92 protein-coding genes, 3 tRNA genes, 1 pseudogene and 1 riboswitch (1 of these 97 running past the window's edge) are annotated in these 115,343 nt (G+C 33.3%); of the genes and pseudogenes, 42 read left to right on the forward strand and 54 right to left on the reverse strand.

The window, feature by feature from the left end:
* The coding region (locus IPJ23_01435) for a transposase (protein MBK7629384.1) at positions 1-323 on the forward strand (323 nt) is incomplete at its 5' end.
* 91 nt (positions 324-414) lie between these two features.
* Here the strand turns inward: IPJ23_01435 and IPJ23_01440 are convergent.
* From IPJ23_01440 to IPJ23_01450, 3 genes are all read right to left on the reverse strand, one after another.
* On the reverse strand, positions 415-1,257 hold the full coding sequence (locus tag IPJ23_01440) for an EamA family transporter (protein ID MBK7629385.1): 843 nt from the start codon (positions 1,255-1,257) through the stop codon (positions 415-417).
* 105 nt (positions 1,258-1,362) lie between these two features.
* Positions 1,363-2,868 (reverse strand): MFS transporter, encoded by a 1,506-nt coding sequence (locus tag IPJ23_01445; GenBank protein ID MBK7629386.1) that lies wholly within the window; start codon positions 2,866-2,868, stop codon positions 1,363-1,365.
* A 22-nt stretch (positions 2,869-2,890) separates the two neighbouring features.
* Positions 2,891-4,726: a cyclomaltodextrinase N-terminal domain-containing protein gene (locus tag IPJ23_01450; protein MBK7629387.1), complete on the reverse strand. Its 1,836-nt coding sequence runs from the start codon at positions 4,724-4,726 to the stop codon at positions 2,891-2,893.
* Between the two features lie 234 nt (positions 4,727-4,960).
* Here IPJ23_01450 and IPJ23_01455 point away from each other — a divergent pair, with 234 nt between their 5' ends.
* The 7 genes from IPJ23_01455 to IPJ23_01485 all read left to right on the forward strand — a co-directional run bounded on the left by IPJ23_01455 (position 4,961) and on the right by IPJ23_01485 (position 10,173).
* A complete protein-coding gene (locus IPJ23_01455) occupies positions 4,961-5,629 on the forward strand; it encodes a hypothetical protein (GenBank protein MBK7629388.1) in 669 nt (222 codons plus the stop codon).
* Between the two features lie 41 nt (positions 5,630-5,670).
* Positions 5,671-6,132, forward strand: a complete 462-nt coding sequence (locus IPJ23_01460; GenBank protein MBK7629389.1) for a hypothetical protein — start codon at positions 5,671-5,673, stop codon at positions 6,130-6,132.
* On the forward strand, positions 6,122-6,871 hold the full coding sequence (locus IPJ23_01465) for an MBL fold metallo-hydrolase (protein ID MBK7629390.1): 750 nt from the start codon (positions 6,122-6,124) through the stop codon (positions 6,869-6,871). The genes IPJ23_01460 and IPJ23_01465 overlap by 11 nt, the downstream gene beginning before the upstream one ends.
* 74 nt (positions 6,872-6,945) lie before the next feature.
* Positions 6,946-7,404, forward strand: a complete 459-nt coding sequence (gene smpB / locus IPJ23_01470) for an SsrA-binding protein SmpB (protein ID MBK7629391.1) — start codon at positions 6,946-6,948, stop codon at positions 7,402-7,404.
* A 39-nt stretch (positions 7,405-7,443) separates the two neighbouring features.
* Complete coding sequence (locus tag IPJ23_01475; GenBank protein ID MBK7629392.1) at positions 7,444-8,664, forward strand: tyrosine--tRNA ligase; 1,221 nt, start codon at positions 7,444-7,446, stop codon at positions 8,662-8,664.
* A gap of 23 nt (positions 8,665-8,687) precedes the next feature.
* On the forward strand, positions 8,688-9,233 hold the full coding sequence (locus tag IPJ23_01480) for an arginine decarboxylase, pyruvoyl-dependent (protein ID MBK7629393.1): 546 nt from the start codon (positions 8,688-8,690) through the stop codon (positions 9,231-9,233).
* A gap of 64 nt (positions 9,234-9,297) precedes the next feature.
* Complete coding sequence (locus IPJ23_01485) at positions 9,298-10,173, forward strand: TerC/Alx family metal homeostasis membrane protein (GenBank protein ID MBK7629394.1); 876 nt, start codon at positions 9,298-9,300, stop codon at positions 10,171-10,173.
* Here IPJ23_01485 and IPJ23_01490 read toward each other — a convergent pair.
* The 15 genes from IPJ23_01490 to IPJ23_01560 all read right to left on the reverse strand — a co-directional run bounded on the left by IPJ23_01490 (position 10,141) and on the right by IPJ23_01560 (position 31,724).
* Entirely contained in the window at positions 10,141-11,535 is a 1,395-nt protein-coding gene (locus IPJ23_01490; protein ID MBK7629395.1) for a sodium:solute symporter family protein, read from the reverse strand. The genes IPJ23_01485 and IPJ23_01490 overlap by 33 nt on opposite strands.
* The gene (locus IPJ23_01495) at positions 11,522-12,175 is read right to left on the reverse strand and encodes a thiamine diphosphokinase (GenBank protein MBK7629396.1); all 654 of its coding nucleotides are present in this window, start codon (positions 12,173-12,175) and stop codon (positions 11,522-11,524) included. The genes IPJ23_01490 and IPJ23_01495 overlap by 14 nt, the downstream gene beginning before the upstream one ends.
* An 11-nt stretch (positions 12,176-12,186) precedes the next feature.
* Entirely contained in the window at positions 12,187-14,655 is a 2,469-nt protein-coding gene (locus IPJ23_01500; protein MBK7629397.1) for a TonB-dependent receptor, read from the reverse strand.
* A 46-nt stretch (positions 14,656-14,701) separates the two neighbouring features.
* Positions 14,702-14,805: riboswitch (TPP riboswitch) on the reverse strand.
* Positions 14,806-14,824: 19 nt separating this feature from the next.
* Complete coding sequence (locus IPJ23_01505) at positions 14,825-17,458, reverse strand: LysM peptidoglycan-binding domain-containing protein (protein MBK7629398.1); 2,634 nt, start codon at positions 17,456-17,458, stop codon at positions 14,825-14,827.
* Between the two features lie 111 nt (positions 17,459-17,569).
* On the reverse strand, positions 17,570-19,114 hold the full coding sequence (locus IPJ23_01510; GenBank protein MBK7629399.1) for an acyl-CoA carboxylase subunit beta: 1,545 nt from the start codon (positions 19,112-19,114) through the stop codon (positions 17,570-17,572).
* A 24-nt stretch (positions 19,115-19,138) separates the two neighbouring features.
* The gene (locus tag IPJ23_01515) at positions 19,139-19,780 is read right to left on the reverse strand and encodes an MBL fold metallo-hydrolase (GenBank protein MBK7629400.1); all 642 of its coding nucleotides are present in this window, start codon (positions 19,778-19,780) and stop codon (positions 19,139-19,141) included.
* A 2-nt stretch (positions 19,781-19,782) separates the two neighbouring features.
* A complete protein-coding gene (gene aroC, locus IPJ23_01520; protein ID MBK7629401.1) occupies positions 19,783-20,994 on the reverse strand; it encodes a chorismate synthase in 1,212 nt (403 codons plus the stop codon).
* Positions 20,995-21,079: 85 nt separating this feature from the next.
* The gene (locus IPJ23_01525) at positions 21,080-22,570 is read right to left on the reverse strand and encodes a Do family serine endopeptidase (GenBank protein MBK7629402.1); all 1,491 of its coding nucleotides are present in this window, start codon (positions 22,568-22,570) and stop codon (positions 21,080-21,082) included.
* 77 nt (positions 22,571-22,647) lie between these two features.
* The gene (recO, locus tag IPJ23_01530; protein ID MBK7629403.1) at positions 22,648-23,388 is read right to left on the reverse strand and encodes a DNA repair protein RecO; all 741 of its coding nucleotides are present in this window, start codon (positions 23,386-23,388) and stop codon (positions 22,648-22,650) included.
* A complete protein-coding gene (mtnA, locus tag IPJ23_01535; protein MBK7629404.1) occupies positions 23,385-24,398 on the reverse strand; it encodes an S-methyl-5-thioribose-1-phosphate isomerase in 1,014 nt (337 codons plus the stop codon). Before mtnA ends, recO begins: the two co-directional genes overlap by 4 nt.
* Entirely contained in the window at positions 24,385-25,302 is a 918-nt protein-coding gene (locus IPJ23_01540) for a bifunctional hydroxymethylpyrimidine kinase/phosphomethylpyrimidine kinase (protein MBK7629405.1), read from the reverse strand. The genes mtnA and IPJ23_01540 overlap by 14 nt, the downstream gene beginning before the upstream one ends.
* A 315-nt stretch (positions 25,303-25,617) precedes the next feature.
* Entirely contained in the window at positions 25,618-26,658 is a 1,041-nt protein-coding gene (locus IPJ23_01545) for a hypothetical protein (protein MBK7629406.1), read from the reverse strand.
* A 64-nt stretch (positions 26,659-26,722) separates the two neighbouring features.
* A complete protein-coding gene (locus tag IPJ23_01550; GenBank protein ID MBK7629407.1) occupies positions 26,723-27,433 on the reverse strand; it encodes a hypothetical protein in 711 nt (236 codons plus the stop codon).
* Between the two features lie 185 nt (positions 27,434-27,618).
* Positions 27,619-28,080, reverse strand: coding sequence for an NUDIX pyrophosphatase (locus IPJ23_01555; protein ID MBK7629408.1), 462 nt, complete (start codon positions 28,078-28,080; stop codon positions 27,619-27,621).
* Positions 28,081-28,298: 218 nt separating this feature from the next.
* Positions 28,299-31,724, reverse strand: a complete 3,426-nt coding sequence (locus tag IPJ23_01560) for a hypothetical protein (protein MBK7629409.1) — start codon at positions 31,722-31,724, stop codon at positions 28,299-28,301.
* A gap of 325 nt (positions 31,725-32,049) precedes the next feature.
* Here IPJ23_01560 and IPJ23_01565 point away from each other — a divergent pair, with 325 nt between their 5' ends.
* Positions 32,050-34,410, forward strand: a complete 2,361-nt coding sequence (locus tag IPJ23_01565; GenBank protein ID MBK7629410.1) for a response regulator — start codon at positions 32,050-32,052, stop codon at positions 34,408-34,410.
* 84 nt (positions 34,411-34,494) lie between these two features.
* Positions 34,495-35,955 carry a glutamate--tRNA ligase gene (locus IPJ23_01570; protein ID MBK7629411.1) on the forward strand — a complete coding sequence of 487 codons (1,461 nt, stop codon included), beginning with the start codon at positions 34,495-34,497 and terminating at the stop codon, positions 35,953-35,955.
* Between the two features lie 4 nt (positions 35,956-35,959).
* Here the strand turns inward: IPJ23_01570 and IPJ23_01575 are convergent, their stop codons facing one another.
* The 5 genes from IPJ23_01575 to IPJ23_01595 all read right to left on the reverse strand — a co-directional run bounded on the left by IPJ23_01575 (position 35,960) and on the right by IPJ23_01595 (position 39,815).
* Positions 35,960-36,706 carry a DUF3307 domain-containing protein gene (locus IPJ23_01575; protein ID MBK7629412.1) on the reverse strand — a complete coding sequence of 249 codons (747 nt, stop codon included), beginning with the start codon at positions 36,704-36,706 and terminating at the stop codon, positions 35,960-35,962.
* Between the two features lie 176 nt (positions 36,707-36,882).
* Positions 36,883-37,551 (reverse strand): hypothetical protein, encoded by a 669-nt coding sequence (locus IPJ23_01580; GenBank protein ID MBK7629413.1) that lies wholly within the window; start codon positions 37,549-37,551, stop codon positions 36,883-36,885.
* Positions 37,552-37,574: 23 nt separating this feature from the next.
* Positions 37,575-39,275, reverse strand: coding sequence for a glutamine--tRNA ligase/YqeY domain fusion protein (locus IPJ23_01585; protein ID MBK7629414.1), 1,701 nt, complete (start codon positions 39,273-39,275; stop codon positions 37,575-37,577).
* A 120-nt stretch (positions 39,276-39,395) separates the two neighbouring features.
* Positions 39,396-39,605 (reverse strand): hypothetical protein, encoded by a 210-nt coding sequence (locus IPJ23_01590; GenBank protein ID MBK7629415.1) that lies wholly within the window; start codon positions 39,603-39,605, stop codon positions 39,396-39,398.
* A gap of 18 nt (positions 39,606-39,623) precedes the next feature.
* Positions 39,624-39,815 (reverse strand): hypothetical protein, encoded by a 192-nt coding sequence (locus IPJ23_01595; GenBank protein MBK7629416.1) that lies wholly within the window; start codon positions 39,813-39,815, stop codon positions 39,624-39,626.
* Between the two features lie 206 nt (positions 39,816-40,021).
* Here IPJ23_01595 and IPJ23_01600 point away from each other — a divergent pair.
* The 3 genes from IPJ23_01600 (at position 40,022) to IPJ23_01610 (ending at position 41,218) form a co-directional block, all read left to right on the forward strand.
* Positions 40,022-40,107: transfer RNA gene (locus tag IPJ23_01600), tRNA-Leu, on the forward strand.
* Positions 40,108-40,285: 178 nt separating this feature from the next.
* Positions 40,286-40,783 carry a rhodanese-like domain-containing protein gene (locus tag IPJ23_01605; GenBank protein ID MBK7629417.1) on the forward strand — a complete coding sequence of 166 codons (498 nt, stop codon included), beginning with the start codon at positions 40,286-40,288 and terminating at the stop codon, positions 40,781-40,783.
* Positions 40,784-41,218 (forward strand): DoxX family membrane protein, encoded by a 435-nt coding sequence (locus IPJ23_01610; GenBank protein MBK7629418.1) that lies wholly within the window; start codon positions 40,784-40,786, stop codon positions 41,216-41,218.
* An 8-nt stretch (positions 41,219-41,226) separates the two neighbouring features.
* On the opposite strand, the gene IPJ23_01615 is transcribed toward IPJ23_01610, so the two are convergent.
* The 5 genes from IPJ23_01615 to IPJ23_01635 all read right to left on the reverse strand — a co-directional run bounded on the left by IPJ23_01615 (position 41,227) and on the right by IPJ23_01635 (position 48,173).
* Positions 41,227-42,831 carry a DNA polymerase III subunit alpha gene (locus tag IPJ23_01615; GenBank protein ID MBK7629419.1) on the reverse strand — a complete coding sequence of 535 codons (1,605 nt, stop codon included), beginning with the start codon at positions 42,829-42,831 and terminating at the stop codon, positions 41,227-41,229.
* 78 nt (positions 42,832-42,909) lie between these two features.
* Entirely contained in the window at positions 42,910-44,190 is a 1,281-nt protein-coding gene (gene purD / locus IPJ23_01620; GenBank protein ID MBK7629420.1) for a phosphoribosylamine--glycine ligase, read from the reverse strand.
* A complete protein-coding gene (locus IPJ23_01625; protein ID MBK7629421.1) occupies positions 44,190-45,476 on the reverse strand; it encodes a glycosyltransferase family 4 protein in 1,287 nt (428 codons plus the stop codon). The genes purD and IPJ23_01625 overlap by 1 nt, the downstream gene beginning before the upstream one ends.
* A 13-nt stretch (positions 45,477-45,489) precedes the next feature.
* The gene (gene guaB, locus IPJ23_01630) at positions 45,490-46,962 is read right to left on the reverse strand and encodes an IMP dehydrogenase (protein MBK7629422.1); all 1,473 of its coding nucleotides are present in this window, start codon (positions 46,960-46,962) and stop codon (positions 45,490-45,492) included.
* 41 nt (positions 46,963-47,003) lie between these two features.
* Positions 47,004-48,173, reverse strand: coding sequence for an acyl-CoA dehydrogenase family protein (locus IPJ23_01635; GenBank protein MBK7629423.1), 1,170 nt, complete (start codon positions 48,171-48,173; stop codon positions 47,004-47,006).
* A gap of 546 nt (positions 48,174-48,719) precedes the next feature.
* Between IPJ23_01635 and IPJ23_01640 the strand changes: the two genes are divergently transcribed.
* From IPJ23_01640 to IPJ23_01705, 14 genes are all read left to right on the forward strand, one after another.
* On the forward strand, positions 48,720-49,580 hold the full coding sequence (locus tag IPJ23_01640) for a hypothetical protein (protein MBK7629424.1): 861 nt from the start codon (positions 48,720-48,722) through the stop codon (positions 49,578-49,580).
* Complete coding sequence (locus tag IPJ23_01645; GenBank protein ID MBK7629425.1) at positions 49,573-51,807, forward strand: TonB-dependent receptor; 2,235 nt, start codon at positions 49,573-49,575, stop codon at positions 51,805-51,807. Before IPJ23_01640 ends, IPJ23_01645 begins: the two co-directional genes overlap by 8 nt.
* 46 nt (positions 51,808-51,853) lie before the next feature.
* Positions 51,854-51,942: transfer RNA gene (locus tag IPJ23_01650), tRNA-Ser, on the forward strand.
* Positions 51,943-51,985: 43 nt separating this feature from the next.
* Positions 51,986-52,171: a GIY-YIG nuclease family protein gene (locus tag IPJ23_01655; GenBank protein ID MBK7629426.1), complete on the forward strand. Its 186-nt coding sequence runs from the start codon at positions 51,986-51,988 to the stop codon at positions 52,169-52,171.
* 459 nt (positions 52,172-52,630) lie between these two features.
* Complete coding sequence (locus tag IPJ23_01660) at positions 52,631-52,807, forward strand: hypothetical protein (GenBank protein ID MBK7629427.1); 177 nt, start codon at positions 52,631-52,633, stop codon at positions 52,805-52,807.
* Between the two features lie 448 nt (positions 52,808-53,255).
* A protein-coding gene (locus tag IPJ23_01665; GenBank protein ID MBK7629428.1) for an IS3 family transposase occupies positions 53,256-54,376 on the forward strand; the annotation gives its coding sequence in 2 pieces (ribosomal slippage) (positions 53,256-53,520 and positions 53,520-54,376; 1,122 coding nt in all).
* 388 nt (positions 54,377-54,764) lie between these two features.
* Positions 54,765-55,472, forward strand: coding sequence for a hypothetical protein (locus tag IPJ23_01670; GenBank protein ID MBK7629429.1), 708 nt, complete (start codon positions 54,765-54,767; stop codon positions 55,470-55,472).
* The gene (locus IPJ23_01675; GenBank protein MBK7629430.1) at positions 55,469-56,719 is read left to right on the forward strand and encodes a glycerophosphodiester phosphodiesterase; all 1,251 of its coding nucleotides are present in this window, start codon (positions 55,469-55,471) and stop codon (positions 56,717-56,719) included. The genes IPJ23_01670 and IPJ23_01675 overlap by 4 nt, the downstream gene beginning before the upstream one ends.
* Positions 56,720-56,724: 5 nt before the next feature.
* Positions 56,725-57,315: a hypothetical protein gene (locus tag IPJ23_01680; protein MBK7629431.1), complete on the forward strand. Its 591-nt coding sequence runs from the start codon at positions 56,725-56,727 to the stop codon at positions 57,313-57,315.
* Positions 57,316-57,733: 418 nt separating this feature from the next.
* Positions 57,734-58,000: a bacteriophage holin gene (locus IPJ23_01685; GenBank protein MBK7629432.1), complete on the forward strand. Its 267-nt coding sequence runs from the start codon at positions 57,734-57,736 to the stop codon at positions 57,998-58,000.
* Positions 58,001-58,711: 711 nt separating this feature from the next.
* Entirely contained in the window at positions 58,712-60,478 is a 1,767-nt protein-coding gene (locus IPJ23_01690; GenBank protein ID MBK7629433.1) for a L,D-transpeptidase family protein, read from the forward strand.
* A 99-nt stretch (positions 60,479-60,577) separates the two neighbouring features.
* On the forward strand, positions 60,578-61,138 hold the full coding sequence (locus IPJ23_01695) for a hypothetical protein (GenBank protein MBK7629434.1): 561 nt from the start codon (positions 60,578-60,580) through the stop codon (positions 61,136-61,138).
* Between the two features lie 85 nt (positions 61,139-61,223).
* The gene (locus IPJ23_01700) at positions 61,224-63,383 is read left to right on the forward strand and encodes a TonB-dependent receptor (GenBank protein ID MBK7629435.1); all 2,160 of its coding nucleotides are present in this window, start codon (positions 61,224-61,226) and stop codon (positions 63,381-63,383) included.
* Positions 63,384-63,401: 18 nt separating this feature from the next.
* Positions 63,402-65,027: a T9SS type A sorting domain-containing protein gene (locus IPJ23_01705; GenBank protein ID MBK7629436.1), complete on the forward strand. Its 1,626-nt coding sequence runs from the start codon at positions 63,402-63,404 to the stop codon at positions 65,025-65,027.
* A 2-nt stretch (positions 65,028-65,029) separates the two neighbouring features.
* Here IPJ23_01705 and IPJ23_01710 read toward each other — a convergent pair whose 3' ends face one another.
* Positions 65,030-65,959, reverse strand: coding sequence for a T9SS type A sorting domain-containing protein (locus IPJ23_01710; GenBank protein ID MBK7629437.1), 930 nt, complete (start codon positions 65,957-65,959; stop codon positions 65,030-65,032).
* A gap of 530 nt (positions 65,960-66,489) precedes the next feature.
* On the opposite strand from IPJ23_01710, the gene IPJ23_01715 reads away from it, so the two are divergent.
* The gene (locus IPJ23_01715) at positions 66,490-67,218 is read left to right on the forward strand and encodes a hypothetical protein (protein MBK7629438.1); all 729 of its coding nucleotides are present in this window, start codon (positions 66,490-66,492) and stop codon (positions 67,216-67,218) included.
* A gap of 100 nt (positions 67,219-67,318) precedes the next feature.
* Here IPJ23_01715 and IPJ23_01720 read toward each other — a convergent pair whose 3' ends face one another.
* The gene (locus tag IPJ23_01720; GenBank protein ID MBK7629439.1) at positions 67,319-67,936 is read right to left on the reverse strand and encodes an HD domain-containing protein; all 618 of its coding nucleotides are present in this window, start codon (positions 67,934-67,936) and stop codon (positions 67,319-67,321) included.
* Positions 67,937-68,080: 144 nt separating this feature from the next.
* On the opposite strand from IPJ23_01720, the gene IPJ23_01725 reads away from it, so the two are divergent.
* Complete coding sequence (locus IPJ23_01725) at positions 68,081-68,566, forward strand: histidine phosphatase family protein (GenBank protein MBK7629440.1); 486 nt, start codon at positions 68,081-68,083, stop codon at positions 68,564-68,566.
* Between the two features lie 215 nt (positions 68,567-68,781).
* Positions 68,782-68,856: transfer RNA gene (locus tag IPJ23_01730), tRNA-Val, on the forward strand.
* 93 nt (positions 68,857-68,949) lie between these two features.
* Here IPJ23_01730 and IPJ23_01735 read toward each other — a convergent pair.
* From IPJ23_01735 to IPJ23_01785, 11 genes and pseudogenes are all read right to left on the reverse strand, one after another.
* Positions 68,950-69,279 carry a T9SS type A sorting domain-containing protein gene (locus IPJ23_01735; GenBank protein MBK7629441.1) on the reverse strand — a complete coding sequence of 110 codons (330 nt, stop codon included), beginning with the start codon at positions 69,277-69,279 and terminating at the stop codon, positions 68,950-68,952.
* Positions 69,280-71,319: 2,040 nt separating this feature from the next.
* The gene (locus tag IPJ23_01740) at positions 71,320-71,781 is read right to left on the reverse strand and encodes an NYN domain-containing protein (protein MBK7629442.1); all 462 of its coding nucleotides are present in this window, start codon (positions 71,779-71,781) and stop codon (positions 71,320-71,322) included.
* 2 nt (positions 71,782-71,783) lie between these two features.
* Positions 71,784-74,333 (reverse strand): LPS-assembly protein LptD, encoded by a 2,550-nt coding sequence (locus tag IPJ23_01745; GenBank protein MBK7629443.1) that lies wholly within the window; start codon positions 74,331-74,333, stop codon positions 71,784-71,786.
* A gap of 26 nt (positions 74,334-74,359) precedes the next feature.
* Positions 74,360-75,322: an ROK family protein gene (locus tag IPJ23_01750; protein MBK7629444.1), complete on the reverse strand. Its 963-nt coding sequence runs from the start codon at positions 75,320-75,322 to the stop codon at positions 74,360-74,362.
* Between the two features lie 19 nt (positions 75,323-75,341).
* Positions 75,342-75,953 carry a hypothetical protein gene (locus tag IPJ23_01755; GenBank protein MBK7629445.1) on the reverse strand — a complete coding sequence of 204 codons (612 nt, stop codon included), beginning with the start codon at positions 75,951-75,953 and terminating at the stop codon, positions 75,342-75,344.
* Positions 75,950-76,945, reverse strand: coding sequence for a Gfo/Idh/MocA family oxidoreductase (locus IPJ23_01760; protein MBK7629446.1), 996 nt, complete (start codon positions 76,943-76,945; stop codon positions 75,950-75,952). Before IPJ23_01760 ends, IPJ23_01755 begins: the two co-directional genes overlap by 4 nt.
* A 17-nt stretch (positions 76,946-76,962) precedes the next feature.
* On the reverse strand, positions 76,963-78,030 hold the full coding sequence (locus tag IPJ23_01765; protein ID MBK7629447.1) for a hypothetical protein: 1,068 nt from the start codon (positions 78,028-78,030) through the stop codon (positions 76,963-76,965).
* On the reverse strand, positions 77,987-78,184 hold the full coding sequence (locus IPJ23_01770) for a hypothetical protein (GenBank protein ID MBK7629448.1): 198 nt from the start codon (positions 78,182-78,184) through the stop codon (positions 77,987-77,989). The genes IPJ23_01765 and IPJ23_01770 overlap by 44 nt, the downstream gene beginning before the upstream one ends.
* 157 nt (positions 78,185-78,341) lie before the next feature.
* Complete coding sequence (locus tag IPJ23_01775) at positions 78,342-79,751, reverse strand: NAD(P)(+) transhydrogenase (Re/Si-specific) subunit beta (protein ID MBK7629449.1); 1,410 nt, start codon at positions 79,749-79,751, stop codon at positions 78,342-78,344.
* Positions 79,752-79,759: 8 nt separating this feature from the next.
* On the reverse strand, positions 79,760-80,041 hold the full coding sequence (locus IPJ23_01780) for an NAD(P) transhydrogenase subunit alpha (GenBank protein ID MBK7629450.1): 282 nt from the start codon (positions 80,039-80,041) through the stop codon (positions 79,760-79,762).
* Positions 80,042-80,072: 31 nt separating this feature from the next.
* Positions 80,073-81,217: pseudogene (locus tag IPJ23_01785) on the reverse strand (Re/Si-specific NAD(P)(+) transhydrogenase subunit alpha).
* 1,194 nt (positions 81,218-82,411) lie between these two features.
* On the opposite strand from IPJ23_01785, the gene IPJ23_01790 reads away from it, so the two are divergent.
* The 9 genes from IPJ23_01790 to IPJ23_01830 all read left to right on the forward strand — a co-directional run bounded on the left by IPJ23_01790 (position 82,412) and on the right by IPJ23_01830 (position 98,010).
* On the forward strand, positions 82,412-83,044 hold the full coding sequence (locus tag IPJ23_01790) for a T9SS type A sorting domain-containing protein (protein MBK7629451.1): 633 nt from the start codon (positions 82,412-82,414) through the stop codon (positions 83,042-83,044).
* A gap of 1,030 nt (positions 83,045-84,074) precedes the next feature.
* Positions 84,075-84,761, forward strand: coding sequence for a T9SS type A sorting domain-containing protein (locus tag IPJ23_01795; protein ID MBK7629452.1), 687 nt, complete (start codon positions 84,075-84,077; stop codon positions 84,759-84,761).
* A gap of 2,566 nt (positions 84,762-87,327) precedes the next feature.
* The gene (locus tag IPJ23_01800; GenBank protein MBK7629453.1) at positions 87,328-87,789 is read left to right on the forward strand and encodes a T9SS type A sorting domain-containing protein; all 462 of its coding nucleotides are present in this window, start codon (positions 87,328-87,330) and stop codon (positions 87,787-87,789) included.
* 641 nt (positions 87,790-88,430) lie between these two features.
* Positions 88,431-89,054: a T9SS type A sorting domain-containing protein gene (locus IPJ23_01805; GenBank protein ID MBK7629454.1), complete on the forward strand. Its 624-nt coding sequence runs from the start codon at positions 88,431-88,433 to the stop codon at positions 89,052-89,054.
* 2,470 nt (positions 89,055-91,524) lie between these two features.
* Positions 91,525-92,106: a T9SS type A sorting domain-containing protein gene (locus tag IPJ23_01810; protein MBK7629455.1), complete on the forward strand. Its 582-nt coding sequence runs from the start codon at positions 91,525-91,527 to the stop codon at positions 92,104-92,106.
* 1,390 nt (positions 92,107-93,496) lie between these two features.
* On the forward strand, positions 93,497-93,964 hold the full coding sequence (locus IPJ23_01815) for a T9SS type A sorting domain-containing protein (protein MBK7629456.1): 468 nt from the start codon (positions 93,497-93,499) through the stop codon (positions 93,962-93,964).
* Entirely contained in the window at positions 93,961-95,610 is a 1,650-nt protein-coding gene (locus IPJ23_01820; protein ID MBK7629457.1) for a T9SS type A sorting domain-containing protein, read from the forward strand. The genes IPJ23_01815 and IPJ23_01820 overlap by 4 nt, the downstream gene beginning before the upstream one ends.
* A 789-nt stretch (positions 95,611-96,399) precedes the next feature.
* Entirely contained in the window at positions 96,400-97,002 is a 603-nt protein-coding gene (locus tag IPJ23_01825) for a T9SS type A sorting domain-containing protein (protein MBK7629458.1), read from the forward strand.
* A gap of 102 nt (positions 97,003-97,104) precedes the next feature.
* Complete coding sequence (locus tag IPJ23_01830; protein MBK7629459.1) at positions 97,105-98,010, forward strand: EamA family transporter; 906 nt, start codon at positions 97,105-97,107, stop codon at positions 98,008-98,010.
* 159 nt (positions 98,011-98,169) lie between these two features.
* Here IPJ23_01830 and IPJ23_01835 read toward each other — a convergent pair whose 3' ends face one another.
* From IPJ23_01835 to IPJ23_01885, 11 genes are all read right to left on the reverse strand, one after another.
* Positions 98,170-99,213: an agmatine deiminase family protein gene (locus IPJ23_01835; protein MBK7629460.1), complete on the reverse strand. Its 1,044-nt coding sequence runs from the start codon at positions 99,211-99,213 to the stop codon at positions 98,170-98,172.
* A complete protein-coding gene (locus IPJ23_01840; protein ID MBK7629461.1) occupies positions 99,210-100,103 on the reverse strand; it encodes a carbon-nitrogen hydrolase in 894 nt (297 codons plus the stop codon). The genes IPJ23_01835 and IPJ23_01840 overlap by 4 nt, the downstream gene beginning before the upstream one ends.
* A gap of 122 nt (positions 100,104-100,225) precedes the next feature.
* On the reverse strand, positions 100,226-101,125 hold the full coding sequence (locus tag IPJ23_01845; protein ID MBK7629462.1) for a PorV/PorQ family protein: 900 nt from the start codon (positions 101,123-101,125) through the stop codon (positions 100,226-100,228).
* A gap of 41 nt (positions 101,126-101,166) precedes the next feature.
* On the reverse strand, positions 101,167-102,150 hold the full coding sequence (locus IPJ23_01850) for a hypothetical protein (protein MBK7629463.1): 984 nt from the start codon (positions 102,148-102,150) through the stop codon (positions 101,167-101,169).
* Between the two features lie 20 nt (positions 102,151-102,170).
* Positions 102,171-103,733 (reverse strand): hypothetical protein, encoded by a 1,563-nt coding sequence (locus IPJ23_01855; protein ID MBK7629464.1) that lies wholly within the window; start codon positions 103,731-103,733, stop codon positions 102,171-102,173.
* Complete coding sequence (locus IPJ23_01860) at positions 103,730-104,455, reverse strand: hypothetical protein (protein MBK7629465.1); 726 nt, start codon at positions 104,453-104,455, stop codon at positions 103,730-103,732. Before IPJ23_01860 ends, IPJ23_01855 begins: the two co-directional genes overlap by 4 nt.
* Before the next feature lie 138 nt (positions 104,456-104,593).
* A complete protein-coding gene (locus IPJ23_01865) occupies positions 104,594-105,613 on the reverse strand; it encodes a site-2 protease family protein (protein ID MBK7629466.1) in 1,020 nt (339 codons plus the stop codon).
* Positions 105,614-105,616: 3 nt separating this feature from the next.
* Positions 105,617-106,447, reverse strand: coding sequence for a DUF1207 domain-containing protein (locus tag IPJ23_01870; GenBank protein MBK7629467.1), 831 nt, complete (start codon positions 106,445-106,447; stop codon positions 105,617-105,619).
* On the reverse strand, positions 106,447-107,442 hold the full coding sequence (locus tag IPJ23_01875; protein MBK7629468.1) for a radical SAM protein: 996 nt from the start codon (positions 107,440-107,442) through the stop codon (positions 106,447-106,449). The genes IPJ23_01870 and IPJ23_01875 overlap by 1 nt, the downstream gene beginning before the upstream one ends.
* Complete coding sequence (locus IPJ23_01880) at positions 107,442-108,533, reverse strand: glycosyltransferase (protein MBK7629469.1); 1,092 nt, start codon at positions 108,531-108,533, stop codon at positions 107,442-107,444. The genes IPJ23_01875 and IPJ23_01880 overlap by 1 nt, the downstream gene beginning before the upstream one ends.
* Entirely contained in the window at positions 108,521-109,156 is a 636-nt protein-coding gene (locus IPJ23_01885; GenBank protein ID MBK7629470.1) for a polysaccharide deacetylase family protein, read from the reverse strand. The genes IPJ23_01880 and IPJ23_01885 overlap by 13 nt, the downstream gene beginning before the upstream one ends.
* 89 nt (positions 109,157-109,245) lie before the next feature.
* On the opposite strand from IPJ23_01885, the gene IPJ23_01890 reads away from it, so the two are divergent.
* A complete protein-coding gene (locus IPJ23_01890) occupies positions 109,246-110,106 on the forward strand; it encodes an EamA family transporter (protein MBK7629471.1) in 861 nt (286 codons plus the stop codon).
* Here the strand turns inward: IPJ23_01890 and pdxH are convergent.
* Positions 110,103-110,747, reverse strand: a complete 645-nt coding sequence (gene pdxH, locus IPJ23_01895) for a pyridoxamine 5'-phosphate oxidase (GenBank protein ID MBK7629472.1) — start codon at positions 110,745-110,747, stop codon at positions 110,103-110,105. The two genes, IPJ23_01890 and pdxH, sit on opposite strands and share 4 nt — an antisense overlap.
* Before the next feature lie 137 nt (positions 110,748-110,884).
* Here pdxH and IPJ23_01900 point away from each other — a divergent pair, with 137 nt between their 5' ends.
* Both IPJ23_01900 and IPJ23_01905 read left to right on the forward strand, forming a co-directional pair.
* Entirely contained in the window at positions 110,885-114,514 is a 3,630-nt protein-coding gene (locus tag IPJ23_01900) for a multifunctional oxoglutarate decarboxylase/oxoglutarate dehydrogenase thiamine pyrophosphate-binding subunit/dihydrolipoyllysine-residue succinyltransferase subunit (GenBank protein MBK7629473.1), read from the forward strand.
* A gap of 161 nt (positions 114,515-114,675) precedes the next feature.
* Positions 114,676-115,080, forward strand: coding sequence for an STAS domain-containing protein (locus IPJ23_01905; protein ID MBK7629474.1), 405 nt, complete (start codon positions 114,676-114,678; stop codon positions 115,078-115,080).
* Positions 115,081-115,311: 231 nt separating this feature from the next.
* Here the strand turns inward: IPJ23_01905 and IPJ23_01910 are convergent, their stop codons facing one another.
* Positions 115,312-115,343: the 3' portion of an NADP-dependent malic enzyme gene (locus IPJ23_01910; GenBank protein MBK7629475.1), read on the reverse strand. Its footprint extends 2,227 nt past the window's final position; 32 of the gene's 2,259 nt are visible here — the last part of the coding sequence; its start codon lies beyond the right edge, outside the window — the gene reads right to left on this strand; it ends in the stop codon at positions 115,312-115,314.

Consider the following 115,343-nt stretch of genomic DNA (forward strand, 5'->3'; position numbering starts at 1 on the left):
CAAAAGGAGTCCCGGATCATATACGCTCGGATAACGGATCAGAGTTCAGTGCAAAGTCAGTAAGAGGTTGGTTAGAACGATTAGGAGTAAAAACATTATTTATTGAACCAGGAAGTCCTTGGGGGAACGGATACATAGAATCATTTAATGGAAAACTAAGGGATGAGCTATTGAACGGAGAAATATTTGATAATATTTTAGAGGCAAGAGTAATTACAGAACAATGGAGAGAACATTACAATAAAATCAGACCGCATAGTTCGTTAAATTTTCGACCTCCGGTACCGGAGGTAATGATCCCTCATCAATATGCCAGTGCTTGATGATGGATTTACTAACTTATGCATTGGTACCATTAATAGGGGCAGGTCAATAAAAAGTTTGCACATTTAAAACTTTAGCCACAGATATTTTTTACAACTTCAATAAAAGTATAGCGGCAATACCAACTGCAATAGCAATTTTGCCGTAAAGATTTATTTCTTCTTTCCAGATTAAATAAGCTGCAACTGCGGTTAAAACAATCACACCAATATTCTGAATCGGGAAAACAATTATGGCAGGTAATTCGCTAAGTGCTGCTAATAAAAAATGTATTGCCAAAACATTTGGGAATCCTAAAATCAAACCAATCTTATAGGTGTCTTTATCAAACTTAATTTTATTGATTTGTATTCTTACCAAAGTATATAAGAACGCAAAAAAGAATATCAAGAAAACAAAAGTTCCCTTTTCATCAATTGAAAAGTTTTGTCCAAATACTTTCATCGAAAAATCAACAAATCCGATTCCGACTAAAAGAGAAAACAAATAAATATATTTACCTTTTCTTCCTTCCTGCGTTCCGTGACTTTTTAATGACAAATAAAATAGATAAAGTGTAACTATCGCAAGTGCAAATCCAAAAATCATTTTGATGTTTGGACTTTCACCAAAAAATATAATTGAGAATAGCACAGGAATTAAAACCGATAATCTTGCACTGACTGTTGCTAATGCTGTTCCTGCCAGGCTGATAGCTTTTGAATAGATAACGAATGTCTCGGCGAATAAAACTCCTAATCCAACTGCAAATAAAGTAGCATAAAGTGAAAAATGAAATCCACCTTTAAAGAAAATAAAAATTAAAGCGAAAACCGAAGCAGTTAGATAATTTCCATTTATCAGTAAAAGAATATTAGTTTTTTTTACACTTCCATGTTTTAGGATTAAGGCTAAACTACTGGAACAAAATATTGTAAGAATTAAATAAAGCATTTAAATGTTATCCGAATAATTTTTTATTTGATACTGAAAAACAAACCCAGTCTATTAACAAAACTGGGTCCGTATTAATTATGAAGATATGTTATCAGTAATATTTTAATGACCACCCTTTGGTTGAATAATTTCATCCGCTGTTGATCTGGGTTCTTTAACAAAGAACCAAAAGAAAACTGAAAATGTAATGAACACACCGCAAAGGATATAAAGTAATTGAAAGTTTTGAGTTTCGGAAATAATATTTGCAACTCCCTGACTCATCATTTGAGGAAGTACAACAGCAAGATTGAATATTCCCATAAACAATCCCATTTTATTTTGATTAACTCTTTCAGTTACGATTGAGAAGACTATTGAAATAACAGCAGACCATCCTATGCCTGTCAAAAACATTCCAAGGTAAAAGTTGCCTTCGTATCTGCCGAAGAAAGCAATATAAAAATATCCAATAGCGCTAAAGGCTAATGCCACAGTATAAGTCCTAACTCTTCCAATATGTTTTGCGATGAGGGATAGTACCATTGGGAATACAGCACCGACAGCATTAAGAATTAAAAATCCGAGTGAAACAATATTGCCTGTCGTTGTATCTTTGGTTTGCATGACACCGGTTAAAAACTCGGCAAATTTATTAGCAAACACATTTGTAATATCAAGGTTTGGTATGATTTGTTTATCAATAAAAAAACCTGACATAACAAACATACTTTGGAAAGCAATCCATGTAAAAGTATGAGCAAGCATAATTTTTTGAAATTCATTTTTATCAGATTCGGCTTTTCTCCCTTGTACAATTATCCAAAAGCCAATAATGAAAGTGTAAACTAAACTTAATATCAACAATGGATTGTGCATAAAACGTAATTCATTTTGATAGAAATGAAATATCAAACTGAAAACACCAAAAACTAAAAATCCATACAAAGGGAAAATTGATTTGAAGATATCAAGAACCGTGTGCTTTTCTTGATTTGCTTCATCCTGACCAGCTAATTCTTTTGGTTCTTCAATCAGCAGGATCGGGAATACAGAACAAACTAAAACGAAAATTGCTGCAATAAATAACAAGGTTTCGTTTCCATAAACCATAGATAAAAAATATGCTAACACACCAAATGTTCCGGAAATAACCTGCATCCAAACGTAACCAGAAGTTCGCTGCTTCCCTTCCGGAGTTAAATCTGCTATGATTGATCGGGCAGGATTGAATGTTACATTAATTGACAAATCTAACATCAGTGCAATGACAGATGCGATCAAAATAATACTTGTAATTCCGGTTACCTTAGATATAACTCCGATTTGCGGCAAAGCTAAAAACATTAGTGCACCTACAATTCCACCAATCATAATGAATGGTCGGCGTCTTCCTTTTAGGAACCAAACGTTGTCACTTATCATTCCAACAATAACTTGTCCAAAGATTCCTGCAAGTGGACCTGCTAGCCAGACAAATGCAACCTCGTGAATGTTTAGACCATATTTTTTACTAAGTATCCAGCTTAGCGCAGCAATTTGGGTTGATAGTGCAAATCCAACTGCTGTTGCAGGTAGTGCCAGCATTGCGTAAAAAGTTTTGGTAAGTTTTTTTTGGATTTCTAACATAAAATTTGCCTTGGTTAGTTTTCTACTTTATCTGCAAAAATATTTCTGCTGATTTCTTTTTAATATTTAATTTCTTTTTGCTAGTAATATCAAACTCATCATTTGATTTTAGATTTTTGATACTTTTTGTTGACCCCAAAGTTTCTTTATAATTATTTAAATCAATTTCAGAATCATCATCACTTCCATTAACAACAACCATTGTCGATTCATCATTAGTTTCTTTAAAATAAACATATACATTGTTGAAAGGATAAAAATGAGTAAGCTTTCCTTGGGATAAGGATTTATGATTTTTTCTAAGCTCTAATAAATTTTGCGTAAAATTAAAAATGTCATTTTGATATTCAGTTCGATCACAACTATAAAAAGCATTTAGTGAATCATTTACAAACCCGCCAGGGAATGGTGAGCGAATTGTACCGTGGCTCTTATCTCCAACCATTCCTATTTCTGAGCCATAAAGAATTTTTGGAATGCCTCGCGTTGTTAAAAGAATTGTAAGAGCAATCTTATATTTTTCAACATCTTTATTTGCAACAAATAATCCACGGGTTATATCGTGATTATCAAAGAAAGTTAAAAGATTATTTGAATCGTAATAAATAAAATCCTGAGCAAGAATATTAAATATTCCTTCCAATCCTTTTTTGCCGCTTAAATAATCACGGAATGCATCTGATAACGCAAAATCTGTAACACACGGAAGATTTGAATTGAGATGTTCACCAAATTTATTTTTTTGCTGATAAGCAGCAAGATAAGGTGGTTCGCCAGTCCAGATTTCACCAACAATATTAAGCGATGGATATTCAGTTAAAATTGTTTTTGCCCAGTCTGACATCGCATATTGATTACAGTATGGATAAGTATCTTCGCGAATTCCATCCAAACCTAAGTATTCAATCCACCAAATTGTATTTTGAATAAGATATTTTTTTAAGAAAGGATTAGCTTGTTTTAAATCAGGCATATAATCTTCAAACCAGCCATTCCATGTCAGATCAACAGATTCACCCGGACTGTGCGGATCAGGAAAAGTCATTTTGTTATGATTTGCATGTAAATGATTTTTAACCGTTCCGTTGATCCAATCTTTAAATGGTAAATCTTTCATCCACCAATGATTTATTCCGATATGATTTGAAACATGATCCATAATTATTTTCAAACCTTTGGAATGTGCTTCTTCAACAAGATTTTTGTAAAGTTCATTGCTTCCAAAACGAGGATCAATTTTGTACAAATCCGTTGCGGCATAACCGTGATAACTCATCCACATATTATTTACTAACATTGGAGTTATCCAAACAGAAGTTACACCAAGGTCTTTTAAATAATCTAACTTTGAAATGATCCCTTCAATATCACCACCTTTTCTACCGTCTAAATCTTTTGAGGTGAATTTATCTAGACTATCTCCAATATTATTGTTTGCAGAATTTCCATCACAAAATCTGTCTGCCATAATCAAATACATTACATCAGATTGATTAAAACCTTTGAATTTATCTTTAGGATTTTCTCTAGAAAAAATTGGAAAATTGATTACAGTTTCCTGATTCCCTTTTGCAAATCCAATTTCAAAATTGTAATTGGTTTTAATTTGAGGTGAGATAAATAAATCGATAAAAAAATAATTTGGACTTTCAGCTGAGTGAACATTGATAACTTCAATTGGTCCGTGCTGTGGGTAAACTTCAACATCTCTTAAATTCTTCCCATAAATCATAATCTGAACTGTATCATACTTCATCCCAACCCACCAGTTAGGTGGTTCAATTCTTTCGATGGAAAAATCCTGAGCAGAAACCTTGCATAGAAAGATAAGGGTGATAAAAAATGTTGAAAACTTCATTAAACTCCAGATAGAATTATTGCTGCAAAAATAGAAAATAAAAACTAATTATCTGATTATTCTTCTTTACTAAATAGCAAACAAATAAAAACCATTCTCTAGAATTTTTAAAAAATTGTTGATTAATTTTTAATAATAAGTTAAATTTTAAGTGGTTATAGCAATTATTTATTCTGACACACTAAAAAGGCGGCATTCCTAAATACATCATTTACATTTTCAAGGGAGAACGAGATGAAAAACTTTTACGCTTTTCTTTCAACTTTACTTATATCCATATTCCTAATTTCCTGTGACACTACAGACTCAAATGACGATCCAAATTCACTTGGTGGTGATCCTAATGTTTCATTTAGTCAGGTTGGAAATACTGTAAATATGGGCAATTTAAATATTGGAAATAATTCCTATGATATAGGCGGAGTTGTTTCCGTAACCAAAAATGATAATGGTATTGCCACATTACATGTGCAAGCTGATTTAAGTAATGTTCCTGGACTAAGTGCATTCAATAATTTTATTCCTGCAAGTATGAAAGATACAAATGGTAAAATCAATTGTAATTTACAATTTAAAGTTACCACAGAAGGTATGCAGGATAATATGAATGTTGATGGGAAACTTCAAACATTAGTAAAATATGATGGTAAAGTAGGAGATCAATATCAACTTAAAACATCTAACGGAAAAACAATTACAAGACAAGTAACGGAAAGAACTGATCAGGATGACTTTCCATATGGGTTTTACAATATAAAAACAATAAAAGTTGAACAAGATTCAAGAATTCCAGGGATATCAAAATTTGTTTTCAGAGTAAATCATAAGTTTGGTTTAGTTTATGTTCAACTCTACATGGAAGATGGAACATCAGCTTATATATATCTTTATTCAGTAAACTAATGATATGATATTGTTCTGTGAACAAATTTAAACTACCACTATTGCCCTATACATTTAAACCGGCAGGATATTTGTTTATTCTGCCGGGGTTATTCTTACTAACCATTCGATTTTACTACGATATAAAACTAGATTTATTTAATATTAAAACTTTTGCAATTTATTCAACTTACCTCGAAACAAAATATTTTTCTATTATTGATAACCATTTTACTGAGGAAATTGGTGGGTTTTTATTAATACTTGGATTATCATTTATAATATTATCAAAAGAAAAATATGAAAAGCACACTATTAACGAATTAAGATTAAAAGCATTCATATTAAGTTTTTATATAAATTTTGTTTTTCAAATAGTCATTGTTTTATTTGTATTTGGAATAGCATTTATTAAACTGATTTTAGTTGGCTTACTTCTCCCATTTCTTACTTATTACTTTATTTTCAAATATTTTCTTTTTAAAAACAGAAATTATTTTGTGTCAAATAAGAATGAAGATTAGTAAAACACTTAAAGCAATCTCCATAGTTATTTTAATTTTAATTGCGGTTTCCGCTATCTCATTTTATACCTACTTTTATTTAATCTTAAACTTTGATGAACAAATAACCGAACACTATACAAAAGATGTTGTTGTAATTAATGATTTATTCGTTAGCATGTATCTGGTTAAAACTGATTCAGGTTATATCGCAATAGATACCGGATTTTTTAATTCCTACATAGGAAAAGGATTAGAGTATAATAATATTTCAAAAGTTGATGTAAAATATATTTTACTTACACATTCAGATGCAGATCACGTAAATGGGATAAATCTCTTTAAAAATGCCAGAATCTTTTTCCCATTCGAAGAGAAAAAAATGCTTGATCACAAAAAGCAGAGATTTACTTTTTTACCTTTTTATTCTAATGGACTAGATGTAAAAAAATATTCATTAGTAATGGATGGAGAAGAATTAAATTTATTTGGTAAAAAGATAAATTGTATTTCTCTTCCTGGTCATACTGATGGTGCGATGGGATACATTATTGATAACAAATACTTATTCTCCGGTGATGCATTCCGTATTAAAAATGGGAAATTAAAAGCACCCTTTAAAAAACAATTTGTAATGGATTTGAATAAAATGGAAGAATCCCTAAAAAAGGTTGCTTTGTTGGATAGTATTAAATACATCTTCTCAGCACATTCAGGTTTTACTGCTGATTTTAATTTTGCAATATCTGACTTAAAATAAACTCCAAACAAGACTTTCCAATTTCTTGCATTTTATCTCATTTAAGTTGATTTTTGTTTTCCAATTTGAACAAAATGAAACAGCAAACAGACGAAAAAAATATTGCGGTTAATCGTAAAGCAAGACACGAATTTACCATTATACAAACATTTGAAACAGGAATTGTTTTAGTTGGAACTGAAGTAAAAGCATTACGAGAAGGTAAAGCTAATCTTGTTGATAGTTATGCTCTAATTCAAAATAATGAGATTTGGTTGTTAAGTCTCCATATAAGTGAGTACAAACAAGGTAATATTAACAATCATGTGCCAACGAGAGATAGAAAATTATTGATGAACCGATCAGAAATAAAAAAACTAATCGGTAAAACAAAAGAAAAAGGTTTAACATTAGTTCCTTTAAGATTGTATTTTAAGAACGGTAGAGTAAAAGTTGAGATAGCACTCGCAAAGGGAAAGAAAGTTTACGATAAACGTGCTGACATTGCTAAACGAGATTTTCAAAGAGATCAGGAACGAAAAATAAAATATTGAAAAATTCAAAGATTTAAAATTGAAAGACTAATTTACTAAATGAGTAAAATAAATTTTCCATCCTTAAATGAACAAATAGATATTATTAAACGCGGTGTCGTTGAGATAATTCCTGAAGATGAATTAGTTAAGAAGATTGAAAAATCAATTAAGACATCTAAACCTTTAAACATTAAACTTGGCTGCGATCCCAGCAGACCTGATTTACATATCGGACATTCTGTTGTAATTCGCAAGCTTGCGCAGTTTCAGGAACTCGGTCATCAAGCAATACTAATTATTGGTGATTTTACAGGGATGATTGGGGATCCATCCGGAAGAAATGCAACACGCCCTGCCCTAACACTTGAAGCAACACGAATTAATGGAAACAGTTATTTTGAACAAGCTTCAAAGATTCTGCATAAAGAAAAAACTAAAATCGTTTATAATTCTGAATGGCTAGGTAAAATGAATTTTGAAGATGTAATCAAACTTGCATCAAAATATACCGTAGCTCGTATGATTGAAAGAGATGATTTTACAAAAAGATTTAAAGCTGGTGAACCGATAAGTGTGCATGAATTTCTTTATCCTCTTGCTCAAGCAATGGATTCAGTTGCGATTGAAAGTGATGTTGAGCTTGGTGGAACTGATCAGAAATTTAATTTACTTGTTGGAAGAGATATTCAACGTGAGTATGGAATTGAACCACAAGTTATTTTAACTATGCCTTTATTAGTTGGAACAGATGGCGTTGAAAAGATGAGCAAATCTTATGATAATTATATCGGAATTTCAGATGAACCATCACAGATATTTGGAAGAACACTTTCGATACCCGATAATCTGATTTATCAATACTTTGAACTCGCGACGAATGTATCCAACCAAAAGCTTGCAGAAATAAAATCACAATTAGCGAATGGAGCTGCAAATCCCAGAGATATAAAACGTGAACTTGCACGTATATTGGTTACAATGTATCATAATCAAGAAGCTGCAGAAATTGCTCAGCAGGAATTTGACAACATATTTATCAACAAAGGTTTGCCGGATGAGATTGAAGAATATAATATTGGTGAAACCAAAGAAATGAATATATTAGATTTAATAATTTTAGTAAATTTCGCTCCATCAAAAGGTGAAGCACGACGCTTGGTTTTACAAGGTGGAGTGTCAATTGATGGAAATAAAATAAGTGATGTTCAAAGTAGTATTTCTGTAACAACAGGAATGATTCTTAAAGTTGGCAAACGTAAATTCATTAAACTCATTTAACTTAGATTAGAAAGGGTCAGACATTGTATCTACCAACAAAATTATTTTTTACAAAAGGTGTTGGAAGGCACAAAGAGTATTTAAGCTCTTTTGAACTTGCATTAAGAAATGCTCGAATCGAAATCTGCAACCTTGTTACAGTAAGCAGTATCTTTCCAATAGGATGTAAACGTGTTTCAATTGATGAAGGAGTAAAGTTAATTACGCCCGGTCAAATCACACATTGTGTTATGGCTCGAAATTCTACCAATGAGCCTAATAGATTAATTGCTGCGTCTATCGGTGTTGCAATACCGGCTGATACAAGTGCCTATGGTTATTTATCCGAGCATCATCCCTATGGTCAACCTGAAAAAATTTGTGGTGAATATGCCGAAGATTTAGCTGCTACTATGCTCGCATCTACACTAGGTGTTGAATTTGATCCTGAAAAAGATTGGAGCGAAAGAGAAGATATCTATAAAATGTCCGGTAAAATTGTTCGATCTTTTAACGTTACTCAGTCAGCAGAAGGTGATAAAAATGGATTATGGACTACCGTAATTGCTTGCGGTGTTTTTCTTCCATAATTAGAAAGATTATTTGTTAACTGAACATACTTTTCTGTTTATATTTTCCGCAGTTATTGCGGTAATGTTATTTATTGATTTATATGTTACTGATCACCGACACGGAAAAATCACTTTAAAAGCAAGCCTTATTTGGAGCGGTGTGTGGATAGCCACTGCTCTTCTGTTTAATCTCTTCCTCTATTTCTATCTAGAAAATGGTCATCAAAAAGCACTTGAGTTTTTAACCGGTTACATAGTCGAAAAATCATTATCGGTTGATAATCTATTTGTCTTTTTAATGATTTTTAGTGTGATGGATATTAAGCCAGAAAATCAACCTCACATTCTAAAATGGGGTATTTTAAGCGCTATTGTTTTTCGAATCATTTTTATTTTTGCTGGTGTTGCATTAATAAATTTATTTCATCCTATCATTTATGTGTTTGCCATAATTTTGTTGCTGGCTGCTTATAAAATGGCGTTTGGCGGCGAACAAAAAATCGATGTGGACAAAAATTGGTTAATAAAAATTTCCAGAAATTATTTTAAGCTAAATACTGATTACGTTGGTAAAAAGTTTTTTATTAATATTGATAATAAAACTTTTATCACTACTACATTTCTTACCTTCCTTTTAATTGAATCATCAGATATCGTTTTTGCCGTTGATTCTATTCCTGCAATCATCGCAATCACAAATGATACTTTCATAATTATATCATCAAATATTTTTGCGATACTTGGTTTACGTGCGTTGTATTTTGCTTTAGCAGGATTAGTTGATTTGTTTGTTTATCTAAAATATGGTGTTGCCATAATATTATTTTATGTGGGAATCAAAATGCTTATTTCAGAATTTTATAAAATTCCAACTGAATTTTCATTAATAATTATTCTAATATTTTTAGGTGGTTCAATATTCTTTTCACTTATTAAACGTAAACGATTTTCTAAGTAATCCAATCGAATGAATCAACAAGGCAACAAATAATCCTATAATCATTGGTTCAAGTTCACTGATGCTGCCGGTCGTTGAATTTCTAAAACCCAACCAAACAGAACTAATACCGATTGCAATGACTATTTCTACAATAATTAATTTTGATGCGATTCTAAATTTTGGATAATATGCGCTGATTACTGGTAATATTATTCCTGGTATAAACAATGAACCAATTGTGTACCAAATTTCCACCACAGATGGAATTGTATATGCGATAATTATTGAGATAATACCGGAAACTAGGATCCCAATTATGGTATAAGTTTTAACCTTTTCTTCTTTAGAATTTTTATTGATTTTAAAAATAAAATCTCTTCCAATCGTTGTAGCACTTAAGAACAAGAAACTATTTAGAGTTGAAATAATCGTTGCGAACATTGCTGCATAAAATATTCCTTTTAATCCAGGTGAGAGTACTTTTTCTGCCAACAACGGAAAGGCATTAACTGGCTGATCAAGATTTGGAATTAATGCACGAGCAAATAATCCTGTTGATGTTGTAAGAAAATCAAATAAAGCGAAAAATAGTATAGAAATTAAAATTCCATTGCGCGCAACATTTCCCGTCTTAGCTGCATAAGATCTTTGATGGAATCCCGGATCAGCAAACGTCCAAAGTGCAATTAAAAACCAAACTATTAAAAAAATTGGTGAAGCATCGCCAGTTATTTTAAGATGCGCCGGAGGAAGATTTTGTTGTAAATACGCAATTCCTCCAAATGAAAACAAGCATACAACAAAGATCATAATAAAGCCGATAAACATTACAAAAAACTGAAATGCATCTGCATAAATGTTCGACCGAAATCCACCTTTAATTAAATACGAACCAGAAAGACTCATTGCTATTAGAAGTGAGATAAATATATTTGTGTCAAATACTAACGAGATTAAGTTGGCAGCCATTAAAAGATAAGGAGCGGGAGAAACGAGTATGAAAACTACAATAGCGGAAATCAAACCAACTTTTTCTCCGTAAACTTCTGTTAACTTTTCAGGAATTGTAAATAATGATGCTTCACGAATTTTTTTTGCGAAGAATATCGCAAACAAAAAAGCAAAAAAGTAATAGGGAAAACCTTGAGTGAACCAACTAACTAATCCATAACGATAAGTAAACTCCCCAACTCCTATAATTCCACCATACCAGGTTGAAACGCTAATTAAAACAAAAAGGAATAACCCAACTTTTCTACCCGAGAGTAAATAATCTTCAGCGTTTGATTTAGTTTTTTTTGATGAGATAAATCCAATTGTGAGCAGTAAAGTAAAAAATATAAATATGATTAATATATCAATAGGACTAAAAGAGATCATGCTTTTTCATAAAGTTAAAATCACGAATTATAAAAACAATTCCGCCTGTAACTTTTAATTTAACGAGATTTTGTATAGAAACATTTGAAGTGCTTTCTTTTATTCCAAACGGAAGTGCTGTGAGATTCAATTTATATTTCAATCCAGTTGAGGTAATTTTAGTTTCTTTGTTAAAAGCATAAAGTGAAATAGTCTCTCCAATTTTGCTTTTAAGATTTATTGATTTAATAGCCGGAATTAAAAAGGATTTTTCTGATACTAAATTTATTTTTATTTGATGGAAATACTTAATTACAATTCCAAGATTACAAATTGTATGGTCTAGCCTATCCCCCGTTACACCTAATAAAACTACTTCATCAAATTTCTTTGTAATTGCAAACTTTAAACCTTTTTCAACATCAGTATCATTTTGTCTTTTGTATTTAATAATTTTTGATTGTTTATTAAAATATTTCAACGTGCTATTTGAGACGGAATCTAAATCACCAATAATAAAATCTGGTGTTATTCCAATTTTCTTTGCAGAATTTGCACCACCATCTGCACAGATTATTGTAGAATAACCTTTATTGATAAAATAATTTACAATCGATTTATTTGGAGATTTTCCATTTGCTATGATGATACATTTTTTCATTTTAGTTTATCTCAAAATCCGATTTGAATCCCTGCGATAAAATTTCTCTCAGCTGCAGGGAAAAATTCTTTACCAATCGCATAAGCAGAATATAAGTTATCAAAAATATTGTTTACTTGAATATAGATTTTTGAATTTGTTAAGCTACTAAAAAGATTCATTTCAAAACTCGTGTATAAATCCATTGTAAAATATGCTTCGTTCACGTTATCGCTATAATCAATAAATCCTGGTAATTGATTTAAATACTTGCTTAACTCATTATCAAAATTGTCAGAATAAAACTTTCCAACATATTTTGAATTTAATTTTACAAATATATTATTACGGTTAAACTTGAAACCAAAATTAAAAAGAAACTCCGGAAAACCACTTATTGTATTATCTGAAATATCAATTGATTCAGAATTACTAATAAAATATTTACCGTTTGTTATTTTATTGCTGCTGTAGCTTGCATTTCCGAATATCTCAAGGCCGCTTAATAGTTTCACAACAGAACTAATTTCAAACCCAATGTGAGTTGTTTGATCAACATTGCCGGTTATTGGCTGCCCAAATCGATCAACTTTGCCATTTTTAACTATTTCATTTTCAAAAAGCATATAATATAAATTAAGATTTAAGGATAAGAAATCGTTATTAAATGATGTCCCAATCTCCAGATCATTCATAGTTTCTGGTTTTACTAATGGAGAATCATAATTATAAGTTCCATTTGAATTAAATTCAAACTGTGGTTTTTCCCCGGCACTTGCTTCTGCAGCGTCATAGTAATTTTTTAAGCGAGGTTCACGTGTTACTCTTGCAAATGATAAAAATACATTTTGTTGATCATTAAATTTATAATTAACTCCAATGCGTGGATTTATAAATAAATCATCTACAGAAAAATCATTTCCTAAATACTTTTCATTGTACAATCTGTATTTGTGATAAGCTAACTGAAGTTCACCGAGTAAATTTATTTCGCGGGTGAGATTAAAAGATTCGTGCACAAATCCACTAAAAATATCTTTCGCCCCATTGTAAAAATAATATTGATAATCTTTTGTGACGCCCGATGGTAGATTTTCTGCAAAATTAATATTCCCAAAATGCTCTGACCGATGAATTCTAAATTCGCCACCAACAACAAGATTACCATTCGTGTGTTCAAAACTTAGTTTAGGAATCCAGCCAAACTGTTTGTTGTTAACTTCTGCACGAATTAAAGCATTTGTTGGAATCATTAAAGTGTCGTAACCATTTAATTTTAATCTGAAATAATCATTATAAAATACTGACCAAGAGCCGTCATAATCAAAAAAGCCAGAACCAAGTACTAGAAAGAAAGCTGAATTTAATTTTATTCTATTATTTAGCTGATATTCATTCAATAATTCAAAATGAGGTTGTGAGAAGTTTTCTATCTCAGTGGGTTTTCTATCTAAAGTATAAGTGTAACTATTTTCACCGGATTCCCAATAAGAATAGTTTTCTTTACGCAGCTTTTTGTCTTTAACAGCAAACTTAGCAATTCCGGTGTAAGCAAGTCCATCAGAAATCGGTCCACCATAAAGATTAAATTGAGTTGTAAGTCTATCATCATATCTAACAGCAGAGAGATGATAAGAATTTAATTTTGACCAAGAAAATTTTCTATAACCCGAGCTCTGGATTTGAGAAAGCCTGGCGTAAATGGAATACTTATTGTTTATCAATCCGCTGGAAAAAGAAGCATTAAATTTTTTAGTATTATAACTTCCATATGAAGCTGCCAGGTTTATTTGTGATTTCTCGGAAAACGGTGATGTAATAATATTTATAGAGCCGCCGACTGCGGGATATCCAACAACTCCTGAACCAGTACCGCGCTGTACTTGAATCAATTCCGTGCTTGCTAGTAAATCAGGAAAATCCAACCAATAAACATTGTGATCTTCCGGATCATTCTGTGGAATACCATTTATTGAAACGGAAATTCTTCGCTGATCAAAACCACGAATACTTAAATAGTTATAGCCAATTCCATTTCCATTTTCAGAATAAAATGTTGTGGATGGAAGTTGAGATAAGTAATTTGGAATATCTTGAACAATGTAATCTTTCTGTATTTCTTCTTTTCTAATTTTTTCAAAAGCAATTGGGGTCACTCCCTGTTTTCCAACACTTGCTTCAATAAGTATCGTTTGAGAAGGAAGAATAATTTTTTGAAGTTCCACAATCAGGGGTTGATTTTCAATATCAGAAATGATTTTCTCAAATTTTTTATATCCAACATAACTAATAACTAAAGTATCATAATTTGTAAAGTCACCCGTGACAGCAAATTTTCCTTTATCATCCGTGGCAGTACCAACGTTTGTACCTCTTATAACAACATTTGCATATTGTAATAAAGATTTTGACTCGGAATCATTTACAATTCCGGTTATACTTTTTAATTGAGGAAAGATTTGAAATGATAAAAACAAAAATAAGATGAATAATTTTTTCATAGCGATACTCCAAAAAAATAGCCGTTGGAGAAACGGCTATTGAAAAATCATTCTTAGCCCGTTTTCCTACGCTGGAATTACCCAGATCAGGTTTTAGGGTATTATCTCAGATATCCCACAGACAGCGGGATAACACCCCTAACGGCTCGTTAGTATAAATATATTAGTGTTAGTTAAGTCTTATTTCTTGTCCGGCTTTGATATTATTGGATGTTAAATTATTTAATGATTTTAATTTAGCAACGGTTGTTTTATTCTTTTGTGCGATGGAATAAAGTGATTCCCCGCTTTTTACAGTATAACTTTGCTGATTTGATTTCGATTTTTTAGTTATTTTTGTGGTAACATTAGAAATATCATTAACATTAGCATCAGAATAAATTTTTAAAGTTTTACCAGATAAAATTTTATTACCAGAAATGTTATTCCAGTTTTGGATGTCCGAAATTTTAACACCATACTTATCAGCAATGCTTCCAATAGAATCACCTGGTTTAATCTTGTAATAATTTACATTAGATGAATTCTTTGTTGTATTATCACCGTAGGATGAACTACTTGTGCTGTTATAAATTTTAAGTGTTTTACCGGCAACAATTTTATTTCCAGAGATGTTATTCCATTTTCTTACTTGTTGAGTTGTAACTCCAAATTTTTCAGCTATTTCACTTAAATTATCACCTTTTTTAACTTTGTACTTGTAAATATTATTTTTTGAAACTGTGTTTTTAGTTTCCGTAACAGCAACGTAATTTGAAGTTCCATCTGGATAGATGCGCAAGCTTCTGCCAGACACTATTTTGTTGCCTGAAATGTTATTCCAATCCCTAAGTTGATTTACACTTACACCATACTTTGAAGCAATCAACCCAAGATTTTCACCTCTTCTGATTTTATGATAAACCATTCCAGTATTTTTACTGGTCTTAGTAGTTTTTGTGTTTACAATTTTACTATTGGTTTCAATTTCTGTACTCTTGTTCAATGAAGCATAATAATCTTGCATTTCTTCAGGGACATAAATACTAAGCGTTTGTCCAACTTTAATTGTCGTTGTGTATGGAATATTATTCCAGTTTCTTATATCGCTAACTCTAGTATTAAAAAGATCCGCAATTCCTAGAAGGCTATCATTATTTTTTACTTTGTAAGATACAGTAACACTTCCTTCTGGAACAATAGAAGTATTAGTTTCCTCCTCTGTATTCTCATTTAGAACTACTTCTTCTCCAACTGTTTCTTCAAACAATTCACCATTTGATTCATCAAAACTAGTTGATACAACATTATTTTCATTGCTTAGTTTTGCATAAGGGGAAACGTATTCATCGTTGCCGTTTTGACTATTTTGATCCTCCGCAATTTGCGTATCATTATTATCAGAAAAGTCATCAACAATAAGATTTGTGAGCACAGGAATCTTTAATTGAAGTCCAGAGTATAATTTTGATTTTGTAGAAATATTATTGGCATCAGCCAGATCATTCTTAGATATCCCATAACGTTTAGCGATTTTGGTAACGGTTTCACCCTTTTTAACAGTGTGCACTAAAAAAGTTCTTTTTGCAGATTCCGGAATATTTTTAACATTCGAAGCAAATATCTCTAAAGAACCTTTAGGAATTTTTAACGGATAGCCGCCAGAATAATTTGAAGGAGTTGAGAGCTGAGTTAATTCAGGATTCATCTCTTGCAAAGTATTTAAATCAGTATTTGCACATGTGGACAGAAATTGTAAATCGATTGATCCATCAACTGTGTAAGTATCATACTCATAAGGTTTGTGAAAATTAATATTTGTAAAGCCATACTTTTCAGGTTCCATGGCAATTATACTTACTGCTATGTATATAGGAACATAATTTCTAGTTTCTTTTGGAAGATGTGGTCGAACTGACCAGAATGAATTATCTTTTGCTTTTCGTAGAGCTCGAGTAACTCTGCCTTCGCCGCAATTGTAAGCCGCTAAAGCTAAATACCAATCACCTAAACTTGCGTAAAGATCTTTTAAATGTCTTGCTGCAGCATAAGTAGATTTAACAGGATCCCTTCGTTCATCATAATAAAAACTAGTCTCTAAACCATAAAGCTTACCGGTTCCCTTGATAAATTGCCACAAACCAACTGCACTAGCCCAGGATCTTGCAGTCGGATTTAACCCACTTTCCATCATACTTAAATAAACCAGCTGCTGAGGTACACCAACTTCTTGAAAAACTTTTGTCATCATTGGAAAATACTTGCCAGAGCGTTCTAACCATCTTCTCATTGCTCCACTGCCCTTACCGGTAAAGTAAGTCATCCATTGTTCAACATGCGAGTTAATTTCAAGTGGAATATCTGCAGGAATAATAACCCTACTTGTTTCATCCTCAATAGTTGTTGTAAACTCTAACTCAGGTACTGAATCTTTCATCCATTCTTCATAAGCTGCGAATGACATTCCCTCTGGTAATTCATCTAAACCATCTACAAAACTTTTGTAATCATCAATTATTGATGTTTCAAGCTCAACGTAAGCTGCATTTTCATCAATGCCGGGATAATAACTAAGATTGTTAACTATTCTTAAAGCTGATTCAAAATTTTCTATAGTTTCTTTTGTACTATTTAATTCTTGTTTTCGTAACGCCAAAACGTAACACTGTCTTGCTTCTTCAAGCATTTCAGATACAATCCCAATTCTATTTGTGTTTTCTGTTACTTCGGTTTGATTTTGATTTGTTATTTCTGGCGAACTTGCGCAGGATGAAATAAGTATGGATACAAAAACAAATATTGGGATCAGAATAAATTTCTTCATTAGTACTCCAGAATAATTTTTGGCTTATGCAATATAAATGTTCATTATGGCTTAATCAAGTAATATTTTAGATCAATAGGGTTAACGCTAAATTTTACATACAGTTAAATATTACAAAGGTATATTATTGTGTTTTTTTCGAGGGTTCAAATCTACCTTATCTTTCAATAATTCAAATGCATTAATCAATACTCTTTTTGTTGTTTTTGGTTCGATAACATCATCCAAAAAACCTCTTTCTGCTGCGATGTACGGATTTGCGAATTTTTCAATATACTCTTTCAATTTGCGTTCCAACTCTAGCTCAGGATTTTTAGAAGATTCAATTTCTTTTTTAAAGATAATTTCTACAGCTCCTTTTGGACCCATAACGGCAATTTCTGCTGATGGCCAGGCGTAATTAAAATCACCGCGAATATGTTTTGAGTTCATCACATCGTATGCACCACCATAAGCTTTTCTGGTGATTAGAGTAACTTTTGGAACTGTTGCTTCGCTAAATGCAAATAATAATTTTGCACCGTGACGTATAATTCCATTCCATTCTTGCTCAGTTCCGGGTAAAAATCCAGGAACATCAACTAAAACTAATAATGGGATGTTAAATGCATCGCAGAAGCGAACAAACCTTGCACTTTTTACCGATGCATTTATGTCTAAAACTCCCGCCAAAACCTGTGGTTGATTAGCGACAATTCCGACACTTATTCCACCTAGTCTGGCAAACCCACAAATGATATTTTCAGCATAGAGTTTATGAACTTCAAAAAAATCTTCATCATCAACAAGATTTAAAATAACTTCTTTCATATCGTACGGTTTGTTTGGATTATCTGGAATGATAGAACAAAGTTTCTCGTTTTCTTTAAGTTGAGAATAATCAAATTCTAATGTTTCTGGTTTTTCTTTAAAATTTAACGGGAGATAACTCATTAGTTTTTTTACATTTAATAAGGTTTCTATTTCATTATCAAATGCAAAATGAGCTACGCCACTTTTTTGTGAATGCGTATCTGCACCGCCTAAATCTTCAAACGAAACATCCTCATGTGTAACTGTTTTTACTACATTAGGTCCAGTTACAAACATATAACTTGTTTTTCGAGTCATAAAAACAAAATCAGTAATTGCCGGTGAGTAAACTGCGCCACCCGCACAGGGGCCAAGTATTACAGATATTTGCGGCACTACTCCGGATGCTAAAGTATTTAATAAAAAAATGTCTGCGTATCCACCAAGACTGTTAACACCTTCTTGAATTCTTGCACCACCTGAATCATTTAAACCAATTATTGGGATGCCGGCTTTCATTGCCAGTTTCATAATCTTCACAATTTTTTCTGCATTTGTTTCAGAGAGTGAACCGCCAAAAACAGTAAAATCTTGAGAAAACAATGCGACCGGTCGTCCATTGATTTTTGCAAACCCTGTTACAACTCCATCACCCGGAAAATTTTGTTTTTCTAATCCAAAATCAGTTGCACGATGTTTTACAAACATTCCAACCTCATCAAAACTGCTTTCATCAACTAATAATTCTATTCGTTCTCGAGCGGAAAGTTTTCCCTTATCGTGCTGACTTTTAATTCTTTTTACCCCGCCGCCCAATTTAGCTGTTTCTTTTATTTGTGATAGTTCATCCAATTTATTTTTCATGTAATTCCTGCTGAATAATTAATTCTATTTTAAAAATGGATTGAATTGTTTTTCTCTTCCGATCGTACTTTGCTCACCATGTCCCGGAAAGATTATTGTTTCATCTGGCAGAGCTAAAAGTTTTTCGTTGATGCTTTTTATTAGAGTATCGTAGTTTCCGCCCCACAAATCAGTTCTGCCGATGCTATCATAAAAAAGAACATCACCGGTTATACAAGTTTTTATATCTGAAATATAAATGCAGAATTCACCTGGTGTATGTCCTGGTGTGAAAAGAAATTTCAGCAAATTTTTTCCAAGTTTTAACTCTTCAATTTCACTAAGATATTTTTCCGGTAATATTGATATTGAAAAATCAATTCCGACCATATCAGCCTGCATTTTTGCATTTTCAATCAATGGAATATCTAATTCGGGTGCGTAATAAATTGGATTAAATTTTTGTTTTACAAACTCACAGCCTAAAATATGATCGATGTGACAATGTGTATTGATTAAATATTTTACAGATAAACTATTTTCAACTATAAATATTTCTAATTCATTTTCCTCATGCCTATCACTGCAACCTGGATCAACGATTGCGCATTCTTTTGTTTCTTCATCCCAAAGAACAAATGTGTTTTCTGAAAATAAATTAAATGTAAATTTTTGAATTTGAATCAATATTAACTCTTAAAATTGTTTTTAGTTCTTTTAAATAACTTCTTGTTGTAAGTAGTGTAATTGTCTTTCAATTCTTCCATCGAATCACTTCCAAATTTTTGCAAAAAGAATTTTGCAATACTCCAGGCTAACATAGATTCTGCAATAACTGCGCAAGCAGGAACAGCAACAAAGTCACTTCGTTCGCGTCTTGCATCAATTTTTTTCATAGTAGATAAATCTACACTCTCTATAGGAGACATCAAGGTAGCAATTGGTTTCATCGCTGCGCGTACAATTATCGGTAAACCTGTAGAAACACCGCCTTCAATTCCGCCAGCACGATTTGTTCTTCTGCTGATAACATCTTTTTTAAGTATAATTTCATCGTGAGATTTTGAGCCGAACTTCTCAGCCAGCAAAAATCCTTCCCCAATTTCAACCGCTTTAACAGCATTGATAGACATAACTGATTGAGCAATTTCTGCATCAAGTTTTGTATCGTAATTCATAAAACTGCCAAGGCCAATAGGTATGCCCGTTGCCACAGTAATAAATGTTCCACCTAATGTATCACCATTTTTTTTGGCAAGCTTTATTTTTCGAATAATTTTTTCTTCCTGAGATAATTCTAAAACCCTAACTAAGCTTTCATCAGCTCTATCAGACATTGATTTTGCAGTATTTTTTTTTTGAACCGAATTATTAAAAAGTTTTTCGGTAAAGTTATTTTCTGGATAAACTCCGCCGATACTTTCAACAAAACTTCCAATTGTAATTCCAAATTCCTCGAGTAACTTTCTTGCTATCGAACCGGCGGCAACTCGTGCTGCTGTTTCTCTTGCAGATGAACGCTCAATTGAGTTTCTTATATCATCAAAATTATACTTTGAAACACCAACTAAATCGGCATGACCCGGACGAGGAATTGTTACTTTTTGAACTTTTTGATTTACTGGAGCAACTGACATTAATGTTTGCCAATTTTCCCAATCACTGTTTTTAATCAGTATTGAAATTGGTGAGCCGAGAGTATTTCCAAATCTAACACCTGATAAAATTTCTGCTTTATCGGTTTCAATCTTCATCCGCAATCCGCGACCATAACCAAATTGTCTGCGTCTTAATTGTTGATTGATATAACTTTCAGAAATTTTTAAGTTGGATGGAAATCCATCAATAATAGTTGTGAGTGCTTTACCGTGTGATTCACCCGCGGTAAGAAATCTAATCATTTACTTTCCTAAGCTTTTAGCAAATATAAAAAAAAACGTCCCGAAATTATCGGGACGTTTAAATAAATTATAGGATCATTCTTTACTATTCCGGTATCTCTAACCCAACAAACCTAGAGTTACCATCTTTATCCTGAACTTTTAACAAAACAGCCTTACCTTTTTTACCATCCATTATCTTTTCAAAACTATTAACATCATTTACTTTTTTCTTGTCCGCTTCAACTATCACCAATCCGGCACCCAAACGTTGATCAGCAGCTTTACCAAAGTCTTCAACCTTGGATATTAATATTCCAGAATTAGTATTAAAGCTTTCTTTTTCTTTTTCGCTTAAATTTTTAACAGTCAGTCCAATGCTTTCAAAACTAATTGTGTTGGATTTCGATTCACTCTTAGAATTGCCTTCATCTTTCATCGTAACAGGTTTTGTTTTAGCATCCTCATCACGAGCTTTTAAAGTTATTTTTCTATCTATCTCTTTACCATCCCTAAATATTTTTAAAGCTATTGTTGTTCCAGCTGATTTTGAAGCGACATAGCTTTGTAATTCATTTGGCTTATTTACTTCTCTGCCGTCAATTGTCAAAATAATATCACCAGATTTCAAATCAGTTTCAGAAGCTGCTCCACCTTCAACAATACCTTGGATAATAATCCCCTGAGGTTTATCTAATCCAACAGATTTTGCTAGAGCATCATTTACTTCACCGATATTCACACCAATGTAGCCGCGATTAACTTTTCCGTAAGCAATAATTTCTTTCGCTACGGTTTTAGCAAGATTGATTGGAATTGCAAAACCATACCCGATGTATGTTCCGGTTCCTTGTGTAGCGATTGCAGAATTAATTCCAACGACGGCACCTGAAAGATCAACCATTGCTCCACCGCTATTTCCTGGATTTATCACGGCATCAGTTTGAATAAAATTTTCAACACCGTAACTATCACGAATCAAACCAAGCTGCCCTCTTCCGATCGCACTTACAATTCCTGCAGTAACGGTTGAAGAAAGAGAAAGCGGATTTCCGATTGCCATAACCCACTGCCCAACTTTTAGATTATCTGAATCACCAAGATAAGCACTGGTAAGATTGTTTGCATCAATTTTTATAACAGCTAAATCTGTTAAAGGATCTGTGCCAACCACTTTAGCATCAAATGTTCTTCTATCAGATAATCCGACAGAAACTTTAGTAGCTTTTTCTACTACGTGATTATTTGTTAAAATATACCCATCATCAGAAATTATAATTCCACTTCCGGAACCTTGCTGTTCTTTTGGAAGTTTATCATCAAATGGGAAAAAGAAAAAATCTTTATGCGGATTATTTTCTCTTTCTGAAACTACAGTTATTTGCACAATTGCAGGAGTAACTTTATCCGCAACTTCGATAAATGCTTTTGAAAAAGAGGTAGCATCTGCATCCAAATTAACAGGTGGATTTGTTGCTCCAAGGTTAATGTCCGCCCAACCCGGTCTAACTAGTCCAAATCCGGAAACGAGTAAAGCACCAAATAGAACTCCAACTGCAACTAGAGCAACTGCTCCTAATATGCCTTTAATTTTCATTTTCCAACTCCGATATTTTTTTGTTAATAATAAGATTCACTTTTTGATCATTGGTATCGCTTATATCGATAATTCCTCTACTTATAAATTTGAAATGATTGAATTCCCTTAAAATCACTTATATGAAATTTAAGGTAACGTTCTAATAATAAATTAAACTTGTCCATGAGATCAACACTAAAATTTACAGTTTTTTTATTGTTTTTTAGACAAAAGATAAGATTAAAAAGTTCCGCTGAAACATTTTCTAAACCAGAATGTGATATAAAACAATCTTCACACGCAAAACCAGATTCAAAATCAAATCCTAAATTTTGTTTTACTACCACTGGATCGCTGCAAATTGCGCATTTATCAATTGATAATTCATAGCCAAGCTCAGATAAAAAGAACAATAAAAATCTGCCGTATAAAAATGCAGGGGCCTCTCTTTTTTCATCAATCATATTAAGGATTTTAATTAATCCTTTAAATAGTTTTGCATTTGCCTCATGATCAGCAGTTAGATTTTTAATTAATTCTATGATCGCAAATCCATACTTGGTTGCATCAAGATCTTCTTTAATATTTACAAAGTGCGAAATAAGATTTGCATCCGAAAGTAATTGAACATCTCTTGAGTTTTTATTATAGATAATTATTTGCAAATGATTAAGCGGATCAATGATTTTTCCGATTTTTGATTTAGGACCTCTACCGCCTTTTACAATCGCAGAAATTTTTCCATCTGATTCCGTATAAAGCGAAACAATGCTGCTTGTATCCCCGTAATTAATTTTTGAAAGCACAACCGCTTCCGTTTTAACTATATCGCTCATCTTATAAAATTGTATGGGAAGAAATAAATATCTTCTTCAGTAATTATCCCTTTAATTAAATGAGATGGAGTCACGTCGAACGCGGGGGAAAAAGTGTTGATCTTCGAATCAGATATTTGATTGCCGTTTATTGATAAAATTTCTGAACCATTTCTGTATTCAATTTCAATATCAGCACCGGTAGGAATTTTTCTATCTATTGTTGTTGAAGGAGCAACAATATAGAATGGAATGTTATGATAATTGCAAAGCACGGCAAGATTATAAGTCCCGATTTTGTTAGCACAATCTCCGTTTAATGCAATTCTATCAGCTCCGGTAATAACTAAATCTATTTTCCCTTGCTGCATTAAAACAGCAGCCATAGAATCTGTTTGAACTGTGAATGGAATTCCATTTTTTTGAAGTTCATAAGTCGTTAACCGTAAACCTTGTAAAAGTGGTCTAGTTTCATCCGCATAAACATGATTTACATATCCTTCATCAAAAGCTTTTTTAATAACCGCGAATGCAGTCCCAAATCCAGCACTTGCAAGTGCCCCGGTGTTGCAATGTGTAAGAACATTGGATTTTTTTGTGAAGATATTAAAACCATGCTCAGCAATTTTATTTGAACAATGCTCTTCATAATTGTAAATGGCTTTAGCCTCATCAAGCAATGTTTGATAAGTTTTGGAATGATCCGTTATTGATTCAAATACTTTTTTCATTCTATCCAAAGCGTAAAAAAGATTAACCGCAGTTGGTCTTGTTGATGCTAATCTTTTATAAACTATATTAAAATGTCCTTTATGATCTGATGAAATGTTCTTAAAGGAAAGAGCAATTGCAAATGCCGCTGAAATTCCAATTAACGGAGCGCCGCGTAATTCCAGCCTCTCGATTGCCGCGGCGATACGTTCGTAATCATCTGTATCAACATAAACCTCCTGCAATGGAAGTTTTGTTTGATCCAAAAAAGAAAGATGATCATCTATAAATTTTATTGAGTAATAACTATTCTTGTTCATCAAATCTTGAAAGCATCATAAATTCTCTGTAACGATCCGAAATCTGTAAATAAGATAAATCTTCTAATCCCTTAGTACTAAATTTTTCAACACAGAAAGAAGCCATAGTACTTCCGTAAATAACTGCACGTTTTAAACTGTCCGGAGAAAGATCACGTGTTTTGTATAAGTAGCCTGTAAATCCGCCGGCAAAAGAATCACCTGCACCTGTCGGATCATAAATTGTTTCCATCGGATAAGCCGGTGCAGAGAATACAATATCATCTACAAATAAAAGTGCGCCGTGTTCGCCTTTTTTTATGATAAGAATTTTAGGACCCATTTCTCTTATCTTTCTTGCGGCACGAATTAAATTCGGTTCGTGTGCAAGTAATCTTGCCTCGCTGTCATTTATAATTAGCACATCTACTCTTGGTAATAACTGAAACAATTCATCTTTCTTTCCTTCGATCCAGAAGTTCATTGTATCGCAAACGATAAACTGCGGATCTTCCATCTGATCCAATACTTTTGATTGAAGAACAGGATCGATATTGCCGAGACAAATATATTTTGATTTTTTAAAATTATCAGGAATAACAGGATTAAAATCCTGAAAAACATTTAACTCGGTTAAAAGTGTATCTCGCACATTCAGATCATAATGATATTTGCCGGACCATTTAAAAGTTTTCCCGCCCTCAACAATCTGCAAACCTTCAACATCAACATTATGATCCTGCATAATCTTAATATACTCTTTTGGAAAATCACTGCCGACCACACCAACTAATTCCACAGGGCCACCGAAATAACTTGCAGCTAGTGAAATATAAGTTGCTGATCCGCCCAAAGCATCTTCAACTTTATCAAATGGTGTTTCAACTGTGTCTAAACCGAGTGAACCTACAACTAGTAAACCCAAAACTGACTCCTGATTATGATTATTTATAAATGACGCCCGAAAAATAGAAAAATACACGCAGAATGCACAACTTTTTATAATGCTAAATGTTCAATTGATTCTCTCGGAAACTGCGGTGCGACCTAATAACCAATAAATATTATTTTTGCTTAAGAAAAGTCCCCCTTTAATAAAGGGGGTGGCATCCCAAAGGGATGACGGGGGATTCTTTTTTACACAGCATCAAACAAATCCCTCCGGGCACTCCCTTAAAGGGGCTTTTATAATTTTTTACTTCGTTCAGGTACTCCCTTTTCTAAAGGGAGATTTGAAAACTTATTTCACCAGCATCATCTTTTTCATATCTGTAAAAACGGGAATGTTGCCTTCTCCAATTACTTCGATTCGGTAAAGATAAATTCCGCTTACAATATCTCCATAGCCTGTTTCAAATTCTATCTTGCCTTCTGCACTTTGGCGTTCTGTTGCGGTTGGATGGAATAATACTTCGTAATATCCTGCACTCTGATATTTGTTTACAAGTACTTTTACCTGTTCTCCTAGTAGATTGTAAACCATCACTTTTACATATCCCGGTGCTTTTAACCTGTATGGAATTGTTGTAGATGGATTAAACGGATTTGGATAATTTTGTAAAAGATTATAATGCTCTACAACTATTGGTGGTGCTTCCGGTATTCCTGTTATGTTGATGTGTGCTTCTTCACTTGCAGGTGATTGATGATATGCACTGTCTATTGCTGTTACTTTGTAATAGTAATTGCCTGAAATAAATTTCTGCGGTGGATCATCATAAAAAACTGTATCTGGTATTACTGCAATTATCTTTGTTGTGTCATAGATAAAGTCCGGAACAGTATCACGATAAACCCTGTAACGGAAAAGATCTGCTTCTGTGTTCTTGTTCCATTTAAGATGAACAAGACCAGAATCCATTGATGCAGTTAAATTTCTGGGTGGTTTTGGTGCTAAATCCTGGTAAGTGTATTTCTGTCCATAAGGACCACCGAACAAACCAATATCACTTCTGCTTCCATCAACATCAAGAATTGATGGATCACCTTTATCTATTGCTGGTGAATATTTCTGAAGATGAAAATCATAACCACTCGTTAAAGTAGTAATTGTATCGTTAACAAACATAGGATCAGCCACTATGTCGCTATCACCAAGCAACACACCATCCAAATTCGTCGTGTTCTGCCAATAAATATTATAATCAGATTTAAGTCTAGAATCACCTGAGATACCTTTGGTATTCTTTTCCATAATAACATTTTTTACATAAACATAATTTGCTGATGAATATATACTCCCAAATCTACTTGTAGAATTCATTAGTAAATTATTTTGCACAAATGCAGTATCCTGAACAGTATCAAAAAATATTGAATGAATAAATCCACTTATCAAATTATTGTTAATATATACTTTTCTTGGTGCATCGATGGAAATACCAGATTCTGAATTTATTTGTGCCTGTGTATAGGATTAGGTTGTTATTAATATTTAAAGTACCACCTATTCCTGTTTGGAAGCCAATTGAATTGGGAACAATAAGTTCGATTAAATTGTTGCTCAAACAATTATGACAAGTGTCTGAAATGCAACTGGAATAATATCCGTTCGAAACATTTGAAATTAATATATTCTCGGTTGTCACTGAGTTATTGATTATTGATATTCCTCTTTGGTCATTTAGCAATCTACAATTCTTAATAAGTAAACTTTTTTCAGTTAATATGACTGCCCCAAGATTAAAACCTTTTCCTAAAATCTTGAAGTTTTCAATTGTCCCACCTACACCAGATGGTATAATGTGAATTGTTATAGTAGTAAGACCAGTACCATCAATTACTGTACTATCCATACTACTGCCAATTAAACTTATTGTTGTGTTTATAACAAGGTTTTCTTTGTAAATACCGTTAGCTACATAAATTGTATCGCCATCAACGCAAATGCTAATACACTTTTGTATGCTGTCTGCAGCGGTTTGCCAGCTTGTGTAGGGCGGTGTGCTTGTGCCGGTTTTGCTTACGTAACGGATAGTCGCTTGCGCTTCAATGTAGAATGTACAATTTACAATGTACAATGAGAGGACAAGGAGAAAGAAGAATTTTAATTTCATTTAGGTCTTATCCCAAAAGACATTTTTGTTTATTGAAACTTAAAAAGAAATTTGCGGTGAGATGCGAATAAAATTTTGTAGGGAATGGACTCCCGTCCATTCCGATTGTTTTATTTTTGTAACGATCTATAAATATATCCATTATTCTTTAATACATTCTTTCGGATCGGTCGGGAGACCGATCCCTACATTTCGATTTCAATAAAATTTAGGAATGAATTTCTGTTTTGAAAATAATCAACAATTACATCAACAGATTTTCTTTGTCCATCCCAGGCAAGTAGTTTTTTAGCTTCATCCGGTTTTAACCATTTAAATTCAGTGTGCTCTTTGCTTATTAAAACTATATCATCATAATTTACTTTTGCAGCAAACACCGGTAGCAAAGAGATGTAATCTTTATCCGGTGCGTAAAAGGAATTTACTGTTGGCGCAACCCAAAATTTTTCTGGGGTTAAATTTGTTTCTTCTTTTATTTCTCGCAAGGCTGTATTGTACGCGGTTTCATTTTCTTTAATCTTACCGGAAACCATTTGCCACAAGTTTGGATAATATTGTTCGGGAGATCTTTTAAGAAGAAGAAATTCTATAATTCCATTTTGCTCACGGAAAATGTGTGCTTCGATTAAGTTTGAGATTATGTTCATTAAAGTAATTTTCGTTAATTATTTAGAATCATTTTATTAAAAATCTTTTTATTTGTCATTTCGATCCCGATCTAAATTGGGTGAGAAATCTTTCCATAAAGTTTAAACAGATTTCTCAGTCTGGCAATGCCATCCTTCGAAATGACTAATAGTGTTTTGCCGCAATTGGTAAAATTATATTTTCTTTTAATTGTACATTGTACATTATAAATTGTTCATTAAAAATACGCTCTTGCCTCTGCGCGTGCTGTATGTATAACTTTATTTGCACCTTGAACTCTTCCATCATAACTAATTGTTGTCTGTAAAAATGATGAAAGTTTGTAGTCAAAATTTAAGCGCCAGTAATAATTTTTGCCAATCTGATTTCCGTTTGTAAGTTCGTATGGAATAAAATTTTCTGTTGTGTTTGCATTTAATTCATTACGTTCAATTTCAATTCGCAATCTACCGGTTCCCAAAAAAGATAAATTAAATCTTATTAACTGAGAATTTAAATCGATAACCGTTGGAACTGCAGGATATGTATCTTCACTTCTTCCGGCTTTAATTCTAAATCCAACCTCAATGTTTTTATCTGGGCGATATGAAAATTCTGATATAATATTGTTAGAATTTATCTGCCGAATTCTATTTGAGTTTAGCGGTGCGTTAACGTTATCAATCTGATTTACTAAATCTGTTTGATTTGAAATTTCTTTTACCATTTTAAATTTAATTCTTAAGCTGCGTTCACGATTGTAATATCGTTCGTAACCGGAACTGAATTCATTAAGCGCTGTACGTTGCGTAAATCTAAATCTAAAAGAAAGTTCCTGATCATTTTCAAAAAGAAAGAAATCCTGTTGTATATAATTTGATCCGCGTATTGTTGTACTTTCATTCTGGAATGTTGAAAGCTTTAATAAATAAATATTTCCGTAAGCTGTTTCACGACTGTTTTCTTCAATCCGCCAATATGTTTCTGAAGAAATAGGACTAACAATTTTTCCAATTAAAGTTTTAACATCTACTAATTCAGAAAAATTAATTTTCCATCGTGTACTTGTTTTCAGATCTATTACAGGGAAAAGTTCATCAGTTGGCAGAGTAACTTGAATGAAATCACCATCATACAAAGTTGGTTCAAATTCGTTTTCATCTGCAATGCCATTGTTGTTAAGATCGCCGAGATAAATATAGTTGCCTGTGCCCTGCTCTACACGAACAAAAACTTTTTGAAGCTTTGCTGATTTTTGAGTTGATACTTCATAATATAAATCACCATTTAATAATCGCTGCCATAATGCAAATTTTGTTCGCGAACGAATTAAAATTGTTTCATTATCCAAAAAACCTTTTGCTTTAAAATCATCTTTATAAGTTTTATTACGGAATGTTAAAACCAAATTTGTATTTACTTCACGCAATCCATTGTAATTCATTTCCAGCGAATACGTTTTTGATTTTGATTCCTGAATCATAACACCGTTAAGAGGCAAATAATCATCACGCAAGGAATATTTAGTTAACACCCTAAAACCAGCGGTTTCAATCAGTTCTAAGTATGGAGAATATTCAAAATATTTTAAGCTGCTGTTTAGTAATGAATCTTTTTGTGCCTGATTATCCTGCTTATCCTCAGCAAGAAATTCCATTCCGGGTTTTAATTGCCAGAACGTGTAGAACGCATTTCCTCTATGTCTTAACCAATTACTTTTTATACTAATATTATTAGATTTAACGTAATCTAAATTGTAATCGATATTAAAAGTTTTAGAATCAGAAAATCTGATGGTATTGTTATATCGATCTGAAGAAAAAACATCTCCCTTTCGTAAAAATCCTGCGGAAGAATTAATTGTTAATTCCTGAATTGGTTGAAGTGCAATTCCAATTTCACGAAGAGTTTCATCCTGCGGTGTAGTTTGATTAGCAGAATTATAGTTTCTACTGAATTCAACATCATCAAATCTATCTAAAGAAGTAAATTTGCCCTGAATGAACCTATCGCGCAAAGTTAATCCTGCCTTCCCAAAATCAAGATCACCAATTAAGATTTGTGATGGAGCAATTTTTAAGGAAATGTTTCTTGCATATCCGTAGTTATCACCATCATCCAAAGCGGATAAACGGTTTTTATCCCACAAACTTCCGGCGTACTCTAAACTAAGTGTAACATTTTCAAAAGGATTAATATCAACAACAATATTCCCCATTTGTTTAAGCTGCGGCAACGGCAGAAATAATACCGGTAAATAACTTCCGTTACCAATTCCAACAAAATTATAATATCCTAGACTTTGCCTGATGTAATCACCTTTTCCTTCTCCAACAAAACTAAAACTCACGGTATAAAGTGAAAGTGAATCGCCCGGATTGTAAACATAAAATGAAAATGCTTCACCATTAAAAACCGTATCAACTTTTGTGTAAATCCCTTGGATAATTCCGAGTGAATCGGGTTCGGCTAATTTTACGCCAGATTTTACAGCTTTATTTCTATCATCACCTGCGAGTGATAAAGAAATTTTGTCTTCTTCACTTAATGATATATCAATAGGTGCATCCTGATCATCACCTTCGCGCATGTACTGAACTTTTAATTTCAGTTTGTCATTAAATAATTTTATAGATGTTCCAGCTCCAAAGAAACTTCGTGAAAATTGTCTGTCGGTATATTCAAAATCAACACTAATTCTGCTTGCAGAAGTGATTAAACGATTTGGAGTAAATGTAATTGTAGCGTTTGAGTATTCAATAGCGTAATCATTATTTTCACCGCGTTTTACTTCAATTCCATCCAAAAAAACTTTTTCTGTTCCTGCGATAATGATAATATCGCGTTCATTATTTAATCCGCTTAAACGATAAGGACCTTGCACACCATCTGAGCCATTAAAGCTGTTTGAATTAAATTTACCTCTGGAATTTGCTATAGCTAAATATCCATTTGCATCTTCAAAATTAAACTCCCCCATCAATCCCTGCAGCTTGCGATCAATAACACCAAACTCTCCAGTTCTTTGCTTTACCTGATAATCACCAAAAGTGCCAACAACATTTGAGTGTTTTACCTGGATAAAAACTTTATCAAGTTCTTCAAGTCGTTCTGTGTTTCCTTCCGGCTGGATAGGGGTGTTTTCATCAGTAAGTGCCGCTACTATTTCGATATCTTCAGAAATCCTGCCGGAAAGCTGCAAACGTAGTCCGCTGGAAAGTGAAAAATCTTTAGTTGTTCCAACTGTAAATCCACGAACAATGGTTCCACTTTTTTGCATATCAGCGCCAAATATAGCATCAGGTGAAAATCCACCTGATGATGTTAAGACACTAACGGTGTCACCAAACTTTTCATCATACTTTACAACCAAACTTCTTTTTTGATATTCTTTCTTAAGTGATAGTTTGTATGATCTGTATGTAACAATTAGTGTATCAAAAATTGAATATGGAAGTGAATCTGAAAGCGCAAAAAATGATTTTGAATATGTGAATGAATAATCATTCGAGCTTAATTTATTAGATTTTAGAAATATCATTTCGGAACCCGGAATGATATTGACAGATGAAATTGGATAATAATTCTGAAAATTAATTGCAATCGTATCTGATACAACTACCGAATTATAATCATTCTGTGCATCGGCATTGTTTAGCCACATGCTAGAAACTATAGATATGATATAAAGATATTTTATCGATTTCAAAAAGAAGTATATTTTTTTTTGAAAACTAATTTAAGGTAAATGCTAAATCAAGGCTAATTTGATTATTTGAAGGATAATTAAGCTATTAATGACTGTCCATCCGAAATATAATCGATAAAATATATCCTAGATATGGAGCAACTATTCACACTATCTTTATTTAAGAATCAATCAATATTTTAGATTAATATTTATTTTCTTTGTAATTTTGCGTTAATAGATTTTCTATTTAGTTTTATTAACGATTACAAGTAAAATTTTCAGAATTGACAAAGGGAATATGCAAAGTTCAAAAATAGATTTTCTTGGTAAATATAATGAGTTAATTCAAACCGCAATTCGCTCATCAGTTGATTTTCCTACAAAGTTATGTGATTTTATAGTAAAAGAATTTGAATTAGAGGCCGCTGTACTATTTAAAGTTACTAATAATTATAATCTTGAAGTTATTGGTAAATCAGCAACAGCAAAAAAATCTATAACCAGTGAAGTTCAGATATCCTGCCCAAATTGTAAAAATATTATTGAAAATGGTGAAGTTTGTCAATTTCTTACACAGACTAATTGCTCATTCAATATTACTGATCACATTATAAACGAAGGCTGTGTTTTAATAAAAGTTGCGGATGAACAATCTGCTTTACTTAAAGTTGCAAAAAAAACAAATTTTACTAAAAATGAAACTGACAATATTGAACTGATCAGTGAGTGTTCAAAAAATCTATTAAAACTATGGATTGGAAGCAAAGGAATACTTAACAATTCACTTAGCACAATTATTTCAAATATCGCACAGGAATTAAGAACACCAACTAACAGTATTATGGGTTTTGCCTCTTTGTTAAATGAGGAAAACTTATCACCTTCCCAAACGGAATATGTTGGAACTTTAAAGGATAATGCTTTCGAATTGCTTTCAGTAATAAATGATTTGATAGATCTTAGTAAGCTAGAAAGTGGAATCACAAAGGTAAATCTTACTTCTGTTAACATTAAAGATTATTTAAATGAAGTTGTTTCTTTATTCAGTTCTAAAATTGAAAAATCCAGAATTGAATTTGTAATGGACATTGATTCTGGAATTCCAGATAGTATAAAGATTGACACACAAAAATTAAGATATATCCTACTTAATATTTTAACCAATTCAGTTCGATTAACTGAACGTGGAAAAATTTCCGTTTCAGTGTCTGCACCAAACAATAAAAAACTTGTCTTCAGGATTTCTGATACAAGTCCCGGTTTAAATGCAAAGAAAAGTACAGAATTCTTTCAACCATTTGCATTAAATGAACTTCACGGTTCTAAGTTTGGAAATTTAACTGGTCTTGGACTTTCACTTACTAAAAAATATATTGAATACCTTAACGGCGATATCAGTATTTCAAGTGGAATAGGAAAAGGTATAACTTATACATTTTCTGTAATCGGTGAAATTCTTACATCAATTGAAGGACAATTAGCAGAACTTCCAAAACCGGTGGGAACAAAAAATAAAGTTCTTGTTGTTGAAGATGATTATGCAACTTCAAAACTGTTGAGTAATTATTTATCTAAATGGGGATACGAACCAACAATCGTCAATTCAGCTCAACAAGCGATGAAGATAGTTGAAACACAGCAGTTTCTATCCGTAATAATGGATATTATTTTACCGGATGCTAATGGTTTTGAACTATTAAAACAATTCAGGGAAAATCCACTGACAAAACACATGCCCGTTATAGTTTGCTCGGTGGAAGCAGAACAACAAAAAGCTTTTATGATGGGTGCCGTTGAATATTTTGTAAAGCCTATCAACTATAAATTTTTGGTTGAGGTTTTAACAAGTTATAAACTTAAAAAAGATTCCAATATTCTTATCGTTGATGATGACATCCCGACTCTTAATCTGATTAAAGAAGCTGTTGAGCAAGCTGGATTTAATGCCATTGCTGAACATCAATCAGCAAAAGTTATTGGTATGATTGAAAATTTGAATCTTGATCTTGCAATAATTGATCTGGATATGCCTGTTGTTAATGGATTTGATTTAATAAAGATGATTAAATCGAATAAAAGTTTTTCTAAACTTCCAATAATTATTTACACAGGTAAAGAATCTTACCAGGATGATCTTAAAAAAATTGATGGATTGTTTTCAGATTTGCTACACAAGAGCAGTACTAACATAGAAGATCTTGCGGAAACTGTTAATGCTATGATTAATAGATACGATGAACCATCAACACCGGAGGAAGCTAAAGAAGTTAAAGATTCGGTAAAAATATTATTAGTTGAAGATTATAAACATTCTCAAATTATTGTTACACGATTACTTAAGAAAAATAATTTTGAATCAATCGTTGTTGTTGAAAATGGCTTACAAGCTTATGAACAAGTTCAAGAACAGTATTATGATCTAATCCTTATGGATATGCAAATGCCAGTTATGAATGGATTTGAGGCAACTCAAAAAATCCGAGAACTTGATGATTATAAAGAAACTCCTATCATTGCACTAACAGCATTTGCTATGAAAGGTGATCGGGAAAAATGTTTGGAGGCAGGTGCCACCGATTACATTCCCAAACCGATTGACAGTCAGGAGTTTATAGAAAAAGTAAAATACTATACAGAGAATAAAGTAATTAAAAAATAGTGTTTCTTTTTATCCTCACTTCCCTATTCAAAATTACAAATACGAATTTGTATTTTTATTCATTCAATTTTAGGATTTCCCCAAATGATTAATGAAACTCCAAGAGTACGATTTGCTCCAAGTCCAACTGGCTATTTACACGTTGGCGGATTGCGAACAGCACTCTACAACTTTCTATTCGCAAAAAATAATAACGGTTCATTTGTATTAAGGATTGAAGACACTGATCGTAATCGTTTTGTAGAAGGCGCTGTTGAGAATCTAATTAGCGCTCTAAAATGGGCTGGATTAAATTTTGATGAAGGACCAGAAATCGGTGGAGATTTTGGACCTTATATGCAATCACAAAGATTAGATATTTATAAAAAATACTCTGACCAGTTGATCGAAAAAGGCAAAGCATATTATTGTTTTTGCACCACAGAAAGATTGCAAACCTTACGCGAAGAACAAGAAAAACAGAAACTACCTCAAGCAAAGTATGATAAACATTGCTTGCAATTATCTAAAGATGAAATCGCTAAAAATCTTGCTGCAGGAATTCCCAAAGTTGTACGATTAAATGTGATCCCAAATCAGACAATTAAGTTTGATGACATAGTTCGTAAACATGTTGAGTTTGAAAGTAACAATGTTGATGATCAGGTATTAATAAAAAGTGATGGATATCCAACGTATCATCTTGCAAACGTTGTTGATGATCATTTAATGAAAATCACACACGTTATTCGTGGTGAAGAGTGGCTTTCATCAACACCAAAACACGTTTTACTTTATGATTCATTTGAATGGGAGCGCCCAATATTTGCACATCTTCCATTACTTCTAAACCCTGATCGTTCCAAACTTAGTAAAAGACAAGGTGATGTTGCGGTTGAGGACTATCGAGATAAGGGATATTTAAAAGATGCTCTTATAAATTTTGTTGCCTTGCTTGGGTGGAATGCAGGTGATGATAAAGAATTTTACTATATAGATGAATTAATAAAAAGTTTTTCATTAGAAAGAGTCAATAAAGCCGGAGCCGTTTTCGATCTTCAAAAATTAAATTGGTTGAATGCGGAACACTTGAGAAAAAAATCAAATGAAGAATTATTGTCGCTATTAAAAGATGAAATTCGAAAATCAAAATTCAAAAATGAGAATTATTCAGACAATTTTTTATCATCGCTTATAGAAGCAATGAAAGAACGTGTTTCTTTTGTAAAAGAGTTTATTGATACTTGCACTTATTTCTATGAAGCTCCAACTGCCTATGAACAAAAATCAATTGAAAAGAATTGGAAACCTGAAACAGCAGCACATTTAAATAGATTAAAAGATGAATTTTCCTCACTAAAGAATCCATCTAAAGAAGAATTTGAACATGCGCTTGCAAAAATTTCGGAAGAATTAAATGTTAGCAAAGGGAAATTAATTCATCCACTAAGATTGGCTGTCTCTGGACTGAGTACAGGACCAGGAATGTTTGATTTGCTTATTACTCTTGGTAAAGATGAAGTTGTGAAAAGAATTGAAACTGCAATTGAAAAAATATCAGTCTAAAACTTTAGCCTAAATAAACCAATATTTTAGAAGTTATAAATGCGATAGATATTCCAATTGTAAAGCTTAACAATGTGCCTATCAAAACGTACTCAACCATCACTTTGTCTTTTTCATTTTTAATCTCGGCATATCTTAATATTGATTTAGCTGTAATTAAAAATCCAACAACTGCTGGTAACTCCGCAAGAAATAAAACAAGGATAATTATTCTTTCTAAGTAACCAATAATTCTTCCTGTTTTTATTTCATCCTTATTATTATTCTCGCCTTTAAATATTTTAAGCTGAAATGGTTTGATTATATAGCTAATAATAATACTGCTAAACTTTGTTATAACTATTACTGCAACTACAATCATCAATACTTTTATATAAGTATTTCCAAAAGCAGCAAACCAAAACAGGTTATTTGCTTCTTGGAAAAGTTTATTCTGTATAGAAAAAGATAATAGCAGTATAACTAAATAATGTGCAGTTTGATCAATGGAGAAAATAAATAATGAATCTTTTTTTATAGCGTTTTTTAACAAATCAATTATCGAATGAGTAAGTAATATTGATGACGGAATTATATAATTACTCCAATCCCCTACCAAAAAATAACTTAGTAATGTAACAAGCACAATGTGCTTACCAAATACCAATGGGCTTTGCTTTTTCTTCACATCTTCATCGGTTTGAAGAATAAAATCAGCAAGAAAATGTGCTGTTAATAGTGGGATAAGAATTTGAATTAATATACTGTTCATTTAAGATCATCCAGAAATTCTTTTCAATAATAGAGATTAGCTTAAAAGCTTATAACATCTATTTTTAGTTATATAGATACTTAGTTAGCATAAACAACATTATAAAGTTGTTTTATATCAGTACAACCTTAAAAGGTTGTATTTAGTTATTACAACCTTAAAGGGTTGTACAGCCATTATTTAGGTTTAGCATTGTTTGAAACACTAAGTAAAACATTTTTAAAAAGATTTAAATTATCTTCAACAATCATCCAACCGATTGAATCCATCTGTTTGGAAACAGCTTGTTGTGTTATACGAAGTTTTACGGCAATTGATTGTTGATCCATGTTTTGAAGAGCAAGCAAAACTATTTTACACTGATTACTCGTCCATTTTGAAGAAATATGATCTGTATTCTGAATAATCAAATCTATAACATCTGAGTTTGGAATTATATCAGAAACAAATCTGATTTTTCTTTTACCTTTTTTATCTAATGCTTTGCCGGAAATCTTGTAGGCGTTTCCAACACCAAATGATGACTCAATATAATCAACAGTACCAATTGAGATAGCCATTCTTGCATCAATAGAACTAAGCTGCATTTTAGCTCTTAAGTATGCACGATAAAACAGAGCAATACTTAGAGCCAATTCTGGTTTTTTAATAAGAAGCTGCCAGCTGTCTCCACGGAATAATTCAGGTTCATACTTTAAAGCATCGGGAAAAATCTTAGAAAGATCTTTAGAGGAACTTTTCATAACTTTTACTAAAAGCTTATGATTTTCTAAAGATAATTTTGATGATTTAACAATATCGCATGTTATAACCGAATACAACTTTTTAGTTTTTTCTTTTGCCATAATGATTTATCTAAAAAATGTTTTTACTTTCTTCCACTTGTTTTAGCCCAGGTATCTTTTAAAGTAACAGTACGATTAAAAACAAGTTTTTCATTTGTTGAATGCTTTATATCAACACAAAAATAACCCTGTCTTTCAAACTGAAACCGATCGCCTGCTTTTGCGGATTTTACAAAAGGCTCCAGTTTAGCATTTTCTAAAATCACCAAAGAATTTGGATTTATGAGATCCTTGTAATCTTTATCTTTTTCACTTGCAGGATCTTCAACTGTTAAAAGTCTATCATACAACCTTACTTCACAATCAACTGCGTGATTAATAGAAACCCAATGAATGGTGCCTTTGACTTTTTTTGTACTTGTGCCGCTGCCGCTTTTTGTTTCAGGATCGTAGCTGCAGTTAAGTTGAATCACTTCACCGTGTTCATTTTTAATTACCTCTTCACATTTGATTATGTATGCGTAACGTAATCTAACTTCACCACCAAGAATTAATCTATGAAACCCTTTTACGGGCTCTTCCATAAAATCAGTTCGTTCAATATAAAGTTCTTTTTCAAAAGGAACTTTACGATGTCCCATTTCAGCATCTTCAGGATTATTAACTGCTTCAAGTTCTTCTTCCCCGTTATAATTCGTAATGACAACTTTTAAAGGATCAAGAACTGCCATAACTCTTTGTGACCGCTTATTTAGATCTTCTCTAATTGAATATTCAAGCAGAGCAATCTCAGTCATAGCATCTCGCTTGGCAACGCCAATTGTTTCTGCAAAATTCTGGATTGCTTCTGAAGTATAACCTCTTCTTCTAAATGCAGAAATAGTTGGCATTCTAGGGTCATCCCATCCATCAACAAATTTTTGTTCTACTAGCTCAAGTAATTTCCTTTTGCTCATAAACGTGTAAGTAAGATTTAATCTTGCAAATTCTATTTGCTGAGGATGATAAATCTCTAGTTCATTTAAAAACCAATCATACAATGGTCTATGTACTTCAAACTCAAGTGTACAAATAGAATGCGTAATGGTTTCAATCGAATCCTCAAGTCCATGCGCCCAATCGTATGTTGGATATATGCACCATTTACTTCCGGTGCGATGATGTTCAGAATGAATAATTCTGTACATAACTGGATCGCGTAAAAGCATATTTGGAGATGACATATCAATTTTTGCACGAAGAACTTTTTCACCATTCTTAAATTCGCCTTTTCGCATTCGTTCAAACAAATCCAGATTTTCTTCAGCTGATCGACTACGATTTGGACTTTCTTTTCCTGCTTCGATTATTGTTCCGCGTAAACCACGCATTGTTTCGGAATCAGTGTCATCCACATAAGCTTTACCTTTTTTAATAAGCTTAACTGCCCACTCATACATTTGCTCAAAATAATCAGAAGCAAAAAATATTCTATCTTCAAAATCACCGCCGAGCCATTTTACATCTTCGATAATCGAATAAACATACTCCTGTTCTTCTTTTACAGGATTTGTATCATCAAAACGCAAATTAAATTTGCCTTTGTAATCGCGGGCTATACCATAATTAAGACAAATTGATTTTGCATGTCCGATATGCAAATAACCGTTTGGTTCAGGTGGAAAACGGGTATGAACTCTTCCATTCCATTTATTAGTTTTAAAATCTTCATCAATTATTTCGTAGATAAAATTCTTAGATTTTTCTTTTAAAGAATCATTTAGGTTTGATTTATTATTTTCCATAATTCCAATGTTTGTTATTGGATACAAAAATAATGAAAGCTGGGTTAAAGCGTAAGTGTGTGGTTAGAATAATATTAACGAATGTAAAAACAAGTTAAGGGACGAGTGATGCAGAAAGGATTAAACTCGCCCGGAAACTTTATATATTTTTAACATCTGTAAAAAATACTCTATTTTATTTCTATCGAGAAGATTTGGAATTCTTTTAAAGTTGGAATACACTTTTGTAATTCCCGTTAATCTTCCAAACTCATTTACCATTTGTTGGATGACTTTACCATCATCTTCGATGTCGTAATGTCCATCCTGCCCGATATACGTTTTGCTCATAAATTTAATGTTTAATAATTAATCAAAAATAATGTTATCTGGTTTTTCTATCACTTCTATGTAAGAAATCTCAGGTATATGATTTTCTTCTAGAAGATCTTCAATCTCTTCTTCAGAATAGTCATCAACATTATTCCAATTGCTAACCAACAAATAAACATCCGTAACTTTCTGATGCTTTTTGTTTTTTGCTCTGTAAATATTTTTCATCATAACTCCTTTTTGTTTAGATGATGTAAAACAATCATTGTGCCATAGTTTGCACTTAATTCATTATCGAAAAAATGTCTCAAAAATTTATACCATGGCGAGAGAAATCTTTTTATGATCCACATTTTGATTGGTTAGTATCATTAAGTTTTTTATCTTTTGCCCATAAAAATTCTAAAATATGAACTTTGTTCTTTAAAATAATTGCCGAAATGGCGGAATTGGTAGACGCGCTGGACTCAAAATCCAGTGAGGCTTAAACCTCGTGCCGGTTCGAGTCCGGCTTTCGGTACTTTTGCCTCCTTTATAGGAGGCTTTTTTATAAATATCTGTACTTTTGGTTAATTACAGACTATCAGTAAAAATTATTACAACAATTGAATCTTAATTTTTCCAAAATATTTTTCATAATTCTCGTTTCGATAATCATCTCTCTCGTTTATAATCACTTCAATCCCAATGGTTTAATTTTGATTCGACAAGAAAGAATTTTGAATTGGGCAAACGATTCACTTTCCACTCTAAATAAAAATGATTACTCTATTGCGGATTCAAAATCATCTGAATTAAATCAATCACTTGACTCCTTTGTTATTGATAAAAAATCAGAAATCATCGAACAAACTGAATCATTTAAAGAACCTAAAGCAATCATATTAAATTTTGCTTACAAATTGTTTAATCAAGGAATTAGATTTATCGATGCACGTTCACCAGAAGAATTTGCAGAAGGACACATTAAAAATGCAATTAACATTCCATTTTATGGTTCTGAAAATTATCTAAATTCAATAAATCAATTAGATAAAAACGATACTATTGTTACATATTGCAGTTCCGCAGAATGTGATATAAGCACTCTTTCAGGTGAAGAACTTTTTAAAATGGGATTCAAAAGGGTCTATGTATTTGTTGGTGGTTATGATGAATGGACAGCAAATAATTATCCAATAAATATTAAGAAGTGAATGAAAAATATATTTTCAAATAAATACCTGCTCCTTGTACTTAGAATTACACTTGGTTTTATTTTTATTTATGCTGGAACGGAAAAGATTGCAAATCCGGAAGCTTTTGCAATTTCAATATCTAATTATCGATTGTTTCCAATTGCAATATTAAACTTATTTGCAATTACACTTCCATGGATTGAACTAATTAGCGGGTTACTTTTACTATTTGGTATTGCTGTAAAAGAGAACAGCGCAATTCTTTTTTCTTTACTATTAGTTTTTACCATGGCAATAATTATTAGTTTATTTCGCGGATTAAGTATCGATTGCGGCTGTTTTGGCAAAGGAACTCAAATCGGGTTGATGAAACTTGGTGAGAATACTTTAATGATTGTTGGGTCGTTTCTTTTAATTATTTTTGGATCAGATTTGTTAAATCTAAAATCCTAAATATTCTATTAGTCATTTAATTTATTAATCACCTCCACAGTATCTCTTAAAACTCCAAGCGATCTTTGACTTAGCAAATCAATTTTTACTAAGCCTAAATCCTCAATAGAATACATATCCGGCTGTGTTATTATCAAACCTAAACCTTTGTTCTTTGCATATTCCAAAGCGCAATAATCCGTAATTTTAGTTGGAGTAATAACAATTCCACTTGGATGAATACTTAAATGCCTAGGAAAGTTTGCAATTTTTGATGCAAATTCTGTGATAGTTTTCCATGGCTCTTTCTCAAAACCTATGTTGCGGGATTCAGGAAATAGTTGAGAAATTTTTGTGAGATTTGATGCGTTTGTCCACGGAATTTTTTTACTAAACTTTGAAATTTCACGATCAGAAATTCCGAAAGCTTTTGCTACTTCCCTAAACGCAGATCTAGCACGGAATGTAATAATTGTTGATATCATTGCAACTTTTTCATAGCCATATTTTTCAAATACATACTTTACAATTTCATCGCGCTCTTTCCAGGAAAAATCTAAATCAACATCAGGCGGACTTCTGCGTGCTTTATTCAAAAATCTTTCGAAGTAAAGATTTAATTTTATCGGATCAACTTGTGTTAATTCCAGACAATAAGCCACCAAACTATTTGCCGCCGAACCTCTGCCAATAGTCAAAATCCCCCTTCTTTTAGCCTCTTTAACAATATCCCAAACAATTAAAAAATAGTCCACAAAGTTTAATTCATTAATTACTCTAAGCTCATATTCTAATCGAGTTTTTATTTTAGGATCAATTGTCGTGTATCGTTTTTGCAATCCTTTGAAAGATATTGTATTAAGATGTTCAACTTTATTCTGATGCTGCTCATTTGAATATTGTGGATACTTATAATTGCCCAATCCCAAATTAACATCACACTCAGATGCGATTTTATTAGAGTTTGCAATTGCTTCAGGAAGCTTTCTGAAAACATTTTCCAATTCTGATTGAGACTTAAAATAAAATTCTTCATCTACTAATTCATCTTCAGAAACTGAATTAATCGTTTTATTTAAACGAATTGCGGTAACGAGTTTGTGTAATTCAAAATCTTCCCTGCATAAAAAGTAAATTGGATTTGAAGCAAGGATTGGAATATTATTTTGATTAGAATATTCAAAAAGTTTTAATGCATTTTTTTTATTTGATTTTGTAGGAATGATTTCCGCATAAACAGAGTTTTGTTTATTTATTATTTCAAGTAATTCAACGCTTGGCGTAATAAATATTAAATTTTTCCATTTAGCTTTTAGAATACTAAGTATGGAAAAGTCGTCATTTAATTTTCTCTGCGTTATAATTCTACAAAGATCAGAATATCCTTCATTATTCTTTGCTAAGATTATTACATAATTTTTTTTGTCATTTGGTTCATCAATTTGAACACCATAAATAGGATTTATTCCAGCTTCTATTGCTTTTTTAGCAAACTGAATTAATCCATACATTGCATTTAAATCTGTAACAGCAATTGATGAAATATTATTATTTATACACTCTTTAATTAAATCATCAATTTTTATTGTGCCATTTAGAAGTGAGTAATTTGTATGTACGTGAAGTGGAATCATCTTTTACAATTTTTTAAGCAAATTATAAAAAGAAGTCATGATTGTGAAGTGGAAATTATAATTGTGATGTTGAAGCTATTATAAATTTTTTAAAGCTTTATCTGCAATGTCTTTTCTAAAGTAAATTCCATCAAAATGAATTTTATTTATTGCCTTATATGCTATTTCTTTCGCTGTTTTTAGATCATTATTATCAATAACGGAGGTAACGCCTAAAACTCTTCCGCCATTTGTTAAGATTTTATTATTAGATTTTTTAGTTCCTGCGTGATAAATAATTAAATTCTCATCCGAATTCTCAAAACCAGTAATTTCAAATCCTTTATCATAGGTGTCAGGATAACCAGCTGAAGCTGCAACAACACAAACAGAACTACCGCCAGAATAGCTAACTGAGTTTGAATCTAAATTTCCACAAGCGGCGGAATAAAGCAACTGTAAAAAATCTCCATCCAATAGTGGAAGTACTACTTGTGTTTCAGGATCACCAAATCTGCAATTAAATTCTATTACTTTAGGTCCCTCTTTTGTGATTATCAAACCAGCGTACAAACAACCAATAAAACTATTATCTGATTTTCTCATCTGATCGAGAGTTGGTTTGATAATTATTCTTTCAATTTCCTCAAGCAATTCTGGTGTTATAATTGGAGCAGGTGCATAAGCGCCCATTCCACCCGTATTTTTTCCGGTATCACCATCTCCGATTCTTTTGTGATCCTGCGCTGCAGGAAGACATATGAATTTTTCGCCTTCCGTAATCGCAAAGATTGAAGCTTCTTCCCCCTGCAAGAATTCTTCAATAATTAACTTGCTCCCAGAATCTCCAAAAACCCTTTGCTCAAATATTTCATTTACTGCCTTTTGAGCTTCTTTCTCATTACTGCAAATAAAAACACCTTTACCGGCAGCTAAACCATCTGCTTTAATTACAGTTGGATAACTTATTTGTTTTAGATAGGTTAAAGCATCAGCTATTTGAGTGGAATCAAACTCAAAATATCTAGCTGTTGGAATATTTGCCTCAAACATTATTTTCTTAGCAAATGCTTTACTTGATTCAATTTGTGCTGCTTTACTTGAAGGACCAAACACTTTAAATCCAGCTAATCGTAATGAATCTGCAAGACCATCAACTAGTGGCTGTTCAGGTCCGATTACAACTAAATCTATATTATTCGTTTTACAAAAGCCAACTATTTTAAGATTATTTGAAGTATCTATTTCTAAATTAGTTGCAATAATCTCAGTTCCGGGATTACCGGGAGCACAATAAAGCCTAGTTAATTTCTTACTCTGTTTAATTTTTATTGCAAGTGCATGTTCCCTTCCACCGGAACCAATTAATAAAACTTGCATTAAACTTCTGCCCGCAGTTTTAGTTGGAATTGCTTAGTTAAAACTTCTGTCAAATTATCGCGTCTGAACTTCTCAAGTATTTCATCAGAAGGTATTGGAAGTGAATTATTTTTATAATGCTCGTATATTTTTAAAATCGCTGATTTTATTTCATCAATATTATCCGGGCTACAAACAAATCCTGCACCGGATTCTTCAACCGCCATTTTTGCTGCTCCATCAGGGACACAAGCAAGGATAGGTTTTTTAGCACCAATATATTCATAAACTTTACCAGGAAGAATTGCATCTATATTTCTTCTTCGCCCAACCATAAACCATAAAACATCCGCAGATTTTATTTTTGCTATTGCCTCAGTATGATTTACATACCCATGGTCTTTAACAAATGATTGAATTTGGAGCTTACGTATAAGTTTTTGATTTTCTTTTCTAAGAAATCCAACAAAATGTAATTCGATATTTGACGCTATATCCGGCCGTTCAATTGTTAACTTCTTAAAAGCTTTTAAAAAATAGGATGGTGTATTGTAAACCATAAATATTCCGGAGTACAAAAGCACCATTTTATTTTGTGGTTTTGGCTGTGCTTCAATTTTATCAAAATCATCTTTATCATAACCGTGTGAAATAATTACAACATCTTCAAAAGTTAAAAAAGGATAGATGCTTAATAACTTTTCTTTAATTTTTCTGTTAGTCACAATAATTCTATCAGCAGCCTTTAACGCATTGTACTCTTTTTTCTTGTGAAGCAATTTATGAAAAGGAGTAGCATAAAAAGCGAAATAACTTTTGAACCACAGATCACGATAGTCTGCAAACAAAGGTATATCGTGCTTCTTCTTTATTTGTGAGATTACATCAAAGGCAGAAAAAGGTGGACAAGTGATGAATAGTGCATCATACTTTTCAGTACTAAGAATTTCATCAATCTTTTTATAAGCAAGTTTGGACCAAGAAATTTTATTATCCGGAATAAAAAATGTTTGGCTCAGTTTATCAAAAATATTTCTTATGAACTCACTTGGTAGTTTCATTGTACCAAGTTTGGCTAAAACTGAATTTGGCTCTTTACTTCCGGAAACTCTTATCACTTTTATTTCTGTGTCTTCTAATTCTTTTTTGAGAGAATTATCGTGTGCAAAATATGCAACATTTCCGCTGGTTATAACTGTAGGTTCCCAGTTATAATTTTTCATATACTTAACAAACTTTAAAGTTCTTTGAACACCACTTAATCCCATTGGGGGGAAATAATACGCAACAACTAAAACTTTAAACATTATTAACTAAAACCTATTTATGACTTTGATAATTTGGTGCTTCTTGTGTTAAAATTACATCATGCGGATGACTTTCTTTAAGACCCGCAAGTGTAATTTGCATAAACTTACTTTTTGTTTTAAGCGATTTAATATTGGCATTTCCGGTATAACCCATCGATGCTTTTAAACCACCAACCAATTGATAAACAGTATCTTCGAGTGGTCCTTTGTAAGGGACTCTTCCTTCAATTCCTTCAGGAACAAGTTTTTTGATATCATCTTCAGCATCCTGAAAATATCTGTCTTTACTTCCTTTTTTCATTGCGCTTAGAGAACCCATTCCGCGGTAAGATTTAAAACTTCTCCCCTCATAAAGAATTTTTTCACCAGGGCTTTCCTCCACCCCGGCAAACAAACCACCAATCATCACCGAATCAGCTCCGGCGGCAATAGCTTTTGGGACATCACCTGTTTGCTTTATTCCGCCATCTGCAATAATTGGAATACCATATTTTTTTGCCGCATTATAAGTGTGTGCAATTGCAGTAATTTGTGGAACGCCAACACCTGCTATTATTCTTGTTGTACAAATTGAGCCTGGTCCAATGCCTACTTTGATTGCATCAACCTTACAATTTATGAGATCAAGTGCAGCTTCATAAGTTGCTATATTACCAACAATTAACTGTATATATTTAAATTTTCTACGAATCTCTTTTACAACTTTAATTACCCCGGTAGAATGACCATGAGCCGTATCGATTACTATAGCATCAGCGCCCGCATCAGTCAAAGCTTGTACCCTCTCAATTGTATCGAACGTAACGCCAACTCCTGCTCCAACTCGCAATCTGCCATGCTCATCTTTACAGGCAAAAGGATGTTTTTTCTTTTTTAATATATCTTTGAAAGTAATTAATCCTTTTAATGTTCCTGTCTTATCTACAACTGGCAGCTTTTCTATTTTGTAATTCTGAAGTATTCGCTCAGCTTTTTCTAGTGTTGTACCAAGAGGAGCAGTAATTAAATTCTCTTTTGTCATAAGATCTGAAACTCTAAGACTCTTATTAGGTTCAAATCTTAAATCTCTGTTTGTTAAAATTCCAACAAGTTTATGGTTGTTATCTATGATAGGAATGCCCGAAACACGATACCTCTTCATTATTTCAAGAGCATCACTAATTGTCTTATTTGGTGTAAGAGTAATTGGATTTCTAATCATTCCACTTTCAGATCGCTTTACCTTATCAACTTCATTACATTGTTCTTCAATCGTTAGATTCTTATGCAGAATTCCTATCCCGCCTTCTCGTGCAATTGCAATCGCCATCGCAGATTCGGTAACCGTATCCATAGCAGCTGAGACAATGGGAATATTCAACTTTATTTCCGGCGTAAGATAGGTTGAAATATCAACTTCTCGTGGAAGCACTGAGGATTTACCGGGTATAAGTAAAACATCATCAAATGTTAAACCTATTTCAAAATATTTCTTATCTAACATAAAACTCCTAATGTATCATAATCAAAATAAAAAAAATTCACTTATTCAAACGCCGCAAAACCGGTAATATCCTCACCAATAATTAGAGTATGCATTTCGTGAGTTCCTTCGTATGTAATAACGGATTCCAAATTTGCTGAATGCCGCATAACCGGGTATTCATCCAAAATACCATTTGCTCCCAGAACCTGACGAGACATTCGAGCAATATCCAAAGCAATCTTACAATTATTTCTTTTTGCCATCGAAACTTGATTGAATTTTAATGATCCTTTATCTTTTAATCTTCCTAATTGTAAATTTAATAATTGAGATTTAGTAATCTCGGTAACCATATATACTAGCTTATCTTGTGTCATTTGATATGCCGCAATAGGTTTGCTAAACTGTTTTCGTGATTTAGCATAATTCAAAGCAGAGTCATAACACGCCATCATCGATCCTACAACTCCCCATGCAATTCCATATCTTGCCTGATTAAGGCACATCAAAGCATTTTTTAATCCTTCAGTTTTCGGGAGCAAGTTCTCTTCAGGCATAAATACATTATCGAAAATAAGTTCTGATGTAACAGAGGCTCTAAGGGAGTGTTTCCCCTTCATTTCCGGCGCAGTAAATCCTTTCATTCCCCTTTCAACTAAAAAGCCTCGCACAACACCGTCTAACTTAGCCCAAACAACGGCAACATCTGCAATGGTGCCATTTGTAATCCACATTTTAGCACCGTTAAGAATAAATCCACCATCTACCTTTTCAGCTTTTGTAATCATTCCACCCGGATTTGAACCGAAATCAGGTTCTGTTAATCCGAAGCATCCAATCTTTTCTCCTAAAGCTAAATCGGGTAACCATTTATCTTTTTGTGCTTCACTTCCAAAAGTAAAAATAGGATACATTACTAAGGCACTTTGTACAGATGCAAAACTTCTAATACCACTATCACCTCTTTCAAGCTCTTGCATTATCAAACCATATGCAACATTGTTTAATTCTGCACAATTATATTTTGCGGGAAGTGTTGGACCGAACAAACCCATTTCAGCCATTTTGGTAATTAGCTGCATGGGAAATTTTGATTCTCTGTTGTACTCTTCAATAATCGGAAGAACCTGTTCGCTAACAAATTCACGCACAGTCTCTCTAATCATTATTTCTTCTTCTGAAAGCAAAGAATCAATATTAAAATAGTCTACGCCTATAAACTTATGCATTTTTTCTTTCTAAAATTTGAATGGTTAAAATTATTAAAAGCCGTAAAGAGAAACAATTTTAATTATATAATTCTACAATATGATTCGCCTTAATAAAATTACCTTGATAAACTCAATAAATAATTTAATCTTTGCCAAGTGATAAAACTTAGAAATAAAATATCAAAATTTTCGGCTTACATTGTTTTGTTAGGTTATCTAACTATAACGACTGCGAATGTATTCCATCATCACAATATTGATTTAGGGAAACTCTCTTCTTCAATAAATTCATCTGAAAAAAAACAAACTAGCCACTTAAGTTTTATTGGCTCTGAGATTTTTTGTGTTGTTCATTTTGCATACAACTCATTACATAACTCACTATTATCATTTAATAATCCAATCCACGATTGCCAAAATAAGCCCGAAATTGTCGATATAATTTCAGTCTATTCTAAACAAAAAAAAGAAAATATTTTTAGCTTTTGCCTAAGAGCGCCTCCTTTATCTATCTCCTAATTCCGTTTATTAAATAATCACAATTAATTTTTCAAGGAGAAGAAAATGACTTCATTCATTTTAAAATATTCTTATATCTTTTTAGCTTTATTACTTCTAGTTATCTCAACAACAAGCTGCACTGATGAGACCGATCCGATAATCCCGCCTTCTGAACATTTTGAACCTGAAGGTTGGGTAGTAAGAGATGCGACCACAAAACCAATTCTTGTTGTATGGCAAGGTGTAATCCAAACTACATGGAATTCCATTTCTGTTCCGGATACACTTTATGCACCACTTAATGCGCTATCTGATCACTTTACGGTAAAGTTTTTGGATATCAACAAAAATATTATAAATCCTCCAACCGATGCCGATCATCAGTTTGGCTGGCTTATAACTGATCCTTCAAAGCTTACTATTATTCAAGATAGTCCAACAGATTGGGCTTTCCATCTAAAAGGTTTAATCATAGGAACTACTACACTTGAGTTACAAGTAATGCATGTTGGGCACGTTGATGTAAAAACTCCAAAGATCCCTGTCATTATTCGAGAAGACACAACAGCTTACGGTGAACCAGTCGGATTAAGATTAAGTTATGAAGATGATGGAACTGTACTGGCTACGGCAACTGATTTGACATCATCAGGGTCATTGGATGTTGCGAAAGATTCACTAACCGATCATATTGAAATTGAGTTTTATGATGACCAGAACAGGTACTACCAACCTGAATATCCTTTACACACCTTAGATTTTACAGTTGCTAATTCATCAATTGTACAAATTTTACCTGAAGCAGGCGAACCCTGGGTAATTAGAGTAAAAGGTTTGGCGACAGGATCAACAACTGTAACATTTAGACTAATGGTAGCGGGTGTGGCAGAGTTTGTTTCGTTTCCAATTAATGTAAATGTTTAGATTAAATTTAATTGATCATCACCTTTTATGGGTGATGATCATTCTTGTATTTTCTTTTAATACGGCTTTAAATTCACAATCAAGAGTGTTGGGAACATTAGAAGGCATTGTATTGGATGGCTATTTAGATCAGCCATTAGAAAATGCGGTTGTTAAAATAATTGAGCTCAATAAATTTGATGTAACAGATAAAAATGGAATTTTTGAATTCAAATCAATTCCATTTGGTGATTATAATATTGAAATATCCTATGTTGGTTATAAGACTACTAAGACAGCAATAAATATTAATAGTGAAATAAATACTGGTTTATTAGTTCATTTATTCACTCTTCCGTTTGAAACTTCAACTGTGGTTGTTACTGGTTTGCATACAAATACAAAGTTTGATGATATGAATGAGTTCATAAATGTTCTTAAAGGAAAAGAGCTTCAACGTGAACTCGGTTTAACTCTGGCATCAACGCTAAAGAATGAAACTGGTTTAGCAATCAGAAGTATGGGCCCCGCACCGGCTAGACCAGTTATTAGAGGATTGGGTAGTGATAGAATTGCAATAACTGAGGATGGGATACAAACAACAGATTTATCAGCTACTTCACCAGATCACGCTGTCTCGGTTGAACCATTTACAATTGATAGAGTTGAAGTTATTCGTGGACCAAAAGTTTTATTAAAAAACCCAACCACTATGGGTGGAGTAGTAAATATCATCAGAGATGAAATCCCGAAAGAAATTCCAGGATCTTTTTCAGGAAACGCGGGGTTCTATGGAGAATCAGTAAATTCTGGTTATCTTGGTGGAATGGTCGCCCAGTTGCCAATAGGAAAATTTGTTTTGCGAGGTGAAGCAACTAAAAGACATGCAGATGATCTTAGAACACCTTTAGGCACTCTTGCAAATTCAGATATTGCAACTGATAATTTTAGTGCTGGTCTTAGCTATATTGATGGCTGGGGTTATACAGGAGTTAGTATTAGAGAATTTAAATCTGATTATGGAGTTCCGGGAGGCTTTGTTGGCGCTCATCCTAATGGCGTTGATATTAGTATGCTTAAACGCCAGATAAACGGAAAAATTAATTATCAAATTAATTCTGAATCATTTGAAAACTTAGAGTTCCAATTATCGCGTGATTATTATAAACATACGGAATATGAAAGGGCTGATATAATTGGCGCTCAGTTTGTCATTTACAATCTTCGGGGAAGTTTAGATATTTCAAATAGAAAGCTAGGATTTTTAGATTTTGGAACATCGGGTATATCATTTGAGGCAAGAGATTTTAATATTGGCGGATATGTATTTACACCACCGACAAAATCTTTAAAGCTCTCTGGATATTCTTTTCAAACTTTTGAGTTGACTGACTTTAGTTTTGAAACTGGATTTCGAATCTCGTATGATGAATTTCATCCTGATGATTCAAACCCAAGTACTGATAATGAAGTAATAATCGATCGAAAATTTTTTAGCTATTCCCTATCTCTCTCAGCACTTTATTCACTAAACAAAACTATTTCACTGGGGATAAATATTAGTAAAACTTCGAGAGTCCCAACTATTGAGGAACTATATTCAGAAGGCCCTCATCTAGCAGCATATTCTTATGAAATAGGAAACCAAACCCTTGATAGTGAAAATGGAATTGGAGCAGAGTTATTTTCTTATCTAAAAACTGACGATACGTTTTTAATGTTAACTCTATTCAGGAATGACTTTTCATACTTCATTACTCCAAGAAATACTGGAAATATTAATAGCCAAACCCTGCTTCCCATTTATCAAACCGAGGGTGTTAAAGCAATATTTTATGGATTGGAAAGTTATTTTGAAATCGAGTTATTGGAACATTTTACAATCTCAAATTCATTTAGTTATACTTATGGAAATTTCAAGCAAACCGATGATCCCCTGCCGCAAATTCCACCATTAAAAAATATTATTCAGTTAAAATATCTCAACGGAAACTTTACAACCGGGATTAGTTCTGAAATTGCGGGTGCTCAGAATCGGGTAGATTTATTTGAAACTCCAACTGTAGGATATGCCGTTTTTAATGCCTTTATTCAGTTCTCATTCGAAATCGGATCGATGATCCAGAACATATCGTTAAATGGAGAAAACTTACTAAACAAAGAATACAGAAATCATTTATCTCGTGTAAAGGTGATAATGCCTGAAGCAGGAATAAATCTCAAATTAAGCTATAGATTATATTTTTAATATTAGCTGTAAAATATTATCTTTGCCCTGCTAATTTTTCAGCTTTGGAGAGGTGGGTGAGTGGCTGAAACCAACGGTTTGCTAAACCGTCGTAGGGGTTAAACTCTACCGCGAGTTCGAATCTCGCCCTCTCCGCTCAAAAGCTTCCTTTTATGGAAGCTTTTTTTATTATTCCTGGATATTTTACATACATATTAAAAAGAAAATTAATCATAAACACTATTACGGTCATACCTCCAATCTTCAGAAAAGATTGAATAACCATAACAACGGATTATCTATTTATACTAAGAAATATTTGCCCTGGAAGCTAATCTATTTTGAAGAGTTTAATACTAATTCTGAGACTATGAAGCGTGAATAATTCTTTAAGAGTTTGTCAGGATATCACTGGTTAAAAGAAAAGTATATTATAAAGATCAACGACTGAAATCAAATCTGGACTATAAATCCCAAGCGGTTTGTTTTGCAGGGGTTAAACTCTACCGCAAGGTCTCCCATGGGGATGGCTTTACCGGAATCTCGCCATCTGACCTGTCATGGCCATTCCATCTACAAAAGCTTCTGTACTGGAAACTTTTTTTGTTTAAAACCCTTTTTGAGCGAAAGCAAAACAAAGAATTTTTTAATCCGGTTATCCTGCCAGCATAGACAGAATGGGTCCTAAAATACAGGGTAGCTTAGCAGATGGGCGAAGCACGGTATAGGTACAGGAGGATAATTTTTTATAAAATGTTTCTCAAATATTTTGTCGAAGGCTGAAAAATGTTTTATCTTAAGGGGAATCAACTTTCTAAACTTTCATAAATCAAGGAGAAGTGTTATGCCAAAGCCTAAACAAGTTGCACCATTTCATTCAAAGACCGGAGAAGTATATCACATCTACAGTGTTTGTTCCTCAGGTAAGTTTATCGTAAAAGGTAGAAAACTACAGGGCAAGGGAAATAAAAAACTTTGCAAAGCTTGCGTTGATATTAGAGCAGGAAAAAGAGATCGTTAAAAGATCATTTTAATTATTAGAGCTTTTTAACTATAAAAAGTTTTAAAGAATTTAGTCTCCTCTGTTTTTATTAGCAGAGGAGATTTTTTTTATCTGATCACATTCAATGCTATTCAAGAATAATACCTCACTTTATGTAAAGAGAGATTTAGATTGCTATCTCATTTTCGGAATAAAAAACAAAAATGCTCTGCCCCACCGTTATTAACGCGCCAAGGCTCAGATATTTTATCAGAATAAAATTAAACTGATAAGGTATTGGAATAATGCATCACATTACCGCTCGCATCCATTGTTAGTAAAACATTAAATGCTTTTTAAACCTGATACTTACCAAACAGCATTTATCTCTGATCCTTACACTATATAATATTTTTTACGACATATGTGTGACCAGCCCCCAATAAAGAGATCCAATTATTAAATTAGGATTAAAGGAGAAAAAGATATGGGCAAAAGCAAGTTCACAACTGAGCAGATCATTAGTAAACTTCGGGAGGCTGAAGTTTTGCAGTCTAATGGTCAAAGCATAGCGGAGATATGCCGTCATCTTGGGATAAAGGATCAGACTTATTACAAGTGGCGCAAAGAATATGGAGGAATGCGGGTAGATCAGGCAAAGAGATTAAAAGAAGTGGAACAAGAAAACACAAGACTAAGAAAACTTGTATCAGATCTATCACTGGATAATGCAATTCTAAAGGAGACAGTCCGGGGAAACTACTGAGCCCGGAGAAGAAGCGCCGGGCAGTTGAGGAAATAGTGGAGAAACTGAAAGTATCGGAGAGAAGAGAGTGCTTAGTACTAGGTCAACCAAGATCTACACAGCGTAGAAAAGTGAAGACAAGAGATGATGAACAAGCACTTCGGGAAGAGATAGTAAAGTTAGCCTGTGATTATGGTCGTTATGGATATAGAAGGATAACAGCACTGCTGAGAAATCAGGGATGGAAAGTAAACCATAAACGAGTTGAGAGGATATGGAGACAAGAAGGACTAAAGGTTCCACAGAAGCAGCCGAAGAGAAGAAGGCTGTGTTTAAACGATGGTTCTTGTATACGGCTAAGAGCTTTGTATCCAAATCACGTATGGAGCTACGATTTTGTGGCAGACAGAACAAGTGATGGAAGACCAATAAGAATGTTGACGATCATAGACGAATACACAAGAGAATGTTTAAGCATACATACACAGAGACGAATAAAAGCACCAGAGGTTCTTTACAAACTTTCAGAGTTATTTATTACAAAAGGAGTCCCGGATCATATACGCTCGGATAACGGATCAGAGTTCAGTGCAAAGTCAGTAAGAGGTTGGTTAGAACGATTAGGAGTAAAAACATTATTTATTGAACCAGGAAGTCCTTGGGGGAACGGATACATAGAATCATTTAATGGAAAACTAAGGGATGAGCTATTGAACGGAGAAATATTTGATAATATTTTAGAGGCAAGAGTAATTACAGATCAATGGAGAGAACATTACAATAAAATCAGACCGCATAGTTCGTTAAATTTTCGACCTCCGGTACTGGAGGTAATGATCCCTCATCAATATGCCAGTGCTTGATGATGGGGTTACTAACTTATGCATTGGTACCATTACAAGGGGCAGGTCAGTAAGGTTTTCATATTTTTTACGGATTTAATTCAATTATCCATTCGAATCGAATTTATTACATAACACTACTCAACTGAAGACCACTAACTCTTGAATTGGAACCAATCATCTTGTGGGTGATAAACTTCATGAAGCTGAAAGCGTTCTCAAAAAAAATACTTTCCGAGAAGAAAAAAAATAGGAAGATTCCAGATTGATGGGATGGAAAAACAGCAAAGAGAATTGTTGAGATAATATTAGGGAGATACTGGATACTGGATGCTGCTTAGAACTATGTGGGATGCTGGGCTGTATATTGTTGTAATTTTCTTTAGATTAAAATCAATTGAAAAAAAATATGTATAAATATTTATTTGCAATAGTTCAATTGCTTTTATGCAGTGGAGTTTATGCACAAAACCTATCGATCAGGGATAATTCTTTTTACTATCCTCACGCATTAAGAGTTAATGAAATTATTCATACAATCGGATTAGCATCTGCAAAACTTCCAGAAGATGTTGTGGAAACTGATGATGTTTTTAGAGCGCCATTATTTTCTTATCGAATAAAATACGGCTTACCATTAAATATTACGGCTGAGGGTTCCTTTGAAACTAATATTATTACCTATCATTTTGCATTAGGCGGCAAATGGAACTATGAATTTGGTAAATTAAGCATAGGTGCCGGTTCCGACGCAGCATATTGGTTCGGTGGTTTAGATCAATTCGGGTTTGATACAAAAATAGATGGCTGGCATGTGTATCCCAATATAAGCCTAGGTTATACATTCCCCAATTTTAGCGTATCGGTAAAATCAGAATTAATATTAATTCTAGCTCAATCAACCAGGAGTGGTGATACAAAAACAGAAAATACTTTTGACAGATTTTCCGGTTATTCAATAGGAGTATATATCGAGCAGCCATTATGGAAAGAAAATTTTCTAGTAATAGGTTTCAAATCCAACTTTACAAAGTTTTATTATCCATTGTGGGCAGGATTTTCTACTTTTGACAGATACTTTTTTATACCAGAATTTGTATTCAGTTTTAACTTATGAAAAGATTCTATTTAGTCAGTACTGCAATTCTATTGCTACTTCAATCTTGCAACAACATTGTTGAAGTTGTACAACCGGAAGTTGACCCGGCAGGTTTTCTATTACAGACAACACCTATTCCGGATTCATCAAAAAAAATAATGGATGGTATATACTCCGTTATTGAAGGTAAAGAAAAATTTGGTGAACAGGTGGCAGTTAAATGGAACGGTAATAATCTATCAATTTTTACATCAGTAGAAGCGGGATATTTAGTACTGCAGGGCGGCAGTTTAGATTCCGTTATATTTTTTATGGGATACTGGAGATATGCAACCAGTACAGAGACCGGATTGATCAGTTTATATGTACCTAGAAATGATGGCGGTAAGAATATTCTGGATAATGATACTACAGATCTGAATATAGTTTTTTATGGCAGTTACGGAATGGGCACAAATTTAAGCAACAAAAAACTACAGCTAAAATACTTAAGACCATTTAGTGAATTTGTAAAGCAGAGTGATTTTGAGATACTTGCACATCGCGGCGGCGGAAGAAACTCAGAGTATCTTGGAGTTTCTGAAAACACGATTGAAATGATAAGTAAAGCAGAAAGTTTTGGAGCTACAGGAATTGAAATTGACATAAAGGTTTCGAATGATGGAGTACCGTTTTTATACCACGATTCAGATATCAATTTAAGGGTAACACAAAAAAGTGTTATTTGGGGTGAGATAGAGAATTTTTCCTGGTTACAGTTAAGCTTATTTATAAAATTAAAAAATGGTGAACAAATTCCGAGTTTAAGAAAAGCACTGGAATTTGTTTTAGAAAACACAGATCTAAAATTTGTATGGCTGGATCTTAAATCGGAAACTAATGAATTATCTAAAGTTGAAGCATTACAAAAAGAAATACTTGAACGGGCTGCCGCATTAAACCGGGATTTACAAATAGTATTAGGATTACCTGATGAGGATAAAATAAATAATTTACTGGCATACCCGGGTTTTGAGAATATTCCATCTTTGTGTGAATTAGAAATTAACCAGGTACATTTAGTAAATGCCAGGGTATGGGCACCCAGATGGACACAAGGGACCCAAACAAGTTTAGTTGAAGCTATGCACAGTGAAGGTAGAAAAGTATTCGTGTGGACATTAGATGAACCGGCATTTATTGAAAGTTTTATTCGTGATGGAAAATTTGATGGAATTCTTACTAACTACCCTTCCCTTGTAGCGTATTATCATTACATAAGATAAAATAGATGTTATATAAAATAATTGCATTAATATTTTTCGGCGGATTATCCGTTTTTTCACAGAGTAAGGATACACTTTATTCATTATCTGTTGATATTGGAGGAGGATATTTACGATACATAACTTCACTCGAGTTTGAAAGCCTTGATCAAAATGGTTTTAGCGGTTCGGTAAGGATTATTTGGCATCCTGAGCATCTGTTAAGTTTAGGACTTGAGACAGGTTATATGTATTTGTATTCCATAAATCCCAAAGTAAACACGGTAGAATTCGGTGCAAGTGAAGCTAAAGCATCTATGGTTTCAGTGCCAATATTTGCAATTTTTTCAATGATAATATTTCCGGAATCATTACCAAATCTTGAAGTAAAATTCGGGCCCGGTGTATTTTTATTATACAACCGGGGTGAAGTATTTAATGAAAAGATTAAAAACTCATTGATCAGTATTGGTATGACAACCGGTGTAACTTATATGCATCCATTAAGCGAAGATATTTCTATCGGCGGTGAGTTAAAATATCAGAATATATCCAAAATGCAGGATAGTGATTTTGCTATTCAGATTATGTTTTCATACAAGTTTCTTCACTGGTAAAACTCCTTTTTTGCTTAAGATAATTTAAGAGGATACGATGATATATGCTCAATGTTCGATGCTCAATGTTAAAAGGGGCAAGCAATTATCAATTTTCAATGTTAAATGACTATGAACGAAGAACTAATTACTGATCACTAAGAACGAAAGACGTGAGAAACGCAGAGTGCAAAGCGGTAAGGACTAAGTGCAGGGTGGGAATTCATTGTGATTAGTGGTACTTGAGTTATTTGTTGTTACGGGCTTGATTCTGGATTCTAGATTCAGGATGCCGGATATGATCAATGAACTATGAACTGATAACTGTCTACGCTTGTTGTTTTTAATAAAACATATAATCAATTTTAGTTTAGTATTTTGCCGGGAGTAAACGGCGTGCATAATTACATTTATTTTTATTAAAAGTAAGGAGTAAGATATGGAACTTCGTAAAAGATCTCTTGGTATTGCGATAGGTTTGGTTTGGGGTTTTTCAGTTATGCTGGGCACGTGGTATCTTTTATTTATCGGAGCACCCGGCAGAAAAATTTCACTGCTTGGTTCATTTTATTTTGGTTATACTTATAGTTTTTTCGGTGGATTTGTAGGGCTGGTCTGGGGATTTATTGATGGGTTTGTTGGCGGATTCCTGATTGCCTGGATATATAATTTGGTAAGTAAATCGATAAAACCAAAAACTGCCTAGTTATATATTAGATAATTAAGATTCCTCACTCTTAAACTCCTTCTAACGTGGGAATACCGCCGACAGAAATGACTGCGAAACAAATTTAGACCGTCTTGAAGGCGGTCTTTTTTATTTAAGAAATAATTTCACAGAACAAGAGGAAGGCTAATTTGTTAACTTGTGCAATAGATATAAGTTTATATTTTTTTTGATGAGCAAAATCAAAGACGGCGATTTTTTTAATGTGATAAAAGAAGTTGACATCATAATATTATACTTAAATATCATCATCTCATAGAATTAAGATTCACAAATATTTTGTATCAATATTTTTTTAAGTTATTTTTGTTCAGCGGCTAACGTTTAAGGATTCACCCCAGTCCTTGCGTTAGAGCTGAACCCTGATGCTTAGGTGTCAGGGTTTTTTTATGGCATTTTTTACCACTCCCATTTGGATGACTAAGCCAAGATAACACAGAGTTGAGGAGTGGAAACTAGATTCCGGTTAATGGATACTGCCCGCCGATATGTGGGAGGATGCGAAAAGGCTGAATCGTCATCGGTTGAAATTCGATAACTAATTATGTCAAGAGTGGTTATTTGTGTATAATTCATATTAAATCATAAGGATTTGATTGTTTGTTTTACTAATTTTTACGCCAGTTAATTTATTTAATCCGATAATAATAACAACTAAATACAATCTAAATCTAAATCGTTTGGAAACTGATGAAAATAAATTTTAATCTTTTAAGAGAATCAATATTGCTGTATTCGGTCATTGTTTTATTCAGTGCGACAGGCTGTGAAAAAGAGAATGCTAAATCCGAACCAAAATTAAATGAAACTTTAAATTTTAATCCTGCTGAGTATGAAGCTGTTCTTAAAAATTCTTTTTCTTATTCAGATACCATCGATCCGATATTTCAATCACTTAAAGAAAATTTAGACACTCTAAAATCCTTTTACTCATCCAATAACTTTAAACCAATATTTGTAAAAAGTTTTGAATCAAAAAGTTTTGTTGATTCCCTTCTTAAAATTTTAGTAAACAGCACTGAACATGGTTTAAATCCGTACAACTATAATTATCAGAAAATAATTAATGAGTTTTCAGAATCAATAAGTCCTAAAACATATAGTAAAAAAAGATACCTACATCTTGCAAATGCTGAAATGCTCTCTGCAAACGCAATTCTAAAATATTCAATGCATATGAGGCACGGTGTTGTTAATCCAAGAAAAATATTTGCTGATTCATATTTTTTGCCCGTAAAAGATTCACTTAACAAGAAGTTATTTGAACCATTTAATCAGCAGGATATTATTAAATATTTGTACAATATCCAGCCAAAGAGTGAAAAGTATAAAAGATTGCAAGTGGCATTAAAAAGATTTGAAGGATTAACAGACATAGAGTGGACTTTAATTCCGGTTTCTGATAAAAAAATTGAGCCGGGTAATATTTACACATCAATTGATCTTGTTATAAGTAAACTAACTACTCTGGGGTTTTTGGATACAAATAAAATAAAGTTAACGGATTTAACCATTTATGATTCATTATTAGCGGAGCCGATAAAAAGTTTTCAGAAAGCTAACGGGTTAAATGATGATGCTGTAATAGGTAAAACCACGATTGAAAGATTGAACATTTCACCAAATGAATACATGGATAAAATAAAACTGACTTTGGAGAGATTCAGGTGGTTAGATTATTCCGATACTGCAAAATATATATTGGTTAATATTCCGGATTTTAAAGTAAAAGCAATAGAGGGCGGCAGAGAAAAGTTAGATATTATTTCTTGTGTTGGTAGAAAAGGTGAATGGGAAACACCTAATCTTTATGGACAAATTGCTTATATGGTATTAAATCCAACTTGGTCTGTACCAAAAAGTATTATACAGGAAGAAATTGTAAGCGGGTTAAAACGCGATTCATCATATCTTAAAAAGCGAAACTTTAAAGTTTACAAATCCGGTGAGCGCGTTAGTCTTGATGGATTGACAGCCAAGGATCTTTCATCATCAAGCAGTTATAGTATTGTGCAGGATCCCGGTGCAGGAAACGCTCTTGGTAAAATGAAATTTATGTTTAGAAATCCATTTGGTGTTTACCTGCACGATACACCGACAAGGGCACCGTTTAAATATACTAACAGAGCGGTTAGTCATGGTTGTATGCGCGTTGAAAAGCCCTTGCTGCTCGCAGAGTATCTGCTAAACAATAACGCCAGATGGACGGTTGATTATATTAAAATTGAAATCGGACAAAAGGTTAACGACCCATACGTTATTGAAGAGTTTAACAGTAAACGAAGTGAGTTAAGAAAAAATAATAGTTACGGTGTAACTACCGAGGTTAAATTTGATAAAGTTATTCCTTTATTTGTGGATTATTATACCGTGTGGGTGGATGAGAGCGGAGTATTTAATTACAGGGATGATGTTTACGCCAGAGATAAGGTTCTAAGAAAATACGTTTTAGAGTAAATACTGCTACAATGTGAGCATGGAGAGATTATTTCGATTTTAATTAGGGTTACATATTATTACTTTTAACCTGTAAATAATCTATTAGTATTCAACGGAATGATTCGATTTAATATATTAACAAAATATGTGTATATAATTTTAGCGATTGTAATTATTTATAATTCGTTTGGATATGTTATGCTCTATTTTCCCGCCACATCAATTATAAAAGCTGTTGTCGGTAAATCGATTAAGGACAAAAAGATTAAGCCTGAGGATTTAAGCATTCTTGTTTTTAGCATAGATGAACTAAAAAATAATAAGTACGATTTTATCTGGGAAAAGCCGGAAAAAGAATTCAGGTTTAATGGTAAGATGTATGATATTGAGGATAAGAAGGAAACTGAAGACAGCGTTTATTACACCTGCTACTACGATCACAAAGAAAATATAATTGAGGAACTTTTTTCGCTCCAATTTGCTGATCATACAAAAGACACGACAACAAATTTTACACAACGCGTGATATTGGTTGGCTTATATTCCGAAAATATTGATATTGCTTACTCAAAACACTTTAATGATAATATAAAAAGTATTCCGCTTCCAATAAAAGAAGCTGTAACACCTAATCCAATTGAAGATATCCCAACTCCACCCCCGCGACTGATCGTCTAATTTCTATTTATCAAAAATAGTTCTGAGAAAGCTAAATTAATTTCAATTCTCAGAGCTGCATTCAAATTAATCAAAGGATAAGTACATGAATCTAGTTAAGACGATTATGCTTTGTTCTTTTCTTTTGCTTGTATTTGCGTTTACAGGCATGGCGCAAAAGAAAGACTCAATTATATATCTAATACCTATAGATCAGATTGACTCTATAAAATATGAAACAGATGAAGTGATTGTAACAGGAACAAGAACGAATCAAAAAATAATTGATATCCCCTACTCTGTTGTAAGAATCAGTCCTGCCCAGTTTAAGTTTGATAGAAAAGTTTCCATCAGCGATGTGTTAAATGCTGTACCGGGTGTCTTTATGCAGTCCCGTTACGGCAATCACGATGTAAGAATTTCAATCCGTGGATTTGGAAGTCGATCAAATTCAGGTATACGTGGAGTTAGAATTTTACTTGATGGAATTCCAGAATCTGAACCGGACGGACAAACCAGAATTGAGTCAATTGATTTTAATTCAATTGGAAGTATTGAGATAGTTAAAGGAAATTCATCTTCGCTTTATACAAATGCACCGGGCGGAGTTGTAAATTTTATTAATGATATAAATTTTAGTAAATCATTTATAACTCAATTTAATGATTTAGGCTCGAATGGATTAAGAAGGAACGGGTTTAAAACCGGGATTAGAACAGAAAATTATGGATTACTGACTACCTACACATATCATAATTATAAGGGATACAGACCTCATAGCGAAGACTATTGGCATATTCTTAACACTGTTGTGGAGACCACACCCGGCGATAATACTAATCTTCAATTTCTTGGATACTTTGCAACCGGGCTAATACGACTTCCGGGTTCATTGACTAAGGAGGAGTTTGATGCTGATCCATATCAAGCTGCACAAAGAGAAATGGATTGGGATTTTCGAAGAGTTTCTAAAAAGGGCAGGGTTGGGGTAAGATTTGATACTAAGTTTGGCGAAAACCTGAACCATGAGATTGAAGTTACCGGATATGGAACCGTAAAATATTTTGAACGTGCCGCTCGAAACTCCTTCAGGATATTCGATCGTTATGGTTTAGGCGGGAGTATCAAATATGTTAACAAATCAACTATCTTTGATAGAGAAAACAGTTTTACAATTGGTGGGGATTTATTTTATCAAACGGGACCTGTATCCGAGTTTGATAACATTGGAGGCGCAAAGGGCGACCAATTATTTAATTACATTGACGAGACAATTGGCAACACAGGTGTATATATTCTAAATAATTTTGAATTGTATAATAAGCAACTTTATTTTTTAATAAGCGGTAGATATGACAATGTTTACTTTGATCAGATTAACCGATTGCTTAATGCACAAAATGATAGCAGGAGGTTTGAAGATTTTACTCCAAAGTTTGCGCTTAACTACAAAATAACTCCATCAATTGCTATTTACACTTCATTTGGATATAGCTTTGATTCACCCGCGGGAAATGAGCTTGATAATTATCCAACGAGTACAACTCCCGGCTCATTGCTCAACCCAGATTTAAAGCCGCAGCAATCAACTAATTTTGAACTTGGTGTAAAAGGTAATTTACTAAACAGCACTAATGATTTTTTTAGTAACACTTTGTTTGAGTTCACATTCTTTAAAACTCAGGTAAAAGATGAAATAGTACCCTTTGATGTTTACGGCAATGCGTACTTTAGAAATTCCGCAAAGACTAACAGAAACGGAATTGAGGCCGGTATAACGTCTGAAGTGTATGATGGTTTAAAAGCAATCGTATCCTATACTTATTCTGATTTTTCTTATGATGAATATTCAGCAATAGCGATTGCAGTTGATTCTATTGGGTCTATCATAACTTCATCAGAAGATTACAGCGGTAATATTGTGCCAAGCGTACCAAAACATAATTTATTTTTAGCTCTGGAGTACAGACGCCAGTTAACACCATATCTAAATGGATTTGTTAAAGGCGCTTTTCAAAGTTTAAGCGGAATGTATGTTAATGACGCAAACTCAGATGAAACCGAAGGATATCAAATTCTAAATTCAACTTTAGGGTTAGAGATGTTTCTGGGTAATTTTAATCTACTGCTATCCGGCGGAGTAAATAATATTTTAGATAAAACATACGTAGGTTTTATTAATATTAATTCCTCTAACGGAAGATTTTATGAAGCTGGTGAACCACAAACATTTTTTGCATCCTTAAAATTTGGTTACCAGTTTTAAGTTTAATAAAAGGAAATCATGATAAAGTATATTAACATTCTCACTTTTAGTCTTCTAATTATTAACACCGTCTCCTTTGCACAAGGAGGCGGGTTAATTATTGGGGATAATTACAGAATCCTTCCGGGCAGCACTTCTCAGACAGAAGTATTTATTACAAAGCATCCATCAAATTCCGGCATATTATTTTCATCCGCAAATACACTACAGCTTGCACCAACATTTTTTGTAAGTGAAGGTGTTTATACAAGCACAAATGGTGGTACAAACTGGTCCGGAAGCGATACCTGTAACGGAGCAAATATTTTTTTCCATGGCGGTGATCCTTCAATAGCTATTGATAAAAATGGTACTTTTATTTTAACAAGAAAAGGATCAACTAATTTTCCGGGCGCTTTTTCTCACTTTTCCATCGATCAAGGCATAAACTGGTCAGCACAAAAATCAATGACAACTGATGATCTTGAAAGAGTATCAATCGTTTCAGATTCCGATCCGAACAGCATATATTATGGAAGGACCTATGCGGTGTGGGCTAAGTTAACACCGTCATACCCAATAAGATTTACTTATACTAATGATATAACTACAAGCTGGGATTCTGTAAGTCAGATCAACAATCCTCCAACCCGTTGTGCAGGAGCTGAAATTGACCTTGGTCCCAATAATCAAGTTTATGTATGTTGGGCGGGTGTATCAAGTGCTTCTCCCTATACTGAAATTTTTGTTGGCTTTGCTTCTTCCACTAATGGTGGAGATAACTGGAGTATTAATGAAAACATTTTTCCAATGAATGGTATTGTAGGGATTTTAACAGATAAGCAGAGTATAAGAGTTAATGGTTTACCAAGAATGGCTGTTGATCTCTCAAATACTGCAACAAGAGGAACAATTTATATTGTTACATCTCAAAAAAATCTTTTTCCTGCCGGTAGTGATCCTGACATTATTTTAAGAAAATCCAGCGACGGAGGACAAACATGGTCTTCTGCAATTAGAGTTAATCAGGATGCGCCTAATAATGGCAAAACACAATTTTTTTCCGGCATTACTGTGGATGATCTTGGTGGGGTAAACATAATTTTTTATGATGATAGAAATACAACTAATGATTCTTCAGGCGTTTTTCTTGCCAGATCAACAGATACCGGAAATACCTGGAATGAATACGAAATCAGTGATCATAACTTTAAACCTATTGCTATTGGCGGCTTAGGCCAGGGTTATATGGGTGATAATATTGACATTACTTCAGTTGGTAATAAACTTTTTCCCGTTTGGATGGATAATTCAAGTGGTGTATATCAAATATGGTCAGTTCCCATTGAGATTTTATCTGTTGGAGTAGATGCTGAAAACTTTTCTTCTATTCCTGTGGAATTCAATCTAAAACAGAATTATCCTAATCCATTTAACCCGACTACTAATATAGAATTTAGTTTACCTTACAATTCGGATGTTTTAGTTAAAGTATATGATTTAACTGGGAAAGAAATAGCTACTCTAATTGATGAACCTAAGACCGCTGGCAATCATAAAATAAAATTTGATGCTGCAAGTTATAAACTTTCAAGCGGCGTATATTTTTATGCACTTACTGCAAATGGATTAACACAAACAAAACCAATGATGCTGCTTAAGTAATTTTATTTAAGCAGAATCATCTTTCTTGTTTCAACAAAATCACCTACTCTTAACTGGTAGAAATATACTCCGGATGCCGGATTCTTGATGCTGGATTCAGGATAGAATTGAACTTCATAACTTCCGGCAGGTTTTTCTTCGTTAACTAGAGTTGCAATTTCTTTACCAAGAGCATCATAAACTATTAGAGTAACAAATTGCCTACTACTTATTGCATACTGAATACTAGTACTTGGGTTAAAAGGGTTTGGGTAGTTTTGATCGAGCACAAATGAATTCGGTAGTTCGACTTTCAAATTTTCTATGTTTACCGGTTTATCGGGGATATATCTAAAAATATTGCCTTCTTGTCCAACTGCGATACCATGAAGAGAATCCCCAAAGGCAATTGCATTTATACAAATTGAATCTTTAGTTGGCACAAATTCCCAAGTATTTAAGTTATCAAAACTTACCAGAAAACTAGAATCGCATCCAAGCGTGCACCAATACTCATTTTCAGTTCTACGGGATATTGATGTTACTCTGCCATATTTGTTCAATTCAGTGTAATTCCAAAAACTTTGCTTAACATCAAAATTTAGAACACCAATAGGATAAAGCCGTTCAATATCTGCGGTTAATGTAAGGGTAGTAGTTGAATCGATAAAAATAAAATCATCAAATCTGTCTGGTGCAATTCCGTATGCTTTCCAAAGGTTAGCAGAATTATTATAACGCCAAACAACTCCTGCTACATCTACTGCGCCTCCAGCTGCAAATCCATATTGGGACGAAGAAAACTTTATTTTACTAATTGGGAAATTAGAAAAAGCACCAGTATCAACGTTTGCAGGATTCCAATTTAAACCACCATCATCAGTAAATGATAAATCAAATGGCTGCCCGGCAATCCAACCATTTAAAGAATCATTAAAGAAAATTGTTGTCATTATGATATTCAGGTGGCGATAGTCATTCTTCTCCCAGGTATTTCCACCATCGCTTGTAATTAAAATCTTACTTCTGATATTAAAACCATCCAGTTCAAAAGCAACAGCCCATCCTAAATTATCATTTAGGAAAAAAATATCATTAATGTAGTTTGAAACTCCAGAATTCTGAATTTGCCAATTTAAACCTTGGTCGCTTGAAAAAATGATAACACCGCTATCTCCAGCTACCCAGCAATGCAGTGAATCAAGATAGACAACCCTTAGTAAATTAAAATCGGTCGGAGTTTTAATTTTTTCCCAGGATGACTGGCCGTAACTTGAGAAAGTTATCAGAAGTACAGAGAAAGTAACGGAGAACATTTTATTTATCATTTATAGTCTAAATTTTTTCGAAAAATTATATAACATAATACGTATATCCAAGTTTTTAATTGAAATTAATTCGGAATAGAGTTTATTTCTGGCTCAAATATCATAAAATTCTTTACTATCTTTACGAAAATTTTTATACAAAATAAGGTGAAGAAATGATTAAAACATTAGTTGGTTTTTTATTTATATCAGTATTTATATTGTTTACAGCATGTGGTGAAAAAGAGCAACCAGAAAATAGTAATCAAGATCAAACTCAGATGACAAATACTGATGTTTCAGCCGGTATGCATAACGTACTTGTTGAGGAAAAAATTGATGCCAACAATTATACTTATTTAAGAGTTAAAGAAAATGATAACGATTATTGGGTTGCAGTAAATAAAATGGAAATAAATCCAGGTGAATATATTATTTTTTCTAAATCGATGGAAATGAAAGACTTTAAAAGTGAATCATTAAATAGAACTTTTGAATCAATATTATTTGTTGATGATGCGAGGAAAAGTGAAAGTAAAGAAGAGTTAAAAATGCCTCATCAAAACGTAGTACCAGGTAAAGATGAATCTATAAAAGTTGAGCCTGTAAAAGATGGTTATACTGTTGAACAGATTTATAATAAAAAAACTACTTTGGAATTCAAAAATGTTAAAGTTCGTGGTAAAGTTGTTAAAGTCAATGAAAACATAATGGGTACCAATTGGGTTCATATTCAGGATGGTACGGGTGCTAAGGATACTCATGATTTGTTGATCACTACAGGTCAATCTGTAAAGGTTGGTTCAACAATCATAGCTGAGGGAAAAGTTATTAAAGATAAAGATTTTGGTTCGGGATATTTTTACAATGTACTTTTAGAAAACTCAAAAATTACTTTGGAATAATTTTAATAAACCCGGAGTTATAAATTAACTTCGGGTTTTAATTCTCTTCAATTATTAGAAATTTAATTCCCCTAACATTCTTACTTAAAAATTAGCATATTCACTTATTGTTTGCAGATTCAAGTTCCTTCAGTTTTTTTTCCATTTCTGTTTGATTAATCTTTTTTTGATGTCCAAACATTTTGATTGCACAATCTGTAAAGAATTTATGGCAAGATAAAAACTCAATCGAGGATTTTAACCACTCAATATCATTTAGTTTTTTAATGCCTTTTATCTCAAATTCTTTTCTTAATACTTCTCCTTTCTGCTCAAGATCAGTCATGCCAAGATGCTGCAAATCGGCATCACAAATTATCTGTTCCAACTTGTTTTTTGGGTCATGTGGAATTTTAGTAGCCTTAATGCAGTTAACTACTTTATCCAATTTTGGTTTGGGATAATTTTCTTTAATTAAAAAGTCTATAGCATATTCCGCGCCTTGATCCTCATGCCCATTACAACAATGAAAATATCCAGTATCATGAAACCATGCTGCGATTAAGAGTATCTCCTTATCCTCATCTGATAAATTTTCTTTATCAGCAATTTGATTTGAAACTTCAACGACCTCAGTAGTGTGCAGCAAATTGTGGTATAGGTTTTCAGCATCGCTTTTTTTTGAAAACAATTCTAGCACGTATTGCTCAACTAATATTAACATATTACTTTTGAACACTATTAATTCCTTGATTCTATAAATATTATTGATACCACTTTTAATATTTTGTTGATGCAGTTTTTCGAAGCAAAAGTAGTCTAATAGGCTTGAATAAAGGGTGATAATTATCACAGTTGTGATGAGTTAAACTTTAAGGTGATTGTGAAAAAGCTATTTCTTTTAAGACATGCTAAATCAAGTTGGAAGAATCCAAATCTGGAGGATTTTGATAGGCCATTGAATAGGCGCGGAATAAAAGATGCCCCGGTTATGGCAGCACGATTTAAAGAGAGAAACGTTGAACTTGATTTAATTATTTCCAGCAGCTCAAAAAGGACAACCGAAACAGCTGAAATTTTTGCAAATGTTCTTAATTACAATAAAGATATAACTTACATAGATAAGTTATATTTAGCATCCAGCGGTACGATCCTGCAGATTGTTAATCAAATAAATGAAAACAATATAAAGGCAATGATTGTTTGCCATAACCCCGGTATAACAAATTTAGCAAATTTTTTAGGAGATATATTCATTGACAATATTCCGACAACTGGAATAGTAGGGTTTTCATTTAATAATTCTTGGCTAGATATGAAAGGAAACAGCTGCAAACGATTGTTTATTGACTACCCCAAGAAGCAATAAATATATTTTTAAAAAATTGACTATCAATCCTCTGTATTTGCTACAAAATTAAATCTCCCATCATCACTTATTTTTAACTTTTAGGTTCACTATCATCCAAAATAAAACCAATAAATACTTCATATTTAGTCTAAAATCTTATAGGTTTGTTTGGTTTTATTTTGGAAAAACCGCATATTTGTCCACCAAATTTTAATGATATTATCCTAAAATTTGGGCGCTTAGCTCAGTTGGTTTAGAGCATCTGCCTTACAAGCAGAGGGTCCGGGGTTCGAATCCCTGAGCGCCCACAAAAAAAATCCCTCATATGAGGGATTTTTTGTTTTTAACAGATTTTGTACAATAAAAAAAGCTCAGGCCGTAAGACCTGAGCTACGAGACAATTACTTCATTAAAACAAGTTTTCTTGTTTGAGTAAATGATCCAGAATTGATCTGGTAATAATAAACTCCACTTGCAATATTAGATGCATTAAATAACATCTCATATCTGCCAGCTTGTTTCTGCTCATTAACCAATGTTGTAACTTCATTTCCTAGTACATCATATAATTTAATGCTTACAAAATCATCTGCAGGAATTGCATAACGAATTATTGTAGTAGGGTTAAATGGATTTGGATAATTCTGATCAAGAGAATAATCCAATGGCAGATTAATTTCAACTTCAACTTCTTGTGAGTATGCAAAAGTTCCATCAAAATCTTTTTGCATTAACCTGTAAGTGTAACTTCCGGCATCAACAGTTTTATCAGTAAAGGAATATTCATTTATTTCGGTTGTTGTACCTTTACCACTTATAAATGCTACTGATTGATAGGAATCATCTTTACCTTTTCTTTGTATTTCAAATCCTAGGTTATTTAATTCTGTTGCAGTCGTCCAGTTAAGAACAACATCGTTTTTATTAACTGAAGCGTTAAAAGCTGTTAGCTCTACTGGTATAACTAATCCAACAACTAGTGATACAGTTCGTTTATGAATTGGAGTTCCATTTGGACCATTACCAACAATAGTAATTGTATAAGTTCCAACAGAAACGTTTCCACTTGTAGTTACTTTCATATCCACGCTGCCCGGAAAAGTTGATAAAGTATTACCACCTGGAAAACTAATATTGATATTACCTGCTGCAGGTGTTGGACTAACAGTAGCCGAGAACGTAACATCGGTATCATATAGTTTTACACTTGGAATACTAACATTGTAAATAACAGAATCTAATTCATTTCCGATACTATCTAAGGCAGGAGATACCTGCATAGCATAATCCGGGAAAAAACTAACGTAGCTGCCAAATGATCCTGCTCTAAAATCAGTCCAAACCATAAGTGATTGATTATCAATTGCAGTTATAGCATCATAATCGCCTTGATAACGAGGTGTTCCGCCGCCGCCACAGGTAGAGCAATTAATTTTCATCTTAGCAGTAGTTATTCTTTGATTTTCAGCCCAGGTTAAACCTCCATCATCAGAGTAACTTGCATAAATATGAGCGCTGTCGCTTGTTGGAGTATCTCTTGTATCCATCCATTTAACAAATAATCTGCCTGATGTTTTATCACACCAAGTTGAAGGATGCCATTGATGATTTGCAGTTGTATTTGCGTCATCATTGATAACAACAGGAGAAGACCATGTTGCGCCTTGATCATTGGAATATCTACAAAAAATATCCGGTTTATTTCCATCTCCGGCAGGTGTATTAGAAGCATATACCAAATATAATCTGCCTCTATTTGATCCGTAGCTGTTATCAGCAGTAATAAATGGATAAGGTCTTGTTCTCATATTTTCAACAGAGTTTCTACCACCAACATTTAGACCTACATAGCCTGCAAAGTTCTGCGCCGATTTCAACGTAAATGATGTTCCTCCGTTGGTTGAAACATAAAAAGTATAAGTAGATGCAAAAGAACTACCGGAGTTTGTGACTACATAAACACAACCTCCTGCTACGTCTCCGCCGACTACGTTTGGTCCTACTGCTACCATCATTCCTGGAAGTGCTTGAGTTGAAAATGAAGTAGTGCTTGTAAAAGTGGCACCATTATCTGTGCTTCTGTAAAAACTGCCGGTACCACTATTTGTCATTGTTGTATATAAATAATTTGCATAGGGTCCAGAAGTTTGATCTGCAGCAATCCAGTTTTTATCATTTCCTAAAACAGCAATAACTGAAGTGCCCCATGTTGTTCCATTGTCCGTTGATCTTATTACTCTACAGTTTTGAATAGTACCGGAACCGGACATATTTTCATAAAATAAATTGCCCAAACTATCATATGCATTTACAGGATCACCATAGGTAGAAGCGCCAAAAGGTGGTGCACTGACTAACCAATTAAACGCATCATTAGTACGATATGCAGTATTAGTATTAAATGAGGTAAAGTATTGCAATGGATTATTTGGATTTTGTACTAAGTGTGGTTCAGCAAACGCTGTCCCTAAATTAAAATTATCATAACCCGAACCATCAGTAACAACTGCATCAGAAGCATCACTTTGATAGCCTTTGATATAATCGATATACTCTAATGGCACATGATCGGTTAAAGGGTTATCAATCTGCGCGAACAGACTAGTAGAAATAATTAAAGCAGCAATCACCCCAAAAAACAAATTGATTGGTATTGTTGTAGAACTAGATTTCACTGTACCTCCTAATATGATGATTAGTTAATTACGTTAAACGCTAATTAAATAATAAGTATTTTTATTTAAAAAACCTTAGAATCCAGGAAAAAAAATCTATTTATCATCAACTCCAAAGAGTCTTTTAAACTCTTCTATATTGTCCATAGATTTAATTTTAGCATCTTCATCTGCATTTGAAGAACTCTTTTGAATCTCAGCGGCAAATTCTTCGCTTGAAATGACGGTTGCAGAACAAACTTTGGCAAACTGGGCAAGATTTGAGTCTGAAGTTATTACTATAATATTACGTGGTGATTTTGAGTAGGATATTTGTCTTTTAATTCTTTCATCCGCTGATAGATTTTCGGAATAAATTATTTTCATTTTAGATGAATTTATTTTTTCATTTGGATGTCCGTCTAAATGTAAAGTTACATTTGCTTTTTTTGAGATAAAGAAACGATCCAGCATATAAGTAAGTTTTTCGCGGGATGACTGCTTGTCTTTATTTTGGAGGTTCTTTAAAAGAGGGATTTTCCCAATAAGATTATTTCCATCAATTATATAGCTAAGCAAAATTATCTACCATCATAAAATTGATCGCGCTTGGTAATTTTTAGATCCTGTAACTGAGGGGCCTTAACTCTTATTTCAAAATTATATCCTCTATACAAGCCAATTGGATTCCAAGTAAAACTCATTGTCCAGCAATGAAGATCCCGGGAGATTCTAATCTGTGGAGCAGAAAATTCTTTTTGTTTAAGATCGTAACTACCTGTTACAGAAAATTTCCATTTGGGCGTTAAATTAAAATTTAAACTTCCACTTACGTTAGAAGATGTATTTTCTTGAGTTGGAATTGGTCTTGATAAATTATAATAGTAATTAAGTGAAATATCCCAGGGAATAGAAAAATCAGCCTCTCTATCATTATACAAACCTTGATAAATACTGCGCTCAGAAGCCTGCAAATATTGGTCCTGTTGAACAGTTGTGCGATTGTCAGATTCAGATGAAGAAATCTTATCACCGGAAAACGAAAGTGAAACTGAAAAATTGGTATTTGTTAATCTTAATAATCCTTTGCCGTTACTTACTAAATATCTGTCAATCCTATTATTTTCATCATAATCATATGGAGAAAAAGTTGAACTACCTGAGAAACTCAATAGACTTCCAATTTGAGTACGATAGCTTAAATTCAAATCAGAAAGCTTAAAAGACTTTCCGGCAAAGTTGTATCCCATCGAAGCATTCAAGTTTAACAACTGAAATTTATTTTCCTTAGAAGTTGTATCGTTTGGATCAACATTCGTTTTCATTTCAAACTGGTTACCAATAGAGAAACTTATGCTTTGTGATTCCTGATTTGAAGGATTGCCAAATATTTCTTGTTCAAATTTGCTGTACTCAACCACTTTTCCGGCTGAATCTGTATATGAATCATAGTATCCCCAAAAAGGAGTTGAAAAATCCGGAGCATAGTTATAGCTGAGTGAAGGTGTAACAATATGTCTAATTGCATTAATACCCAATGAGTTAATATTAAACATACCGTAAAATTTTGTAGAAGCAGAAACACCCATCGAAAAAGTTCTTACCTGGTCTATTTTTTTTACATCATCCGTTTTAATAAAATAAGCGCCGGTATCATCTGTAGCTGTAAATCTTGTAATCTGTTTGTTGTACCAGCTTTCATTATATCTAAAACTTGGGGATATACTAAAGTAACCGATTTTTGGTGACAGCGAAGCATTGATATTATGTTGAATTCCACCTCTAGTTTTTAAATCTCCGTTAACCTTATTTCTATTATTTTGAAACTGACCTGAATAACTATAACCAAACGATTCGTACCACTCCTGCACGCCTGTGTTATCTCTAAATGGATAACTTTGAGCAAGAGAGAAATTAAGATTTGGTAGAATTTCTGAAATATTATTGTTCTCAAAATTTTGAGTGCGTGAATAACTTAATGACAGACTATTTCCTGATTCTTCCCACTGCTTGAAATATGTTGCATTAGATATAGCTTGATTTCTTAACACCTCGTTAATGTTATTTATGTTTCTATTGATATTTGAACCTGATACAAATTCTAATTTAGCATCAAACCTTGATGTTGGAGTAATAGATTGGTTATGATTCCATCTCAAACTCCACTCTAGATTTTCAGAAGCATTGGGGTCTGTTGATTCTCCAGAAAGATATTTACCATAACTCGCAGTAAAATTGCCGGAATAATCGTATCGTTTAGTGTACCTAAATCTGCTATCCAATCTATAACTGCCGCGTGTGTAGTAATCCGCTGTAAGATTTAAATCCAGGTAATCATTTATTGCCCAAAAATATCCAAAGCGAGAAAAGTACGTTCCTAATCTTCCATCACTACCATATGTGGGCGGAATAATTCCTGATCTTCTTCCTGATTCTATTGGAAAAACAGCAAATGGCAGTGGGATAGGCAACGGAACACCACCAAAATTTATAAAAATCCATTCTGCAACTAGCTGTTCTTTATGAATTACTTTCATTTTGTTTGCTGTAAAATAATAATGCGGGCAAGTAGTATCATCGCAAGTGGTAAACATACCATCTTCAATAAAATAAGTTTCTTTATCAACTTTATTAATTTTATTACCAGTGTAGTATGAACCATCCATTTCAGTTTTTACAAGTGATAGTAATCCACGACCTGATTTAAAATTATACTTCATCGTCTTACCTTCGTAAACCTCTGTTCCCTCTTTTAAGATTGGGGTCCCAATAAGATTTTCAGGTAAAGAATCTGAAGGGATACCTTCAGCATCAATTTCATTGCTATTAAAATCAATAAAGATATTTGCGCTTTTAATTTCTGTGGATTTATAACTTATGTTTCCTTCACCATAAATCTTCATCTTTTTATTTTTTACTAAAAAGATTAAAGAATCTTTAGATGACGCAAATACAGTAGTATCAACATCAAAAGTTTTACCTTTAGGTTTATCAACTTGAAGAGAATCGTTAGATGTGAATAATGAATCAGATGAAATAAAAAGTGAATCTGTTTGCTGAGCAAATGCAATTGCCTGCAAAAAATTGATTGTAAGGATTAATTGAAAAACTATGTTGAGATTACTTTTCATTAAAAGAAAATTTTAAACAGAAAAATCTAATTATGATAAAATACTAATGATGAAGCACCTTTAATTCCAGCTTCGTTTTGCAGCTTAGCAGGTATAACTAAAACTCTAGGGCGCAAAGGTAATAAAACTCTCTCAGTAATTGTTAAGCGTGTTGAATCAAACAAAGGTTTACCAAAACCTGCAACACCGCCACCAATTATAAAAGTGCTGATATCAAGCGAGTTGCTCAGTGAGGCAAGAGCAGCGCCGAGTTGTTTACCCATTCGTTCAATTACAAACCTTGCATAAGCATCTTTTTTTTCTGCTGCAGCCTGAATAATTCTTGGTGAAACATTTGAAGGGTCATTATCAATTAATTGCCACACTTTTGAATCAGGATAATTTTTTAACTCGCTTCTAACTAGCTCTTTTAAATAAGAGTTGCCGGCATAAGCCTCAATGCAACCAAAGGAACCACAATTACATTTTTGTCCGTTCATATCAATAGAAATATGACCGATTTCACCAGCAGCACCAAACTCACCTCGAAATATTTTTTTATTGAAAACAATTCCACCGCCAACACCAGTGCCTAGTGTTACCATTACAAAAGAATCCATTTTCCTACCGGCGCCAAAAATCAATTCACCAATTGCTGCAGCGTTTGCGTCATTTTCAAGATGTGTTTTGTACCCAAATTTATCTTTTAGGATTGGACCAAGTCTTACATTTTTCCATCCAGGCAAGTTTGGTGCGTTTTCAACAATTCCTTTTTTAATTGAAACAACGCCTGGACACCCGATACCAATTCCCTGAATTTTATACTTACTCTTAACTAAAATTAATTCAACACCTTTAACAATATTGGAAATAACCTTTTTGGGTCCACAATCAGCTTCAGTTTTTACGAAAATATTTTTAACTAGTTTACCTTTCTCCGATACAATTCCTATTTTAATATTTGTGCCGCCTAAATCAACACCAATAGCATATTTTACAGATTTAGCCATAAAGAATTCCTATAAATGTTTATTTAGAAAACTGAGTATCAACTAATTTTAGTTCTCCCGGATATGTAATGTTACCTAAAGGTGAACTAACGGTTGGAGTTGCAAATAAAGTTATTTTTGAAGATGAACCTTGTGTACCTCCAAGTGCCAAAGCAAGACTAATGATGCTTTCGTATCCTTTTTCTTTAAAGAATTTCATTAGATCTATGTTTATTGTTAGCGGGATTGATGTTACTTCGCCTGTGCCTGGCACAACTAATGGTTGAGCAAGTTCACCTGAAATAGTTTCTTTATCATCAAGAAATAATCTCCATTTAAAATTCTGCAATGTAGCATCAGATTTTTTATAGCCGCCTGTTCCATCATTTGGGTTTTTTGCATCAACATTTAGAACAAATGAAGCCGGTAATGAGCCTTGAGCAAATCCAGTTGTTAGTTTTAGTAAATCAAGTGGATTAAAATCTGAAAGCTTTGATTTACCTGAAACAGGAATACCGTTTATTTGAAATCCATTAACAGCACCTACTTTAAATTGAAGACGTGAAAGATTGGTTAATGTTTCATATACACTGCATTGAATTCCTGAAATAACAAGTGCAAGTAGTAATGTAATTGAAAATAGTTTTTTCATCTTAATGCTCCTTTTGACTGTTCGATTTTTTGAATAATAATTTCTGCAACTTTTAAAGCGCGCAAGCCGTCTTCACCGGAAACGACAATTTTTTTGTCATTCAAAACGGAATCTACAAAAAGCTGCAATTCATAGTTTAGTGCATTTACTTCTTTTGATTCCGGTTGTTCATAAATCAATCTTTTCTTCTTATCACCAACACCAATTTCACCAAACGAAATTGAAGTTGGAAGTGCAGGTTCATCCACAGGCTGCAACCGATAAACCTCTGATGCACCGGTAACAAAATCTAAAGAAATATAGTGATCTTTTTGGAAGATGCGCATCTTTCTCATTTTCTTTTGCGAAATTCTGCTTGCAGTTACATTTGCAACCGCACCGTTTTCAAATTGTATTCTGGCATTTGCAATATCAATGTGATCTGATACAACCGCAACACCGTTTGCATCAATCTGTTTAACGTCGCTTTTAATGAAACTTAAAATAATATCGATGTCGTGGATCATTAAATCTAATACTACAGCAACATCAGTTCCGCGAGGATTAAATTGTGAAAGCCTATCGGATTGAATAAACATTGGATCAGAGATAAATGATTCAAGAGATAGTAAACCAGGATTGAATCTTTCTATATGACCTACCTGGAATTTTAATTTCTTCTCTTTCGCAATCTTTACTAACTCTTCTCCCTGCTCTATTGTTGCTGTGATAGGTTTTTCAACAAATACGTGAATATTTTTTTCAAAACATTTTTTTGTAACCTCATAATGTGCACTTGTTGTTGCGGCTATTGAAACTGCGTTAACTTTGGAAAGCAGTTCATCAATTGAATTGAATGACTGCACAACAAATTCATCAGCAACTAATTTTGCCTGATCCGGATTTGAATCAAAAACTCCAACGAATTCACAATTCTCTATTTGCTTAAACATTTTTGAATGAAGTTTGCCTAAATGTCCAACACCGATTACACCGATAGAAAGTTTTTCCATAATTTTCATCTCAATTTTTATCTAGTATTAATTTTTGAATAACCAATTATTCGATCGTAACCGCCATATTCCTGATCTCGATACCACAAAATTATATTATATTCATTAGAAGTTTGCCAATCGTTGCCCTCTAAAATATACCAATCCTGATTTGTAAGATCATTATAATCACCGTTTACAACAACGTATTGATAATCATAAATACCGCGTTTCAACTGCAAAGTAAGTTCAAAATGATCACCATTGAAATTCATTTTACTGTTTTCTGATAACTGCCAATCATTAAAAGCACCTACCAAATAAACATCACCATAAACTTCTGCGGGCGGCTTAACTTCAAATTTTACATTCATATAAGTTGAGTTGATATCTTTTGGAGATTTTAAAGTAAAACCGCCGTTATCATCATTTCTGCTCTGCAATAAAAATCTGCTGTATTCAATTCCATCAAATTGTGCTTTTACATTTTTAGAGTTGTAAATATTTATATCTGTTAAATTTGTTTGCCTGTACTCTTTACCCGGACGAACATCTTTAGCAATAAACTTTAATTTTGATCCGCCATCCCATTCAAAAACTCTATTTACGTCTGTTGAGTTACGCAAAACTTTAATTGGATAGTTCATTAAATGATTCTGAACGATTTCTAATTCATCAACAAAAAATGGGAAATAATTTTCGTTCGGGACAGCTTCAGCGGTTATCCAATTTGTGTGTCCAAGTTGAGGTGGAAAATACGTTTTATCATCCAATGTCTCTCGTTTCGATTCCACTTTAAGATGAACATCAGCTTTTATAACAAAAAACTTTCCTTCTGCAAAAACTAAATTTGGATTTTGTGAATCCACAATAAAAAACTTCCACTTGCCGGAAAAGGGAAACTCTACATAACCATCTTTATCAGGAAAAGTATTTGTGTAGTGATATTTTGCTTCTTCCACTGTTGTTGGAAGTGTAAAATAATTTAGGGTGTAAGATGTGTTCTTCCCCTGGTTTGAAAGAAAAATATTATCAGTTGGATTCCAGTTTCTATCACAAAACTTAAAAATAATATGAATGCTTGGTGGAAAATCTGATTTGAACATCAAAATCAATTATCAATAAATCGAGTGGAGAAGATAAAACAGGAACTGCATTAACGTCTTTGCTCGTAAATGTTTTTAAAGATTTTATTACTATTTCCTGTGAAAACATTACGGTGGATTGAAGAACGAGAAGCAAAACAAATAATTTTTTCAATGATTACCCTTAGATGAATATAAATTTGTACTGCAAATATAAGCCTTATAACTGATGTTAAACAGAGTAGTTTGTGGAAATAAAAATCCCCAACCAAGATTATTGATTGGGGTTAAAAGATTCCTGGGCAAGCCCGGAATGAGAATCTTAATTAATTTTATAGATTCTTTATCTCATTATTCAATTTTGTAATTGCATCTTTAGAATCGCCAAAATACATAAGTGCATTTGGATAGAAGAATAATTCGTTATCAATTCCTGCATAACCAGCGTTCATAGAACGTTTGTTTATTATAACTGTCTTTGCATAATCAACATTTAGAATTGGCATTCCAAAAATCGGACTGCTTTGATCGTGACGCGCAGCAGGATTTACAACATCATTTGCACCAATAACAATTACAACATCTGTATTATTAAAATCATCATTAATATCTTCCATCGCAAGCAATTGATCGTACGGAACTTGTGCTTCTGCGAGTAACACGTTCATATGTCCGGGCATTCTACCAGCAACAGGATGAATTGCAAATCGAACTTTAATATTTTTCTTTTCTAAAATGTTAACAAGATCGCGTACAGCGTGCTGTGCTTGTCCAACAGCCATTCCGTAACCTGGAACAATAATTACACTGCTTACAGAATCCAGCAACATCGCAAGTTCTTCAGAATCGATTGACTTAACATCGCCTTTTGGAGAAGTTGTAGATGAAACGGCTGCAGATCCCGCATTTGCCCATCCGCCAAGAACAACATTCATAAGCGAGCGATTCATACCTTTGCACATAATCATTGTTAAGATTATTCCGGATGCACCAACAAGAGCGCCTGCAATAATCAAAACATTATTTCCTAACACAAATCCGGTCATCGATCCGGCTAAACCCGAATAAGAGTTTAGTAAAGATATTGCAACAGGCATATCAGCACCACCGATTGGAAGAACTAATAAAACTCCAAGTATTAATGACACGGCAGTAATTAATAAAACAATGTTTATCATTGCCGGAAACATCACAACATAAACACCCGCAGCAAGAACACCTAAAAACAATAATGCATTCAATGGGTGCTGCATTGGATACTTAACAACTTTTCCGGTTACAATTCCTTGTAACTTTCCAAAAGCAATCATTGATCCGGTAAAAGTAACACCGCCTATCAGGATACTAAGAATAATTGCAACTCCCTGATCAATTGGAAGATTAAAAGGTAAACCCGTATCAACCGGGTAATTTGGATTTTTCTTAAAGTATTCTGAAAGCGCAACTAATATTGAAGCACCGCCGCCGAATCCGTTTAACATTCCAACCATTTGCGGCATTCCGGTCATTGGAGTTTTAATTGCCATAACCAGACCAACAACAGACCCAATGATTGTTCCGATAATTATCCATTCAAAGGTAAGAACTTGCTGATCGAACAAAGTTGCCGCAATTGCAAGGAACATTCCTATTGCAGCATAAAGATTTCCTTTTCTTGCAGTCTTTGGTGATCCAAGAAATTTAATTCCGAAGATGAAGAAAATTGAAGCGACCAGATATGTGATTTCTATAACTATTTTCATTTTTCAACTCACTTCTTTTTAAACATTTTTAACATGCGATCAGTAACAAGAAATCCGCCAATTACATTAATCATGGCGAATGCAACTGCAATCAATCCAAGAATTGTACTGATTGTAAATTGCTCAAGTCCTGCACTTAAAATCGCACCAACAATTGTAATTCCTGATATTGCATTTGAGCCTGACATAAGTGGCGTATGCAACGTTGGGGGTACTTTTGTGATGAGTTCAAAACCCACAAAAATTGCAAGTGCAAAAACGTACACGTGCATTAAAAATATATAATCCATTGTTAACCTTTAATTTTTCATTATAATAAACTTATTTAAGAAGATCTTTAACTCTTTGATTTATCACTTCACCATTGTGAGTAATTAACGATCCTTTAACAATTTCATCTTCAAGCTTTAATGTAACTGTTCCTTCTTTGCCTATATGCTGAATAAGACTGAGAATATTTTTGGAATACATTTCACTTGAGTGAGTAGGAACAAGGCTTGGTAAATTTGCTTCGCCGATTATTGATACGCTATGTTTTTTAATGGTTTTACCTCGCTCACTTATTTCACAATTTCCGCCAAACTCAGTTGCCATATCAAGTACAACACTACCCGGACGCATATGCTTAACCATTTCTTCCGAAACAAGAATAGGAGCTTTTTTACCTGGAACAAGTGCAGTTGTAATAACAATATCAGCTTCAGTAACGTGTTTGAAAATTGTCTCTTTTTGTTTTTGTAGAAATTCGGGTGTTGCTTCTTTAGCATAACCGCCAGCATCCTGCATATCTTCAGCGCCTTCAACTTCTATAAATCTGCCACCAAGACTTTGAACTTCCTCTTTTACCGCTGTTCTGATATCAGAAACCTCTACAACAGCGCCTAATCTTTTGCTGTACCAAGAGCCTGCAAACCAGCAACTCCAGCACCCATTATTACAACTTTTGCAGGAGAGATTGTTCCGGCAGCGGTCATCATTAACGGAAAGATTTTTCCAAGTTCATTGGCAGCCATCAATACGCTTTTATAACCTGCAATGTTTGCCTGCGAACTTAAGACGTCCATCTTTTGCGCAAGCGTAGTTCTTGGAATCATATCCATAGAAATTAGATCGATTCCTTTTTCAGCACATTTCTTTGCAATATCTGTGTAATGAAGTATGTAGACAAAAGAGATTAATAGTGTTCCCTTCTTCATTAAATCAATTTCATTTTTTCCTGCATTTGGATGATCAATCGGACGCTGAACTTTAAAAACCAGATCAGCATTAGCGTAAAGATCTGTTAAGGAATCAATAATTTTTGCCCCAGCTTTTTGATACTGTTCATTTGTAAATCCGGCATTAAATCCGGCATCTTTTTCAATTTGAACTTCGTATCCCGCCTTAATAAGTTTAGGAACAACATCCGGTACGCAGGCTACGCGATTTTCACCGGCCATTATTTCTTTTGGAACTGAAATTACCACAGAATTTCCTCCTCTGTTGATAGAATTAAAATTTTAGTTACAAAACTAATCACTTACGTTAGCTAATCCAATAAAATTATTAGAAAACTGTTGTAACAATTTTTATTACGTACCGCTATACTCTGTTAATTTTCTCTTCAATTTATTGTTTGACTTTAGCAACTGTTTATTATACTTTTGATTAGTTCTTTTAACTAATGGGTTTAATATTTCACTTCTCTAGGGGCTCTTATGAAAAGATCTATAATAATTATTCTATTATGGATAACACAGTTTTCTAATTTACATTCTCAAGTTTCTGAAAACTGGTTAACTTTTTTTGATTTTGATTCTTTAAATGTAAATAATCTCGAAACCGTGGTCTCCAATCAAGGAAGTATGCGATCACGTTGGATTAGCCTTCCATTAGGTACATCCAATCTGATTATATATGATCAGGGACCTTGGTTTATCGGAAAAATAAATGGCGAACCTATCTTATCAATTGTTCAATGGTTTAGTTGTTGGAATTATTCTCCGGGGCCAATAATTCAAAATCAAGCTGCGATGCTGATCAATCCAGAAGATTCACTTCGTTACAGAGTTTACAAAATTTCTAAAGGAGATGATCAGACGAATCCGGATTACGCTGAATGGCCAACGGATTTTGGTGCACCTATAGATGAAAATGGAAATCCATTAATTAAAGGCGATCAGACTCTTTGGACATTGTTTAATAGTTTGGATAGTACCGCTATTCAAACCAACTGGAATGAGCCTTTAAAAACCTCACCAATAGAAATTCATGAAACCATATTCTCTCGAAACGGAAATGAAAATGATTTTACGGATATATTTTCTAACGTAGTGTTTATGGAATATGAGTTTATTAATAAAAGTATTTATCAAATCGATTCGGCATTTATTGGTTTTTGGTCAGACATAGATTTCAGGGCATTAGAAAATAGACCTGCTATAGATACTCTAAGACAATTAGGTTATTGCTGGAGTGAAGAAGATACGACTTTCGAAGGGACACATCCTCCAGCAATTGGATACTCTATGTTGTACGGACCAATTGTTCAAGACCCAAATAGTAATGCAGTTTTTAATGGAAAAGTTGTAAATGGTTTTAAGAATTTAAAATTAAATTCGTTCAGAGGTATTGCAGACGACTCTCACATTGATTCGCTAACCGGAAAGGTTAGATCAATGATGGATGCGCAGAATCTAGCAAGAGGTTTAACTTCTAATGGTTATCCTATCATTAATCCAATAACAAATCAACCTACAACATTTCCTTTTTCAGGTGATCCGATTACTGGCGAAGGCTGGGTTTATAATACATGGACATCGGGCGGAGCTGGATTTGTTTTCTTCTCAGGTCCTTTTAATATGGCGCCTAATGATACTCAGTGGGTTATGATTGCTTTAATACCAGCATATGGTAATACTGGTTTAAACAGCATCGAAATATTAAGAGAGAAAACTGATTTAATAAGAAGTATTTCTTATGATAGTCTGGCATTCGGGTCTATAAGTTACGGTATTACTGATGTTGAAGATAATTATAATGAAATTCCTGAAAATTTTTCTTTACTCCAAAACTATCCAAACCCGTTTAACCCAAATACAAAAATAAGTTGGCAGTCGCCAGTCAGCGGTCATCAAACCTTAAAGGTTTATGATGTTCTTGGAAATGAGGTTGCAACTCTGGTTAACGAGTACAAATCTGCAGGAAGTTATGAGGTCGAGTTTAATGCCTCTTCACTTTCCAGCGGAATATATTTTTATAGGTTAAATGCTGGCTCTTTTGTTCAAACAAAGAAAATGATTTTGATTAAATAAAGGTATGAAAATGAAAAAATTGTTGTTTGTCCTACTGTTTATTTCCAGTTCTGTTTTTTCACAAACACAATACAGATTAAACATAAATGCTATAAATCTACCTATGGATAACAAAGGAATATTAGCCTATGTAAATATTCCGGATCCAAATCCTATTATTGGTGGTTTAGGCGGAAAATATGGTGGACACGTTTTTTTATTTAGTGGCGGGTTTCTACTTGCAGGTTATGCAAATGATACTCTTTGGGCTAATGGTGTTGCTCCTTCTTCTCTAATTAATGATTATTTACCGGGTACTGTTGGTAATGATCCTTCTGATCCCAAAAATATAATTTACGTAGTTAAAAATACTGATTCTGATTTTGGGCAATCCTGGCAAGATTGGTTAAATGCTGTTTCACTCGGAGCAGATTTCTATGACGGAAATAATGATGGTATTTATAATCCAACAGATTTAAATGGAAATAATATTTGGGACACATCTGAAGATAAACCGGCTATAATTGGTGATGAAATGACCTGGTGTGTTTATAATGATGAGGTTCCTGCTAATCAAAGAATATATAATACTGTAACACCAAAAGGAATTGAAATTCAGCAAACAGTTGCCGCTTATGCTTCAACTCAAGCCCCGCTTGGCAATACAATCTTTATCCGTTACAGGTTAATTAATACAGGAACAGTTGTAAATAAACTTGATTCTGTAATCTTTGCTATGTATGCAGATCCGGATTTGGGTGATGCAAGTGATGATCTTATCGGATGTGATACTTTAGTAAATTCCGGTTTTATTTATAATAATGGAAATGATTATGAATATGGTTCAAATCCGCCAGCATTCTTTATGAAATATCTGCAGGGACCAATTTCATACATTCCGGGAGAATCATTTATTGATAACAACTCGAACAACACCTTTGAGTTAGGAATTGATACACCTTTAGATACAGCATATAATCGCAGAGGAAATTTATTTAGTACTGAGTTTTTCCCGGGAGCAAAAAATTTAGATATTTCTGCAAGTATTTTAATGCGCGGCGGAGATCCGGAATTAAATGATCCAACAAATCAAAGTGACGTCTATAATTATTTAAATGGTTTAACACGCATAGGCAATATTATTGACCCTTGCTATTTTACAATTGGTTCTGTGAACGGTGGAGTTAATTGTGCAGAAGTAAATCCTTACTTGTGGTTCTCAGGTGATCCAGTTGCGAATATTGGATGGATTAATACTTCTGAAGGTGATTTAAGAAATATAATCAGTTCAGGAAGATTTACACTCGAAGTAAATAGGCCAATTGATATTTGGGTTGGATATATCGTTGGACAAGGAACCAGTGCATTAAATTCGGTAACAGTAACTAGGAATTATGTTCAGAATGCTCAAGCTTATTTTAACAATAATTTTACCAATGGAACTGTAAGTGATGTTGATGATTTTTCAATTGTTACTGGGTATAACTTATACCAAAACTTCCCCAACCCATTTAATCCAAGCACAAAAATTATTTGGCAGTCTCCAGTTGCCGGTCATCAAACATTAAAAGTGTTTGATGTACTTGGTAATGAAGTCGCAACATTAGTTGATGAAGTTAAACCTGCAGGAATTTACGAAGTGAATTTTGATGCTTCTGCCCTTTCGAGCGGAGTTTATTTTTACAGATTAACTGCTGGTTCGTTTATTCAAACTAAGAAAATGATTTTAAGTAAATAAGATTTAATAGTTGGAGGTTCAAGTGAAACTTTATCATTGGCTTGTTTTTGTTTCTTTAAATATTCTGTTTATAACTTTCGCTCAAGTTATTTCTCCAACAAGATTTCCAGTGCAGGAATACTTCCAAAACAATTATGAATCTTGTTTGCTTAGTTTACCGAATAACGATTTAATAATGTTCTGGTATGACTCCACTGACAGCCAACTGAAGTCATCAAAAAGTACTGATGGAGGTTTAATTTGGCAGGCTGAAAATATAATAATGGATTTGATTTCCAATGCATATGGTACTGATTTAAATGCGATTGTGCTTAGTTCAGGCAGAATATTATTAACTTATCGTCAGGCACAATATTATGCTATTTATTCAGATGATAATGGATTATCATGGTCATCGCCAATCATTTTACCTACGAGATCATCTGCAATACAACGCATACGGGTTTATTTTTCATCGCTATCAATCTCTTCAAATAATAACATAAACTTTACTTACAGTTATTCAAGTAGTAGTCATAATTTATACGAAGCAAAAAGTTTATTCAATCTCACAAGTTTGGATGGTATCACATGGTCTGGAATGGATACAATAGCAACAGATGGAAGAAATGGACAAATGATGAGTTTTGGAAACTCCAAAGAAATCGTTGTTTACCAGGATTCTACTGAAAATAACTTTGATATTTTTTGTAGAATTTCAACTGATGCAGGTTTTAATTGGAGTGATCCAATTTTATTAGTGGGAGAAAGTCTTTCACAAACAAATCCAAGAATAATCAAAGATACAAATGGAAAGACCTGGCTATATTACATTCAACAAGAAGCAACACCATTTGAAGGAATTGTTCAGTCAAATATAAAATTTATTTCCAGTTTAGATGATGGAGTTAGCTGGAGTGCACCAGAAAATTTTACAAAGTATGTTGGGTATGATGAAAATTATAATTTAAGTTTATGGAATGGCAGACCTATTCTTTCTTTTACAAGTTCAAGAAATTTCAACCTTTCCGGCAGGTTTTTCCAGATTTATTTTACATTAGCTGATGTTTCAATAGATACAAATGTTCCGCCATTTATGTTTAAATTTCTTCATAGTTCAGAAAATCCCGGTCCTAATCAACCTTACGTTGTGCAGGCTTTTATCGATGATGATAAATCAATCTTATCAGTTAAGTTAAATACTTATACAAATCCACCGCCAACATATAACGAATTGGAAATGTATGATGATGGACTACATTATGATTCTTTAGCCGGAGATAAAATATATGGAACAGCTATAATTCCAAATAGTTTTGGTGAGGAGATTATTTATACTTTTTCAATTGAAGATGATGATAATAATGTGGTTCAATTAAATGGCGGAATTGTTAATGTGCCGGTGATGTTTGCTACTGATTCATATCTAATTGATGTTAATAATTTTAAACTTCCTATCAATAGTAAAGGAATTCTTGCAGCAGTTCCAAGCAATGGGCAGCAAGGCGGTTTGTTTGAAGAATCAACAATACTTTTTTCCGGTGGTTTTTTTCTATCCGGTTTAAATAACGGCAATGTTTGGACCAATGCTTCTGCATCTGCTTCTTTAATCGAAGACTATATGCCAGGACCAGTCGGTAGTGATCCTAAAGACCCATACAACAAGCTTTATTTGGTTAAAAGTTCAGATCCGCCTTTTGGTGCGGCCTGGCAAGTTTATTCCCACGCTGTTAATCTTGGCGCAGATTTTTATGATGGAGATAATAATGGAGTTTATAATCCTGTTGATTTAAATAGTAATAATAGCTGGGATACAAATGAAGACAGACCTGATTTTTTGGGTGATGTTTCGGCTTGGTGTATTTATAATGATGCAAGTACTTGGAGAAGATATTCCGATCAACAACCAATGGGTATTGAAATACAACAAACAGTTTTTGCCTGGGGCGAAAATGTTATTGATCCGATTGACAATATGATTTTTGTACGATACAGAATTTTTAATATGGGTACAGTATCAAATAAATTTGATAGCGTATATTTTTCTGCCTGGTCAGATCCGGATTTGGGTAGTCCTGAAGACGATTTAGTTGGCAGTGATGTGTTTTTAAATTCTGGTTATGTTTACAATGATGGTTCGGATTTTAATTATGGCACAAATCCACCAGCACTTGGAATACCGTTTTTACAAGGACCTGCAGCTTACATACCCGGTGAAACCTTTGTAGATATTAATGGTAATGAATTATATGATGATGGAATTGATACACCAATTGATACTGCATATATGAACAATGGGCCTGTTCTAGGGATTCAATTTCTTCCTGGAGCAAAAAATCAGCAATTAAGTTCTTATATACATCTTATAGGTGGAGACCCATATTTAAGTGAACCAAATAGTGCTGTTGAAGCAAGAAACTACTTGTTAGGTTTAACCCGTATAGGAGAGCCAGTTGATCCTTGTAATTGGTCTTACGGTCAAGTATTGGGCGGTGTTAATTGTGCAACTCTTGATCCAGGGTTTTTATATTCAGGCAATCCTGTAACTAGTGTTGGTTGGATAAATAGTGTCCCAGCTGATCATCGAATGTTCGTAAATTCTGGTCCATTTGCATTGGAATTGGATAAACCAATTGAGATAATTGTTTGTTATTTAGTTGGCAGAGGTTCAAGTGCATTAAATTCTGTTTCAGTTATGAAAGATATAACTGAAGAAGCAATCCAAATTTATAATTCTAACTTTACTGATATTCCTACAAGTATTAAAAACCAGCCTATAGTAATTTCTGAATTTAAATTAGACCAAAACTACCCCAACCCATTTAACCCAAGCACAAAAATTAGTTGGCAGTCTCCAGTCAGCAGTCATCAATCCCTAAAAATTTATGATGTTCTTGGAAATGAAGTTGCTACTTTAGTTAATGAATACAAATCTGCAGGAAGTTATGAAATAGTATTTAATGCTTCTAAACTTTCAAGTGGAATATATTTTTATAGATTTACTGCTGGTTCTTTTGTTCAAACTAAGAAAATGATTTTAATTAAATAATAGGAATAACTATGAAGAAATATTTGTTAGTAATGTTAGTATTATTAAATACACCAGCATTTTCACAAGTTCAGCAATGGGAAGTTTTTACTACAAGTAACTCAACTGTACCTGGTGATTATTTTTATTGCCTCGGGCTTGATAAAGACCAAAACATCTGGTTAGCCGCTCATAGTCTTGCCAAATGGGATAAAGTGAATCCCACTACTTATTTGCAATATCCGGATTTAGGTTCAGATATAGTTAGCGTAGTCGGCGATTCGAATGGTTATGTCTGGGTCTCCTTAGAAGCACCATGGATAATAAAAACTAATGGAACTGATTGGGAAACTCACCACTTTACTGGAAATATGTGGCCGATAACAATTGATATTCATAATAATTTGTGGGGCGGTGCTGGTTATTCTTTTACACCATTAAATGGATTGTATAAATATGATGGTTTAGTTTGGACAGTTTATGATACTATAAATTCTGGCTTGCCATATCCCATTGTAAATAAAGTCACCTCGGATGTGAGCGGAAAAATTTGGGGATTAGCACAATCAAAAAATTCACCAGATAAAGCGCTATTCAGTTTTAATGGAACCATTTGGAATTCATATCAAACAATTTATTCTCATTTTTGGATCGGAAAAACAATGACAGCTGATAGAAAAGGTAATATCTGGTATGCAACAGGGTATCCAGAGGAAGGTATCGTTCAATTTGATGGTAGTGATTTCATTTTTCATCCCGCCCCAGATTCGACTTTATTTTTTCCAACAGCATTAGCAATTGATATTTCAGATAATCTGTGGGTCTGCTGGGAAAATGGTTTAGCAGAATATAGCAATAATAACTGGTCCGTATATAAAGACAGCATAAACTACGATTTTTCTGATATGGTGATTGATAAACAAAATAATATCTGGTTAAGTACTTTTGGTGATGGAGTAGTTTTGTTTAATAAAAATGGAATTATTTTATCAGTCGATGAAAGTAAAATAGATGAAATTGTAAATTATTTTTCATTATCCCAAAACTATCCAAACCCATTTAATCCAAGTACGAAGATAAGTTGGCAGTCTCCAGTCGGCAGTCAACAAAAATTAAAAATTTACGATGTTCTTGGGAATGAAGTTGCTACTTTAGTTAATGAATACAAATCTGCTGGAAGTTATGAAGTTGATTTCAATGCCTCTTCCCTTTCAAGTGGAATTTATTTTTACAGATTAACTGTCGGTTCTTTCGTTCAAACTAAAAAAATGATTTTAATGAAATAATTCTATTCAGCGGGAGGTAAAAATGAGATCTACTTTAGTTCTAATTGTGTTATTATTTTTAATTTCTATAAATAGTAAAGCTCAAATTGTTGAGCCAACACACTTTCCATATCAGGCTAATTATCAAAATAACAATGATGCCTTTTTACTTGGGCTGCCAAATAATAATTTAATAATGTTTTGGTTAGATCCAACTAATAGCCAGATAAAATATGTACGCAGTCTTGATGGAGGTAATAGTTGGTCAAATATAGATTCATTAGTAAACATAGTTGAAACTGAAAATTATGTTGATATAAATGCTGTTGTACTGCCTTCGGGAAGAGTTCTTGTAACGTATCGTTCGACTTTTTACTATTATGTTTATTCCGACGATTATTGTAATAGTTGGTCAGCGCCGGTAATATTGCCAACACGATCCGGGATACTTGCTCGCAGGAAGGTCTTTCAATCCTCACTTTCTGTTACTGCAAATGGGAATGTCAGTTTTGTACATAGTGTTTCCGAAACATATGAAAATGACAATGCGAAAGGCATTTTTAGAATTAATAGTTCAGATGGTGTGAATTGGTCACCCGCTGATACAATTGACGTTTTAGGAAGAACCGGGCAAATAATTGCAATTGATTCCAACAAAGAAATATTGGTTTATTCTGATTCGACCCAGGATAGTTTTGATCTGTTTATCAAAACCTCTACTGATTCAGGATTGACTTGGAGCGAAAGGACAGTATTAGTTGATGATATTTTAGATCAATCCAGACCAAGAGGTGTTAAAGACCAGAATGGCAAAATCTGGATTTATTACAACCAAGAAGTTGAAACCCCATTCACAGACATTTATCAATCCGACATTTACTTTGTATCAAGCACAGATGATGGAATAACCTGGAGCGCTACGGATAAATTTACAAAATACGTGGGGTATGATTATATAACCAGTATCTCAACGTGGTCTGGCAGACCAATAATTTCATTAAGAAGTTCGAGGGATTTTAGTTCATATAATCATTATTATCAAATTTATTTAACATTGGCCGATGTTAGTATCGATTTAAATGTTCATCCTTTTATGTACCTTTTTACACACCAGGTAGAAGAACCATATCCAAATCAGCCTTATTTTATACGGGCCTTTGTTGACGATGATAGAGAAATTATTTCTGTAGAATTAAATACTTACACCGATCCACCCGGTGTTTACGAAACATTAGTTATGTTTGATGACGGTATTCATAATGACTCATTAGCTGGTGATAAGATATTTGGTATTGAAGTGTCACTTCCCAATTTTGGTGATTTTAAAAGCTATAATTTTAGTATCACAGATAATGATTTTAATGTTAAAAATTTTAACGGTAATGCATTTACTATCCCTTTAGAATATGCCATTGATAAATACCTGGTAGATGTTAATAATTTTAAATTTCCTTTGGATAATAGAGGTGTACTTGCTGATGCATCAATCGATGGAATAAGCGGAGGAATTTTTGATGAAATCGTAGCTCTTTATTCTGGTGGATTTTTTCTCTCAGGAAATAATAATGGATCGCTCTGGGTAAACGCTGCAGCTTCCTCCTCTTTAGTTACAGATTACCAAGCGGGCATTGTTGGCAGCTCTCCAATAGATCCAATAAATAAATTGTATGTAGTTAAAAACTCCGATCAACCATTCGGAACATCCTGGCAAGAATATCAAGTTGCTGTAGAGCAAGGAGCTGATTTTTATGATGGTAATAATGATGGACTTTATAATCCTGTTGATTTAAATGGAAACAATACTTGGGATAACAATGAAGATAGACCTGATTTTTTAGGCGATGTTACAGCATGGTGTGTTTATAATGATGGGATTGAAAGCTCGGTTAGAAGATGGAATGATCAGCAGCCAATGGGTATTGAGATACATCAATCTGTTTTTGCCTGGGGTGAAAACGTAAGTAATCCGATTGATAATATGATTTTTGTTCGTTATAGAATATTTAATAAAGGTACAGTTTCATCACTGTTTGATGATGTATATTTCTCCGGTTGGGCTGATCCGGATATCGGTGGAACCGATGGATCTGGTGACGATCTTGCTGGTTGTGATACGTTGTTAGGATCGGGATATATGTATAATTCAGGTCCAGATCCTTCTTATGGTATAAATCCGCCAGCTATCGGAATTTCATTCTTGCAAGGACCAGCAGTTTATATTCCTGGTGAAACTTTTATTGATAATAATTCAAACGGAATATTTGAAGATATAATTGATACACCACTTGACACAGCATTAATTAATAATGGACCAATAATTGGTGTTACAGAAATGCCCGGGGCAAAAAATCAACAAATAAGTTCTTTTATAGGATATATTAATGGCGACCCAAATTTAAATGATCCAAATCTAGGCTATGAGGCAAGAAATTACATGCTTGGATTTGATAAGTTGGGGAATATACCCGATCCCTGTATATGGGCATATGGAATGGTTACCGGCGGAGTTAACTGTACAATGGTCGATCCAAGATATTGGTATTCCGGCGATCTTTTATCTAATGGTGGGTTCGGATCAGGGTGGGTAAATTCTTACGCGGCGGATCAAAGGATGTTATTAAATATTGGTCCATTTAAACTTGAGCAGGATAAACCGATTGATATAGTAGTTTGCTATTTGATTGGTAGAGGGACAAATGAAATAAATTCTATTTCGGTTATGAAAGATATAACTGAGGAAGCAATCCAAATTTATAATTCTAACTTTACTGATATTCCTACAAGTATAGAAAACCAGCCTATAGTAATTTCTGAATTTAAATTAGACCAAAACTACCCCAACCCATTTAATCCAAGCACAAAAATTAGTTGGCAGTCTCCAGTCAGCAGTCATCAATCCCTAAAAATTTATGATGTTCTTGGGAATGAAGTTGCTACTTTAGTTAATGAATACAAATCTGCTGGAAGTTATGAAGTTGATTTCAATGCCTCTTCCCTTTCAAGTGGAATTTATTTTTACAGATTAACTGTCGGTTCTTTCGTTCAAACTAAAAAAATGATTTTAATTAAATAGAGTTGAGAAAATGAAAAAGTTATTACTTATAATATTATTTAGTAGTTTAACTTCAATGCCTGCACAACAATTTAGTAATCTAAAAGGATTGGAAGATGATCAGGGGAACACAACTCTTCTTTATTCCTTCGGGATTGATGCTACCGGCAGATACAGTCCTGTTTTCAAATTTAATGTAAATACAGGATTTGAATCCAAAATAATGGACGCTTATTCAATAGCACTAGATACTTTGACGGTAAATGCAAAATCTATAAGCGATTATGATTTTTTTCCAAATGATATAAACAATTTTATAAATGTTGGTTTAACTATTAATACCGACATACTTGGTTATGCCGCAAGGAATGATACGATCACTTATGATCAGTGGGCATTGTTTATGGTTGATATATCAAAACAAAATTCCAATAATCTATTCGTGACAGATTTTCATAATATATACAGAAGTTTTGATAGCGGTTACACTTATCCGGTAGACTCAACTATTTCTTTCCAATTTCTCTCGCTTGCAGCATTTGACGATAATGTTTTATTCGGTACTGATGTCCAGGGAAATTTAATTAAGTCAGACGATTTAGGAATTACTTCTACAATAGTAGACACATCAAAAGTTATAACAGCTTTGCCTTTTCTAGGTTTTTATTATGATCAAAATCAAAATATTGTTTATCGCAAAAACACATCATACGGAAGATATGCATTCTATGCTAGCAATAACGCAGGAAATGCTTTCAGCTGGTCTCAGAGGTATGAAAGTGAAAATCCATTTTATATTGCAATTGATTCAACACAATCCGGTTTAATTTATCTTGCCGATGGAAAACAAATATATAGATCAACAGATGCCGGGGGTAATTTTATAACTTACAAAACTTTACCAAATAAACTTGTTGGTATTTATAAAAAACCCAATTCCGATATACTATATGCAGCAAGTAAATATCAGATTTATGAAATTAGACCGGACACTATAATAGTTTTAAAATCAGTGGCTTTACCGTCTTATGTTTTTGAATATTATCCGCTAGCAATAGGGAATAAATGGATATTTAATTTTGCATCAATCTCCTACTGGCCATTTCCAATCTATACTTACGATACTTTTTCCAGAACGGTTGTTGATTATTTAATTAAAGAAAATAATAAATCATATTTTAAAATTGATGAGAAATTCTTAAGTGATAGTTATATAAATACATATTACGAAAGAATTGATTCGAGTAGTGGAAAGATATTAAGATTTAATCCTGATTGCCCTGATTCAGAACAAGTTATTGATGACTTGATTAGCGATGTTGGCGATTTACTATCAGTTAACCGATTTGAAGGTTGTCAGAATTATGTTCAAACTCTGTTTGAGAGTGTTGAAGCATATAACGAATTTGGGATGAATAGTTCTAAACGGAAGTATAATTATAACGGATTACTTTTTGTTGATTATACATTAGTTAGAAGTGTTGGGCTTGAACACATTTTGACAGGCTACGATTTTGGAACTGATGTTTTTGGTATGAAAGGATTTATAATTGACGGCATCGTATATGGTGATACAACGTTAACGGATATTGATGATAATAGTTCATCACTTCCAACAGAATTTAAATTGTCCCAAAACTACCCAAACCCATTTAACCCAAGCACAAAAATTAGTTGGGAGTCTCCAGTCAGCGGTCATCAATCATTAAAGGTTTACGATGTTCTTGGAAACGAAGTTGCTACTTTAGTTAATGAATATAATCCAGCAGGAAATTATGAAGTTGAATTTAATGCCAATTCCCTTTCCAGCGGAATTTATTTCTATCGATTACAAGCTGGTTCTTTTATTCAAACTAAAAAAATGATTTTAATAAAATGAAAAATTTTATAAATCTAATATTGTTTTTTTTGTTATTCCTTTATTCACAAATAGCTGGACAAACAACACATCGTTTTTTTGTAAATAAAATTAATCTACCAATTGATAACAGAGGAATAATTGGAAGTGTAAATATTCCAGATCCTGATCCATTAGTAAATGGAGCAGGTGGAAAATTTGATGAAAGTGTATTTCTATTTAGATCTGGTTTCTTTTTATCAGGTTATGCAAATGGTGAGTTCTTTTCAATTACTGTATCCGAGGGTTCAGAAGATTATCAGCCAGGAATAGTTAATAGCAATCCTGAAGACACATTAAATATCATTTATGTGGTTAGAAAACATGATATTCCTTTTAGTTCAAGTTGGCAAAAATGGAAAGAAGCTGTTTTACTTGGTGCAGATTTCTATGATGGGAACAGTGATGGTATTTATGATCCAACTGATCGTAATTATAACGGCACCTGGGATGCGAACGAAGATATGCCTCCACTTCTTGGAGATGAAATAGCCTGGTGTGTTTATAATGATGGCGTTCCAGCTAACCAAAGATTATATAATGTTTCTCCGATCGGTATAAATATTCAACAAACACTTTTTGCTAAAAATAATTCTGATCTGGAAAATATGATTTTTATAAAATATAAAATTGAAAACACGGGAATAGTTGATGACGTTTTAGACTCAGTGTTTTTCAGTCCCTGGGATGATACTGATCTCGGGTGGGCTTCTGATGATTTAAGTGGCTGCGACACTGCTCTAAATTCTATCTACACTTATAATTTTAATGACGATAGCCAATATGGAATAAATCCTCCTGCAATTTTTACGACAGTTATACAAGGACCAGTTACCGCTACAAACGAAACCAACGATACTGCATTTATAAAAAATGGAGTCTTACTTGGTGAGCAAAAAATCCCAGGATATAAGAATGCTGCTCTATTTTCATTTGCAGGCTATGGTAAAAACTCTCCCGGACAAAGTTTTCCAGATAATTTACAGTACGTAAAGAATTATATAATGGGAAATGATGGTTACGGAAATGCCTTAAATCCTTGCGATACTCTTTGGGGAAAAGTATATGGAAATGTTGATTGTAATACTGTTAATCCTGTTAACTGGTTTTCTGGTGATCCAGTTGAAAGAATTGGGTGGTTGGATAACATCCCCCTGGATGATAGAAAATTTGCAAGTACTGGTCCGTTTACGCTGGAAAAATCAAAACAGATAGAAATTATTTTAGCTTTAGTTGTAGGCAGAGGATCTGATGAACTTAATTCAATAACCATTGCAAAAGAAATTGTTCAGAACGCGATTGAAGAATATCAAAGTAATTTTAGTTCAATGACATATAATCCTCCGGCACCAACAAATCCTATTACAAATTATGTGCTTCATCAAAATTACCCCAATCCGTTTAATCCCACAACAACGATAAGATATGAACTACCGCAAGATGGAATAGTTTCGATTGAGGTGTTTGATATATTAGGGCAAAAGATTCGAACATTGCTTAATGAATTTAAAAAAGCCGATAGATATGAATTGGAATTTAATGGTGATAATCTTTCTAGCGGTATTTATTTGTATTCAATAAGAGTTAATGATTTTATAGAAACGAAAAAAATGATTTTAATAAAATAAATTCAAAATAAGTTTTTGGGATAAAGGGCAATAAATAATAAATCTGTAAATAATTTAATTATTCTTTTACTTTTAGTTTTTTTTAGATTATATTTTTTCTGAAATAATTTAAAAGGAGTTATTATGAAATTCTCTTTTACTTTTTTGTTCGTTTCATTTTTGTTTTTATTCTTTTATAGTGCACTTGCCCAACAATCCGACTTGATAAATCCTCCAACTGAAATTATCGAATTTAAAGTAATCCCGCCGGAATATAGTGCTGTGGGAGGTACAGTAACTTTTACAGGTCCACTTGCAAGTACAGCCAGAACTTTACAATTCTTAATTCACGATACTCTTCTAACAGATTTGGTTGGGAAAGAGTTACTTGGAATAAGCTGGCGATTACCAGTTTCTGCAACCGCCAATTGGCCTGCTGCCGAAGTATCATATACTGCTTATGATATTTATCTCAGTGAATCTGTAACGCCTGCATTAAGAAGTTTAACATTTGCAAATAATATTGTCGGACCACAAACGCAAGTAAGAAGTGGTGCATTAGTTATACCCGCAGATGCGTATACATTCAATCAAGTTCCAAATGCTTTTGGTCCACAAATAACTTTCAACAATAGCTGGTTGTATACTGGCGGGCATTTATTAATAGAAATTAGGACTTCAGTTTCAACCGGAACATCACGCAGCGTAGATGCAGTTGGAACTTCAATTACTGGATATGGAACTTTGTTTAGTGCTTGCTGGGGATCCGGTGCAACTGCTACAACTGGATCGCAGGGTAATTTCACTATTATGCAATTAACCTCAGACATTCCTGTTCCCGTTGAGTTAACTTCATTCACAGCTATCGTTGTAGGAAATACAGTTGAACTAAAATGGGAAACTGCTACTGAAATAAACAATAGTGGATTTGAAGTCCAGAGAAAACTTGGCACTTCGGAATTCCAGGAAATTGGATTTATTAATGGAAATGGAACCACTACTGAACATAGTAATTATTCTTTTACCGATTATAATCTTTCAGCCGGTTATTATGCTTACCGACTAAAACAAATTGATTTTGATGGATCTTATGAATTGAGTAATGAGATTAATGTAGATATATCTTCACCCGCTAATTTTTCTCTGGCTCAAAATTATCCGAATCCGTTTAATCCGAATACGATAATTAAGTATAATATTCCCGTTGCATCAACTGAAGGAAGAAATATTTATGTAACATTGAAAGTTACTGATGTATTAGGAAATGATGTTTCAACTCTTGTTGATGAAGAAAAACCAGCAGGAAGTTATGAAGTTGATTTTAATGCCTCTTCTCTTTCTAGTGGAATTTATTTCTATCGATTACAAGCTGGTTCTTTTATTCAAACTAAAAAAATGGTTTTAATTAAGTAGATTATTATAAAATACGTCACTAAAAATATAAGCCCTCAATAATCTGAGGGCTTTTTTAATTTATTTGATTATGTTTCGCCTGCCAATTAATTATTAGATTTTATGGATAAACCAAACATTCGTGCCTACATTGCGTGGATTGCTATTTGTATCCTATGGGGAACAACTTACCTTTTTATTAGAATTGGTGTGGAGTCAGTTCCACCGATGCTATTTGCTGGTTTTCGCTGGATAGTGGCTGGATTGATACTTATTACAATTCTAAAAATATCCGGCAAGCAACTCCCAAAAAAATCAGATTTAATTCATATTGCAATAATTGGAATTGCTTTGCTTGGATTTGGAAATGGTCTTGTTGTTGTTGGCGAACAATATGTCGAGAGCGGTTTAGCCGCTTTATTAATAACTACTGTTCCCTTTTGGATGGTAGGGGTGGAATCTTTTCTTCCAAAAGGTCCAAAGTTAAACTGGATGACCATTAGTGGTTTGGTAGTCGGAAGTCTAGGAGTTGGATTAATTTTTGGCGGTGATTTAAAATATATTTTTGAAACAAAGTATCTTATTGGTGTATTAAGTATTCTTGGTGCTGTTGTTTCCTGGTCGCTCGGTTCAGTTTATTCCAAATACAAAAAAGTAAGCGTCCATCCACTAATGAGTGCATCTGTTCAAATGTTAATGGCTGGATCACTGCAGATTATACTAGGTTCAGTGATGGGCGAATTTTCAGTTTTACATTTCACACAATCTGGAATAATATCTCTTGCATATCTTGTTGTTTTTGGATCGATATTAGGCTACGGATCTTATATTTACGCAATTGAACATCTGCCACTTTCTTTAGTTTCTACTTATGCTTATGTAAATCCTATTATTGCTCTGATCCTTGGCTGGATATTTCTAAACGAACAATTAAGTATTTTTACATTAATAGCCGCCATGGTTATCATTGTTGGAGTGGTGCTTGTAAAGATAGGAAGTAACAAACGAACACTTATAAAAAGATTTTAATTGATAAGACACTCTAATTTCTAATATTAATGAATGTCATTCCCGTAGAAACGGGAATCAAAAGGATTCTTAAAATAGATTCCCATTCCTGCCTACCGCAGACAGGTTTGTGGGAATGACGGTGTTGTTAAAATAATTTGTAGGTTGAATTGTTTTTAACTATAAAACCTGTTCGTGTGTTAAGCAGTGTAATGTCCCCAGTCCCCAAACTAAATCAACGGCGTGTATTCCGATCACTGGTCTATCAGTAAACAGTTCAGACAAAATTCCTAAAGCAAGTTTATCATTTGGATCATTAAAAGTTGGAACAAGTACTGCATAGTTTGATATATAAAAATTAGCATAACTAGCAGGTAATCTTTCGCCTTTAAAGATTACTGGTGATGGCATTGGTAACTCTACAATTTCTAGATTCGAACCATCTTCCAACTTTGCACCTTCAAGTACTTCTCTATTCTCCATAAGCGAAAGATAGTTTGGATCATTCGGATGAGTTTCCATTGCAGTTACAACTGTATTTTTATTTACAAATCGTGCTATATCATCAACGTGTCCGTGAGTATCGTCGCCTGCAATTCCTTTATTTAACCAAATTACATTAGTTGCACCAAGATATTTATTAAATACTTCTTCATAATCTTTTTTAGTAAAATTCTTATTGCGCACTTGTATTTCATTATCCATCAAACATTCTTCTGTCGTGATAATAGTTCCAAGTCCATTGTAATCAATGCTTCCGCCTTCAAGAACAACTTCTTTATTTTGATGTTCTGCTTTAATTAAATCAAGTTTAAGTTTATTAGAAATCATTTTCGGAATTTTTGAATCGAGTTTATAATTATCATACTTTGCCCAAGCATTAAACTTAAAGTTGATTAAAATAGTTTCATTCTTTTCATTTTTTACAAACTGCGGACCAGAATCGCGAAGCCAGTTCCTGTCAGTTTCGAGTTTAAAGAATTCAATGTTTAATAAATTAACATCAACAGACTTTAAAACTTGCTCTGCTTTTTTTTGATGTTCTTTTGATTGAACAATAATTCTGACTTTTTCTCCTCTTGAAAGATATCGTACAATTTCTCCATAAACCCACGGAATTGGTTGAAACTTTCCCGGCCAGTCCTGTTTATTTGCCGGCCAGCCAATCCAAGTTGCTTCATGGTATTCAAATTCGGTGGGTAAACGGAACTTATTTTTTATCATTTCAAAAACCTTTTAGTAATATCGCCATACGCATCGATTCTTCTATCACGTAAAAACGGCCAGTTACGTCTAATGTATTCTATTCTATCAAGATCAATTTCTGCAATTAAAATTTCTTCTTTATCGTGCGATGCTTCAGCAAGAATAATTCCTTGAGGATCGCAGATGAAACTGTTACCCCAGAATTCTATTCCAGCAGAATCTTTTGATTCTTTTTCTAATCCGATGCGATTTACAGAGGCAACGTAAACACCATTTGCAATTGCATGTGAGCGCTGAATCGTTTGCCAGCTTTCAAACTGAGGTTTGCCGTGTTCTTTCTTTTCGTGAGGATGCCAGCCAATTGCAGTGGGATAAAACAAAATACTTGCGCCTTGCAATGCCGTTAATCTTGCACCTTCTGGATACCATTGATCCCAACAAATTAATGTTCCAATGTTTCCAAATTCGGTATCAAACGACTTGAAACCTAAATCGCCTGGAGTGAAATAATATTTTTCATAATAAGATGGGTCATCAGGTATGTGCATTTTACGATAAACACCGGCTATCTCTCCTTTAGTATTTACCACCGCAAGCGAGTTGTGATATAGTCCTTCTGACCTTTTTTCAAACAATGGAACTACAACAACTACTTTTAGTTTTTTTGCGATTTTAGATACAGCATCAGTTGATGGTCCGGGAATTGTTTCCGCTAAATCGTAATAATCAATATTTTCTGATTGACAGAAATACTGTGAACGAAAAAGTTCAGGCAAACAAATTACCTGAGCACCTTTTTTTGCAGCCTTCTCAATCCAAGTAAGTGCTTTTTTAAGATTATCATTAGGATTTTTTGAAAAAGACAATTGGACTAAACCAACGTTAAATTTCTTTGGGTGTTTTTTCATATTTGTTCTGATTTGTTTTACTACAAATATAAATCGTTATGGTTAATAATAAAAAAGGCACGATTGCTCGCGCCTAAATATTTTCGTGTAGTATTTCAACTACAATGTTAGAATGATTATCTCTAGAACTTAAACTGAAGTGAAAACAAATTTGCATTCCCTAATCCTAAAGAGAATGGTAGGAACGCATAATCAAATTTCAAATTACCCCATATCAAGCCAATGCCTGCTGTAAAACCACGACTTTCATATCCTGTTTGATAACCTGCGCGGGCCGCTATTAGTTTGTTATACAATACTTCACCGCCAAAATTAAAATGGTTGTCTTCAGTATCTAAATATTTTTGAAACTCTAATCCACCTGTAAAATCAAACTTAGAGTCCTCTAAATTATAAGAATACGATGTGCCTAATCTTAATTCTGTTGGCAGTTTTGTTGATTCATTTCTTAAAGCATTCATCGAACCAATATTTTTTACTACCACCGATGCTGTCAATCCTTTATAAGGCAGTAAATAGTTTAGCCCAAAATCAAAACCAATTCCGTTTGCTTCATCATTTAACAAGCCTTCATACAAATATTTAAAGCTTGCACCAAATGCAATTTCATCCGTCACAAAAAATCCTGTGGAAAGGCTTCCGAAAAAATAATTTGCAGAAAAACTTGTTTCAGGATCAGGTGTTGCAATTGTTCTGTACGGGATTTCACTAACTGATGTAACATTAAATCCAACTGCAAAAGGGATTCCCCACAACACTGTTTTTGCACCAATAACTTCACTGCTTACATCTTGTATCCACTCATTGTGCATAAATAATACTTCTGATCCACTGGTGGATGCTAACTTTGCTGGATTATAAAATAATCCAGTAAGATCGTTTGATAAAGCTGTACCCGCATCTCCCATAGCAATATTACGTGCTCCAAATCCGTATTTTAGAAATGATAATCCTGTTTTCCCTGCAGATTGGGAGAATACTGCGACTGAGGATATCACAAATAATAAAATAATTTTTTTCATAAAATTATATTGATTCATTTTCAAATTGTTCATTATTTATTTTAAAAATTAAAACTTACACCTACAATATGTCTATCGCTTGAAGAATATTGTTCGATCATAAAAGCGTAATCAACACTAATAATCCAATCAATAAAAGATTTTGAATAAGAAAATCCTACAGAAGGTTTTAGTGCCGCATCAGTATTGCTCAAATTAAACTGATCAATTCCGCCACGCAAAAATAAATTTTCATAAATATTATATTCGGCACCGAGTCTTATAATATTTGTTCCGGCATTACTATTTTCAAATTCAATTGCAGTAAGCAGTTTGATATCCGGTCTAAAATAACTGACTCCAATTTTTTTTGTTGTGGGAAATTTATTTGTCGTTGATAAGCCTTCCTGCCCATAAATAGGACTTGTATCCCAATCATATTTACTATTCAAATCGGAGATTACAAAGGATACATTCCAATTATCATTTACTTTATAAAGAGCTCCAATATCCAATCCTAATCCATTTGAAGACACTTCTTCATACAATTTGTAGTAGTAAAATTTTACTGAGAGACCTAAAGAAAACTTTTTTGAAAATCTATTCGAAACACTTAAGAAAAATTGGTTTTCTGAAGTTGATAGTTCTTTTGTAGGTAATCCATTATTATCACGACCATCAATACCGCTTACGCCTGCATTAATGATTCCCGCACTTATTCCTGCAGTGCTTGTTGGTTTTCTATCAGTGGATGAATCTTTTGAAGAATAAAAATCAAATTTCCGAGTAAAACTTAAAAAGTTTAACGATCTGTCTAACGATAAAAATGAATATCCGGTTTGAACTGAATTATTTTCCTGAAAAGGCGATAATGCAGGATTATAATAAGAAACTAAATTGCCAGTGGTTACAGATGACATTGCATTGCCCATTCCGATTCCACGAGCTCCAAAACCAATTCTGCTAAATGCCCCAACTTTAGAATTTATTGTTGTAAACTGCTGCTGAGAAAAATTAACTGCCGAAAACAAAAATAGAATTGCTATAAAATATTTTGTGAAATTTCTCATTGCATCACCAAAATCTTTCCATACAATGCATCACTATCCGCTATGTCAACTCTGTAAAAGTAAACTCCATTTGGCACTGTATTTCCATTTTCATCTTTACCATCCCAAAATTCCGGAACGCCTTCGAGATCACGATTACGGTTAACATTCTGGATTACAGTTCTAACATAATTAAAACCAAAATCAAAAATTCTAATCGTTACCTTAGATTCAGTGCCGCCAGTACTGTATTTAATTTTAAGTTCTTCCTGTCTTGGGTTAAATGGATTCGGATAACAATAAGTTTTATTATTGGATTCAAGATTTTTTGAAGCAAAGAATATTTTCCATGTCCCTTCCCAAACTTTGCCAGGTGTTTCATTCAACCTAACTAAACCGTCAGTAGAACCTAACCAAATATTATTTTGGTAAGTATCTGCAGCATAAAATACTTTAGTCTTTAAGGAATTATTAGATTCAGCATCAACAATAGAATTTGGAAGCAACCATGTTAATCCGTTATCTATGGATCGAAAAACACCGTTGTCAGTTGCAACCATTACATCATTATTTTTAAAACCAAAATTATGCGGTCGTTCGTCTCTTAAAAAGGTCCTCCAGGTTTGACCACCGTCCGAAGATGAACTTACACCATAAAACTCAGATAGATCTTCAGCCTTCCAGGTGGAAGCCCAAACTGTGTGAGATAGTTTATTGTAGCCAAGTGCGGTTATAAAATTTCCGCTAATTGGTTGGGATTGGTTTTGTGCGCTGAGTTTTACCCAGCTGATTCCATTATCTGTGGATTTATTTATACCACCTGCTGTCCCAACAAATAAAGTTGAATCATTTGTAGAAATGACTGAAAACACTCTATGATTTAGATTCCCTTCACCGCAAAAATTTCCGTTAACCGGTGATAAACAAAAATTCAAAGTGTCTGTTGGTGAAATTGAGTTTAAATAATCAGGTGGAAGAATTACTCGTTTCCAGGTTTGACCGTTGTCTGTACTTTTTCTAAGTCCTCCCGCAAAAGTGGCAATCCAAATTGTGTTTGGAGTAAATGCAATATCATAGACTAGATTTTGAATTGTTACAGTAACAGTCAATGCTCTAATTTGATTAATACCATATTGCTCAACAGTGTCTGTCTCAGCATCTAAAGGTTGCGGAATACTTGTCCAGCTTATTCCATTGTCGGTTGTATATTTCAGTCCGGTTCCGGCAGGTAGAGTTTGTCCGCCTGTAACTTCTGTGGACTTTGCACCGGCACACCATAAAACTCCATTGTTATAACCAAGTGCGGAATTATTATCTGTTCCAAAATCAGCTTGTCCGTAAAAGTTAGTCCAACTAGTCCCGCCATCTATCGATAAACTAACACCACGACTTGTGCCGAGCCATACAGTATCTCCAATGGTTATAATATCTGTAATTGAATTGCTCAAAGGATTTTGGGAAACAATTTTGTCTAAGACTTTGCCATCCTCTTTGAAAATATAACTTTGTGGTGATAGTTGAGCAGTAACTTTAATTGATGCAAAAACCACATAAAGAATATAGATTAAATATTTTTTCATTGTATAAGTAAGGTGTGATTGATAATGTTACTTAATTTTGCACCTCGATCTTTTGCTTGAAATTCTAATCTGTAAGTGCCTTTAGTGTTTGTAGAATAAATCTCAATTATAAGAGAATAAATTCCATCTCCAGCAGTTTGATCACCGTGAACCGATAATCCATCATCAAACATAAGATTTTGATTATTACTTGTTGTCCCATTTGGTCTGTAAACCACAAAATAAACTTTATCAATATCTGATAATCCATTTTGATCAGATACTTTAATTGATGTAAGAATAATTGTAGTATCTGTTACAATTGCTGAATCAGGATCAACGATATCATCAAAAATTATCGGAGCTAAATTTGCCTGCCCATTATCAAACTTAAAAGTTCCAAGCGCAACTTGCTTAGTTGTTGATGATTTATCAGTCACAAAATACTTGATGTTATAAATTCCGTTTGGATAATATTCGCTTAAAGCAATTTTATTTGCATAAGAACCATCATTGGCTACATCGTCTCCATTTGCAGCTTTACCATTATCAAGCAAAGTTAATGGTGAAGAATTTAGTTTTTTGTTATCAGATGCATAAATATCACAAAATACATTTTCAATGTTTGTTGCAGAATTGAAAGCAATTCTTATAGAAATCAATGAATCTAAGGGGTTAAAGCGAAGCGAATCTGAAGGTGCAACTAAAGTTACCTGGTAATCAGGATTTGAATTTTCAATCACATTATCATATTTCTTATCGCACCCAATGAAGATAAAAATAAGCAATAGATTGACTGTGAATAACTTAAATATTTTAATTATCATATAGTTAAATATTTCTTTAAAACTAAACTTCAACAAGGCAAAAATATGACCACTTTAACCAACAATATTTAACATAAGTGGTGCCGGAGAAAATGATATAACAAAAATAAAGAAACTTAAATACCCTAGTGCCATTCTTTTTTTATCTAATGGCAAAACATCAGGCACAGGTGGATGTTTTAACTTTACTATAAAATATAATATAACTGCCCAAAATAACCACCCACTCCAGCCAATACCTGAATTAATTTCTAAAAGTGAATCTAATACTCCGGCAAAACCTATAATTGCTAAAATTAATGCTGAGATGGATGATACGTTATAATGTTTTTTCTCCCCAAACATTGTGTAAGCAATATGCCCGCCGTCTAACTGTCCAACGGGAATCATATTCATAGATGTTACAAGCAGCCCAAACCAACCAGCGCAAAGATATGGATAATGATATATTTCACTCATTGGCGGAAAAAAATTATTTGGATTTACAAATACAAATTTTAAAAACGAGAACAATATTGAGTTCCCAAATACTAATTGCATTCCATCTTTACCGTAGTTTGATGAAAAATAATCTGGATGGATATTTAGTAAATAGTCTATTGAAGGAACATGTGTAAATCCGTAAATCAAAATACCAAGACATATAACAAAGCCTGAAAGAGGACCCGCAATACCGATATCAAACATCGCCTTTTTAGAATAGATTGGAGATTTGGTTCTGATTACCGCACCCATCGTACCAAAATTAATAATAAATAAAGGAATATCTGGAAAAGGTATAAAATAAGGTAGGGTAGCTCTTATATGATGAATCTTTGCCGCAAAATAATGCCCAAACTCGTGAAAAGTAATTATTGATAAAATACTAATTGAGTATGGTAATCCCTTTATCAATACACTAAATTCATATGGCGGTAGTTTACCTGTTGTCCATCTAACTCCCGCAAGTGTGGTAGTAATAAAAGTTACAATAAATAATCCAATATGGATTAAGTAACTATTTATTTTTTTACGTTTTTCTTTTGCAGCAGTTGTAAAGTAAACTTGTGGTTCTGTCTGTGAAAATTCACTCATAATTTATAATTCAAAATTAAATCCAATGTTAGAATAGTTTTCAGTTAAATCGTAAAATTGCCCATGGATACTTTTTCCGGAAATGTAAGCGTAGTAAAAACTCAATCCCCTTGATTGCCAATTACCAAATTTTATTCCCACTGAAATAATGTTGTTACCAATAAATTTTTCATTTCCATTTAATTTAAAATCATAAGCAACAAATGGAGTTAAATAATCTGTACCAAACTGAGTAGCAAAGTAATCAAATCCAACCTGCAGATTTACCTTTTTAATTTCTTTCGGAATGATATGAAAAATATATGTAAAGCCTAAATATCCTCTTAAAGTTCCTGTGCGATAATATGGAAAAAGTTCAATAAATTCTTTACTGTAAACAAATGGCACTCTTCCCTCTCGCCATTGCTGATTTTGAGTATCATACTGTCCATCAACTAAATGGGTACTTATATGGCTTAACCGAAACCTTAATCCAATTTCATTAGACTCGCAAAGCAGTTTTTTGTAACCTGCATTTATTCCAAAAAGATAATCAATAGTTTCAACGGGGAATTTAAAATCATCAGTACTTCGTAATCTTGTAAACGTAAAAACATCTGCACCGACAGATAGCAACTCATCATTTTTGTTCCAATGAATAATATCTCGAGATGTTGAGATATCTAATCTTAATTTGTTGTTATCAGTAGAAATTAAGAATCCTGCTTTTGGTTCAAGTAAATTTGCTGTAAACGGTTGGATATTCAAATCAGAAGGAAATAATTCGTGTTTCCATTGTGAAAATGATACACTTGAAAACAAAGTTAGGATAAGAATAAGATATTTTCTCTGCATTAATCTGTGTTTGATGTCTGAATAAATTTCTTTTTAATTTTTTGTTTGATGAGCTTATTATAACTGTACTTAAACTTAGACGTTAAACTTGAAATTGCATATAGATTTGTAGGAAATGCAAACGACGGTTCAAAATAACAATTAACAGTGCAGCCTTGGCAGAAATCAAATCTGCCTTCCATCTCTTTAAAGTGTTTTATCTTTTCTGATTTACGAATTTCTTTTATCGGTTTATCGATCAAGATTTTATCGTTAGCAAAATGATAACAAGGTAAAATAATCTCATTGTCTGGTGAAATTACAATAACTCGAGAAACTGCTTTGCAACTGGGATTCTTAATATCATTTCCCCCATCCTTTCTTAACTTCATAAATCCTTTGTTAAGATAGATATCCATCTTACCATCACAATATTCATCAACAAAATCAGTAGCCTCATCGCTTAAACCAGGATTTCCGAAATATGAAAAAACAGGATTTACTAATAAAACTAGATCATGCTTTTGAGCAATCTCGTGCATCCTTGGAAGTTTTTTGTAAGTATCATTTGTAACTGTAAATAAAATATCAGGAAACTCACCTAGGGATTTTGCAATCTCTATACTTTTAAAAACACTTTTGTAACAATTAACTTTTCTAATTTTATTATGCTCTTCTTCATCTGGTGAATCTAAAGAAAAGTGGAGGAGATTTATGTTTCCTAAAAGTTTTTCTGCAACCTTGTGATAAAGTAATCCATTACTTGTAATGCTTGTTTGTATTTTCAAATCGTGAGCAAACTTAGCCATCTCAGCAACATCTTTATGTAACAGAGGCTCGCCGCCTGTTAAATCAATAAACTTTACACCAAGCTCTGCAAGTTGAGCAACATTAGATTTAAAATCTTCCAAACTTGCAAACGGAGTATCTTTAAAATTTGTATGATCACCAAAATGGCAGAACTCACAATAAGCATTGCACCTATATGTAAGATAGTAGTTACAAAGAAGCAGCATTAATATTCACGACCCTTCCAAATCACTTTTCTATTTGGTAAAACTATAAACGGTAGAAGTATTACATAAAATAAGTAGTAAACTTCAAAGTGGAAGAAGTATTTTAGATTTTTTGAAATGCCAAGTTTAACATGAACCGGGTACAAATAGAAAAAGTCTAAAGCTACTTTAAACACAACCAAAGTTAACCATGTGGATGAGAAAAAGAAAGGTGTAAGCAGTACAAACAGATTTGCCATAAAGCCCCAAAACATTATTACAAAACCACGAAATGGGACTCCAAGTCCGCCAACACCCCAGCGTTTTTTTTGACGCACTAAACTTTTAAATGTGCTACACGGAACTGATGTAACAAGTGATTCAACCTCAATAGGAAAAATTATTTTATACTTTTTTAGATTGTAAATCGCATTCATCAAAGTAAAATCTTCTGTTACACTATGCGGAAGTTTTTCATATCCGCCTACCTCATCGTAAGCCGATTTTCGATACGACATATTATTCCCGATACAAGAAATAGGATAGTTTAAATTTGTGCAACCTGAACCAGCGGTTAGAAGGTAAACAAAATCCAATGCCTGCATTCCATAAAACCACTTTTCAGAAGTTTGAGTTGTCACTCCCGCAACAATAGCAACGTCATCAAAATAATGTGAGCAAATAGTTTTTGCCCATTGTGGTTTTACTTCGCAATCCGCATCGGTGGTTAAAATTATTTCTCCAGTTGCCTCTTTTATTGCGTAGGCTAATGCGCGCATTTTACCAATAAGCTTGGTGTGGTGTTCTTCGGTGGTGATTTTTATAAATCTTTTTTTACCTGAAATGAATTCATCGATAACTTTTCCTGTTTTATCAGTTGATTGATCATCAACTATCATTATTTGAAGCTTGCCTTTGGGATATTCGAGTTTATCAAGTGATTGAAGTGTACGCAAAATATTATTTTCTTCATTTCGTGCCGCTACAATTATTGTTGCAGTCGGAAGTTTATCATCAGATATTTTTGGATATTTTTTTTTTGCTCCAATAATAAAAATAAAAAGTTGAAGCGTATATCCAACCATTATAAAAAGAAAAATCAGCTCAAACATTCTTCTGGGTCTCCAAACTGATAATTCTTTTTTCTCATTTCATCTACAATTAAGCTAATTGAATCCAAAATTACATTTTTTGATTTGATACTATCGTGCAAAACAATAATTGAATTATTATTTAAATATCTTTGAGTGGCAAATTTAACGATTGATAAGTCATTTTTATAATCATATGTGAGCAAGGACCACATTACATTTCTGAGATAATATTTTTTCATCAATAGAGATGTTGATAATTGAAATTTGCCATGGGGCGGACGAAAGTATTTTATCTTATAATTAAATTTTTCTTCAACCAAAATATTAACTGATTCGATTTGAGAATATTTTTCCTGATTAGAAATTTTACTCAAAATCTTATGGTTTTGTGTATGGTTCCCAATTGTATGTCCCTCACCTAAAATTGACTGAGCAAGTACAGGATATTTTTGAATATTTTCACCTACACAAAAAAACAATGCTTTTATCTTTTCAACAGAAAGTTTTTTTAAGATTAGTTCGGTTGTTTCCGCATTTGGTCCGTCATCAAAAGTTAAAAGCACTTTATTAGTGGTCGTGTTCCAATAAAAATTGCTAAATAACTTTTTTATTAACAATGGTGGATTGTAAAGATATTTCATTCAAAAATTCAGCATAATATTCGATTAATTCTTTTTATGTAATTTAGGTAAAGTAAATTAAATTTTTAGAAATAATTAGTAGCATTTTCTTGCAAAATATATCAGAACATAACAAAGGTTTTCTTGCCGTTTTTATTACTGCCATTTTATGGAGTTCCGGGGGACTTTTCATTAAACTTATTTCGCTAAACTCAATGCAGCTCTCTTTTTTTAGATGTCTGATAGCAGCAATTGTATTTGCTATAATCTTTAGAAAAAAACTTTTGGCGGTAAATAGATTTACATTCATTAATGCAGCCTTTTATGCAATTGTTCTAACTACGTTTGTTATAGCAACCAAAACAACAACCGCCGCTAACGCAATTTTTCTTCAATCAACAGCTCCTATTTATGTCCTAATTTTTGAGCCAATAATTAACAAAACCAAGTATGAAAAAATAAATGTAATTACAATTGCAGTTTGCTTTATTGGAATGATTTTCTTTTTTCTGGGAGAGATTTCCCCCGGACATTTAACCGGCAACTTAATTGCCCTGATTTCCGGAATTATGTTTGCATCATTTTTTTTAGGAATGAGAAAAAATGGAAAAGAGTATCAGCAAAGTTCTATTTTTTATGGAAATATTTTTGTGACAATAATTTGCATCCCTTTTGTACTAGATCTTAAACCTCTTACTTTTAATGATCTCTGGATGGTTACATTTCTTGGAGTTTTCCAAATCGCATTTGCGTATGCACTTTTTAGTTATGGATTGAAGAGAATACTTGCAGTTGAAGCTTCAATCATTTCAATGTTTGAACCCGTATTAAACCCTGTTTGGGTTTTAATTGGATATGGGGAAATGCCAACATTTTTTGCAGCCATCGGAGGTGGTATTATTATCATTGCGATAGCCGTACGTACAATAGTTGCTGGTTCAGATTTTTTTAGAAAGAAATTTAATTTCTAAGGTTGTAATCTATAAATCTTCCAATCATCCTTAACTTTTTCATAACAAATTCTATCGTGCAATCTGTCTCTTCTTCCCTGCCAGAACTCAAACTTATTTGGAAATAATTTATATCCGCCCCAGTTTTCAGGCATTGGTGTATTTTCCCCAAACTGGTTTTCTAAATCAGAAAATTTGGTTTCTAACACTTCCCTGCTTTCAATAACTTCACTTTGGTTTGATGCTAATGCACCGTATCTGCTTTTTAAAGGACGAATATTAAAATACTTTTGTGATTCTTCTCTGCTGATTTTTTCAATTTTTCCTTCAATCCTAATTTGTCTTTCAAATTCCTTCCACCAAAAAAGAACTGCTGCAATAGGATTTTCTAAAAGTTCTTTTCCTTTTCTGCTTCCGTAATTGGTAAAAAATGTAAATCCCGTTTCATCGAACTCTTTTAACAGTACAACTCGCGCGGAAGGAATCCCGCTTTTTGTTGAAGTTGCAATAGTCATAGCATTAGGCTCAACAATTTCACTTTTTACAACTAAATCAAACCAGGCTTTAAATTGTGTAACCGGGTTTATATCAACGTTTGATTCAAGCAAATGATCCCGCTCATAATTTAAGCGCATGTTACTTATTTCATTTTTTTCTTGCATAGATTTATCGTAATTATATCTTATATTTTAAGCACTAAATCCGATTAAATAATAATAAAAACAAACTCCGTTAATTAAAGTAACTATTTGAAAATTAAAGTTAATAATACTTCTAAACAATATAATAATTGGCAAAAATGAAATCTGAAAAATTATCTAAAAGAGAAAAAGAAGAATTAGAAAAGTTTGGTGCAAATACCTGGTTTGTGGAATCACTGTACAAACAGTATGAACAAAAACCTGATGATGTGCCCGAACAATGGAAAAACTTTTTTGGAAATATTGAAGGCAAAGCAAATCCAAATGGCTCAAATGAAAATGGAAACGAAAGTACATCATTTTTAAGGCTTCCGGAAAATATTGAAATGCCAAAACTTAGTGAAGATGATGAAGTAAAAGTTATTGCCGGCAGTGCCCAACGCATTCTGGATAATATGACAGCGAGTCTAACTGTTCCGGTTGCAACATCACAGCGCAGTATCGCAGTAAAGCTTCTTGAAGAAAATAGAATTGTTATAAACAATCATTTAAAGAAAAAAAACGAAGGCAAAATTTCTTTTACTCATATAATTAGCTGGGCGATTTTAAAAGCTATTTCTATAAATCAATCAATGAACAATGGGTTTACAATTATTGATGGGAAACCAAATATTATTTTACGTAAAAATATTAATCTTGGATTAGCAATTGATATAGAACGTAAAGATGGAAGCCACTCATTACTCGTTCCAAATATTAAAGCGGCAAATAAATTGACGTTTAAAGAATTTTGGAAATCTTATGAAGATATTGTTATTCGGTCGCGCAAAGGAACAATTGATCCATCTGAGTTTTTAGGAACAACAATTACACTTACAAATCCCGGAACAATTGGAACGGTTTCATCAATAGCCCGTTTGATGATTGGACAAGGAGCAATAATTGCAATAGGTGCGATACAATATAACGCTGAATATCAAGCAATGTCACCGTCAACAATTTCTTCTCTTGGCATTAGTAAGGTGATGAACATTGCAAGCACTTATGATCACAGAATTATTCAAGGTGCAGAATCCGGAATGTTTTTACGTGAGATAAATGAATTATTATTAGGCAAAGATGGATTTTATGAGGAGATATATCAGGAATTAAAAGTTCCTTCGCGCCCTTTGCAATGGGAATCTGATTATCAACCCGGCGGATTTGATAAATCTGCAAGCACAGAAGAAATTGTGAAGCAGGCAAAAGTGCTGCAACTAATTAATATGTACAGAGTTCGCGGACATTTACTTGCAGATCTTGATCCACTTGGTACGCGAGTAGTTTATCATCCGGAGCTTGATCCTTCTTCTTTTAATCTTACAGTTTGGGATTTGGACAGACATTTTGTTACAGGTGGATTTGGAGCATTGAAAACAGCAACTCTGCGTGAAGTAATGAATATTTTGCACAAGACTTATTGTGAAAAAATTGGTGTGGAGTATATGCACATCCAAAATCCGGCAGAAAAAGTTTGGCTGCAAAGTAAAATGGAACCGTATAAAAATATGCCTCAATTTAGTAATCAACAAAAGAAAAATATTTTAGAAAAATTAATTAAAGCAGAAATGTTTGAGAACTTTGTTCATACAAAATTCATTGGACATAAAAGATTTTCTTTAGAAGGATCAGAAACTTTAATTCCTGTTTTAGATAAGATACTTAACGATTCCGCCGATCATGAAATACAAGAAGTTGTAGTTGGAATGGCGCATCGTGGAAGATTAAATGTGTTAACAAACATTATTGGCAAATCTTATGAGTCAATCTTCACAGAATTTGAGGACATAAAAGATAAAAATTCAATTCAAGGATCCGGCGATGTTAAATATCATTTAGGCGCAACCGGTAAATATCCAACCACGTCCGGAAAATCTATAACAATTTCTTTAGCTTCAAATCCAAGTCACTTGGAATGGGTTGATCCCGTAGTTGAAGGAATTGTTCGCGCTAAGCAAACACGATTTGGTGATAGCAAAGCCCATCAAAAAGCTATGTCTGTTCTCATTCACGGCGATGCAGCTTTTGCCGGACAAGGTGTTGTAGCTGAGACATTAAATTTATCGCAGCTTAGCGGTTATCGTACTGGAGGGACAGTCCACATAATTGTAAATAATCAAATTGGATTTACCACAACACCGGAAGATTCACGCTCAACAACTTACGCAACCGATGTTGCTAAAATGATTCAAGCACCAATCTTTCACGTTAATGGTGATGATCCTGAAGCAGCTCTTTGGGTTACTCAAATCGCATTTGAATTTAAATGGATTTTCAAAAAAGATGTTGTTATTGATTTATTTGGATACAGAAGACACGGACACAATGAAGGCGATGAACCGGGTTTTACCCAGCCATTACTTTATGCAAAAATTAAATCACATCCATCAGTTCGAAAAATTTATGAAGATAAATTAGTTAATGATAGTGTTTTAACTGAGGATGAAGTTAAACAAATTCACACCACATTTAATCAAGAGCTAACTAACTCGTTCGATTCGATAAAGAAGAAAAGTGCTTCATTTCAGAATGAAGTTCCGCTAGCAGTAAGTAAAAAAGAATTATTAGCATTACACAAGGAAAATAAGACTGCAATAACCGAAGATACTTTAATAAATATAGTTAATGCCTTAAGTAATCTTCCATTTGGATTTAACGGACATCCTAAATTGGAAAAATTTATTGATAAAAGACGTAAACTTATTGATGGATCAGAATATGCTGATTGGGCATTGGCAGAATCTATTGCATTTGGCAGTTTGCTGCTTGAAGGTACTCCAGTGAGATTAAGTGGACAGGATAGTGTACGTGGAACCTTTAGCCAAAGACATTTAGCGTTTACAGATATTACAAACGGGCAAGAATATTTTCCCTTAAATCATATTTCTGATAAACAGGCAAGATTAGAGGCATTGGATAGCTCTTTGTCCGAAGCTGCGGTTTTGGGATTTGAGTACGGCTACAGCATTGCTGATCCCCTAGCATTAGTTTTGTGGGAAGCACAGTTTGGTGATTTTGCAAACGGCGCACAAATTATTATTGATAATTTTATTGTAGCATCATTTGAAAAATGGAATTTACGAAATGGAGTTGTAATGCTTTTACCACACGGTTACGAAGGTCAAGGGCCGGAACATTCAAGTGCGAGATTAGAAAGATTTTTAATTCTTTGTGCTGAAGACAATTTGCAGGTTTGTAATATCACAACTCCTGCCCAATATTTTCATGTACTAAGAAGACAAATCAGACAGGCAGATCAAAAACCTTTGGTGATTATGACGCCAAAAAGTTTATTAAGATTGCCTGATGCAAAATCATCAAAAGAACAATTCTTAACCGGCAATTTTGAAGAAATTTTAGACGATGAAACAATTGCGAATAAAAAATCTGTTTCTAAAATTATTCTGACAAGTGGAAAAGTATTTTATGATCTAAAAAAGTTTAAAGAAAAAGAGAATATTCATAACACCGCAATAGTTAGAATTGAACAATTGTATCCATTCAAAAAAGAATCACTAAAATCTATTTTAAATTCCTATCCCAAAACTGAGAAAATTATTTGGCTTCAAGAAGAACCAAAAAATATGGGAGCCTGGAACTTTTTATCAGGCAGATTAAGTGAACTCATATCTGAAAAACAAAAACTTATTTGCGTTAGTCGTCCTGAAGGTGCGAGTCCCGCTGTTGGATCAGCAAAAATTTCCAACCAGCAGCAGCTAAATTTAGTAAAAGAGGCATTTTCCAGTTGATCTTTAAACCCTCCATTATTTTTGTCAAACTTACATAATGTGAGGATGTTTGATACAATTGTAATAATCTGAAACACCAATACAAGCAGAATAGGCTTAATTCATAACATATAATGGCATATTTATTGGCTTTTAGATACTCAACAATTTGAAGTGATCAAATGGAAGAATTTCAGAGGCAAATAGCAAAGGGTTTTATTATTGAAAGAGTTAATCTTAACCAAGCAACAATATCTGAAGCCGTTAAATTTAAGAAACATCTTGAAACTGATATAAGTCTTGGTTACAATATTATTATTATTGATTTGAGCAACTGCAACGCGCTTGATTCAGCTTTTATAGGTGTTATGGTTGTTACATTAAAGCGGCTAATGCGATTGGGCGGATCAATTAAAATTGTAAAGCCAGGTATGTTTTCAAAATCGATGTTAAATCTTACCGGAACGATTGAAATTTTTGAAATTTATGATTCACTTGATTGTGCAATTACTAGCATTTCAGTTTCCAGAGATAAAGTAAACGATTTTAATACAAATGGATTGGATCAGCTTGCCGTAGTTCACTAAGATTTGGATATCCTATTTAGCTTCGAAAAATAGGAGAGCTCCAATTAATAAAATCGGTACAAGTGTATTTCATTCTCTTCAGTTCTCACTATTCAATTGCACTAAATTAATAAAAATCACACTTCGTCAAACAAAAATTCTGATTCGCTAATAGTAAATGAACGAATGGTATTAAATGACAAAGCGAGTGAACATTTTATATTCACTCGCTTAATTAAATTAAAAGACCTCTTATTTATTCACGGTTACTTGTGCATCCACAA

This window comes from Ignavibacteriales bacterium (assembly GCA_016709765.1).
GTDB lineage: Bacteria > Bacteroidota > Ignavibacteria > Ignavibacteriales > Ignavibacteriaceae > IGN3.

Coding starts and splice junctions, on each gene's coding strand:
- IPJ23_01445 (MBK7629386.1), bottom strand. CDS start 2,868: ATGTTAGAAATCCAAAAAAAACTTACCAAAACTTTTTACGCAATGCTG.
- IPJ23_01715 (MBK7629438.1), top strand. CDS start 66,490: ATGATTAAAACATTAGTTGGTTTTTTATTTATATCAGTATTTATATTG.
- IPJ23_01735 (MBK7629441.1), bottom strand. CDS start 69,279: ATGCAAAAAGATTTTGATGGAACTTTTGCATACTCACAAGAAGTTGAA.
- IPJ23_01855 (MBK7629464.1), bottom strand. CDS start 103,733: ATGAAAAAATATTTAATCTATATTCTTTATGTGGTTTTTGCATCAATT.
- IPJ23_01575 (MBK7629412.1), bottom strand. CDS start 36,706: ATGAACAGTATATTAATTCAAATTCTTATCCCACTATTAACAGCACAT.
- IPJ23_01500 (MBK7629397.1), bottom strand. CDS start 14,655: ATGAAAAAATTATTCATCTTATTTTTGTTTTTATCATTTCAAATCTTT.
- IPJ23_01495 (MBK7629396.1), bottom strand. CDS start 12,175: ATGAAAAAATGTATCATCATAGCAAATGGAAAATCTCCAAATAAATCG.
- IPJ23_01550 (MBK7629407.1), bottom strand. CDS start 27,433: ATGAAATTAAAATTCTTCTTTCTCCTTGTCCTCTCATTGTACATTGTA.
- IPJ23_01625 (MBK7629421.1), bottom strand. CDS start 45,476: ATGTTTAAAGTTTTAGTTGTTGCGTATTATTTCCCCCCAATGGGATTA.
- IPJ23_01440 (MBK7629385.1), bottom strand. CDS start 1,257: ATGCTTTATTTAATTCTTACAATATTTTGTTCCAGTAGTTTAGCCTTA.
- IPJ23_01610 (MBK7629418.1), top strand. CDS start 40,784: ATGAAAAATATATTTTCAAATAAATACCTGCTCCTTGTACTTAGAATT.
- IPJ23_01505 (MBK7629398.1), bottom strand. CDS start 17,458: ATGAAGAAATTTATTCTGATCCCAATATTTGTTTTTGTATCCATACTT.
- IPJ23_01835 (MBK7629460.1), bottom strand. CDS start 99,213: ATGATAAAAAATAAGTTCCGTTTACCCACCGAATTTGAATACCATGAA.
- IPJ23_01885 (MBK7629470.1), bottom strand. CDS start 109,156: ATGAAATATCTTTACAATCCACCATTGTTAATAAAAAAGTTATTTAGC.
- IPJ23_01775 (MBK7629449.1), bottom strand. CDS start 79,751: ATGAAAATAGTTATAGAAATCACATATCTGGTCGCTTCAATTTTCTTC.
- IPJ23_01565 (MBK7629410.1), top strand. CDS start 32,050: ATGCAAAGTTCAAAAATAGATTTTCTTGGTAAATATAATGAGTTAATT.
- IPJ23_01905 (MBK7629474.1), top strand. CDS start 114,676: ATGGAAGAATTTCAGAGGCAAATAGCAAAGGGTTTTATTATTGAAAGA.
- pdxH (MBK7629472.1), bottom strand. CDS start 110,747: ATGCAAGAAAAAAATGAAATAAGTAACATGCGCTTAAATTATGAGCGG.
- IPJ23_01510 (MBK7629399.1), bottom strand. CDS start 19,114: ATGAAAAATAAATTGGATGAACTATCACAAATAAAAGAAACAGCTAAA.
- IPJ23_01585 (MBK7629414.1), bottom strand. CDS start 39,275: ATGGAAAATAATAAATCAAACCTAAATGATTCTTTAAAAGAAAAATCT.
- IPJ23_01765 (MBK7629447.1), bottom strand. CDS start 78,030: ATGTTCAAATCAGATTTTCCACCAAGCATTCATATTATTTTTAAGTTT.
- IPJ23_01580 (MBK7629413.1), bottom strand. CDS start 37,551: ATGGCAAAAGAAAAAACTAAAAAGTTGTATTCGGTTATAACATGCGAT.
- IPJ23_01685 (MBK7629432.1), top strand. CDS start 57,734: ATGGAACTTCGTAAAAGATCTCTTGGTATTGCGATAGGTTTGGTTTGG.
- IPJ23_01690 (MBK7629433.1), top strand. CDS start 58,712: ATGAAAATAAATTTTAATCTTTTAAGAGAATCAATATTGCTGTATTCG.
- aroC (MBK7629401.1), bottom strand. CDS start 20,994: ATGATTAGATTTCTTACCGCGGGTGAATCACACGGTAAAGCACTCACA.
- IPJ23_01670 (MBK7629429.1), top strand. CDS start 54,765: ATGTATAAATATTTATTTGCAATAGTTCAATTGCTTTTATGCAGTGGA.
- IPJ23_01825 (MBK7629458.1), top strand. CDS start 96,400: ATGCAATTAACCTCAGACATTCCTGTTCCCGTTGAGTTAACTTCATTC.
- IPJ23_01455 (MBK7629388.1), top strand. CDS start 4,961: ATGAAAAACTTTTACGCTTTTCTTTCAACTTTACTTATATCCATATTC.
- IPJ23_01635 (MBK7629423.1), bottom strand. CDS start 48,173: ATGCATAAGTTTATAGGCGTAGACTATTTTAATATTGATTCTTTGCTT.
- IPJ23_01745 (MBK7629443.1), bottom strand. CDS start 74,333: ATGAAAAGTAATCTCAACATAGTTTTTCAATTAATCCTTACAATCAAT.
- IPJ23_01525 (MBK7629402.1), bottom strand. CDS start 22,570: ATGAAAATTAAAGGCATATTAGGAGCAGTTGCTCTAGTTGCAGTTGGA.
- IPJ23_01595 (MBK7629416.1), bottom strand. CDS start 39,815: ATGAAAAATATTTACAGAGCAAAAAACAAAAAGCATCAGAAAGTTACG.
- IPJ23_01555 (MBK7629408.1), bottom strand. CDS start 28,080: ATGAACATAATCTCAAACTTAATCGAAGCACACATTTTCCGTGAGCAA.
- smpB (MBK7629391.1), top strand. CDS start 6,946: ATGAAACAGCAAACAGACGAAAAAAATATTGCGGTTAATCGTAAAGCA.
- IPJ23_01615 (MBK7629419.1), bottom strand. CDS start 42,831: ATGATTCCACTTCACGTACATACAAATTACTCACTTCTAAATGGCACA.
- IPJ23_01795 (MBK7629452.1), top strand. CDS start 84,075: ATGCGCGGCGGAGATCCGGAATTAAATGATCCAACAAATCAAAGTGAC.
- IPJ23_01700 (MBK7629435.1), top strand. CDS start 61,224: ATGAATCTAGTTAAGACGATTATGCTTTGTTCTTTTCTTTTGCTTGTA.
- IPJ23_01680 (MBK7629431.1), top strand. CDS start 56,725: ATGTTATATAAAATAATTGCATTAATATTTTTCGGCGGATTATCCGTT.
- IPJ23_01645 (MBK7629425.1), top strand. CDS start 49,573: ATGTTTAGATTAAATTTAATTGATCATCACCTTTTATGGGTGATGATC.
- mtnA (MBK7629404.1), bottom strand. CDS start 24,398: ATGAACAAGAATAGTTATTACTCAATAAAATTTATAGATGATCATCTT.
- IPJ23_01560 (MBK7629409.1), bottom strand. CDS start 31,724: ATGTGGCTAAACAATGCCGATGCACAGAATGATTATAATTCGGTAGTT.
- recO (MBK7629403.1), bottom strand. CDS start 23,388: ATGAGCGATATAGTTAAAACGGAAGCGGTTGTGCTTTCAAAAATTAAT.
- IPJ23_01710 (MBK7629437.1), bottom strand. CDS start 65,959: ATGACAACAATTTTCTTTAATGATTCTTTAAATGGTTGGATTGCCGGG.
- IPJ23_01760 (MBK7629446.1), bottom strand. CDS start 76,945: ATGGAAAAACTTTCTATCGGTGTAATCGGTGTTGGACATTTAGGCAAA.
- IPJ23_01490 (MBK7629395.1), bottom strand. CDS start 11,535: ATGATCTCTTTTAGTCCTATTGATATATTAATCATATTTATATTTTTT.
- IPJ23_01800 (MBK7629453.1), top strand. CDS start 87,328: ATGTTCGTAAATTCTGGTCCATTTGCATTGGAATTGGATAAACCAATT.
- IPJ23_01705 (MBK7629436.1), top strand. CDS start 63,402: ATGATAAAGTATATTAACATTCTCACTTTTAGTCTTCTAATTATTAAC.
- IPJ23_01875 (MBK7629468.1), bottom strand. CDS start 107,442: ATGCTGCTTCTTTGTAACTACTATCTTACATATAGGTGCAATGCTTAT.
- guaB (MBK7629422.1), bottom strand. CDS start 46,962: ATGTTAGATAAGAAATATTTTGAAATAGGTTTAACATTTGATGATGTT.
- IPJ23_01820 (MBK7629457.1), top strand. CDS start 93,961: ATGAAAAATTTTATAAATCTAATATTGTTTTTTTTGTTATTCCTTTAT.
- IPJ23_01695 (MBK7629434.1), top strand. CDS start 60,578: ATGATTCGATTTAATATATTAACAAAATATGTGTATATAATTTTAGCG.
- IPJ23_01675 (MBK7629430.1), top strand. CDS start 55,469: ATGAAAAGATTCTATTTAGTCAGTACTGCAATTCTATTGCTACTTCAA.
- IPJ23_01880 (MBK7629469.1), bottom strand. CDS start 108,533: ATGTTTGAGCTGATTTTTCTTTTTATAATGGTTGGATATACGCTTCAA.
- IPJ23_01815 (MBK7629456.1), top strand. CDS start 93,497: ATGAATAGTTCTAAACGGAAGTATAATTATAACGGATTACTTTTTGTT.
- IPJ23_01845 (MBK7629462.1), bottom strand. CDS start 101,125: ATGAAAAAAATTATTTTATTATTTGTGATATCCTCAGTCGCAGTATTC.
- IPJ23_01810 (MBK7629455.1), top strand. CDS start 91,525: ATGGTTACCGGCGGAGTTAACTGTACAATGGTCGATCCAAGATATTGG.
- IPJ23_01865 (MBK7629466.1), bottom strand. CDS start 105,613: ATGAGTGAATTTTCACAGACAGAACCACAAGTTTACTTTACAACTGCT.
- IPJ23_01590 (MBK7629415.1), bottom strand. CDS start 39,605: ATGAGCAAAACGTATATCGGGCAGGATGGACATTACGACATCGAAGAT.
- IPJ23_01570 (MBK7629411.1), top strand. CDS start 34,495: ATGATTAATGAAACTCCAAGAGTACGATTTGCTCCAAGTCCAACTGGC.
- IPJ23_01780 (MBK7629450.1), bottom strand. CDS start 80,041: ATGGATTATATATTTTTAATGCACGTGTACGTTTTTGCACTTGCAATT.
- IPJ23_01485 (MBK7629394.1), top strand. CDS start 9,298: ATGTTATTTATTGATTTATATGTTACTGATCACCGACACGGAAAAATC.
- IPJ23_01750 (MBK7629444.1), bottom strand. CDS start 75,322: ATGGCTAAATCTGTAAAATATGCTATTGGTGTTGATTTAGGCGGCACA.
- IPJ23_01830 (MBK7629459.1), top strand. CDS start 97,105: ATGGATAAACCAAACATTCGTGCCTACATTGCGTGGATTGCTATTTGT.
- IPJ23_01755 (MBK7629445.1), bottom strand. CDS start 75,953: ATGAAAAAACTATTTTCAATTACATTACTACTTGCACTTGTTATTTCA.
- IPJ23_01790 (MBK7629451.1), top strand. CDS start 82,412: ATGGATGCGCAGAATCTAGCAAGAGGTTTAACTTCTAATGGTTATCCT.
- IPJ23_01900 (MBK7629473.1), top strand. CDS start 110,885: ATGAAATCTGAAAAATTATCTAAAAGAGAAAAAGAAGAATTAGAAAAG.
- IPJ23_01450 (MBK7629387.1), bottom strand. CDS start 4,726: ATGAAGTTTTCAACATTTTTTATCACCCTTATCTTTCTATGCAAGGTT.
- IPJ23_01640 (MBK7629424.1), top strand. CDS start 48,720: ATGACTTCATTCATTTTAAAATATTCTTATATCTTTTTAGCTTTATTA.
- purD (MBK7629420.1), bottom strand. CDS start 44,190: ATGCAAGTTTTATTAATTGGTTCCGGTGGAAGGGAACATGCACTTGCA.
- IPJ23_01840 (MBK7629461.1), bottom strand. CDS start 100,103: ATGAAAAAACACCCAAAGAAATTTAACGTTGGTTTAGTCCAATTGTCT.
- IPJ23_01660 (MBK7629427.1), top strand. CDS start 52,631: ATGCCAAAGCCTAAACAAGTTGCACCATTTCATTCAAAGACCGGAGAA.
- IPJ23_01870 (MBK7629467.1), bottom strand. CDS start 106,447: ATGCAGAGAAAATATCTTATTCTTATCCTAACTTTGTTTTCAAGTGTA.
- IPJ23_01475 (MBK7629392.1), top strand. CDS start 7,444: ATGAGTAAAATAAATTTTCCATCCTTAAATGAACAAATAGATATTATT.
- IPJ23_01805 (MBK7629454.1), top strand. CDS start 88,431: ATGACAGCTGATAGAAAAGGTAATATCTGGTATGCAACAGGGTATCCA.
- IPJ23_01465 (MBK7629390.1), top strand. CDS start 6,122: ATGAAGATTAGTAAAACACTTAAAGCAATCTCCATAGTTATTTTAATT.